The organism is Pseudomonas sp. FP2338, from assembly GCF_030687515.1.
GTDB lineage: Bacteria > Pseudomonadota > Gammaproteobacteria > Pseudomonadales > Pseudomonadaceae > Aquipseudomonas > Aquipseudomonas salomonii.
The window spans coordinates 6,302,638-6,417,980 of the sequence record NZ_CP117436.1 but is presented as its reverse complement, the minus strand read 5'-3'; the positions used below and the strand labels follow the sequence as shown (position 1 = coordinate 6,417,980).

General features: G+C 60.8%; 99 protein-coding genes and 2 pseudogenes (2 of these 101 only partly in view). 47 read left to right on the top strand and 54 right to left on the bottom strand.

Annotation, left to right across the window (positions count from 1 at the left end; genetic code table 11):
• On the top strand, positions 1–12 hold the end of the coding sequence (locus PSH96_RS29230; RefSeq protein ID WP_305456719.1) for a DUF3617 domain-containing protein. The gene continues 510 nt to the left of window position 1, outside the view; only the last 12 of its 522 coding nucleotides appear in the window; the start codon falls outside the window, past its left edge; its stop codon occupies positions 10–12.
• Positions 13–131: 119 nt separating this feature from the next.
• Here PSH96_RS29230 and PSH96_RS29225 read toward each other — a convergent pair whose 3' ends face one another.
• Genes PSH96_RS29225 through folE2 form a run of 7 tightly spaced genes read right to left on the bottom strand, consistent with a single transcriptional unit; the run spans position 132 to position 5,757 of the window.
• Complete coding sequence (locus PSH96_RS29225) at positions 132–1,469, bottom strand: dihydroorotase (protein WP_305456718.1); 1,338 nt, start codon at positions 1,467–1,469, stop codon at positions 132–134.
• Positions 1,470–1,472: 3 nt separating this feature from the next.
• A complete protein-coding gene (locus tag PSH96_RS29220) occupies positions 1,473–2,033 on the bottom strand; it encodes a DapH/DapD/GlmU-related protein (RefSeq protein ID WP_017135756.1) in 561 nt (186 codons plus the stop codon).
• On the bottom strand, positions 2,030–2,443 hold the full coding sequence (gene hisI, locus PSH96_RS29215) for a phosphoribosyl-AMP cyclohydrolase (protein ID WP_305456717.1): 414 nt from the start codon (positions 2,441–2,443) through the stop codon (positions 2,030–2,032). Before hisI ends, PSH96_RS29220 begins: the two co-directional genes overlap by 4 nt.
• The gene (locus PSH96_RS29210; RefSeq protein ID WP_056860918.1) at positions 2,440–3,318 is read right to left on the bottom strand and encodes a metal ABC transporter substrate-binding protein; all 879 of its coding nucleotides are present in this window, start codon (positions 3,316–3,318) and stop codon (positions 2,440–2,442) included. Before PSH96_RS29210 ends, hisI begins: the two co-directional genes overlap by 4 nt.
• Before the next feature lie 11 nt (positions 3,319–3,329).
• Entirely contained in the window at positions 3,330–4,196 is an 867-nt protein-coding gene (locus PSH96_RS29205; RefSeq protein ID WP_305456716.1) for a metal ABC transporter permease, read from the bottom strand.
• Positions 4,196–4,864, bottom strand: coding sequence for a metal ABC transporter ATP-binding protein (locus PSH96_RS29200; protein WP_305456715.1), 669 nt, complete (start codon positions 4,862–4,864; stop codon positions 4,196–4,198). Before PSH96_RS29200 ends, PSH96_RS29205 begins: the two co-directional genes overlap by 1 nt.
• Positions 4,861–5,757, bottom strand: a complete 897-nt coding sequence (folE2, locus tag PSH96_RS29195) for a GTP cyclohydrolase FolE2 (RefSeq protein ID WP_305456713.1) — start codon at positions 5,755–5,757, stop codon at positions 4,861–4,863. Before folE2 ends, PSH96_RS29200 begins: the two co-directional genes overlap by 4 nt.
• Positions 5,758–5,885: 128 nt before the next feature.
• Between folE2 and PSH96_RS29190 the strand changes: the two genes are divergently transcribed.
• Positions 5,886–7,097 (top strand): N-acetylmuramoyl-L-alanine amidase, encoded by a 1,212-nt coding sequence (locus PSH96_RS29190; RefSeq protein ID WP_305456711.1) that lies wholly within the window; start codon positions 5,886–5,888, stop codon positions 7,095–7,097.
• Here the strand turns inward: PSH96_RS29190 and PSH96_RS29185 are convergent.
• Positions 7,094–7,462 (bottom strand): glutamine synthetase, encoded by a 369-nt coding sequence (locus PSH96_RS29185; RefSeq protein WP_305456709.1) that lies wholly within the window; start codon positions 7,460–7,462, stop codon positions 7,094–7,096. The genes PSH96_RS29190 and PSH96_RS29185 overlap by 4 nt on opposite strands.
• A gap of 126 nt (positions 7,463–7,588) precedes the next feature.
• Here PSH96_RS29185 and dksA point away from each other — a divergent pair, with 126 nt between their 5' ends.
• From dksA to PSH96_RS29165, 4 genes are read left to right on the top strand one after another with little or no spacing between them, the layout of a single operon-like run.
• Entirely contained in the window at positions 7,589–7,993 is a 405-nt protein-coding gene (gene dksA, locus PSH96_RS29180) for an RNA polymerase-binding protein DksA (protein WP_305456708.1), read from the top strand.
• A gap of 27 nt (positions 7,994–8,020) precedes the next feature.
• A complete protein-coding gene (gene zigA / locus PSH96_RS29175; RefSeq protein WP_305456706.1) occupies positions 8,021–9,226 on the top strand; it encodes a zinc metallochaperone GTPase ZigA in 1,206 nt (401 codons plus the stop codon).
• A complete protein-coding gene (locus PSH96_RS29170; RefSeq protein ID WP_305456704.1) occupies positions 9,226–9,870 on the top strand; it encodes a DUF1826 domain-containing protein in 645 nt (214 codons plus the stop codon). Before zigA ends, PSH96_RS29170 begins: the two co-directional genes overlap by 1 nt.
• 42 nt (positions 9,871–9,912) lie before the next feature.
• Positions 9,913–10,875 carry a GTP-binding protein gene (locus tag PSH96_RS29165; protein ID WP_305456702.1) on the top strand — a complete coding sequence of 321 codons (963 nt, stop codon included), beginning with the start codon at positions 9,913–9,915 and terminating at the stop codon, positions 10,873–10,875.
• Here PSH96_RS29165 and PSH96_RS29160 read toward each other — a convergent pair.
• The gene (locus tag PSH96_RS29160; protein WP_305456701.1) at positions 10,869–11,264 is read right to left on the bottom strand and encodes a DUF3301 domain-containing protein; all 396 of its coding nucleotides are present in this window, start codon (positions 11,262–11,264) and stop codon (positions 10,869–10,871) included. The genes PSH96_RS29165 and PSH96_RS29160 overlap by 7 nt on opposite strands.
• A 117-nt stretch (positions 11,265–11,381) precedes the next feature.
• Between PSH96_RS29160 and pdxY the strand changes: the two genes are divergently transcribed.
• The gene (gene pdxY / locus PSH96_RS29155) at positions 11,382–12,254 is read left to right on the top strand and encodes a pyridoxal kinase PdxY (RefSeq protein ID WP_305456699.1); all 873 of its coding nucleotides are present in this window, start codon (positions 11,382–11,384) and stop codon (positions 12,252–12,254) included.
• 130 nt (positions 12,255–12,384) lie between these two features.
• On the opposite strand, the gene PSH96_RS29150 is transcribed toward pdxY, so the two are convergent.
• Positions 12,385–12,870 (bottom strand): acyl-CoA thioesterase, encoded by a 486-nt coding sequence (locus PSH96_RS29150; RefSeq protein WP_003213461.1) that lies wholly within the window; start codon positions 12,868–12,870, stop codon positions 12,385–12,387.
• Between the two features lie 291 nt (positions 12,871–13,161).
• Here PSH96_RS29150 and PSH96_RS29145 point away from each other — a divergent pair, with 291 nt between their 5' ends.
• Positions 13,162–14,925: a cation:proton antiporter gene (locus PSH96_RS29145; RefSeq protein ID WP_305456696.1), complete on the top strand. Its 1,764-nt coding sequence runs from the start codon at positions 13,162–13,164 to the stop codon at positions 14,923–14,925.
• Positions 14,926–15,091: 166 nt separating this feature from the next.
• Here the strand turns inward: PSH96_RS29145 and PSH96_RS29140 are convergent, their stop codons facing one another.
• From PSH96_RS29140 to uvrD, 3 genes are all read right to left on the bottom strand, one after another.
• Complete coding sequence (locus tag PSH96_RS29140; RefSeq protein ID WP_017739032.1) at positions 15,092–15,499, bottom strand: SMI1/KNR4 family protein; 408 nt, start codon at positions 15,497–15,499, stop codon at positions 15,092–15,094.
• A 135-nt stretch (positions 15,500–15,634) separates the two neighbouring features.
• The gene (locus PSH96_RS29135; RefSeq protein ID WP_305456693.1) at positions 15,635–16,507 is read right to left on the bottom strand and encodes a Tim44 domain-containing protein; all 873 of its coding nucleotides are present in this window, start codon (positions 16,505–16,507) and stop codon (positions 15,635–15,637) included.
• 301 nt (positions 16,508–16,808) lie between these two features.
• The gene (gene uvrD / locus PSH96_RS29130; protein WP_176992479.1) at positions 16,809–18,992 is read right to left on the bottom strand and encodes a DNA helicase II; all 2,184 of its coding nucleotides are present in this window, start codon (positions 18,990–18,992) and stop codon (positions 16,809–16,811) included.
• A gap of 279 nt (positions 18,993–19,271) precedes the next feature.
• Here uvrD and PSH96_RS29125 point away from each other — a divergent pair, with 279 nt between their 5' ends.
• The 3 genes from PSH96_RS29125 to PSH96_RS29115 all read left to right on the top strand — a co-directional run bounded on the left by PSH96_RS29125 (position 19,272) and on the right by PSH96_RS29115 (position 23,579).
• Positions 19,272–22,145 carry a bifunctional diguanylate cyclase/phosphodiesterase gene (locus PSH96_RS29125; protein WP_305456689.1) on the top strand — a complete coding sequence of 958 codons (2,874 nt, stop codon included), beginning with the start codon at positions 19,272–19,274 and terminating at the stop codon, positions 22,143–22,145.
• A gap of 162 nt (positions 22,146–22,307) precedes the next feature.
• Positions 22,308–23,174 (top strand): transcriptional regulator HexR, encoded by an 867-nt coding sequence (gene hexR, locus PSH96_RS29120; protein WP_003177007.1) that lies wholly within the window; start codon positions 22,308–22,310, stop codon positions 23,172–23,174.
• Between the two features lie 210 nt (positions 23,175–23,384).
• Positions 23,385–23,579, top strand: coding sequence for a PA3496 family putative envelope integrity protein (locus PSH96_RS29115; protein WP_074854535.1), 195 nt, complete (start codon positions 23,385–23,387; stop codon positions 23,577–23,579).
• Here PSH96_RS29115 and PSH96_RS29110 read toward each other — a convergent pair.
• Positions 23,509–24,483, bottom strand: coding sequence for a LysR family transcriptional regulator (locus PSH96_RS29110; RefSeq protein WP_305456686.1), 975 nt, complete (start codon positions 24,481–24,483; stop codon positions 23,509–23,511). The two genes, PSH96_RS29115 and PSH96_RS29110, sit on opposite strands and share 71 nt — an antisense overlap.
• Positions 24,484–24,679: 196 nt before the next feature.
• Here PSH96_RS29110 and PSH96_RS29105 point away from each other — a divergent pair, with 196 nt between their 5' ends.
• Both PSH96_RS29105 and oadA read left to right on the top strand, forming a co-directional pair.
• Positions 24,680–26,095, top strand: coding sequence for an acetyl-CoA carboxylase biotin carboxylase subunit (locus tag PSH96_RS29105; protein WP_003213442.1), 1,416 nt, complete (start codon positions 24,680–24,682; stop codon positions 26,093–26,095).
• An 11-nt stretch (positions 26,096–26,106) separates the two neighbouring features.
• The gene (gene oadA, locus PSH96_RS29100) at positions 26,107–27,930 is read left to right on the top strand and encodes a sodium-extruding oxaloacetate decarboxylase subunit alpha (RefSeq protein ID WP_056860900.1); all 1,824 of its coding nucleotides are present in this window, start codon (positions 26,107–26,109) and stop codon (positions 27,928–27,930) included.
• Between the two features lie 66 nt (positions 27,931–27,996).
• Here oadA and PSH96_RS29095 read toward each other — a convergent pair whose 3' ends face one another.
• From PSH96_RS29095 to PSH96_RS29080, 4 genes are all read right to left on the bottom strand, one after another.
• Positions 27,997–29,322, bottom strand: a complete 1,326-nt coding sequence (locus tag PSH96_RS29095) for a hypothetical protein (protein WP_305456685.1) — start codon at positions 29,320–29,322, stop codon at positions 27,997–27,999.
• Between the two features lie 200 nt (positions 29,323–29,522).
• A complete protein-coding gene (locus PSH96_RS29090) occupies positions 29,523–30,794 on the bottom strand; it encodes an autotransporter domain-containing protein (protein WP_305456684.1) in 1,272 nt (423 codons plus the stop codon).
• Positions 30,795–30,961: 167 nt separating this feature from the next.
• Positions 30,962–31,792 (bottom strand): amino acid ABC transporter permease, encoded by an 831-nt coding sequence (locus PSH96_RS29085; RefSeq protein ID WP_305456683.1) that lies wholly within the window; start codon positions 31,790–31,792, stop codon positions 30,962–30,964.
• Entirely contained in the window at positions 31,789–32,610 is an 822-nt protein-coding gene (locus PSH96_RS29080; RefSeq protein ID WP_305456681.1) for an ABC transporter substrate-binding protein, read from the bottom strand. Before PSH96_RS29080 ends, PSH96_RS29085 begins: the two co-directional genes overlap by 4 nt.
• A 113-nt stretch (positions 32,611–32,723) precedes the next feature.
• Here PSH96_RS29080 and PSH96_RS29075 point away from each other — a divergent pair, with 113 nt between their 5' ends.
• Positions 32,724–33,623: a homocysteine S-methyltransferase family protein gene (locus PSH96_RS29075; RefSeq protein WP_058421097.1), complete on the top strand. Its 900-nt coding sequence runs from the start codon at positions 32,724–32,726 to the stop codon at positions 33,621–33,623.
• 3 nt (positions 33,624–33,626) lie between these two features.
• Here the strand turns inward: PSH96_RS29075 and PSH96_RS29070 are convergent, their stop codons facing one another.
• The 3 genes from PSH96_RS29070 to PSH96_RS29060 are packed head-to-tail and all read right to left on the bottom strand — an operon-like array spanning position 33,627 to position 35,399.
• Entirely contained in the window at positions 33,627–34,307 is a 681-nt protein-coding gene (locus tag PSH96_RS29070) for a GNAT family N-acetyltransferase (RefSeq protein WP_305456680.1), read from the bottom strand.
• 10 nt (positions 34,308–34,317) lie between these two features.
• Positions 34,318–34,764, bottom strand: a complete 447-nt coding sequence (locus PSH96_RS29065; RefSeq protein WP_058421099.1) for a GNAT family N-acetyltransferase — start codon at positions 34,762–34,764, stop codon at positions 34,318–34,320.
• Positions 34,761–35,399 (bottom strand): FMN-binding negative transcriptional regulator, encoded by a 639-nt coding sequence (locus tag PSH96_RS29060; RefSeq protein ID WP_305456679.1) that lies wholly within the window; start codon positions 35,397–35,399, stop codon positions 34,761–34,763. The genes PSH96_RS29065 and PSH96_RS29060 overlap by 4 nt, the downstream gene beginning before the upstream one ends.
• 87 nt (positions 35,400–35,486) lie before the next feature.
• On the opposite strand from PSH96_RS29060, the gene PSH96_RS29055 reads away from it, so the two are divergent.
• On the top strand, positions 35,487–37,028 hold the full coding sequence (locus PSH96_RS29055; RefSeq protein ID WP_305456678.1) for a PLP-dependent aminotransferase family protein: 1,542 nt from the start codon (positions 35,487–35,489) through the stop codon (positions 37,026–37,028).
• Positions 37,029–37,033: 5 nt separating this feature from the next.
• Here the strand turns inward: PSH96_RS29055 and PSH96_RS29050 are convergent, their stop codons facing one another.
• From PSH96_RS29050 to aspA, 7 genes are all read right to left on the bottom strand, one after another.
• Positions 37,034–41,647 carry a dermonecrotic toxin domain-containing protein gene (locus tag PSH96_RS29050; RefSeq protein WP_305456676.1) on the bottom strand — a complete coding sequence of 1,538 codons (4,614 nt, stop codon included), beginning with the start codon at positions 41,645–41,647 and terminating at the stop codon, positions 37,034–37,036.
• Positions 41,648–41,852: 205 nt separating this feature from the next.
• The gene (locus tag PSH96_RS29045) at positions 41,853–42,944 is read right to left on the bottom strand and encodes a polyamine ABC transporter substrate-binding protein (protein ID WP_305456675.1); all 1,092 of its coding nucleotides are present in this window, start codon (positions 42,942–42,944) and stop codon (positions 41,853–41,855) included.
• The gene (locus PSH96_RS29040; protein WP_305456674.1) at positions 42,941–43,975 is read right to left on the bottom strand and encodes a histone deacetylase family protein; all 1,035 of its coding nucleotides are present in this window, start codon (positions 43,973–43,975) and stop codon (positions 42,941–42,943) included. Before PSH96_RS29040 ends, PSH96_RS29045 begins: the two co-directional genes overlap by 4 nt.
• A gap of 132 nt (positions 43,976–44,107) precedes the next feature.
• Positions 44,108–45,094 (bottom strand): AraC family transcriptional regulator, encoded by a 987-nt coding sequence (locus PSH96_RS29035; protein WP_305456673.1) that lies wholly within the window; start codon positions 45,092–45,094, stop codon positions 44,108–44,110.
• 50 nt (positions 45,095–45,144) lie between these two features.
• Positions 45,145–46,122: an asparaginase gene (locus PSH96_RS29030; RefSeq protein ID WP_305456672.1), complete on the bottom strand. Its 978-nt coding sequence runs from the start codon at positions 46,120–46,122 to the stop codon at positions 45,145–45,147.
• Positions 46,123–46,198: 76 nt separating this feature from the next.
• On the bottom strand, positions 46,199–47,644 hold the full coding sequence (locus PSH96_RS29025) for a sodium:alanine symporter family protein (RefSeq protein WP_305456671.1): 1,446 nt from the start codon (positions 47,642–47,644) through the stop codon (positions 46,199–46,201).
• 393 nt (positions 47,645–48,037) lie between these two features.
• A complete protein-coding gene (gene aspA, locus PSH96_RS29020; RefSeq protein WP_017135792.1) occupies positions 48,038–49,462 on the bottom strand; it encodes an aspartate ammonia-lyase in 1,425 nt (474 codons plus the stop codon).
• Between the two features lie 182 nt (positions 49,463–49,644).
• On the opposite strand from aspA, the gene PSH96_RS29015 reads away from it, so the two are divergent.
• From PSH96_RS29015 to PSH96_RS28995, 5 genes are all read left to right on the top strand, one after another.
• Positions 49,645–50,553, top strand: coding sequence for a LysR substrate-binding domain-containing protein (locus tag PSH96_RS29015; protein WP_305456669.1), 909 nt, complete (start codon positions 49,645–49,647; stop codon positions 50,551–50,553).
• 348 nt (positions 50,554–50,901) lie between these two features.
• Positions 50,902–51,393, top strand: a complete 492-nt coding sequence (gene purE / locus PSH96_RS29010; protein WP_003195648.1) for a 5-(carboxyamino)imidazole ribonucleotide mutase — start codon at positions 50,902–50,904, stop codon at positions 51,391–51,393.
• A 12-nt stretch (positions 51,394–51,405) separates the two neighbouring features.
• Positions 51,406–52,491: a 5-(carboxyamino)imidazole ribonucleotide synthase gene (locus tag PSH96_RS29005; RefSeq protein WP_305456667.1), complete on the top strand. Its 1,086-nt coding sequence runs from the start codon at positions 51,406–51,408 to the stop codon at positions 52,489–52,491.
• 105 nt (positions 52,492–52,596) lie between these two features.
• Positions 52,597–52,842 (top strand): GlsB/YeaQ/YmgE family stress response membrane protein, encoded by a 246-nt coding sequence (locus PSH96_RS29000; protein WP_015886585.1) that lies wholly within the window; start codon positions 52,597–52,599, stop codon positions 52,840–52,842.
• Between the two features lie 79 nt (positions 52,843–52,921).
• A complete protein-coding gene (locus PSH96_RS28995) occupies positions 52,922–53,458 on the top strand; it encodes a DUF3299 domain-containing protein (protein WP_017135795.1) in 537 nt (178 codons plus the stop codon).
• A 151-nt stretch (positions 53,459–53,609) separates the two neighbouring features.
• Here the strand turns inward: PSH96_RS28995 and PSH96_RS28990 are convergent, their stop codons facing one another.
• Both PSH96_RS28990 and PSH96_RS28985 read right to left on the bottom strand, forming a co-directional pair.
• Positions 53,610–54,509: a D-hexose-6-phosphate mutarotase gene (locus tag PSH96_RS28990; protein WP_305456666.1), complete on the bottom strand. Its 900-nt coding sequence runs from the start codon at positions 54,507–54,509 to the stop codon at positions 53,610–53,612.
• A 57-nt stretch (positions 54,510–54,566) separates the two neighbouring features.
• Positions 54,567–54,971 carry an acyl-CoA thioesterase gene (locus PSH96_RS28985; protein ID WP_003176975.1) on the bottom strand — a complete coding sequence of 135 codons (405 nt, stop codon included), beginning with the start codon at positions 54,969–54,971 and terminating at the stop codon, positions 54,567–54,569.
• A 564-nt stretch (positions 54,972–55,535) separates the two neighbouring features.
• Here PSH96_RS28985 and PSH96_RS28980 point away from each other — a divergent pair.
• From PSH96_RS28980 to PSH96_RS28935, 10 genes and pseudogenes are all read left to right on the top strand, one after another.
• Complete coding sequence (locus PSH96_RS28980) at positions 55,536–56,825, top strand: MFS transporter (protein WP_219337450.1); 1,290 nt, start codon at positions 55,536–55,538, stop codon at positions 56,823–56,825.
• Positions 56,826–57,146: 321 nt separating this feature from the next.
• Complete coding sequence (locus tag PSH96_RS28975) at positions 57,147–58,133, top strand: phosphate ABC transporter substrate-binding protein PstS (protein ID WP_017135798.1); 987 nt, start codon at positions 57,147–57,149, stop codon at positions 58,131–58,133.
• Between the two features lie 522 nt (positions 58,134–58,655).
• On the top strand, positions 58,656–60,689 hold the full coding sequence (locus PSH96_RS28970; RefSeq protein WP_305460203.1) for an ABC transporter permease subunit: 2,034 nt from the start codon (positions 58,656–58,658) through the stop codon (positions 60,687–60,689).
• A 15-nt stretch (positions 60,690–60,704) separates the two neighbouring features.
• Positions 60,705–62,375 carry a phosphate ABC transporter permease PstA gene (gene pstA, locus PSH96_RS28965; RefSeq protein ID WP_017135800.1) on the top strand — a complete coding sequence of 557 codons (1,671 nt, stop codon included), beginning with the start codon at positions 60,705–60,707 and terminating at the stop codon, positions 62,373–62,375.
• A 204-nt stretch (positions 62,376–62,579) separates the two neighbouring features.
• Entirely contained in the window at positions 62,580–63,413 is an 834-nt protein-coding gene (pstB, locus tag PSH96_RS28960) for a phosphate ABC transporter ATP-binding protein PstB (RefSeq protein WP_058421111.1), read from the top strand.
• 71 nt (positions 63,414–63,484) lie between these two features.
• The gene (phoU, locus tag PSH96_RS28955) at positions 63,485–64,246 is read left to right on the top strand and encodes a phosphate signaling complex protein PhoU (RefSeq protein ID WP_053258703.1); all 762 of its coding nucleotides are present in this window, start codon (positions 63,485–63,487) and stop codon (positions 64,244–64,246) included.
• Between the two features lie 169 nt (positions 64,247–64,415).
• Positions 64,416–65,312, top strand: coding sequence for a response regulator (locus PSH96_RS28950; protein WP_056860878.1), 897 nt, complete (start codon positions 64,416–64,418; stop codon positions 65,310–65,312).
• Positions 65,313–65,499: 187 nt separating this feature from the next.
• Positions 65,500–65,823, top strand: a complete 324-nt coding sequence (locus PSH96_RS28945; RefSeq protein WP_305456663.1) for a type II toxin-antitoxin system RelE/ParE family toxin — start codon at positions 65,500–65,502, stop codon at positions 65,821–65,823.
• A 4-nt stretch (positions 65,824–65,827) separates the two neighbouring features.
• Complete coding sequence (locus tag PSH96_RS28940; protein WP_305456662.1) at positions 65,828–66,127, top strand: helix-turn-helix domain-containing protein; 300 nt, start codon at positions 65,828–65,830, stop codon at positions 66,125–66,127.
• A 35-nt stretch (positions 66,128–66,162) separates the two neighbouring features.
• Positions 66,163–66,327, top strand: a pseudogene (locus PSH96_RS28935) (hypothetical protein); the annotation flags it as partial.
• 4 nt (positions 66,328–66,331) lie between these two features.
• On the opposite strand, the gene PSH96_RS28930 reads toward PSH96_RS28935, so the two are convergent.
• The 3 genes from PSH96_RS28930 to phoB all read right to left on the bottom strand — a co-directional run bounded on the left by PSH96_RS28930 (position 66,332) and on the right by phoB (position 69,999).
• Complete coding sequence (locus PSH96_RS28930; protein ID WP_017135804.1) at positions 66,332–67,672, bottom strand: hemolysin family protein; 1,341 nt, start codon at positions 67,670–67,672, stop codon at positions 66,332–66,334.
• A gap of 269 nt (positions 67,673–67,941) precedes the next feature.
• A complete protein-coding gene (gene phoR / locus PSH96_RS28925; RefSeq protein ID WP_256593062.1) occupies positions 67,942–69,228 on the bottom strand; it encodes a phosphate regulon sensor histidine kinase PhoR in 1,287 nt (428 codons plus the stop codon).
• Between the two features lie 81 nt (positions 69,229–69,309).
• Complete coding sequence (gene phoB / locus PSH96_RS28920; RefSeq protein WP_305456661.1) at positions 69,310–69,999, bottom strand: phosphate regulon transcriptional regulator PhoB; 690 nt, start codon at positions 69,997–69,999, stop codon at positions 69,310–69,312.
• 154 nt (positions 70,000–70,153) lie between these two features.
• Between phoB and PSH96_RS28915 the strand changes: the two genes are divergently transcribed.
• A complete protein-coding gene (locus PSH96_RS28915) occupies positions 70,154–70,534 on the top strand; it encodes a hypothetical protein (protein ID WP_305456660.1) in 381 nt (126 codons plus the stop codon).
• A 120-nt stretch (positions 70,535–70,654) separates the two neighbouring features.
• Here PSH96_RS28915 and ubiA read toward each other — a convergent pair whose 3' ends face one another.
• A complete protein-coding gene (ubiA, locus tag PSH96_RS28910; RefSeq protein ID WP_099488251.1) occupies positions 70,655–71,545 on the bottom strand; it encodes a 4-hydroxybenzoate octaprenyltransferase in 891 nt (296 codons plus the stop codon).
• Positions 71,545–72,108 (bottom strand): chorismate lyase, encoded by a 564-nt coding sequence (locus PSH96_RS28905; RefSeq protein ID WP_056860873.1) that lies wholly within the window; start codon positions 72,106–72,108, stop codon positions 71,545–71,547. The genes ubiA and PSH96_RS28905 overlap by 1 nt, the downstream gene beginning before the upstream one ends.
• A gap of 195 nt (positions 72,109–72,303) precedes the next feature.
• Between PSH96_RS28905 and PSH96_RS28900 the strand changes: the two genes are divergently transcribed.
• The 3 genes from PSH96_RS28900 to PSH96_RS28890 all read left to right on the top strand — a co-directional run bounded on the left by PSH96_RS28900 (position 72,304) and on the right by PSH96_RS28890 (position 74,123).
• On the top strand, positions 72,304–72,471 hold the full coding sequence (locus PSH96_RS28900) for a rubredoxin (protein WP_003213373.1): 168 nt from the start codon (positions 72,304–72,306) through the stop codon (positions 72,469–72,471).
• 36 nt (positions 72,472–72,507) lie between these two features.
• Positions 72,508–73,656 (top strand): NAD(P)/FAD-dependent oxidoreductase, encoded by a 1,149-nt coding sequence (locus PSH96_RS28895; RefSeq protein ID WP_058421114.1) that lies wholly within the window; start codon positions 72,508–72,510, stop codon positions 73,654–73,656.
• Positions 73,657–73,847: 191 nt separating this feature from the next.
• Positions 73,848–74,123, top strand: a complete 276-nt coding sequence (locus tag PSH96_RS28890) for an HU family DNA-binding protein (RefSeq protein ID WP_003213368.1) — start codon at positions 73,848–73,850, stop codon at positions 74,121–74,123.
• 302 nt (positions 74,124–74,425) lie between these two features.
• On the opposite strand, the gene PSH96_RS28885 is transcribed toward PSH96_RS28890, so the two are convergent.
• From PSH96_RS28885 to tssA, 16 genes and pseudogenes are all read right to left on the bottom strand, one after another.
• Positions 74,426–74,749 (bottom strand): 3-hydroxydecyl-ACP dehydratase, encoded by a 324-nt coding sequence (locus PSH96_RS28885; protein ID WP_305456659.1) that lies wholly within the window; start codon positions 74,747–74,749, stop codon positions 74,426–74,428.
• Positions 74,750–75,140: 391 nt separating this feature from the next.
• A complete protein-coding gene (locus PSH96_RS28880) occupies positions 75,141–75,662 on the bottom strand; it encodes a hypothetical protein (protein ID WP_305456658.1) in 522 nt (173 codons plus the stop codon).
• Positions 75,655–75,987, bottom strand: coding sequence for a hypothetical protein (locus PSH96_RS28875; protein WP_305456657.1), 333 nt, complete (start codon positions 75,985–75,987; stop codon positions 75,655–75,657). Before PSH96_RS28875 ends, PSH96_RS28880 begins: the two co-directional genes overlap by 8 nt.
• Positions 75,973–76,136: pseudogene (locus PSH96_RS28870) on the bottom strand (RHS repeat-associated core domain-containing protein); the annotation flags it as partial. The gene PSH96_RS28875 and the pseudogene PSH96_RS28870, both read right to left, overlap by 15 nt.
• Positions 76,137–76,209: 73 nt before the next feature.
• The gene (locus PSH96_RS28865) at positions 76,210–76,614 is read right to left on the bottom strand and encodes a hypothetical protein (protein WP_305456656.1); all 405 of its coding nucleotides are present in this window, start codon (positions 76,612–76,614) and stop codon (positions 76,210–76,212) included.
• Complete coding sequence (locus PSH96_RS28860) at positions 76,598–80,941, bottom strand: RHS repeat-associated core domain-containing protein (protein ID WP_305456655.1); 4,344 nt, start codon at positions 80,939–80,941, stop codon at positions 76,598–76,600. The genes PSH96_RS28865 and PSH96_RS28860 overlap by 17 nt, the downstream gene beginning before the upstream one ends.
• A gap of 14 nt (positions 80,942–80,955) precedes the next feature.
• On the bottom strand, positions 80,956–81,390 hold the full coding sequence (locus PSH96_RS28855) for a DcrB-related protein (RefSeq protein WP_305456654.1): 435 nt from the start codon (positions 81,388–81,390) through the stop codon (positions 80,956–80,958).
• A gap of 15 nt (positions 81,391–81,405) precedes the next feature.
• The gene (gene tssI / locus PSH96_RS28850) at positions 81,406–83,352 is read right to left on the bottom strand and encodes a type VI secretion system tip protein TssI/VgrG (RefSeq protein WP_305456653.1); all 1,947 of its coding nucleotides are present in this window, start codon (positions 83,350–83,352) and stop codon (positions 81,406–81,408) included.
• 187 nt (positions 83,353–83,539) lie between these two features.
• Positions 83,540–86,203 (bottom strand): type VI secretion system ATPase TssH, encoded by a 2,664-nt coding sequence (tssH, locus tag PSH96_RS28845; RefSeq protein ID WP_305456652.1) that lies wholly within the window; start codon positions 86,201–86,203, stop codon positions 83,540–83,542.
• Positions 86,196–87,239 (bottom strand): type VI secretion system baseplate subunit TssG, encoded by a 1,044-nt coding sequence (gene tssG / locus PSH96_RS28840; protein ID WP_305456651.1) that lies wholly within the window; start codon positions 87,237–87,239, stop codon positions 86,196–86,198. The genes tssH and tssG overlap by 8 nt, the downstream gene beginning before the upstream one ends.
• Positions 87,203–89,062, bottom strand: coding sequence for a type VI secretion system baseplate subunit TssF (gene tssF / locus PSH96_RS28835; RefSeq protein ID WP_305456650.1), 1,860 nt, complete (start codon positions 89,060–89,062; stop codon positions 87,203–87,205). Before tssF ends, tssG begins: the two co-directional genes overlap by 37 nt.
• Positions 89,059–89,574, bottom strand: a complete 516-nt coding sequence (tssE, locus tag PSH96_RS28830) for a type VI secretion system baseplate subunit TssE (RefSeq protein WP_005792513.1) — start codon at positions 89,572–89,574, stop codon at positions 89,059–89,061. Before tssE ends, tssF begins: the two co-directional genes overlap by 4 nt.
• 78 nt (positions 89,575–89,652) lie before the next feature.
• Positions 89,653–90,141, bottom strand: coding sequence for a type VI secretion system tube protein Hcp (locus PSH96_RS28825; protein ID WP_005792512.1), 489 nt, complete (start codon positions 90,139–90,141; stop codon positions 89,653–89,655).
• A 172-nt stretch (positions 90,142–90,313) separates the two neighbouring features.
• Positions 90,314–91,810, bottom strand: a complete 1,497-nt coding sequence (tssC, locus tag PSH96_RS28820; RefSeq protein WP_056860861.1) for a type VI secretion system contractile sheath large subunit — start codon at positions 91,808–91,810, stop codon at positions 90,314–90,316.
• A 2-nt stretch (positions 91,811–91,812) separates the two neighbouring features.
• A complete protein-coding gene (tssB, locus tag PSH96_RS28815; protein WP_017135823.1) occupies positions 91,813–92,319 on the bottom strand; it encodes a type VI secretion system contractile sheath small subunit in 507 nt (168 codons plus the stop codon).
• A gap of 54 nt (positions 92,320–92,373) precedes the next feature.
• Positions 92,374–93,393, bottom strand: coding sequence for a type VI secretion system protein TssA (gene tssA, locus PSH96_RS28810; protein WP_305456648.1), 1,020 nt, complete (start codon positions 93,391–93,393; stop codon positions 92,374–92,376).
• A gap of 393 nt (positions 93,394–93,786) precedes the next feature.
• On the opposite strand from tssA, the gene tagH reads away from it, so the two are divergent.
• The 13 genes from tagH (at position 93,787) to PSH96_RS28745 (ending at position 111,275) form a co-directional block, all read left to right on the top strand.
• The gene (gene tagH, locus PSH96_RS28805; RefSeq protein WP_305456647.1) at positions 93,787–95,115 is read left to right on the top strand and encodes a type VI secretion system-associated FHA domain protein TagH; all 1,329 of its coding nucleotides are present in this window, start codon (positions 93,787–93,789) and stop codon (positions 95,113–95,115) included.
• 56 nt (positions 95,116–95,171) lie between these two features.
• Positions 95,172–95,681 carry a type VI secretion system lipoprotein TssJ gene (gene tssJ / locus PSH96_RS28800; protein WP_305456646.1) on the top strand — a complete coding sequence of 170 codons (510 nt, stop codon included), beginning with the start codon at positions 95,172–95,174 and terminating at the stop codon, positions 95,679–95,681.
• Between the two features lie 18 nt (positions 95,682–95,699).
• Positions 95,700–97,034 carry a type VI secretion system baseplate subunit TssK gene (gene tssK / locus PSH96_RS28795; protein WP_138450366.1) on the top strand — a complete coding sequence of 445 codons (1,335 nt, stop codon included), beginning with the start codon at positions 95,700–95,702 and terminating at the stop codon, positions 97,032–97,034.
• Positions 97,035–97,040: 6 nt separating this feature from the next.
• A complete protein-coding gene (locus PSH96_RS28790; protein ID WP_305456645.1) occupies positions 97,041–98,330 on the top strand; it encodes a DotU family type VI secretion system protein in 1,290 nt (429 codons plus the stop codon).
• The gene (tssM, locus tag PSH96_RS28785; RefSeq protein WP_305456644.1) at positions 98,327–101,827 is read left to right on the top strand and encodes a type VI secretion system membrane subunit TssM; all 3,501 of its coding nucleotides are present in this window, start codon (positions 98,327–98,329) and stop codon (positions 101,825–101,827) included. Before PSH96_RS28790 ends, tssM begins: the two co-directional genes overlap by 4 nt.
• Entirely contained in the window at positions 101,824–102,477 is a 654-nt protein-coding gene (gene tagF, locus PSH96_RS28780) for a type VI secretion system-associated protein TagF (protein WP_305456643.1), read from the top strand. The genes tssM and tagF overlap by 4 nt, the downstream gene beginning before the upstream one ends.
• Positions 102,478–103,197 carry a PP2C family serine/threonine-protein phosphatase gene (locus PSH96_RS28775; RefSeq protein WP_305456642.1) on the top strand — a complete coding sequence of 240 codons (720 nt, stop codon included), beginning with the start codon at positions 102,478–102,480 and terminating at the stop codon, positions 103,195–103,197.
• On the top strand, positions 103,194–106,172 hold the full coding sequence (locus tag PSH96_RS28770) for a serine/threonine-protein kinase (protein ID WP_305456640.1): 2,979 nt from the start codon (positions 103,194–103,196) through the stop codon (positions 106,170–106,172). The genes PSH96_RS28775 and PSH96_RS28770 overlap by 4 nt, the downstream gene beginning before the upstream one ends.
• The gene (locus tag PSH96_RS28765) at positions 106,172–106,876 is read left to right on the top strand and encodes an ABC transporter ATP-binding protein (protein WP_305456638.1); all 705 of its coding nucleotides are present in this window, start codon (positions 106,172–106,174) and stop codon (positions 106,874–106,876) included. The genes PSH96_RS28770 and PSH96_RS28765 overlap by 1 nt, the downstream gene beginning before the upstream one ends.
• On the top strand, positions 106,876–108,060 hold the full coding sequence (locus tag PSH96_RS28760) for an ABC transporter permease (RefSeq protein ID WP_305456637.1): 1,185 nt from the start codon (positions 106,876–106,878) through the stop codon (positions 108,058–108,060). The genes PSH96_RS28765 and PSH96_RS28760 overlap by 1 nt, the downstream gene beginning before the upstream one ends.
• Positions 108,053–109,765: an SUMF1/EgtB/PvdO family nonheme iron enzyme gene (locus tag PSH96_RS28755; RefSeq protein WP_305456635.1), complete on the top strand. Its 1,713-nt coding sequence runs from the start codon at positions 108,053–108,055 to the stop codon at positions 109,763–109,765. The genes PSH96_RS28760 and PSH96_RS28755 overlap by 8 nt, the downstream gene beginning before the upstream one ends.
• 84 nt (positions 109,766–109,849) lie before the next feature.
• Positions 109,850–110,776 carry a type VI secretion system-associated lipoprotein TagQ gene (tagQ, locus tag PSH96_RS28750; RefSeq protein WP_305456634.1) on the top strand — a complete coding sequence of 309 codons (927 nt, stop codon included), beginning with the start codon at positions 109,850–109,852 and terminating at the stop codon, positions 110,774–110,776.
• Between the two features lie 124 nt (positions 110,777–110,900).
• Positions 110,901–111,275 (top strand): hypothetical protein, encoded by a 375-nt coding sequence (locus PSH96_RS28745; protein WP_010207528.1) that lies wholly within the window; start codon positions 110,901–110,903, stop codon positions 111,273–111,275.
• 131 nt (positions 111,276–111,406) lie between these two features.
• Here the strand turns inward: PSH96_RS28745 and PSH96_RS28740 are convergent, their stop codons facing one another.
• From PSH96_RS28740 to PSH96_RS28730, 3 genes are all read right to left on the bottom strand, one after another.
• Positions 111,407–112,807 carry an aminoacyl-tRNA deacylase and HDOD domain-containing protein gene (locus PSH96_RS28740; protein WP_069787136.1) on the bottom strand — a complete coding sequence of 467 codons (1,401 nt, stop codon included), beginning with the start codon at positions 112,805–112,807 and terminating at the stop codon, positions 111,407–111,409.
• A 77-nt stretch (positions 112,808–112,884) separates the two neighbouring features.
• Positions 112,885–114,960: an ATP-dependent DNA helicase RecG gene (gene recG / locus PSH96_RS28735; protein ID WP_056861049.1), complete on the bottom strand. Its 2,076-nt coding sequence runs from the start codon at positions 114,958–114,960 to the stop codon at positions 112,885–112,887.
• Between the two features lie 8 nt (positions 114,961–114,968).
• Positions 114,969–115,343 carry the 3' portion of a hydrogen peroxide-inducible genes activator gene (locus tag PSH96_RS28730; RefSeq protein ID WP_015886540.1) on the bottom strand. It continues 546 nt past the right edge of the window, so only the last 375 of its 921 coding nucleotides appear in the window; its start codon lies off the right edge, out of view; it ends in the stop codon at positions 114,969–114,971.

Genomic DNA, 115,343 nt, shown 5'->3' with positions numbered 1-115,343 from the left:
CCCCGCACTTAAACTGTGGGAGTTGGCTTGATCGCAGCAGAGGTGCACAACTATTGAAGGTTGCCACAGGTTACTTTTTACCCTTCAGCCTTCTTAACTGAATGGCATCAGGGCAAGCCCGCTGGCGTCGGTCAGCGCAAAAAATGCAGGGGCAAGCCCTGGCAGCTGTCGACCACCTGGCCGTTGTGCCACGCCAGGTGGCCGGACACCAGCGTGGTGCTCACGCTGTGGCGAAAGCTGCGTTCGGCGAACGGTGTCCAGCCACAGCGGGCGAGGACCGGCTGGCTACTGACGGGTTTACCTTCAGGCTCGGGTTTGATCAGCACCAAGTCAGCCCAATAGCCTTCACGCAAATAACCACGGTCCGGGATGGCGAATAAATCGGCCACCCGGTGACTGGTTTTTGCCACCAGCGTGGTCAGGGGCAAATGCCCGTCGATGACCAATTCCAATAACGCCGGCAACGCGTGCTGCACCAGCGGCAACCCGGACGGCGCTTCACGATAGCCCAACTGTTTTTGCGCCCAGGTATGCGGCGCATGGTCGGTGCCGATCACATCCAGACGATCACTCAACAAGGCCAGGCGCAACGCGTCGCGGTCGGCGCGGGTTTTGATCGCCGGGTTGCATTTGATCTGGTGGCCGAGGCGATGATAGTCACGGTCATCGAACAGCAGGTGGTGCAGGCAGACTTCAGCGGTGATGCGCTTTTCGGCCAAGGGTTTGTCTTCGAACAATGCCAGTTCGCGGGCGCTGGTCAGGTGCAGCACATGCAGGCGCGTGCCATGGCGCTTGGCCAATTCCACGGCAAACGACGACGAGCGATAACAGGCTTCGGCATCGCGGATCAGCGGGTGGGCCACGGCAGGAATCTGCTCGTCGAAACGCTCGCGCAGGCGTTGCTCGTTGGCCAGGATGCTCGGCGTGTGTTCGCAGTGGGCCAGCAGGATGGTCGGTACTTGCGCAAACAGCCGCTCGAGAATCCGTGGGTCGTCCACCAGCATATTGCCGGTGGAGGCGCCCATGAACACTTTGACCCCGGCCACTTCACGCGGGTCGAGGGCGGCAACCACGTCGAGGTTGTCGTTGCTCACGCCGAAGTGAAAGCCGTAGTTGGCCACCGAGTGCAACGCCGCGCGGCGCTTTTTATCGGCCAGTGCTTCCAGGTTCAGCGTGGCCGGGCTGGTGTTGGGCATGTCCATGAAGCTGGTAATGCCACCGGCCACCGCCGCGCGGGATTCGCTGTAGAAACTGCCTTTGTCCGGCGCGCCGGGTTCGCGAAAGTGCACCTGGTCGTCGATCATGCCCGGCAGCAGCCATTGGCCTTGGGCGTCGATTTCCACGGGTTCGTTGTAGCCTTCAAGGCTGGCGGCGATCTTCTCGATGCGGCCATTGGCGACCAGCACATCGGCGTCGAATTCCTGGCCTTCATTGACCAGGCGGGCGTTGCGGATCAGCAGGCGGCTCATGGTTCAGAACTCGTTTTGCAGGGCTTTGTAACCACGTACCAGGTCGACGTTGGTACGCGCGACGTCTTCGGAAAACTCCGAGGCGCTGACGCTCACCGGCGGGAATTGCGATAGGTCGGTATTGGGGCCGATGCGGGTGGTGGAGGGCACGTAGAAGGCAGCGGGCAAGTCGCGCCCATCGACCACCGAGTTATGGCGCACCACGCAGCCGTCGCCGACGGCGCAGTTGAACAGCACGCTGTTGAAACCGATGAAAACGCGGTCGCCCACGGTGCAGGGGCCGTGGACGATGGAGCGATGCGCGATAGACGTGAACTCCCCAATCGTCACCGCCGCACCGGATTTGGAGTGGATCACCACGCCGTCCTGAATGTTGGAGTTGGCGCCGATGGTGATCGGGTCCATGTCGCCGGTGGCGTCGACTTCGTCGGCGCGGATCACGGCGTAGGGGCCGACGAACACGTTCTCGCCGATGATGACCTTGCCGCAGATGATCGCGGTCTTGTCGACGTAGGCCGACTCGGCAATCACCGGGAGATCGCCGGAAGGGTTCTTGCGAATCATGCAACAGGCTCCGTAATAATGTGAACGTGATCGCCATCGATGGCGTTGTAGAAACAGGTCGGTCGCCCGGTGTGGCAGGCCGGGCCTTGTTGGTCGACGATCAACAGCACGGCGTCGCCATCACAATCCAGGCGCGCCTCAATCAACTGTTGCCAGTGGCCGGAGCTTTCGCCTTTGCGCCACAGTTGCTGGCGTGAGCGCGACCAGTAGCAGACGTGGCCGCTGGCCAGGGTTTCGCTGAGCGCCTGGCGATTCATCCAGGCCAACATCAGCACAGCGCCGCTGCCGTGTTGCTGGGCGATGGCGGCAATCAGGCCATCGCTGTTCCACGGCAGCGCGTCGAGCACGGGTTCGAGTGGAAAGCGGCTGCCCAAGGCAGCCTCTTCCAGATCGAGCATGCTCAGGGTCATGGCTTGCTCAGGGCGGCGCACAAGGTGTTGAGGTTGTACTCAAACAGCCCGGTGAAGGTGCTGGCCGGGCCTTCGGCGGCGAGGGCGTCGGAGTAGAGCGTGCCGCCGATCTGCGCGCCGCTTTCGTCAGCGATCTGCTTGAGCAGGCGCGAGTCCTTGATGTTTTCCATGAACACCGCTTTGACCTTGTCCTTGCGGATCTGGGTGATCAGCGCAGCGACTTCAGCAGCCGAAGGTTCGCGTTCGGTCGACAGGCCTTGTGGTGCCAGGAACTGGATGCCATAGGCCTGGCCCAGGTAACCGAAGGCGTCATGGGAAGTGACGATGCGACGGTTGCCGGCTGGCAGCGCGCCGAACTTGGTCTTGGCTTCGGCCAGCAAGCGGTAGATTTCTTTCAGGTAGGTCTGGCTGTTGTGCAGGTAGTCGGCCTTGTTGGCCGGGTCGGCTGCCACCAGTGCCTTGGTGATGTTGTTCACATAGATTTCGGCGTTGGCCAGGTTGTGCCAGGCGTGCGGGTCGGGAATGGTTTCGCCGTCTTCTTCCATGGTGTGGGAGATCACGCCTTTGCTGGCGGTGACCACGGTGGCCTTGGTTTCGGTGCTGGTGACCAGGCGGTCCAGCCAGGGCTCGAAACCCAGGCCGTTCTTGATGATGACCTTGGCCTTGAGCAGCGCCTTGGCGTCATCCGGGGTTGGCTCATAGGTGTGGGCGTCGGAGTCCGGGCCGACCATGTTGCTGATCTGGATGTGGTCGCCACCGATCTGGTGGGTGATGTCATCGAGAATACTGAAGCTGGTGACCACTTGGAGTTTGTCGGCGGCCTGGGCCATCGACAAGGGCAGCAGAAGACTGAACAGCACGAGTAAAGCGCGCATCGGGAAACACCTCATTGGGATGTAAGAGAGGGCGGGCGGCGCAGCAAGCCGTGCACCGGGCCGAAAACCACGGACAGCAAATACCCGCCGCCAGCCACCAGCACGATGGCCGGGCCGCTGGGCAGTGAGTAGTAGAACGACAGCAGCAAACCAAGCCACACCGACAGGCATCCCAGCACCGCCGATACCGCAATCAATACCGGCAGGCGCCGGCTCCAGAAGCGTGAAGCAATCGCCGGCAACATCATCAAACCCACCACCATCAACGCGCCGATCGCCTGGAAGCCGATCACCAGGTTCAGCACCACCAGGGTCAGGAATAACCCGTGGGCGAGTGGGCCGAGACGGCTGACGGTTTGCAGGAACAGCGGGTCGAGGGTGTCCAGCAGCAGCGGTTTGTAGATCAGCCCCATGGCGATCAGGCTGAAACCCGAGACCCAGAGCATGCCGGTGAGGGTGGTTTCATCCACCGCCAGGGCGGAGCCGAACAGCAGGTGCAGAAGGTCCAGGCGCTTGCCGGCGATGCCCAGGATCAGCACGCCGGCGGCGAGCGAGATCGGGTAGACGGCGGCGAGGCTGGCGTCTTCACGCAGGCCGGTGCTGCGGGTGATCCACGCCGACAAACCGGCCATGCCCAGGCCGGCGCCGAGGCCGCCGATGGTCAGGGCCGGCAGGCTGATACCGGCGAACCAGAAGCCCAGCGCGGCGCCGGGCAGGATGCCGTGGGCGACGGCGTCACCGATCAGGCTCATGCGCCGCAGGATCAGGAACACACCCAGCGGCGCAGTGCTGCACGCAAGCACCAGCCCGCCAATCAGGGCGCGGCGCATGAAGACGAAATCTTGAAACGGCATCCACAGATGGGCGGCGAAGTGCATCAGGCCACCTGCATGTGAGGTTGCGGGCGGATCAGTTCTTTACTGGGGCCGAACACGCAGCCAGTGTTTTTGATCTGCACCACATGCTGAGTGTGGTGGCGCACCGAGGCGAGGTCATGACAAACGATCACCACTGTGCGGCCCTCATCGTGCCAGGCGTGCACATGTTTCCAGCACAGCGCCTGGCCTTCTTCGTCGAGGGCGGCGTGAGGTTCGTCGAGTAGCAATACTGGCGCCTCGGCAAGGCTCATGCGCGCCAGCAGCGCGCGTTGCAGTTCGCCGCCAGACAACGCCATCAACGGTCGATGTTCCAGGCCGGTGAGGCACCAGTCTTCCAACACGGCTTGCAGGCGCTGGCTGCGTTGTTCCGGGCCGAGCTTGGTGCCCCAGAAACCGGCAGCGACCAACTCTTGCAGGCTGATCGGAAACTGCCGGTCCAGGTGTTGCTGCTGCGGCAGGAACGACAAGCCGCCACGACGTGGAACATCCACGCTGACGTTGCCCGCCAATGGCTTTTGCAGCCCGGCGATGACTTTGAGCAGGCTGCTCTTGCCCGTGCCGTTGGCGCCAATGATGCCGGTGAGGCTGCCTTTTTCCAGGCTCAGATCGAGCGCAGGGGTGAGTGGTTGCCCAGGGGCGCCCCAGCGCAAAGCGTTGCAGGTGATCATGCAGAGTCTCTCGTCCAGCGGCTTTCAGCCACGGCATCGTGCGCGTGCAGGCTTTCGGCGTGGATCACTTTCAGGTGGAAGGCTTTGACGGCATCCGAGCGTTTCAAGGCGAGGTTCAAGCGACGGGCGGCGTCTTCGCAGAACATCAGGTTCTGCCCATTGGCCAAGGCGAAGGCTTGTTCGTCCGCGCGTTTTACAGCGGTTTGCACGGCGGTGCCGAGGGCGGCTTCGACGGTGTCGATCAGGTCTGTAAGCGGCAGCGTGTTCTGGCTGGCGTCCAGTTGGATCGACAGTTGGGCGCTGCTGCGCTGGCTGTGAGGTGTGGCGACGATGCCGTTGGTGCTGCCGAGCCAGGTCAAAACGTCCTCATGCTGCAACGGCGTGTTGGCAAAGTCCTGGAGAAATTGCTGCTGAATCAACTGCCTGGCGAGCGCGGCCGAGCAAGGGCAGGTTGAGGAATAAGTAACGTCAATTTTTAGTTCCACGTGGAACATCTGGTTTTCCAGACGCGCTTCGATACACACCGGGTAGCCTTTCCAACCGGCCAGCGGGCTGACCAAGGCCGGGCGTTTGAGTAACAAATCCGTGTGAATACGCAAGTAGGCGTTCTTAGATAATCCTTCATGACTCTCGAGAAAGCGCTGCAGTACATTACGCAGAAGTGCAGGTGTAAGAAGCTGCTGGTCGAGCATTTCCAAGGCCAGGTACAGGCGCGACATATGAATGCCACGGGCCTCGCCATCGTCCAGGCTTACGCCGGCATCGGCGGTGGCAGCCAGGCGTTGGCCGTCGATGAGGATTGGCAGGGCGATGCCGCACATGCCCACCCAGTCGAGTGGCAAGGCTTGCCGTGAAGCCTGCGCGGCGATATCCGGCAGAGTCAGCGCATTCATGAGCAGGTCCATCGTTGGAAATAAAAAGACATGTTATATTATAACTATTAAGTCGACGATGATTTTTCTGCTCCAGTCTTTCTTCAGTCATGTCGAGCAGGGACGCTCCTTTATTTGCGGTGTTTTTCATGCACAGACGTCAGCTTCTCAATCTGCTGCTGGTCAGCCCTCTGTTCACTTTTCCATTGGGTGCGTTTGCCACACAGATTCGTAATGCGCGCTTGTGGCGCTCCGACGACAAACTGCGGCTGGTGTTCGACCTCAGCGGCCCGGTGCAATACAAGACCTTCTCCCTGACGTCGCCGGAGCGCGTGATCATCGACCTGAGCGGCGCCGGGCTCAGTGGTGACTTCTCTCAGTTGGCGTTGAAGAACAGCGGGATTACTTCGATTCGTTCGGGGCATTTCGGCAAGAGCGATACGCGCATCGTGCTGGACCTGGCCTCGCCGATGCAGCTCAATAGCTTTCTATTGCCGCCGCAGGATGGCCAAGGCCATCGGCTGGTGCTCGACCTGACCAGCGCCACTCACGCGCCGCGCCAGATTGCAGCGCAGCCGACGCCGTTAGTCGCCCCAGTCGACAAGGCCCATCCCAAGCGCGACATCATTGTGGTGGTCGACCCCGGCCACGGCGGCAAAGACCCTGGCGCCATCGGCTCCAAGGGCCAGCGCGAAAAAGACGTGGTGCTGTCCATCGCCCAACTGCTGGCCAAACGCTTGAAGCGCGAGAAGGGCTTTGACGTGAAGCTGGTGCGCAACGACGACTTCTTCGTGCCGCTGCGCAAGCGCGTGGACATTGCCCGTCAGCACAAGGCCGATATGTTTATCTCAGTGCATGCCGACGCCGCGCCACGGCTCACCGCGTCGGGCGCTTCGGTGTATGCGTTGTCTGAAGGCGGCGCCACCTCTGCTACCGCGCGCTTTATGGCGCAGCGTGAGAACGGCGCCGACCTGCTGGGCGCCACCACCTTGCTCAACCTCAAGGACAAGGACCCGATGCTCGCCGGGGTGATTCTCGATATGTCGATGAACGCCACCATCGCCTCCAGCCTGCAGCTGGGCAGCTCGGTGTTGGGCAGCCTGCAAAGCATCACCACGCTGCACCAAAAGCGCGTGGAGCAAGCCGGGTTTGCGGTGCTCAAATCACCCGACGTGCCGTCGATCCTGGTGGAAACCGGGTTTATCTCCAACACCCAGGACGCCCAGCGGCTGGTGACAGCGCGTCATCAACAAGCCGTGGCGGATGGGCTGTTCGACGGCCTGAAAAAATACTTCGAGAAGAACCCGCCGATGAACAGCTACATGGCTTGGGTTCAGGAACAGAAGAGCGGCCAGGTCTAACAGCCGGCTACGCGGCTGCACGTGAACTTGGCGCTGGCACCACCCGAACTGGAAAACCGGTTGATGGTGGTCCAGCCCACGCGGCGCGTGTAGCCGACCCACGCCTCACCATCGGACGCCAAACCGGTAAAGAACGTCAGCTGCCCGTAGCGACTGCTGGTCTGTGCCCAATAGCGTTTGCCGATCACTTCAAAACCGCGCAAATACGTGGTGCTGCCAACCGTCGCCACGCTGTAGGCATTGCCCAGCGGGTCTACACAGGCCAGCAAGTTGGCGCTGCGCGTGCAGTTCGCCAACAGGCTCGGCGTTTGCGCGCAGGCAGTGCCTGCCACGCCCAGTAACAGGGCACACACCAGGGTTTTCATAGCGCCTCTCGGGCAAGAAAGTGTTCCAGCATTGCGCCCTTCGTCGTGGCGAGCAAGCGGGGATTGGCTTATTTGTATTGTTATACTATAACATTAAAAGACAGCCTGACCCGTGAACCGCTTCCCATGACTGAACAAGACCTTTTGGCCCAACCGCCCGCCGACTACATGAATGACGCTCAGCAAGGTTTCTTCCGAGCGCTGCTGTTGACCCAGCGCGACGCATTGCAGGCGCGTATCGAGGCCGAGTTTTTGCTGCTGCGCGAGCAGGAAACCAACAGCGACCTGGCCGACATCGGCAGCGCCGAAGAGCAGCGCCAATGGCAGCTGCGCCTGCTGGAGCGTGAAAAAAAGCTGTTGGACAAGATCGACGATGCCCTCGAACTGCTGGCCCGCGGCGAATACGGCTGGTGCCGCGAAACCGGCGAGCCCATCGGCCTGCAACGCCTGCTGCTGCGGCCCACCGCCACCCTGTGTATCGAAGCCAAAGAACGTGAAGAGCTGCGCGAACGCCATAAACGGGCGATTTGACCGGCCAACCCTGATGAGGACTACCTGATGACCAATCGCCTTCCCGTTACCGTGCTGTCCGGCTTCCTCGGCGCCGGTAAAAGCACGCTGCTCAACTACGTTCTGCGCAACCGCGAAAACCTGCGGGTGGCGGTGATCGTCAACGACATGAGTGAAATCAATATCGACGGCAGCGAGGTGCAGCGCGACGTCACCCTGAATCGCTCCGAAGAAAAACTGGTCGAGATGAGCAACGGCTGCATCTGCTGCACCTTGCGTGAAGACTTGCTGGAAGAGGTCACAAAGCTCGCCAAGGAAGGTCGCTTCGATTACCTGTTGATCGAATCCACCGGTATTTCCGAGCCGCTGCCCGTGGCCGAGACCTTCACGTTTCGTGATGAAAACGAGCAAAGCCTGGCCGATATCGCACGCCTGGACACCATGGTCACCGTGGTCGACGGCATGAGCTTCCTGCTCGATTACCAAGCTGCCGAAAGCCTTGCTTCCCGGGGTGAAACCCTGGGCGAAGACGACGAGCGCTCCATCACCGATTTGCTGATCGAGCAGATCGAATTCGCCGACGTGATCCTGATCAGCAAGATCGACCTGATCAGCAGCCGCGAACGCGAGGAGTTGATGGCCATCCTTGAGCGCCTCAATGCCCAGGCGGAAATCATCCCGATGGTGATGGGCGAAGTGCCGCTGAACAAGATCCTCAACACCGGCCGCTTCGACTTCGAACGCGCAGCGCAAGCGCCAGGCTGGCTGCAGGAGTTGCGCGGTGAACACGTGCCGGAAACCGAAGAATATGGCATCGCCTCCACCGCTTACCGCGCGCGTCGGCCGTTTCATCCGCAACGCTTCTTCGACTTTATCGACCGCCCTTGGGTGAACGGCAAACTGCTGCGCTCCAAGGGCTTTTTCTGGCTGGCGAGCAAGCATCAGGATGCGGGCAGTTGGTCCCAGGCCGGCGGCTTGATGCGCCATGGCTTTGCCGGGCGCTGGTGGCGTTTTGTGCCGAAAAGCCAGTGGCCGCAAGACGAAGAAAGCGTGGCGGCGATCATGGGCAACTGGCAATTGAGCACCGGCGACTGCCGCCAGGAGTTGGTGTTTATCGGGCAAAACATCGACTTCGCGCAGATGCGCGCCGAGCTGGACGCGTGCTTGCTTAATGATGAAGAAATGGCCCTGGGCGTCGAAGGCTGGCGCCAGTTGGCCGACCCCTTTGGCCCTTGGTATGAGCAGGTAGCCTGATGCTGGCCCCGGTAATTCCCTTACGCCCGGTGATCCGGCAGACCCGTGGTGAAACCCCGCTGGCGCTGTCGGACATCCTCGAAAACGACGTCAACCTGGCGCTGTGGCAGCGCCAGTTGCCCCTGCATATCGCAGAATTCGGCGCCTTGCTGGTGGCGCTCAATGAACCGTTGGCGGATTCCATGGTGATTGAACTCGACAACGAAGACGCTGCGCCCAATTTGCAGGGTTTGGCCTCCAGTTGCCACGATCTTGAAGGCTACGAGGGGTTTATCGCCGATGTGTCCTGGCTGGTCAGCGCGTTTGCGTGTTTGCTCGGCGCCAAGCGCATTGGCGTGCGTTTGCGGCTGCTGGACAAGGCCATGTGCCCGCGTTTTCACGTCGACCATGTGCCGGTTCGGCTGATCACCACCTACGCTGGCATCGGCAGCCAGTGGCTGCGCGAAGGCGTGATGGACCGGCGTAAACTCAGCCAGCCCGACGCGGAACCCACCGAGTGTATCGAGCAGGTCCACTGCGGCGAAGTGGCCCTGCTCAAGGGCACAAAATGGCACGGCAACGAGAACCATGGCTTGATCCATCGCTCACCCGCGCTCAAGGCCGACGAGCGCCGGTTGATCCTGACGCTGGATTGGCTTGCATAACCGCGTAGGATCAAGCGCTCTACCCGGTCAGATGATGTCCCGATGCTGCAGAACATTCCCACTCACGTGATTGCCGGGCCTTTGGGCGCCGGCAAGACCAGCCTGATCAAACACCTGCTGGCCCAACGCCCGGCCAACGAGCGCTGGGCCGTGTTGATCAATGAGTTCGGGCAAATCGGCCTGGACGCTGCCTTGCTTACACAGGATGACGACGGCATTGCCTTGGGCGAAGTGGCCGGTGGCTGTTTGTGCTGTGTGAACGGTGCACCGTTCCAGGTAGGGCTTGGCCGCCTGCTGCGTAAGGCCAAGCCGGATCGGCTGTTTATCGAGCCTTCGGGCTTGGGTCATCCGGCGCAGTTGCTCAAGCAATTGCGCGAGGCACCATGGCAGGGCGTGCTCGCGGTTCAGCCGTGTGTGTTGGTATTGGATGCCCAAGCGTTGGCAGCGGGCAGAGCATTGCCGCAAGCACAGCAGGAAGCGCTGGCCAGTGCCGGTTTGCTGGTACTGAACAAAGATGAAGCGGTGGATGCCTCACAGCGCCAGGCCATAGAACAGCAACTCCCTGCTTGCCCGATTTACTGGACCCGCCAGGCGCAATTGCCGCTGACGCAATTGCCCGGCCTGAATGCACAGGCTGGCGCAGCTGTGGATAACTTCGACGTACCTGAAGGCCTGGCACAGATGCCGGCGATCTGGACGGATCCTGCGTTGCCCATTTGTTTGAGCCAGGCCCAGGAAGGCGGCTGGAGCATTGGTTGGCGCTGGCATCCGAGCCAGTCGTTCGACATTGCGCGCCTGCACCGCTGGCTGTCAGGCCTTGAATGGCGCCGTGCCAAGCTGGTTATCCACAGCGGCGATACCTGGGTGTCGGCTAACGCTGTGGACAATAGTCCACTCACCTGGCAACCCAGCGAGTGGCGCCGCGATTCACGTATCGAATTGATTTTTAGCCAGCCACAGGACGTGGCGGGGCTACAGAGCGCGCTGGCCGCCTGCCGTCAGTGACGGGTCTTGCTGGCGTGGTCCTGGCGCCATTGGCTCAGCTCGATGACTTCGGCGCTGGGCAGCGGCGTTTTGATTTCGAACGGGTAGGGCGCCAATTCGATCTGCGCGCTGTGGGCGCCGAACTGAGTGATAGTCCCAGGATGACGAGCTTCGCCGGTCACGGTGAACTCAAAGTTATAAATGCGCGCCAGGCGGCGCCGACCATTGGCATCTTTCACAAAACCGATGCGTTTGAGCGCCACTGCGCCGTCGAGCAGTTCGATATCGAGCTTGGCGCAATGCTGCTTGACCCGCTCCAGCGCCTTTTCGCGCAGGCCGTGGTTGTGCCACATCCAGGCGGCACCGGTCGCCAACAGCATCAACACGAAGATGTTTCCCAGGGTCAGCATGCGATGAACTCCAACAAAGTGAGAGCAGCTTAACTGTGTCGCTGGTCTGTCGTACAGGCTGCGTTTAGTCGCATACTGCGCGGCCAGAATTCAAACGGCTTTACGGAAATCTCCCGCATGAAACGCACACCTCATCTGCTTGCGATCCAGTCTCATGTGGTCTTTGGCCACGCCGGAAACAGCGCCGCCGTGTTCCCCATGCAGCGGGTCGGGGTGAACGTCTGGCCGCTGAACACGGTGCAGTTCTCCAATCACACCCAGTATGGCCAGTGGGCGGGCGAAGTGCTGGCGCCGCAGCAAATTCCGGCGCTGGTAGAAGGCATTGCCGCGATTGGCGAACTGGGCAACTGTGATGCGGTGCTGTCCGGCTACTTGGGCAGTGCCGATCAGGGCCGCGCGATTTTGACCGGCGTGGCACGTATCAAGGCCATCAACCCTAAAGCCCTGTACCTGTGCGACCCCGTCATGGGCCATCCGGAAAAGGGCTGCATCGTGCCCCAGGAAGTCAGCGATTTCCTGCTGGACGAGGCGGCGGCCATGGCGGATTTCCTGTGCCCCAACCAACTGGAGCTGGATAGCTTTGCCGGGCGCAAGCCGCAATCGCTGTTCGATTGCCTGGCGATGGCCAAGGCGCTGTTGGCCCGTGGGCCGAAGGCGGTATTGGTTAAACACCTGGATTACCCGGGCAAGCTGCCCGAGGGTTTCGAGATGCTACTGGTTACCGCTGAAGGCAGCTGGCACTTGCGTCGGCCGTTGCTGGCGTTCCCGCGTCAGCCGGTGGGCGTGGGCGACCTGACGTCGGGGTTGTTCCTGGCGCGTGTGCTGTTGGGTGACAGCCTGTTGGCAGCCTTCGAATTCACCGCCGCAGCGGTGCATGAAGTGCTGCTGGAAACCCAGGCCTGCGCCAGTTACGAGCTGGAGCTGGTGCGGGCTCAGGATCGTATCGCCCATCCGCGTGTGCGCTTCGAAGCAACACCCATCAGCCTGTAAGCACACAAAACCCAATGTGGGAGCTGGCTTGCCTGCGATAGCGGTGTGTCAGGCGACAAAGATGGCGACTGTCAGGCCGTCATCGCAGGCAAGCCAGCTCCCACATTCTATTGGGTTTACAGCTCGGGATTTATGGCCCGTCGGCCTTGATTTCCTGGTAACGCTTCTCCAGCTCCTGACGGATCTGCCGGCGTTGCTGCGCCTGTACAAACCGGCGCTTGTCTTCGCTGTTCTGCGGCTGCAGCGGCGGTACGGCGGCGGGTTTGCGCTGGTCGTCCACGGCAACCATGGTGAAGAAGCAGCTGTTGGTATGGCGCACCGAGCGCTCGCGGATGTTTTCGGTCACCACCTTGATGCCCACTTCCATCGATGTGTTGCCGGTGTAGTTGACCGAGGCCAGGAAGGTCACCAGCTCGCCGACATGAATCGGCTCGCGAAAAATCACCTGGTCGACCGACAGCGTGACCACATAACGGCCCGCGTAACGGCTCGCGCAGGCGTAGGCCACTTCGTCGAGGTACTTGAGCAGGGTGCCGCCGTGTACATTGCCTGAGAAGTTGGCCATGTCAGGGGTCATCAATACCGTCATCGACAGCTGGGCGTTTCCGGGTTCCATAGCACACTCACGGGTTGTAGGCATTGGTTGGGGGACACCTCTACGGGTGCTGGAATCTTTACAGCGCTCTCCCTAACGGGACGCCGATGGGCGGCTTGCCGTCACGCGAATGCCGATCTGTTTCCATATATTGCACCGGCTTTCTGCCGGAAGTCGCGGTGTTAACCTTCAAAAGCCCATCTCAGGGCATTTCTTACGATCAAGGCAGACTTTTCCTTCCGCGCTTTGCGACTGTCCAAGGGCGCGTGCGGAAGTGGGAAAAGCGCCAGTACCCTCAAGGAGCCCCTCGCCATGCACGCCATCAGCTTTATCCAGGACTTGGCCGTGATCATGTTGGTGGCAGGGGTTGTCACCATCCTGTTTCACCGCCTCAAGCAGCCGGTGGTGCTGGGCTATATCGTCGCCGGGTTCATCATCGGCCCCCACACGCCGCCGTTCGGCCTGATCCACGACGAAGACACCATCAAGACCCTCGCTGAGCTGGGAGTGATCTTCCTGATGTTCTGCCTGGGCCTGGAGTTCAGCCTGCGCAAGTTGTTCAAGGTCGGCGCCACGGCGTTTATTGCGGCCTTCCTGGAAATCATTCTGATGATCTGGATCGGCTACGAGATCGGCCGCTGGTTTGACTGGAACACCATGGATTCGCTGTTCCTCGGCGCCATTCTGGCGATATCTTCGACCACCATCATCGTCAAGGCACTCAATGACCTGAAGATGAAGAACCAGCGTTTTGCCCAGCTGATTTTTGGTGTGCTGATCGTCGAGGACATCCTGGGCATCGGCATCATTGCCCTGCTGTCGAGCATCGCGGTCAGCGGCACGGTGAGTTCCGGCGAGGTGTTCTCCACGGTCGGCAAGCTGTCGCTGTTCATGATTGTGGCGTTGGTGATCGGCATTTTGCTGGTGCCGCGCCTGCTGGCCTATGTGGCCAAGTTTGAAAGTAACGAGATGCTGCTGATCACCGTGCTGGGCCTGTGTTTCGGCTTTTGCCTGCTGGTGGTCAAGCTTGAATACAGCATGGTGCTGGGCGCGTTCCTGATCGGCGCGATCATGGCCGAATCTCGCCAGTTGATTAAAATTGAACGCCTGATCGAACCGGTTCGCGACATGTTCAGCGCAATCTTCTTTGTCGCCATCGGCTTGATGATCGACCCGCAGATCCTGCTGCAGTACGCCTGGCCAATCGCGGTGATTACCGTGGCGGTAGTGCTGGGCAAGATGCTGTCCTGCGGCCTCGGTGCGTTTATTGCCGGCAATGATGGCCGCACCTCACTGCGCGTGGGCATGGGGCTGTCACAGATTGGCGAGTTTTCCTTCATCATCGCCGCGCTGGGGATGACCTTGCAGGTGACCAGTGACTTCCTGTATCCGGTGGCGGTGGCGGTTTCGGCGATTACCACACTGCTCACGCCTTACCTGATTCGTGGCGCTGACCCGTTGTCGTTGAAGATTGCCGCGGTAATGCCCAAGCGCATGAGCCGGGTGTTCGGTCTGTATGGCGAATGGTTGCGCAGCATTCAGCCTCAAGGTGAGGGCGCGATGCTGGCGTCGATGATTCGCAAGATCATCCTGCAAGTGGGCGTGAACCTGGCATTGGTGATCGCGATCTTCTTTGCCGGCAGCTTCTTCGCGGCGCGCATTGGCGGGTATCTGGAAGGCTGGGTCAATGATCCGAGCTGGCAGAAGGCATTGATCTGGGGTGGGGCGTTGCTGCTGTCGCTGCCGTTTCTGATTGCGGCGTACCGTAAGCTCAAGGCGCTGTCGATGTTGCTGGCGGAGATGAGTGTGAAACCGGAGATGGCCGGGCGGCATACTCAGCGTGTGCGACGGGTGATCGCGGAGCTGATCCCGATCCTGTCGCTGCTGGTGATCTTCCTGCTATTGGCAGCCTTGTCGGCCAGTATATTGCCGACCAACAAGTTGCTGGTACTGATTGCCGTGGTCACGGCGGCGGTGGCGGCGGTGCTCTGGCGGTGGTTCATCCGCGTGCACACGCGGATGCAGGTCGCCTTGCTGGAGACCCTGGATAACCACAAAGATACGTCGGAGCACTGATGCCATTCGTGGCGAGGGAGCTTGCTCCCGCTGGGGTGCGCAGCGACCCTAAAACAGTCACCTCGCCACACTTGGAAAAACGCGTTGCCCTGGTTGGGGCTGCTTCGCAGCCAAGCGGGAGCAAGCTCCCTCGCCACCAAAGCGGGGTCACCTAAGGTTTTCGGACTCAGCTTTCCAGCCAGACGTCCCGCGCCCAGTGCCACACCGATTCCCAGGTTTCTTCGGTGACCAGTTCCTCTTCGCCTGACCACAGCACCACGGTGCCGTCTTCTTCGACGCAGTAGTAGTCATCGCCGTCCTGGCAGATCGGGATCATGCTGCGGTCAACACCGGCGTCCCAGGCGTTGGCGGCAACGTCCGGCAGGTAGGTGTGGGACTGCGGGTCGGTGACGGTCACCGGTTCCAGGCTGCCGTACACCACGTCGCTGACGGTCAACAGGAATTCACGGAAGACAAACGGGATGTCGATGAACAGTTGTTCCTCGATTTCCACCAGTTGGTCTTCGTCAGGCAGCTCCAGAGGAACCGGGACCGGTTCGTTGGCTTCACGCAATTGTTCGATGATTTCTTCCACGGCCGGGATCCTCTTGCTAGTTGGCGCGGTTAATAGGGCGTTTTATACAGTAGCTCGCTATAAGTGCAACCGCGAAATAGAAAACCCCGGAACATGTCCGGGGTTTTTATTACCAAGTGCTCAAGCGTGCGGTTATCAGCCGTTCTGGCGGATACCGGCGACCAGCCAAGGCTGGTTCTCGCCTTGCGGGCGTTCCATGTTCCAGCTTTCGCTGAACACTTCGCCCTGGTCGAAGCGCGAGGACTTCGACACACCGCTGAAGGTCAGGGTGGCGATGGTCTTGTCGGCGCGATCATCCACACCGTCCAGCTGCACGCGCAGGTCGTCGATGTAAGTCGACTGGAACGCATCGCCGATTTCGGCACGTTCGCGCTTGAGGAACTCCAGCAGTTGCGGGGTTACGAACTCGGCGATCTTGTCCATTTCGTTGGCGTCCCAGTGCTGCTGCAGGGACTGGAAGTGGCTGCGGGCCGCTTCGACGAAACGCTCTTCGTTGAACCAGGCCGGTGCATTGATTACCGGACGGGCGGCGGCAGGCGCTGCCGAACCACCGAAGATCGAGCCCATGGCTGGTTTTTGCTCGAACACTTCACGCTGCATCGGCGCGCCGGCGGGGGCCAGGTGCTCCTGCTGCTTGCGTCGACGGGCGGCGATAAAGCGGAAGATCACAAAGGCGATGACCGCCAGGATCAGGATGTCGAAGATCTGCATGCCCTGGAAGCCGCCGCCCATGAACATGGACGCGAGCAGGCCACCGGCGGCGATACCGGCCAGAGGGCCTAACCAGCGCGAAGCACCGCCGGCCTTGGCAGCAGCGCCAGCGGCACCGGCTGCACCAGCGGTCGCAGCTGCGCCGCCCACGCCACCGGCGGATGGAGCCATTTGGCTGGTCTGGTGAGTCGGAGCCGAGCCCATGCTTTTGCCGCCACCGAAGCGCTTGGCGTTGGCGTCGAGACTCATCGTCAGGCCGATGCACAACGCCATGGCGATGCTAAGAAAACGTTTCATAAAGGGAATTCCCATTTGTGGATTGCACGCGCGCCATGTTGCACAGGTGTCGTGACAGTGGCTAGCGACATAATGTTTCGGGCTTTTGCGTAAGACCGATTCAGAATGGCCCGTAGGACTTATCTCAGATATTGGCCCGCGCTTGGTAAAAACAAGGGCGGGCCATCAACCTTCATGTAACGCGAAGTTTCATCAGGAGGGCGATGTGTGGCGAGGGAGCTTGCTCCCGCTGGGCTGCGAAGCAGCCCCAATCAGGCAAACGCGCTCCAGCGGGAGCAAGCTCCCTTGCCACAGACGATCGTCAGATTGCTTCGAGCTTCGCGTAACCCATCATCAGCCACTTGCTGCCTTCGGCGAAGTTCACCTGCACCCGTGCCTGGGCGCCAGCGCCTTCGAAGTTAAGGATTACACCCTCACCGAAGATCGCATGCTTGACCTGCTGGCCAAGGCTGAAGGGCGTTTCCGGAATCTCGGAACCGGCGAACATGCTGCTGGAGTTCTGCTGCTGGCCGCCGCCGAACGGTCGGCTGACGCTGTTGGACAAGCGCACTTCCTGGATCAGACCTTTCGGCACTTCACGTACGAAGCGCGACACCTTGTTGTAGGTCTCGCTGCCGTACAGACGTCGGGTCTCGGCGTAGGTCATCACCAGGTTCTGCATGGCGCGGGTGATGCCCACGTAGGCCAGGCGGCGTTCTTCCTCAAGGCGGCCGGGCTCTTCCAGGCTCATCTTGTGCGGGAACAGGCCTTCTTCCATGCCCACCAGGAACACATACGGAAATTCCAGGCCCTTGGCACTGTGCAAGGTCATCAGCTGGATGCTGTCTTCATGCTCATCGGCCTGGGTATCACCGGCTTCGAGCGACGCATGGCCGAGGAAGGCGGCGAGCGGCGTCAGCTCTTCATCTTCCTCGGTGTTTTCAAATGCGCGGGCCGCGCTGACCAGTTCCTCAAGGTTTTCTACCCGGGCCTGGCCTTTTTCGCCTTTTTCCGCTTCGTGATAGGCGATCAGGCCGGACTGCTCGATCACGGTCTGGGTCATCAAGTGCAGCGGCATTTCTGCGCACTTGGCCGCCAGGTTCTCGATCAACTCGACAAACACACCCAACGCCCCGGCAGCACGCCCGGTCAGGCCCTTGTTGGCGATCAGCAAGCGCATGGATTCCCACATCGACACATCGGCGTGGCGGGCGTGGTCGCGAATCGCTTCAACGGTTTTCTCGCCGATGCCACGTGCCGGGATATTGATCACCCGCTCCAGCGCCGCATCGTTGCCACGGCCTTCCAGCAAGCGCAGGTAGGCCATGGCGTTCTTGATTTCGGCACGTTCGAAGAAGCGCTGGCCGCCATAGATGCGGTACGGAATGCGCTCGCGCAGCAAGGCTTCTTCCAGTACCCGCGACTGGGCGTTGGAGCGGTACAGAATCGCGATATCGCTGCGCGCCAGGCCGGTTTTCAACGCGCTTTCGATGGTTTCCACCACGTAGCGTGCTTCGTCGTGTTCATTGAACGCGGCGTACAGGTTGATCGCTTCGCCTTCGCCGCCATCGGTCCACAGTTCTTTGCCCATGCGCCCGGTGTTGTTGGCGATCAAGGCGTTGGCGGCCTTGAGGATGCCGGCGGTGGAGCGGTAGTTCTGTTCCAGGCGGATGGTGATCGCGTCCGGGAAATCGTCGGAATACTGGTAGATGTTCTCGATTTTCGCGCCGCGCCAGCCGTAGATCGACTGGTCGTCGTCGCCCACCACCATCAAGCTGTCGCCGCCCTTGGCCAGCAGGCGCAACCAGGCGTACTGCACGGCGTTGGTGTCCTGGAACTCGTCCACCAGAATGTGCCGGAAGCGTTTCTGGTAATGGGCCAGCAAGCCTGGGTTGTCGCGCCACAGGTCGAGGGCGCGCAGCAGCAGCTCGGAGAAGTCGATCACCCCGGCGCGCACGCAGGCGGCCTCGTAGGCTTCATAAATGCTGCGCATGGTGGCCAGGAACAAATCGCCGCTGGCCTGGATATGTTGCGGGCGCAGGCCTTCGTCTTTTTGGCCGTTGATAAACCATTGCGCCTGACGCGCCGGCCAGCGTTGCTCGTCCAGGCCCAGCTCGCGGATCACCCGCTTGACCAGGCGTTGCTGGTCATCGCTGTCGAGAATCTGGAAGGTCTGGCTCAACCCTGCTTCCTGCCAGTGCGCCCGCAACAGGCGGTGCGCCAGGCCGTGGAAGGTGCCCACCCACATGCCGGCCGGGCTGATGCCCATCAGTTGCTCGATGCGGTGGCGCATCTCGGCAGCGGCCTTGTTGGTGAAGGTCACCGACAGGATGGAGTGCGGGGACGCGTTTTCGACCTGGATCAACCAGGCGATACGGTGCACCAGCACTCGGGTTTTACCGGAGCCAGCACCGGCCAGGACCAACTGACGGCCAACGGGGGCTGCGACAGCCTGGCGTTGGGCATCGTTGAGGGAGTTCAGCAAAAGGGAGAGATCATCGCGCATCGGCGCATTCTAGGGTGCTGCGGGGAGTCGGGCAAATCCCAATGCCGGGTGGTCGATACAAAACATTCCGGGCGATCCTGGCCGCGCAAACATTCTGCTGGCGGTGATGACCGGTTGGTCATGGCCCACAGCCCGCGCACTGTCTAGCTCAAGCGCTTTGGCCGCGAAGTTTGCAGGTAAAAACCGTGGGGTTTTTATGACTTGGAGCAGTTTGGCCCAAGCGTTTGCTTGTGTATGCTCCGTCCACGTTTCGGGCTCACCATTATAAGAACACTGCCTATGACCCTCAGTCCCGACCTGTTTGGCCCCTCGGTGGCGCCCGCGCAGGTCATCCGTAAACATTACGCAACCGAGATGGCGGTCGAACGCACTCGCCTGTTGTATCAAGGCTCGTTGCTGCCGACGTTATTGATGCTGGTCAACGGCCTGGTCTGCGCCTGGTTGCTGTGGAACCCCAAGCAATACCTGTTGGACAGCATCTGGCTGGTCTGGCTGCTCGCCCTGGTGGCCCTGCGTGTGATCCAGGTGGCGGCGTTCGATTCGGCGATGCCCAGCCGCCAGGCCCTACCGATCTGGCGGCGCATGTTCATGCTCGGCTCGGCGGTCAGTGGCTTGACCCTGGCCACCGCCGCCATCGCTCTGGTGCCGGCGGACAGTTTTATGCAACAGGCCTGGGTGTTCGGCCTGATCGGCGCCGCGACGCTGTCGGCCAGCGTGGCCTATGCCGTGAGTTTGCCGGCGTTCCTGTCCTTTGCCGTGCCGTGTCTGGTGCCGGCCGTTGTCTATCTGTTCTGGAACGGCACTGCGCAGCAACAAGGTTGGGGCGTGCTTGGCCTGATCCTGCTCGCGTCTTTGAGCCTCGTGGCCTGGCAGGTTAACCGCCTGATCCAGCGCGGCTTGTTGCGACGCTTTCAGAACCAGGCGCTGATCGAGCATCTTCAACAGGCGCAGCAACGCAGTGAACAGTTGAATCAGGAACTGGTGCGCGAAGTCGGCCAACGTCGCCAGGCCGAACAGGAATTACGCGACGCCCAAATCGGCCTGCAAGACCGCGTGACGCAACGCAGCCAGGAGCTGGACGCCGCCAGCCTGGCCCTGAATAAAAGTGAAGCGCGCCTGGCCATGGCCCTGCAAGCCAGTGAGTTGGGCCTGTGGGACTGGAACCTGCAAACCGACGAGGTGCATCACACCCAGCTCAAAGAGTTGTTTGGCCTGGAGCCGGAATACGTCACGGCGATGCTCAGCCACCTCAAGCCGCGCCTGCACCCCGAAGACCTGCCGCTGCTCAAGCGCGCGCTGGTGGAGCACCTCAAGGGGCGCAGCGAGGATTACCAGGTGGAATACCGCGTGCGCCATGGCGACGGCCACTGGGTGTGGATCGAAGACCGTGGCCGCGCCGTGGAGCGCACGCCCGGCGGCCGCGTCACGCGCATGCTCGGCACGCGCCGCGACATCAGCGCCGACAAGGCTCTGGAGGAACAGCAACGCCTGGCCTCGACGGTGTTCGAAGCAGCCAGCGAAGGCATCGTGATTCTGAACCCCGAGTACGTGCTGATCGCCGTTAACCAGGCCTTCAGTCGCGTCACCGGCTTTGAAATCGACGACATGATCGGCCGCAATGTCGTCGAACTACCCAGCAGCCGTGACGCCCGCCGCCACTTCCCGGTGATTCGCCAGGCCCTGCTCAGCCATGGCACCTGGCAGGGCGAGTTGGTGGAAACGCGCAAGAACGGCGAGCTGTACCCGCAGTGGCTGCAATTGAATGTAGTGCGCGATGCTCGGGGAAAAGTCAGCCATATTGTGGGCTTCTTCGCCGATTTGTCGGCGCGGCGTGAATCCGAGGAGCGCATGCGCTACCTCACTCACTATGACGAGCTGACGGGCCTGGCCAACCGTTCGCTGTTTCGCGAACGCCTGCGTGAGGCGCATGCGCGGGTGCGGCAGGGCGGGCGCAGCCTGGCGCTGCTGCACATCAACCTGGACCGCTTCAAGCTGCTCAACGACAGCCTCGGCCATGAAGTCGCCGACCAACTGTTGCAGAAAATGGCCCGTCGTCTGATCAATGCCTTGCCCGAAGCCGACACCATCGCACGCCTGTCCGGTGATGAGTTTGCCGTGCTGTTCGATGCCTACGGCAGCCTGTCGAGCCTGGCACGGGTGGCCACGCGGCTGCTCGCCAAGTTGCGGGTGCCGGTGACGGTGGAGGGGCATGAGCTGGTGGTCAGCGCCTCAATGGGCGTCAGCTTGCTGCCGGACAATGCGCGGGAAATTTCTGCGCTGGTCAGCCAATCCAACATGGCCATGCAGCACGCCAAGCATTTGGGCGGTAACAATTTCCAGTTCTACACCGACAGCCTGCAAGCCAGCACGCTGGAGCGTTTGCAGCTGGAAAACCACCTGCGCAAGGCTATCGACGAGCGCCAGCTCACGGTGTTCTACCAACCGAAACTGTGCCTGGCCACGGGCAAGTTGAACGCCGCCGAGGCGCTGGTGCGCTGGGAGCATCCGCAGTGGGGCATGGTGCCGCCGGGGGACTTTATCGGCTTGGCCGAGGAAACCGGTCTGATCGTGCCACTGGGCGAATTCGTGCTGCGCCAGGCTTGCTGGCAGGCGTGCGAGTGGCAGCGCCAGGGGCTGGCGCCGATCCGCGTGTCGGTAAACCTTTCCGTGCATCAGTTGCGCCAGGGCAAGTTGGTCAGCCTGGTGCGCCAGGTGCTGGAAGAAACCGGCCTGGATCCGCAGTACCTGGAGCTGGAGCTGACCGAAAGCCAACTGCTCGACAGCGTTGAGCACATCATTGCCACCTTCCAGCAATTGCGCGACTTGGGCGTGAAGTTGGCCATCGATGACTTCGGCACCGGGTATTCGTCCCTCAGCTACCTCAAGCGCATCCCCGTGGATTACGTGAAGATCGACCAGACGTTTATCCGGGGGCTTGGCCAGGGCCGGGAAGATGCGGCCATCACTCGCGCAATCATCGCCATGGCCCACGGGCTGGCGCTCAAGGTGGTGGCCGAAGGTGTGGAAGACCAGCAGCAGCTGGATTTCCTGCGCGGCGAACGCTGCGATGAAGTACAGGGTTACTTGATCAGTCGGCCGATGGCCGCTGAAGGGTTGGCAGATTTATTACGAAAAAATGCAGACTTTCCTTAAAGACCGCCACGCCGCCCCTGTGGCTACAAGGCGGCTGCCCGCTGATTCAAAGGGCATCAGGGCGATTTAGTGATGCATCGGGCGGGCAAAACGGTAATTCTTGTAGTATAACTACAAGCTTGCTACATCCCTGGCGTCTGCCAATAACAAGAGTCCTGCCCTTTGAACCTGTTGCAACATATCGCCCAGTCGCGCCACCTGTTACGCAAATCGGAACTCAAGGTTGCCGATCACGTGCTGCTTGACCCTGCGGCCGTGATGCACAGTTCCATGGCCGACCTGGCCCACAGCGTGGGCATCAGTGAGCCGACCATCGTGCGCTTTTGCCGTGCCATCGGTTGTTCCGGGTTCCAGGACTTGAAACTCAAGCTGGCGCAAAGCCTGGCGGCCGGCGCGAGCTTCGGGCAGTTTGCGATCCATGAAGACGATTCTGTCGCCGACTACAGCCTGAAAATCTTCGACACCACCTTGCACACGCTGATGGAAGTGCGCGAGAAGCTCGATCCGGTTGAGCTGCAAAAGGCCGTGACCGCCATGTCCCAGGCCCAGCGTGTAGAGTTTTATGGTTTTGGTGCTTCGGGTGCCGTCGCCGCTGATGCCCAGCACAAATTCTTCCGCCTGCTGCTCACCGCCGCGGCCTACAGCGACCCGCACATGCAGGCGATGTCGGCGGTGACCTTGAAGCCGACCGACGTGGCCATCTGCATTTCCCAGTCCGGGCGCTCCAAAGACCTGCTGATCACCGCCAACCTGGTGCGTGAAAGCGGCGCTTCGTTGATCACCCTGTGTCCGAGCCAGACGCCGTTGGCGGAGCTGTCGACGGTCAACCTGGCGATCGACGTGCACGAAGACACCGAGATCTATACGCCGCTGACCTCGCGTATCGCCCACCTGGTGGTGATCGACGTGCTGGCGATGGGCGTGGCCATGGCGCGCGGGCCGAGCCTGGTCAACCACCTCAAGAGTGTGAAGCGCAGCTTGCGCAGCCTGCGGTTGTCGCCCAAGTCCGTCAAAGCCCTCGACGACTGATTCGAGGTCGTCCTCGGTCAAATGTGGGAGCTGGCTTGCCTGCGATGGCTGTGTATCAGTCGCCGGATATGTCAGCTGACCCACCAGCCAGCTCCCACAGTGGTATTGCGCTGATGCTGGAAGATTCATCGTCCTGTAACCCTCGCGCCGCCAAACCGTCATCCCTTGCGCCCATTCTGTACTCCCCGTACTCGCATTGGGAGACTCGAAATGGCCCGGCACTACGAAGACAGCAGCACCGTCAAAACCCGTCGTCAGCAAGAAGACCAGCGCCGCATGGCGTTCCGTCGCGCAATCGAAGACCGTTGCGAGGAGCGCCAACTGCTCCAGAGCATCAGTGACTACCCGGAACTCCACTGGCAGGCACCCGCGGCTGCCCAGCGAAGCGCTCAGCCAGCGCGCTGATCTGCACCCGTTCGCTGCGGATAAAGCCCAGGAACGCATGGGCCACCGGTGACAGGCGCTTGGCTTTGGCTTGCACCAGGCACCAACTGCGGTACAGCGGCAGCTCTTCCACCGGCAGCTCCTTGAGCCCGCCGGTGGCCAGTTCCAGGTTGACTGCGTGGCGCGTCAGCAACGCCACGCCCAACCCTGCGCTGACGCACTCACGCTGCGCCTCGGCCGAGGCCACTTCCACCGTCTGGGTGAAGTGCACGCGTTTTTCCTTGAAGTACTCCTCGCAGGCCAGCCGCGTGCCGGAACCTGGTTCGCGGATGAGCAGCGTGTAGGGTTCCAGGTCTTGAAGGCGCAGCGGCCCTTGCAGGCTCAGCGGGTGATCGAGCGGCGCCACGGCGACAATCGGGTTGTTCAGGAACGGCAGAAATTCCAGGCCCATGTCCTGAGGCACCATGGACATGATCACCAAGTCATCACGGTTGTCCGAAAGCCTGCGAATCACCTGGGTGCGGTTAACCACCGTGAGGTGCAACTGCACCTCCGGGTGCTGGCGTTTAAAGGCTGCGAACAGGTGCGGCACGAAGTACTTGGCGCTGGATTCCACCGCCAGTTTCAGTTGGCCTTGCAGTGAGCCCTGCATGTCCGACAGCTGCATATCGAGGTTCTCCAGGCGCCCGAAAATATCCCGGCTGGCGCGCTGCAAGGCCTCGGCGGCTTCAGTCATGTAGAGCTTTTTGCCGACGTAATCGAACAGCGGCTGGCCGATCAGCTCTTCAAGCTGGCGAATTTGCAAGCTCACGGCGGGTTGGGTGAGAGACATTTCCTCGGCTGCGCGGCTGTAGGAGCGTAAATCACACACTTCATTGAAAATCTGCAATTGACGCAATGTCATACGCATCAATGACTTACGCATTATTTAAATCCTCTCGCCCTGGGCCGTCCGGCCAACTATAAGTCTTTACTTATACACAACCCAATAATTATTGATTTTTGTTAATCCTCCGGTGCGCATAGTGTGTGTCTCGCGACTGTCATGAAACATTTGGTCACGCGCCGACCCGGATCCAACGGGTCGTAGAACGCAGCAATCGGCTCAAGGGAATTTCCAAGTGATAAAAAAGATCCTGATCGCCAACCGTGGTGAAATTGCCGTACGAATCGTGCGTGCCTGCGCCGAGATGGGCATTCGCTCGGTCGCGGTTTACTCGGACGCCGACCGCCACGCGTTGCACGTTAAACGTGCCGACGAAGCCCACAGCATTGGTGCCGAGCCGCTGGCCGGTTACCTGAACCCGCGCAAACTGGTGAACCTGGCCGTGGAAACCGGTTGTGACGCCTTGCACCCAGGCTATGGTTTCCTGTCGGAAAACGCCGAATTGGCAGACATCTGCGCCGAGCGCGGGATCAAGTTCATCGGCCCGTCGGCCGAAGTGATCCGCCGCATGGGCGACAAGACCGAAGCGCGCCGCAGCATGATCAAGGCCGGTGTGCCGGTCACGCCGGGCACCGAAGGCAACGTCGCCGATATCGCCGAAGCCCTCACCGAAGGCGACCGCATTGGTTACCCGGTGATGCTCAAGGCCACCTCCGGTGGTGGCGGTCGCGGCATCCGTCGCTGCAACAGTCGCGAAGAACTTGAACAAGCCTTCCCCCGTGTTATTTCCGAGGCCACCAAAGCCTTCGGTTCGGCGGAAGTGTTCCTGGAAAAATGCATCGTCAATCCCAAGCACATCGAGGCGCAGATCCTCGGTGACAGCTTTGGCAACGTGGTGCATCTGTTCGAGCGCGATTGCTCGATCCAACGGCGTAACCAGAAGCTGATCGAAATTGCCCCCAGCCCGCAACTGACCCCGGAACAGCGCGCCTACATCGGTGACCTGTCGGTGCGCGCCGCCAAGGCGGTGGGTTACGAGAACGCCGGCACCGTGGAGTTCCTGCTCGCCGAGGGCGAGGTGTACTTCATGGAGATGAACACCCGCGTGCAGGTAGAGCACACCATCACCGAAGAAATCACCGGCATCGACATCGTGCGTGAGCAGATCCGCATCGCGTCGGGTCTGCCGCTGTCGGTGAAACAGGAAGACATTCAGCACCGTGGTTTCGCGTTGCAGTTCCGCATCAACGCCGAAGACCCGAAGAACAACTTCCTGCCAAGTTTCGGCAAGATCACCCGTTACTACGCGCCCGGCGGTCCCGGCGTGCGCACCGACACGGCGATCTACACCGGCTACACCATCCCGCCGTTCTACGATTCCATGTGCCTGAAACTGGTGGTGTGGGCGTTGACCTGGGAAGAAGCCATGGACCGCGGCCTGCGTGCCCTGGACGACATGCGCCTGCAAGGCGTGAAGACCACCGCCGCCTACTACCAGGAAATCCTGCGCAATCCGGAATTCCGCAGCGGCCAGTTCAACACCAGTTTCGTGGAAAGCCACCCTGAGCTGACCAACTACTCGATCAAGCGCAAACCCGAAGAGCTGGCCCTGGCCATCGCCGCCGCCATCGCCGCCCACGCAGGCCTGTGAGGAATACAACAATGTCCAAGACTCCTGTTTCCAAAAAAATATTCGTAACCGATACCATCCTGCGCGACGCTCACCAATCGCTGCTGGCGACCCGCATGCGCACCGATGACATGCTGCCGATCTGCGACAAGCTCGACAAAGTCGGCTACTGGTCCCTGGAAGTCTGGGGCGGCGCGACCTTCGACGCCTGCGTGCGTTTCCTCAAGGAAGACCCGTGGGAGCGCCTGCGCAAACTGCGCGCCGCGTTGCCTAACACACGCCTGCAAATGCTGCTGCGTGGCCAGAACCTGCTGGGCTACCGCCACTATAGCGACGACGTGGTCAAAGCCTTCGTCGCCAAGGCTGCTGTGAATGGCATCGACGTGTTCCGCATCTTCGACGCCATGAATGACGTGCGTAACTTGCGTGTGGCTATCGAAGCGGTCAAAGCTGCCGGCAAACATGCCCAAGGCACCATCGCCTACACCACCAGCCCGGTGCACACCATTGAGGCATTCGTGGCCCAGGCCAAGCAAATGGAAGCCATGGGTTGTGACTCGGTGGCGATCAAGGACATGGCCGGCTTGCTGACCCCATACGCCACCGGCGAACTGGTCAAGGCGTTGAAGGCCGAGCAAAGCCTGCCGATCTTCATCCATTCGCATGACACCGCTGGCCTGGCTGCGATGTGCCAACTCAAGGCGATCGAAAACGGTGCCGACCATATCGACACCGCCATTTCCAGCTTCGCTTGGGGCACCAGCCACCCGGGCACCGAGTCGATGGTCGCAGCCCTTAAAGGCAGCGAATTCGACACTGGCCTGAGCCTGGAACTGCTGCAGGAAATTGGCCTGTACTTCTACGCCGTGCGCAAGAAGTACCACCAGTTCGAAAGCGAATTCACCGCCGTCGACACCCGCGTGCAAGTCAACCAGGTGCCGGGCGGGATGATTTCCAACCTGGCCAACCAGTTGAAAGAGCAGGGCGCACTCAACCGCATGAGCGAAGTGCTGGCCGAAATCCCGCGTGTGCGTGAAGACCTTGGCTTCCCGCCGCTGGTCACGCCGACCTCGCAGATCGTCGGCACCCAGGCGTTCTTCAACGTGCTGGCCGGCGAGCGCTACAAGACCATCACCAACGAAGTGAAGCTCTACCTGCAAGGCGGCTACGGCAAGGCGCCGGGCACCGTGAACGAGAAGCTGCGTCGCCAGGCTATTGGTAGCGAAGAGGTGATCGACCATCGCCCGGCCGACCTGCTCAAGCCGGAGATGACCAAGCTGCGCGGCGAAATCGGCGCATTGGCCAAGTCCGAAGAAGACGTGCTGACCTATGCCATGTTCCCGGACATCGGGCGCAAGTTCCTCGAAGAACGTGACGCCGGCACCCTCACACCTGAAGTGCTGTTGCCGATCCCCGAAGCCGGCGGTGTAGCCCGTGCCGGTGGCGAAGGCGTGCCGACCGAGTTCGTCATCGACGTGCACGGCGAAAGCTACCGTGTGGACATCACCGGTGTCGGCGTGAAAGCCGAAGGCAAGCGCCACTTCTACCTGTCCATCGACGGCATGCCCGAAGAAGTGGTGTTCGAACCGCTCAACGAGTTTGTCAGCAGCGGCGGCAGCAAGCGCAAGCATGCAACCGAGCCGGGCCATGTCAGCACGGCGATGCCGGGCAACATCGTCGACGTGTTGGTCAAGGAAGGCGACGTGGTCAAAGCCGGCCAGGCGGTGCTGATTACCGAAGCCATGAAGATGGAAACCGAAGTGCAGGCAGCGATTGCCGGCAAGGTAACCGCCGTTCATGTGGCCAAGGGCGACCGGGTCAACCCTGGCGAAATCCTGATTGAAATCGAAGGCTGATCCCGCCTTCGACACTACCGCTTAATCCTCGGGGGGGCAGGTGCTCCCCTTTTTTTTGCCTGACATTCAGGCGCCGACAGGCGCTTTGCGCTTGAAACTGATGAATACGCCGGTGTGTGTGTAGATCAACTCCGGAACCAGGGTGTTGAGGTTGCTGGTGATTGCGTCGAATCGGCCTTCGATCTGTCGGGCGTCAATGATGCGCCGTTGGCGGGTAAGCAACTCGTCGCTTTCGTTATCGACATGGAGGTTGAGCGTGGCACCGTCGAGGTTGACACGATTACCGACTTTCAACGTGCTGTGGGCCTCGCCCTTGCCGACGCTGAACGCGAGGCTTGAGCCGTGTTCCATGTGCAGGTCATGCTTGATTCGGGTTCGGCTATGAGGGAGCGAGTCCAGCCGCAGCGTACCTGCGACATTGAGCCTGTCCACCGTGCCGCCCATGTAGGTGCCGCCCGACTCAACCGTCATGGCGCCGCTGATGCGGCTTTGGTTGATCAGCGTTGCACCGCTATGGACCCGACCTTGCTGGTTGGCATCCAGCGCGCCGTTAAGTGTCCAGGTACCCATGCTCACCCTCAGGTGCTGCATCCGGCTGGCACCGTTGAAGGTGCCACCCTTGGCATCCTCCAGAATGACGTGGTTGGAGCCGCTGCCACCGTCTATGGTGCCGTTGAATTGGGCGCCGTTTTGCACGGTCAACACATCGTCGCCACCGCCCATGTCCAGGGCGATGCCATTGGTCCCGCTGATCACGCCGTTATTGGTGATGCTGTCATTAAACGCACCGATCAGTTTTACCCCGTAGCCGTTATGGCCGCTGATGGTGCCCTCGTTGACCAGTAGGGTTTTCCCATGGGCTGGCCCCACGTCACCATTGTCTACCAGTACACCGTGATGAGCGCCGCGAATGACCCCGTAGTTGTGGATTTCGCCGCCGCCCATGGCGATGCCTTCGCTGGTATTGGGCGCCCCGTTTTTATCTGCACCATTGGCGCCTGTGCCCTCAATGATCCCGTAGTTGCGAATCCGGGCGAGCTTGTCGATGTCCAGGCCATCGCCATCGCCGTCATTCTGCTTGGGGCGTTGGGTATCAGCTCCCGTGATGAAGCCGTAGTTGATGACCTGTGCATTGCCTTTGGACTTTAAACCAGCACCTTTGTGGCCGCGTATCAGGCCTGAATTGAGAAGCGCCACGTCGTCGGTTGCTTTTATGCCATTGCTGCCGCCGCCCACACTGCCGTGATTGACGACCGTGCCCCCTGCGCGGTTCAGGCTGATGCCGCTGTAAGACTCTTTGAACCGCATGGAAGGGCCGGTGGAAATGTGCCCATGGTTTCTAAACACGCCGCCCGTGGTGATCTCAACGGCGTTACCTGCTTGAGCATGCACAGAGGCGCCGGCTGCATGGGGTGCAGCCGCTGGAAGAGAGGGAGCAGGGATATAGGCAGGAGGATGCAAGGATACGCGTGACATAGATTTCGACCTCGTGTGTGCTTGAGGTCGAAAACTAACGTAGGCGCTTGCTGTTTTATGTCGGCTGATTGAGCCGACGAGCGTAAGACCGCTCGCTATCCATGCAGTACTTGCGTTTAGAAACTCATCTTCCACTCGCCCATCAGGCCCTGGCTGCGGCTGTGGGTACCGGCTTGGGCGCTGTAGGTCAGGCCGACGCTGTGTTCGGTGGACAAGGCGAGGTCCAGGCCGGCTTGCATGTCGAGGCTATTGCGGTCCAGCGAGGTGCCGGTGATGGTGAAGCTGTCGATGTTCCCCTGTGCGGCGCGCGAGGATTGGCGCACTTGGCTGTCGACTTCACCGTAGAGGTGCTTCCAGTGGGTACTCAGGTGGGGTGTGAGGCTCATCTGATTGTCGAACCGGTACACCGTGGCCAACCGCAAGCCAAAGGTGCTGCTAAGGTTTTGCTGGGTTTGTGGGCCTACGTTCAGGGCCGTCCAGCCACCTTTTTCTTTGAAACTGTCGCGGTGATAGCGCTGATAGCCCAGGCCTGCGAAGGGCTCAACGTGCACGTCGGCAGTGCCCAATTGGTAGCCCAGCTCGGAAAACACCGTTTGGCTTTGAGCGTTGTAGTTGCCCTGCAGTTGCTGCTTGAAGTCGAGCACGTTGACGTCGCGTTTGTTCTTGCCCGCATGATCGCTGTAGAACGCCCCCAGGCGCAGGGCCAATGGGCCGTCCTGGCGCACGGCATAGCCGCCCAGGTGCAAGCTGTCGAGTTCGCCTTTGAAACGTTGAGCTTGAAGCTCGCTGGTGGACTTGGCGCCCATAACACCGACTCGCCACGCGTCACCCACGGCCCAGTCGGCGCCCAGCATCAGGCCTTTAGTGCCGTGCTTGAGACCGTCGCTGCCGCCTTGTTTATCGAGCTCGCCGCCATTGCCCAGGCCTTGCACCCACAAGTGTCCATCGCCATCACTGGGCAGCGTGCGCAGGGTTGCGAGCAATGAGTTGCTAATGTGCGCGGTGGCGTTTTGGGTCGCGCCAGCCAAGTTGGCATTTTGGCTGCCTGCCAGTTGCTCGAATGTTGCACCCAGGCCGCCTGGTTGTTGGGACAATGCGTCAGCGGCTTTTTGCAGGCCTTTGATTTCTTCCGAGGTCAGGTCGCCGGCTTGCAGTGCACGTTGCAAAGCCGGTCTAAGCACCGCAGCCAGTTGCTGGCCGTTGTGAGTTGTCGCCTGGTCGAAGTAGCTGTCGATGGGCACGATTGGGGCCGGCGGCTGGTAATACGGGGTGTCGTTAGAAAAGTCCAGTGCGTACTGAAAGGGTGTGCCTGCCAGGGCAAACGGGGTACTGGTTACGCCAACAGCCAGGCTGATAGCGCGTGCAAGGTTTAGGACGGAGAAGGGCATGAAGTCATAGCCTCTGGTGAATGAGGCCGGGAATTTAGCGAGATGGCGGGGCGATAACTGTCAGGCTATCGACCCCTGATTTGCGGGAGGTGTCTCTACTGCAGGGCGATTAAAACCGCATTTGCCATTGGCTTGTCAGTGTGTGGTTGTGGCTGTTGCCTTGAGCGTCACCCCTGCCGCACATAGCCTTTGCCGTAGTGACGCTCCAGGCGCGCCTGGATCAGTTCCAGCCCGAGGGACATCACCCAGTAAATGATCGCGGCGGTCGTGAGCATTTCGATGTATCGGTAGCTTGATCGCCCGTACGACTGCGCCAGGAACATCACTTCCCACACGCCCATCACCGAGATCAGGGACGAGTCCTTGAGCATGGAGATGAACTGGTTGGTGGCGGGCGGCACGATGGTGCGCATGGCCTGGGGCAGGGTGACGTGCCAGAAGATCGCGCTATCACGCATGCCCAGGGCCAGGGCGGCTTCTCGTTGGCCGTGGGGAACGCCAAGGATGCCTGCGCGGAAGATTTCGCTCAGGTAGGCGCCGTAATTCAGTGAGAGCGCAATGATCCCGGCGACGATGGCGCCTGGCACCAGGCCCAGTTGGGGCAGGCCCAGATAAATCAGCAGGATCTGGATCAACAGCGGCGTGCCGCGAAAGAACGACGCGTAAAAACTCGCAATGCCAAAGGCCACGGCGCTTTTCGACAGGCGCCCCAGCGCGGTGATAAAACCCAGCACCGACGAGGCGACTATCGAGCAAAGGCACAGAAACAGCGTCAGCGCTGCGCCTTGCAGAAACCCGTTGGGCGCCAGGTGCACGCCGACCAGGTTAGGCAGCTTGTCGAGGATGATCGAGAACTTCAGGTCAAAGCTCAGGAAGAAGCTGGCGAATAGGCAAAACAGTGCTGCCCACGTCAGGTACAACCGCGTACGAAAGCCAAAGAGCCGCTGCAGCCGCGATGCGTTCACCGGCGGCTTGGGTGGTGTCGGGAAGGCGGTCATTTGCTGATATCGGCGCCGATCCATTGTTGCGACAGCTTGCTTAAGGTGCCGTCCTGTTTCAACTGCGCGAACACTTCCCGCACCTTGGCGTCCCACTGAGGGTCACCTTTCTCGATGGCCACTGAATTGGGCTCGGCATACAGCGATTCACCGGCGAGCTTGAAGCGCTTGTCCTGATTCAGGCGCGGTTGGGCCGTGACCAGGTTGGTGAGGATCGCATCCAGGCGCACACCGGCGCCCAGGCCCAGGTCTTGGAAAGCGACGTTATCGGTGTCGTACGGGGCGATCTGCACATCCTCGAACGGGTACTGAAGTTGCGTATCTTCGGCGCCTTCGATCACCAGATTCTTGTTCAGGTAGCTCTCGTAGCTGGACGCGCTGGTGAGGCCGACTTTCTTGCCGCTGAGGTCTTTGGCGCCGTGGATGCGCTCATCCTTGGCATTTACAACGATCACCGCAGGCGAGGCGTAGTACTCCACCGGGAAATCAAACACCTCGGCGCGGGCCTTGCTCGGGGTCATGGAGCAGATGCAAATATCGTAGCGCCCGCCCCAGCGACCTGCGGCAATCACATCCCAGGACGGCGTTTCCAGACGCAGCTTCACGCCTAATTTCTGCGCCACTGCCTTGGCCACGTCGACGTCAAAACCATCGAGTTGGTTCTGTTCGTTGAGAAACGAGAACGGTGGGTAGCTTTCCATCAGCACGCCCACCAGTTCTTTCTTCTGCTCAACCCGGTCGAGGGTTGCACCGCCAAAGGCTTGGGTAGAGGCAGCCAGCATCGTCAGGCCCAGGGCCAACAGCGGTTTAAGTTTCACAATCGACACCTGAGTAAGAAAAGGGTTGTTATTAACCAGACGGTACGCATTAAATAGTTATAAGAACGACTCTCATAGTGAGTTATTTTCATAAGCATATGAGTAAAAAGCATATGGGCGCAGCAAACGCAGTAATTCTCGATGGTGGCATGGGCCGTGAACTTCAACGCCGGGGCGCGCCGTTTCGGCAGCCGGAGTGGTCGGCATTGGCGTTGAGCGAAGCGCCGCAGGCCGTTGAGGCGGTGCACACGGCTTACATCCAGAGCGGTGCCAACGTGATCACCACCAACAGCTACGCGGTTGTGCCGTTTCATATTGGCGAAGCGCGGTTTGCTGCCGAAGGCCAGGCCCTTGCGGCGTTGGCCGGTGAATTGGCCCGACGTGCGGTACAGGCTTCAGGCCAGACGGTGCGTGTGGCAGGCTCATTGCCGCCGCTGTTCGGCTCCTACCGGCCCGATTTGTTCGAGGCCGGCCGAGTCAGCGAACTGCTGACGCCACTGGTGAATGGCCTGGCGCCCCATGTCGACCTATGGCTGGCGGAAACCCAGAGTTCGATCGTTGAGGCCCGAGCTATTCATGCCGGCCTGCCGCAGGACGGAAAACCGTTCTGGCTATCGTTTACCTTGAAGGATGAAGACACCGATGAGGTGCCACGCCTGCGTTCTGGCGAACCGGTGGCAGACGCGGCTGAAGCGGCCGCGCAACTGGGTGTGGCGGTGCTGCTGTTCAATTGCAGCCAGCCGGAGGTGATTGGCGCAGCCATTGATACCGCGCGCCAAACGTTTGAGCGCCTGGGGGTGAGCATTCAGATCGGCGCGTACGCTAACGCCTTCCCGCCGCAACCCAAGGAGGCCACCGCGAATGATGGCCTCGACCCGCTGCGTGACGATCTCGACCCGCCCGGCTACTTGCACTGGGCCGCCGACTGGCAGGCACGCGGTGCCAGCCATTTGGGCGGTTGCTGCGGGATTGGGCCGGAGCACATTGCCGTGCTCGCCCAGAAGCTGGCCTAAGGCTTAAATCGCCTGGCGGCGACACTCCGCCAGGCCTTTGAGCTGACCAGAACCGGCCTGGTTCGCTTCGGACAGCCACTCTTCAAAGCCTGCGCCCACGGTGGGCCATTCCGAATCCAGAATCGAATACCACGCGGTATCGCGATTCTGCCCCTTCACGACCATATGCTGGCGGAACACCCCTTCAAAGCTGAAGCCCAGGCGTTCGGCCGCGTATTTTGAGCGGGCGTTGCCGTTGTTGCACTTCCATTCCAGACGGCGGTAGCCCTGCTCGAACGCGTATTTGGCCAGCAAGTACACAGCCTCGGTGCTTTTCGGCGAGCGTTGCATCGGTGCGCCGAAGGTGACGTGGCCGATTTCGATGCGGCCCTGGGCCGGGACGATGGACATCAGGCTGAGGATGCCCTGCACATCGCCGCTGGCGCGGTCGATCACGCTGAAGAAATACGGGTCGCTGTTGGCGGCATGGTTGTTGAGCCAGGCATCGAACGCGGCGCGCTCGGGGAAGGGGCCGTAAGGCAAATAGTCCCAGAGTTTCGGGTCGGCGCCCGGGCCTTCGAGGGCGCGGAACAGGCCGTCGGCATGCCGCGCCGGGTCGAGTTTTTCCAGACGGGTAAAACGCCCTTCCAGCAGTTGAGCCGTGGGCGCCGGGACGCCTTTCCAGTCGGCGGGTGAGATAGGCATGCTGCGCTCCTTAAAGACCTTTGCGAAATTGAATAAAACCTGGGCGTTCGGCGATGCGTTCGTACAGCGCAATCGCGGTGGCGTTGGTCTCGTGGGTCAACCAGTGCACCTTGGCACAGTTATCGGCCTTGGCGGTGGCGTAGACGAATTCGATCAATTTGCGGCCCACGCCGGTGCCGCGTTGGGCCGGGTCCACCAGCAGGTCCTGCAGGTAGCAGGAATTCTCGATGCTCCAGTTGGAGCGATGGTAGATAAAGTTGACCATGCCCACCGCTTTGCCGTCCTGCCAGGCGAGCGCCGAATGGGTCGGCTCGTTGGCATCGATCAGGCGCTGCCAGGTGCTTTGGCTGACGGCGTCCGGCAGTTCGGTTTCGTAGAACTTCAAGTACGCCTGCCACAGCGGCAGCCACGCGGCGTGATCGGCGGCAGTCACCTGGCGGATGTCGATCTGACTCATTCTGAAACTCCTTGGGGAATAAAGCGCGCGAGGGTCTGGTCGCGCACATCAATGCTGGCAGCCAGGCCTTCGCGCACGCCGGCAATATCGGCTGCGCTGCGGTTCTGGCTGAGTTTGCGCTTGCCGATCAGGCGCTCAACGGGCAGGGCGAAGCCGACGATGGCCTTGAGCATGCCGTCAATGTAGTCGGCCGGGGCGTCGCTGACTTTCCATGGCTGGGCGCGGTTGCCTTCGTGGCGATCGGTGAGGGCGGTGACCACCGCGAGCAGCCGCTCGGCGTCGGTAAATACCTCAGCCTTGCCGTAGGCATGCACGGCGATGTAATTCCAGGTGGGCACCACTTTGCCGTGCTCGGCCTTGGCCGGGTAAAACGCCGGGCTGATATAAGCGTCGGCACCGGCAAAGATCACCAGTGCTTCGCTGCCATTTTGCAGGTCACGCCATTGTGGATTGGCCTTGGCCAAGTGCCCGTACAGCGTGCCATTCGAGCCTTCATCGGGGTTGAGCAGCAGCGGCAAATGGCTGGCCTGCAGGCCTTGCTCACCAAAGGTCACCAACTGCGCCAGGCGGGTGTGCTGGATCAGTTGCTGCAGTTCAGGCAAATCATCGAGGGCAAAGGCGCGTGGTGTGTACATGGAAATTTTCCTTGGCGAATGCCTGCATCCTAGGCAGGCTAATGGTTCGTTGTAAGAGCCATCTGGCACCAATTTCATAGGTCCAATATGTCACCCATCGCGCCGCCGCTGTCGTTCAACCCCGCAGGTATCGAGTTGGATCGTCGCCAGGGGCTTACTCGACAACTCTACGAAGCCCTGCGCCAGCGGGTGCTGGACGGGCGGCTGGTGAGCGGCACGCGATTACCCGCCACGCGTGATCTGGCGGCGGCGCTGTCGATCTCACGCAACAGCGTAGTGCGCGCCTACGATCAGCTGTACGCAGAAGGGTTTATCGAAAGCCGAGTGGGTGACGGCACCTATGTGGCCCAACTGCCCACGGCAAAAAAACTATCCACAAAAGTATCCACAGGGTTTTCAACAGGGTTATCCCCAGCCTTATCCACAAAATGGGCGGATTTGCCGGAAGATCTGGACAATGAAGTTATCCACAGCGCGGGCCTGGCGCGGGTAAAAAACAACCACCTGGCTCACCCTCCAGCAGGACCGCCTCGGGCCTTTCGTGTGGGTGTGCCGGCCTTCGACCTGTTCCCGTTTGATATATGGGCCAAGCTGAATGGGGCGTTCTGGCGCAAGCCGAACCTGGAACTGCTGTGCTATGGCGACCCGGCCGGTGACGATCGTTTGCGCGGTCTGATCGCTGCGTATTTGCGCAGTTCGCGTGGCATGCAATGCACGGCTGAACAAATTGTGATCACCAGTGGCGCACAGCAAGCGATTAGCCTTTGTGCACAGCTGCTGGTAGAGCCTGGGGACGGCGTGGCGGTGGAAAATCCCGGTTACCGCGCCGCCGGTCACGCGTTCGCCCTGGCTGGCGCGCGATTGCATGGCGTGCCGGTAGACAGCGAGGGCATGGATAGCCAGGTGCTTAACACTCTGGATGACTGTCGTGTGGCCTATGTCACGCCGTCCCACCAATACCCGTTGGGCGTGGTGATGAGCCTGGCGCGGCGCCTGGAGTTGCTGGCCTGGGCCGAGCGTAGCGGCGGTTGGATTATCGAGGACGACTACGATGGCGAGTACCGCTACAGCGGCGCGCCCCTGTCGCCGTTGGCGGCGCTGGATCGCAGTGGGCGCGTGTTGTATGTCGGCACCTTCGGCAAGGTGGCGTTCCCGGCGTTGCGCCTGGGTTACCTGGTGTTGCCACCGGGGCTGGTGCAAGCCTTCACCCGCCGCCGTGCGGTGGATATGCGCCATTCCGAAGTCAGTACCCAGGCGGTGATGGCCGAATTCATGGCGGCCGGGCACTTCCAGCGGCACATCCGCCGCATGCGTCGTGCGGCCTTGAGCCGGCGCAACGCCTTGCTGGCCGGCTGGCCCGCCGGGCTGCCCGGCGTGGGGGCGTTGCCCAGCGTTGCGGCGGGGTTGCACCTGACGGTGCGGGTGGACAGCCTGGCCCGTGAGCAGGCGTTGCTCGCCCAGGCCCACGCAGTAAATGTCGAAATCAACGGTTTGAGCGGTTACTGGTTGGCTGACTCCGGCCAATCACCGGACCAGCGTGCCGGTCTGGTGATGGGTTTTGCCGCCGTGCCCGAAGCGGCTATCTCACAGGCACTGGCACGTTTGCGTCAGGTATGGCTGCCTGGTTAAGGCGCTCAACTTTTTAAGAACAACGACTTGGCCAGTTGATCGCTGATCCCACTGCGATGAATTTCGATCACGTCCCAGTCGCTCGGCCCTGTGCGTTGTTTACCGCCGCCGAGTCGTTGTTGTTCGCGGGTCTTGAGATGGGCCTTATCAAACTTCTCAAGCGGAGCGAGCTTCGTTGAGTAGTGAAAGTGCGCGTACCACAGCACGGCGCCGGTTTCCTTATCGCGAATATCGTACTCGTCCAGGTAGCCCTTTGGAGGCCCTTTGACGGAGCGACGGCTGAAGGTTTTGGTGATCGTTATCAACCCTTGGGTGTGCAGCCACTCCACCCGCGCAGCCGTTGGCGGTTGAAGCTTGATCGTGTCGACGTAGGTTTTTTTGCCCAGGCTATAGAGCCGTTGTGCAGCGTTGTTGAGGTTGCGCCTGGTTGATGCGGCAGACACATGATCGCTTTCGGTGAGGTTGCGTCGGGTGAGCGCTTGTTCGATCTCATTTGACGCGTCTTCCAAGCGTTTGGCGTAGGCGTCGAACAGATCTTGAATATCCTGGGGGGCATGCCAGGGTTTACGCGAGAAGCTCTGGTACTTGCGGGTTTCAGCTGGCTCGCCATCCAACAGCGTTTGCCCGTCGTTGATGCTGGTCTCCAGATCCACAGTGGCAGGCGCTGGCGGCGGCGGGGTGACCTTATGCCGTTTGACCCAGACGCCCGGGGTTTTTTCATGAAACGTGGCGAGCACCTTGCCCGTCCCGGATGCCTTGATATCGACCAGCGTACTGTCGGACTCACGGGTTTGACCCATTACCACGCCGTCGTAGCGCGTCTTGATGACTTTGCGCTGTGGTGTGTATACGGCTTTCGAGCTGCCAGGCTTGGGCTCCAAGGCTTTCCTCTCGCGCAGCAGTTGCGCGAGGTCGTGGATGGCCCGTTGGCTGAACTCACCAATATGCTGCAGAAGGCTTTCCAACGGTTTTTTAAGCAGGTGCTGCGGATAATCAGCGTGCAGGTCGAGCAAGCGTTGATCAGCGTTGGAAAACTGCTCAACCAGGCTGTTGAGGACGTCAATACGTTCATCCAGCGTTGCCCCGTTGCCCAGGCCTGTCACTTCGCCAAAGCTCTGCATGCTGAGATCGACGGCATCCACGATTTCGTCCAGCCGTTGACGCACTGTGGCTGGGGCCAGGTTTTCCCCATCATTGATGCACAGATAGCGGCCCAACGTGATTTCAAGCGATTTGAGGTCAAAGAGGCTGATTGTCGGCAGCTTCGGCATGCTTTTCTGAATGACCCGCGTGCCTTGCTCCCCCAACTGCTTGAGATCGCTGAAGCGCGCGTTTATGAACTCTATGCGCTTGATGATTTCCAGGTTCAGGGTGGACAGGCTTTGCGCGGTTTGCGCCTGGGCTCTGTAGTCAATGTCCACTTCGGCGTCGAGGGCAGTGGCTGACGCCAAGACCTCGCCATAGGTCGACAGGCGTTGATCCAGGGCTAACTGCGTCAGTTGCACTTGTTTTTCCAGGTAGCTGCTCAGGTTGCTCTGATAGTCGGGCACGGTGTCGATGACGCTCAAGGACTTGAGTTGGTCGATCGCTTCGTCGTACTCCGCCAGGCGGCCGTCGACTTTACTGACGAACGCCAGACGTCGCTGGTCAGTGGCAGGGCCGGGAGTTTCGTCCAACGCCGGCTGGCCTTCAAAAATGGCTGCTTGTTTGCTGGCAGCGACTGTTTCGAATGCGTTGAGCTTTATCTTGAGCTCAAGGATGCGTTCAGGCTGGTCGACCTTGACCGCTCGGCGACGTTTTGAAAGGCCGCTGCCGCGCAGTTTCAAGCGGGTATCGATAAACCATTGTCCGGCCAGGTTGCCTATCAGCAGTGGGCCGGTACGTAATGGCGTTTTCGAGTCGATGATGAGGACGTAATCATTGTCATCCACCGTCACCTCGAACCAGCGTTCACCTACCGGCGCATACCATTTTTCTGCAAGCGGATAGAGGTGCAGGTGGCTACCGGGGGTCTTGTTTTGGTCGCCAAGCCCGTCGGGCTTGGTGACTTTGAAGCTGTCGAGTGTTGTGGACAGGCTCGAGGGGGTGTGGCTCAGCGCACCACTGGTGTGTAAGGAGCCTCGATGATGGGCGGGAAGTTGGCTGTCGGTAATAGTGACCTGTTGCACCGAAGTGATTTTTTTCTCGGAAAGTGACGGTTTTTCCGATGTGTCGACCCGCCTCGTCTCGCTTTCAACATCAAGCTTGAGCGTATCGTTGCGCTCCCGGGGAGGAGGATGACGTGAGGCTATATGCAGGGCCAGGGCCATGCCCAGGTTGAGGAAGACATCCACCAACGCTGTCCACGAGGCTTGCTGATCACCCTTGTTTACGGCCTCTTCGGTGGCTTGCAGGTCGTCCATGATTTGCCAGATCCAGGCGGCGATCCCGACGGTACGCCCCATGAAGGGCAGTGCCGCGTTGAAGATCTGCCATCCGGTATGTCGAAATGTCGCCCAACGCTTCTGCACATTGGAAACTGACTGGCGGTCCGCCAGCGTGACCATGGCGTTAGCGTTGGCCTTAAATAGCGTTGCCAGAGCGTCGTTGCCCACCTCTTCATCGCTCAGGGTAACGGGACCGCTCATGTACAGCACGGTGAGTGGCTCAATCAGTAATCGCACTACCGTCCAGGGCGAGGGCAAGGTGTCCGGGAACACGTATTGGCCATAGTTGAAACTTTGCGCTTGCGGTAGCCAAGCCAGCACCGATTCGCGCAAGGTGCGGTTATTTTTGATGGCGTAAAGCAGGTTTTGCCGTGACGGGTATTGCATCAACACCGGCTCAAGCAACGGACGATAAAGCAGGCACGGGCCGGCGCTGGCGTCCCTTGGGCCGATCACGAACATATTGGCGACCACGTCTTGTTCATGGCCGGGCCGCAAGGTGGGTACGAAGGCCAGGGCGCGGATGACAATGGGCTGCCCGTCTACGTGGCGGTCGCATTCATCGGGGTGCATCACGGCGGCAACGTAGCGGTAACCGAGTTCATCGATTGCGCCCTGATGGCGAATTTTCATTTGCAAGGCCAGCAGCGGCAGTTGCAGGCGCAGATGGCTGGTGTAGAGCTGCTGCCGGTGGCTGGATTGCGCTGGGTCATCGAGCAGCTTCTGTTTGACCAGCGCGGGGTAATGCTCGCCGATGTCGATGTCTTCGATCAGGTCTTTCAGATAGTGGTAGGTCAGCCAGGCAGGTACACCCGTGTCATTGTTGTAGCGCACCGTAGTGTTCCCGGTGGGCAGGCCGGTAAGGTTCTCCAGCGCCAGGTCGATCAGGCCACGACGGGTGATGTCCACGGCGCCCGGTACGATGAGCGTGCCCCACACGACTGGGCTCTCAATCACAATCTCGACTTTGTCCAGGTTCAGATTCGCACCGTTTTCATGGGCCTGGATACGGTTTTGCAACTGTGCGCGGGCATAGTCCCGAAGAGGCGCAATGCCGTCCTGGAATGTTTCGCCGTGGTAATGGGCATGCAGCTGGGCCAGGTCGATCATGTAGCGGCCGTAGGCTGCGGTGTCCGAGTCCGACGCCGTGGCCAGCCAATCAGGCAGTTGTTGATGAGTATCGCGGATACTTGAGCGTTGGTGCTCACTCATGTCTTCGATGCTGGGCACGATGCGGGCAATGGCGGGCGATTTTGGCTGTTCTTTGGACTGATCAACAGGGGATTCGCTGAAACTGCCGATGGCCTGAATTTGCAGCCCGATCAGGGTACAGGCCTGGGTGTCGAAGAAGTTGCCGTCTGGCTCATAGAAGCGCCATTGCAAGACGGTATCACGCTCTGGCGCACTCACTCGGTCTGCCAACGAGGCGCCGAACTGCTCCAGTGAATCGAACGTTTCATATCCGTTCACCAGTGAGTGCGTGAGGATCATCTGGCGTCTCTCATGCTCGCCAACCAATACGCTCATATCCAGGAAGCTGATGTGGGTGGACTGGCCGTCCCGGCGTATATCGAGATCAACCAGGTAAGCATGGCTCTTGTAGGGGTCTTTCAAAGAGCGCTTGGCCAGTTCCGGTTCGTGGAAAACGGTGCGAGCCATGGCACATTCGTGTTCACCCAGGCCTTGCTCTTCGGTGATATTCCATACCTTCTTCAGGGTGTTGGAAAAGGACTGCCAGCGTGGGCTGGTACTGCCGTTGGGGGCGTTCCAGTAGCCCAGCTGCTGTTCCTGAAAGGCGGTGAACAGTACGCCGGACAACTCATTGATCAGTCGTGCGATGGCATCGATTTTCACCGCGAGGTGTATAGGCGCGGCAGCGTTGGGTTGCAGCGTAAGAAAGTGCTCGCCGTCGATATAGGTCACCCGTTCGCCGGACAGCGCCTGGCGCGCCAGGACTGAGGTGAGCGGCTCGACAATCGCCGGGGCCGGTTCGACAAGGTCGGCTACAACACGCCACTGAGGGCTGACCACCATGGCCAGGTCGGGGTCGATATCCAGCGTGGGGTACAGTTCTTTTAGTGCCGAGCGCAGCGTAGCGGCGGCGACCTCCCGAGTGGTGGGCCCTGTGGTTAATTGGGTGAGCAGTTCATAGGTACTTGGGGGGCGGTGGTTGTTAGGCAAGTCGTTGGGCATGAGCGCTCCTCTGCAATCGCTGGCCCGGACGGGCCTCAAGGGTTTGCAAGGTAGCGATGGCCGTGGCACGGAGGACGGTAGATAGATAGCGGCGCCTGGCCGTTTTATGGAAATAGCCCGAGGTATAAGCTTGGGATTTCCATGCCAGGGCGCGGCCAGGCAGAGGGGCGGTGCTTACATAGGCCTACTTTCCGATGCAGGCCGTTCAGGTCCCGGACTTGATCTTGGTCCAGGCCCTTGTCCTGGCCCGTTCGGCTTTGCTGTCCAGGGGTTTGAGGGTGTAGAGCGTGGCCATCGCCGTCTCGGTCGGGTACAGGTTGGGGTTGTGGCGAATGGCCGGGTCAACCAGCTCGGTAGCGTCCTTGTTCGGGTTGGGGTAGCCGACAAAATCACTGACCGGCGCAATCACATTGGGTTGCAGCAGGTAGTTGATAAAGGTGTAGGCGTCGTCCGGGTTTTTTGCGCCTTTGGGGATGGCGAGCATGTCGAACCAGATCGGCGCGCCTTCTTTGGGCAGGCGCATGTCCACCGTCACGCCATTCTTGGCTTCTCTGGCGCGGTTGGCGGCCTGGGAGAAGCTGCCGGAATAGCCCACGGCCACGCAGATATCACCGTTGGCGATGTCGGCCATGTATTTGGAGGAGTGAAAGTAGGTGATGTACGGGCGGATCTTCATCAGCAGCGCTTCGGCTTTTTCATAATCCTTGGGGTTGCTGCTGTTGGGGTCCAGGCCCAGGTGCTGCAAAGCCAGTGGCAGGATTTCTGATGGCGAATCCAGCAGCGCCACGCCGCATTGCTTGAGCTTGCTGATGTTCTCTTCTTTGAAAATCAAATCCCAACTGTCGACTGGCGCATTGTCACCCAGGGCGGCCTTGACCTTGGCCGGGTTGAAGCCAATGAGGATGGTGCCGTACATGTAAGGCACGGCGAATTTATTGCCGGGGTCGTTTGCTTCGATCAGCTTCATCAACTTGGGGTCGAGGTGGTTCCAGTTCGGCAGCTTGCTGCGGTCCAGCGGCTGGAACACACCGGCCTCGATCTGCTTGGCCAGGAATACGTTGGACGGCACCACCACGTCATAGCCGGAATTGCCGGTGAGCAGCTTGGCTTCCAGCGCTTCGTTGGTGTCGAAGATGTCGTAGACCAATTTGATCTTGGGGTTCTGCGCCTTGAAGTCTTCCAGGGCTTTGGGCGTGATGTAGTCGAACCAGTTGTAGACCTTGAGGGTTTTTTCTTCGGCGTGGGCCGCGCCGCTGATGACGGCGGCGCAGAGGACGAGTGACTTGAGCCTGTTCATTGGGCTGCTCCTTCAAAACCTTCGAGGACGTTGACGGCGTTGATGCCGATTTCTTCCACTGCGTAGCCGCCTTCCATCACAAACAGCGTGGGTTTGCCCAGCCGGGCGATACGCGCGCCCATGGCCAGGTAGTCCGGGCTGTCGAGCTTGAACTGCGAGATAGGGTCGTCCTTGAACGTGTCCACGCCCAGGGACACGACGATGATGTCGGCGCCGTAGCGCTCGATCTCTGCGCAGGCTTCTTCCAATGCGGCACTCCAGGCTGCCCAACCGGAACCGGCCGGCAGTGGGTAGTTGAAATTGAAGCCTTCGCCGTCACCTTCGCCCAGCTCGTCGGCATAGCCGAGGAAAAACGGAAACTCTGCTTGCGGGTGGCCGTGTATCGAGGTGAACAACACGTCGCTGCGTGCGTAAAAAATCGACTGGGTGCCGTTGCCGTGGTGGTAATCCACATCCAGGATCGCGACGCGTTTGTGGCCTTGGTCGAGGAAGGCCTGGGCGGCAATGGCGGCGTTGTTGAGGTAGCAATAACCGCCCATCAAGTCGCCCGCAGCATGATGCCCAGGTGGGCGGCACAGGGCGAAGGCACTCTGGGCGCCGCTCTGGATGGCCTGTTGCGCCGTGAGGGCGACTTGCGCCGCGCTGTAGGCTGCTTGCCAGGTGCCAGCGGTAATCGGCGCGCCGCCGTCGAAACTGTAATAGCCCAACTGGCCATGCAGGCTTGTGGGGATGACCCGGCGCAACGTGCGCGCGGGCCAGGTGTAAGGCAGCAAGTCGCCGTCCTGGCCGTATTCGGTCCAGCGCTGCCAGGCGCCTTGGAAGAAGTCGAGGTAATCGTGGCTGTGGATACGCTGCAGCGGTGTCAGGCCGAAGTCCTGCGGCGCATGCACCGGGCCCAGTTCGCGGTCTTTGACCCGTTGCAACACATGGTCGGCGCGCGAGGGCATTTCAAAGCAGGGCATCAGTTGCCCGTCCATCAATTCGCAACGGCCATGGTGCAGGTGGTGATCGTCCGAGTAGATCGTCAGCATTTGTTGTTCTCCGCAGGCTGTATCGGTGGATCCAGTCTTGCGGCGGGCGTGCTTTAAGAGAACGGCAGGAGCGGCCAAAAGGGGATAATTATGGCCAAATTGTCTGTCCTGAATTCGCCCCTCAATGAAGCATCATGCGCGAAATTGGCTCGGCGCCACGCCACTCCAACGCACAAAGGCATGCCTGAAACTTGCCGTTTCGCTGAAGCCCAGTGCCTCGGCAATCCGGTAAATCGGCCACTGGTCCTCGGCCAGCAGTTGCTTGGCGCGCTCGAAACGCAGCTCGTCCAGCAGCTCCTGGTAGCTGCATCCCAAGTCATGCAGGTGCCGGCGCAGGGTGCGCGCCGAACAGTTCATCTGCTCGGCCAAACCCTCCAAGCCCGGCGCGGCGTTGAGCTGTGCGGCGAGCAGCTGGCGAATTCTGCCGAGCCAGGCCTGGCGCCCGGTGAACTCCAGGTTTTGTTTGCGGCAACGCTCGGCCATGGCCTGGTGGGTGATGGCGTCGGCCAGGGGCAGAGGCTGGTCCAGCCAGTGTTTGTCGAAGGCAAAGGCATTGGCGGTGGCCTGAAATTGCAGCGTGCAGGGGAAACGCTCGGCGTAGCGCGTGCGGTAGTCGGGGGCGTCATGTTCAAAGCGCGCGGCCAGTAACGGCAGAGGCTGGCCGAGCAGGTCGTCGCAGATCACTTTCAATGACGCCAGGCACAGCTCGACGTTGAACATTTCCAGGCTGGGGTTTTCCCGGTAGTCGCCGGCGGTGAACCAGATACGCTCACCGTCCTCTTCAAGGCTCAGCTCGAACAGTGTTCCCAACAGCGCCGGATACCGTAGGGCCAAGCGTAACGCGTCACCAAAGGTGGCACTGGTGAGCAGGGCGTAACCGAGCATGCCGTAGGCCGACACATGCATTTGCGCGCCCAGCTCCAGGCCGACATCGCGGCGCAGGGCCACGGCGTTGGCGCACACGCGCATTTCCTGATTGGTGGTGATGCGCGTGTCGGCCCGGGTCAAGTCCGCCGCACAGATGCCGCTGCCGGCCAGCAGTGCCTCATGGGGCAAACCTTTGAAGGCGTTAAGCACCAGCGAAACAGCATTGAGGGTGGTGAGGTGGGAGTGCAGCATGGGAACTTCCAGCCAGGGGATGGCTGGAAGTGGAGCAAGTTACATGCCGGTCAGCTCAGTTCGCCGCACAGGTCCAGTTCCACCAGGCGGCGCACTTCACTGGCCTCAAGCCCGGCGCCGAGCAGGGCATTGAGCTTGCCGAACGCCGCTTCGCGGGTCATGCCGCCACCGGACAGCACGCCCACGCCGCGCAGGCGGCTGCCGGCTTCGTACACGTCCAGCTCCACGCCGCCTTCATGGCATTGGGTGATTGCCACGACGGTTACGCCCAGCGCCTGCGCACGCTTGAGGCTGGCGAGAAACGCGGGGTTATCGCTCGGCCCGGTGCCGCTGCCGAAGCATTCCAGCACCAGCGCCTGGATGCCGCTGTCGATCAACGCGTTGAGTTGCGCGGCGGCGATGCCCGGCACCAGCGGCAAGACGCCGACATTGGCCAAGGCTTTGGGCTGGCGGTAATGCAGGGCGGCCGGGATCATGTCAGCCTGGGCGACGCCGCCATTGCGTTGCAGGGCTGCAAACGGGTGGCGACCGAAGCTGCGGATTTTCGCGCAGCGGGTCGGCGCCATCAGCGCGCCGTGGAAGTACAGCTGCACGCCGGGTGCCAAGCCTTCGCCCAAGGCCGTCAACGCACCGCTGACGTTTTCCCAGGCATCGCTGTCGGGCACGCCGGCCGGCAACATGGAGCCGGTGAAGACTACCGGCGCCGGCAGGCCCAGCAGTTGGAAGCTCATGGCTGCCGCGCTGTAGGCCAGGGTGTCGGTGCCGTGCAGGATCAGCACCGCATCGCAGCCTGCGTCCACCGCCTCAACCACGGCGCTGCGCAGATGCTGCCAGTAGGTGGGCGTCATGTTGGCGCTGTCGATCAGTGGCGACATCTCTTGAAAGCGCCAGGTGGGCACTGCTGCATCGGCGAGCTGTTCGCGCATGCGCGCCTCAAAACCCGACGCAGGCGCCAGGCCGTTGGCGCTGGCCTGCATGCCAATGGTGCCGCCGGTGTAGAGCACCATCACGTTGTTAGCTGGTTGCATGAAAAATCTCCTGAACGAAAAACGCCGCCGGGCCCAGAGCATGCCCAAGGCCGGGCGGCGTGTCATCTAACGGTGATTAACGTTGCGCTTGAGCGCTCAGTTCAGCCGAGGCGACTGCTTCCGGTTTTACCGGGTTAGCCGGCCAGGCCTTGCGATCCAGGTCCAGGTCAGGGAACTGGCTGGAGTCGAACACCGGCGTCTTGATGCCCGCAGCGCGCTGGTTGTCGTAGTCATTGAGGATGCGCATGGCAATTTTGAACAGGAACGCCAGGGCGAACAGGTTCACGAACGCGAGCAGGGTCATGGTGATGTCGGCGAAGGCGAACACGGTGCTCAGGTTCTCGATCGAACCCCAGAAAATCAGCACCAGCACCAGCGCGCGGTAGCCCATCAGCACCTTGCGGTTGTTACCCACCAGGAAGCGCAGGTTGCTCTCACCCAGGTAGTAGTTGTACATGATCGAGGTGAACACGAACAACGCCAGGGCCACCGAGATGAACATGCGGCCCCAGTCACCGACTACCGCCGCCAGGGAGTTCTGGGTCAGGGCAATGCCGTCGCCTTCAAAGCCTGGGGTGTAGAAACCGGAGAGCAGGATCAGCAACGCGGTGCAGGTGCAGATCACGAAGGTGTCGAGGAACACGCTGAACGCCTGGACCACGCCTTGGGCGATCGGGTGTTCTACCGAGGCCACCGCTGCCACGTTAGGCGCACTGCCCAGACCGGCTTCGTTGGCGAACACGCCGCGCTTCACACCCATGATGATCGCGCTGCCCACCAGGCCACCGAAGGCTTGGTCGAGGCCGAACGCGCTCTTGACGATGGTCGCGAGCATGGCCGGTACGTGGTCGAATTGCAGCACGATCACGTACAGGGTCACAGCGATGTAGACCAGGGTCTTGACCGGCACCAGCAGGTCGGCAATCGAAGCGATGCGCTTGATCCCGCCGATGAATACCAGGCCCAGCAATACGGCCAGCGCCAGGCCGGTGTAGGTGGTGTCCAGGCCGAAGGCGTTGTTCAGCGAGTGAGTCACGGCGTGGGCTTGCAGGCCGTTGAAGGCGAAACCGAAAGTCACCAGCAACAGGAACGCCATGACCATACCCAGCCAGCGCTTCTGCAAACCGTGCTGGATGTAATACGCCGGGCCGCCCCGGTAGGTGCCTTCGGCATCGGTGCGCTTGTACAACTGGCCGAGGGAGCACTCGATAAAGCTCGAGGACATGCCCACCAGCGCGGTGACCCACATCCAGAACACGGCGCCCGGGCCACCCAGGGTCACGGCAATGCCGACGCCGGCGATGTTACCGGCACCCACGCGGCCGGCCAGGCTGAGCATCAGCGCCTGGAAGGAACTGAGCTGGCCGGAGCTGCTCTTCAGGCTGTCTTTGAACACCGAGAACATGTGGAAAAAGTGACGCAACTGTACGAAACGCGAGCGGATCGTGAAATAACCGCCGAGCCCGACAATGAGCACGATCAGTACTTTCCCTGAGAGGAAGTCGTTGATGACTTCGAGCATGGAGTGTTCCTCGCTGATTTTTCTAATGGCAAACGCAGGACGGTCCGATCCCTCACATAGCACCAGGCAGTGCGCGACGGTTCGACCCCAATCCTTTTGCGGGTGTTGTTATTCATGCGCTTTCGCGATGTCTGCGGGCCTCGTTACCGACGGCCGCAGACGCGAAGAGGGGCGGCACTATACCTAGGCGAGCGTGATCCGTCTGCACGGGGCGATTAAAGGTTTCAGCCAAGCTGTTGCAGGCAAGGAGGGTTTGCAGGGCGATATTGGAGTTTTTATGGGCGTCATTTCACAACCTTGAGGCAAAAAAAAGGGCCTGAAGAACGAGCCTTCAGGCCCTCAAAAGGTGAGAGGTGTCTAGTCCCTCAACCTGGTGAGCGGTGCATCAAACGCTTAGGCCTTCAGCGGGACCAAACGTGGGGCAATCATGTTTTCGGGGCGCAGGATGTCGTCGAGCATGGCGTCGTCGAGCAAGCCTTCTTCGCGCACCAGTTCCAGCACGCCGCGGCCGCTTTCGAGGGCGATACGCGCAATGCGGGTGGCGTTTTCATAGCCGATGTACGGGTTCAGCGCGGTGACCAGGCCGATGGAGTGTTCCACCAGCTCGCGGCAACGGGCTTCGTTGGCGGTAATGCCGACGATGCAGTGTTCGCGCAGCATGTCCATGGCGCGTTGCAGCAGGCGGATCGAGTCGAAGATCTTGAAAGCGATCAGCGGCTCCATCACGTTCAACTGCAGTTGGCCGCCTTCGGCTGCCATGGTCAGCGCCAAGTCGTTACCGATAACCTGGAACGCTACCTGGTTCACGGCTTCCGGGATCACCGGGTTAACCTTGCCGGGCATAATCGAGCTGCCTGGCTGGCGTGCCGGCAGGTTGATCTCGTTGATGCCGGTGCGTGGGCCGCTGGACAGCAGGCGCAGGTCGTTGCAGATCTTCGACAGCTTCACCGCAGTACGTTTGAGCATGCCGGAAAACAGCACGAAAGCGCCCATGTCGGAGGTGGCTTCGATCAAGTCGGCAGCCGGAACCAGCGGCTGGCCGCTGATCAGCGCCAGGCGTTGTACGGCCAGGGCTTGGTAACGTGGGTCGGCGTTGATGCCGGTGCCGATGGCGGTGCCGCCCAGGTTCACTTCGGTCAGCAGCTCTGGCGCCAGGGTTTTCAGGCGTGCCAGGTCTTCACCCAGGGTGGTGGCGAAGGCGCGGAATTCCTGGCCGAGGGTCATCGGCACAGCGTCTTGCAATTGGGTGCGACCCATTTTCAGCACGTGACCGAACTCGACGCCTTTGGCGGCGAATGCCTGGATCAGGCTGTCGAGGCTGGCCAGCAGCGCGTCATGGCCCAGCAGCAGACCCAGGCGGATCGCGGTTGGGTAGGCGTCGTTGGTCGACTGCGCCATGTTCACGTCGTTGTTAGGGTGCAGGTACTGGTACTCGCCCTTGTTGTGGCCCATGGCCTCCAACGCGATGTTGGCGATGACTTCGTTGGCATTCATATTGGTTGAAGTGCCAGCGCCGCCTTGAATCATGTCCACCACGAACTCTTCGTGGAAATCGCCGCGGATCAGACGGGCACAAGCCTCGCTGATGGCAGCGTGCTTGGCTTCGCTGAGCTGGCCCAACTCGCGGTTGGCATCAGCGGCTGCTTGCTTGACCATTGCCAGGCCGACCACCAATTTCGGGTAATGCGAAATCGGAACGCCCGAGAGGCGGAAGTTGTTCACCGCTCGCAGGGTCTGGATGCCGTAATACGCTTGAGCCGGTACTTCGAGTACGCCAAGCAGGTCTTTTTCTGTGCGGAATGATGCAGCGGAGGACATGACGGAAATCATCTCGATATGGACCCGGAACAGGCCGGAACGCTGCGAATGCTAGGCTTGTAGAAGTTTTTGGGCCAATGCTGTTAAGCACTGGCCTATGCACAAACGGCATAATGTAGGTGTGACCCGGTTATCATGGCGGGCGTGTGTGCCAAAATGGTGCATACCCGTGGGAGGAAGTGATGAACCTTGAGAGCAAATGGCTGGAAGACTTCAGCGCCCTGGCGGCGACCCGCAGCTTTTCCCAGGCGGCGGAGCGGCGCTTTGTCACCCAGCCGGCCTTCAGTCGACGTATTCGCAGCCTGGAAGCGGCGCTGGGGCTGACTCTGGTCAATCGCTCACGCACACCGGTGGAGCTGACGGCGGCGGGGCAATTGTTTCTGGTCACCGCGCGCACGGTGGTCGAACAGCTCGGTGAAGTATTGCGCCATTTGCATCACCTGGAAGGCGGGCAAGGGGAGGTCATGCAAGTCGCGGCTGCCCACTCCTTGGCGCTGGGCTTCTTCCCCCGTTGGATCGCGCAACTGCGCAACGAAGGTTTGAACATCGCCACGCGATTGGTTGCCACTAACGTCGGTGACGCCGTGCACGCGCTGCGCGAAGGTGGCTGCGACTTGATGCTCGCGTTCTACGACCCGGACGCGGCCATGCAGATGGACGCCGAGATCTTTCCCTCGCTGCACCTGGGCAACACCGAGATGCTCCCAGTGTGCGCCGCCGACGCCGACGGCAAACCGCTGTTCGACCTGGAAGGTGAGGGCAGCGTGCCGTTGCTGGCCTACAGTGCCGGTGCGTTCCTGGGGCGCTCGGTGAATTTGCTGCTGCGCCAGAGGGCTCTGCGCTTTACTACCGTGTACGAAACCGCCATGGCCGACAGCCTCAAGAGCATGGCGCTGGAAGGGCTGGGTATCGCCTGGGTGCCACAATTGAGCGTGCGCGCGGAACTGGCCCGTGGCGAACTGGTGGTGTGCGGCGGCCCGCAATGGCATGTGCCGCTGGAGATTCGTCTGTATCGCTGCGCGTTGGTGCGCAAGGCGAACGTACGGTTGCTGTGGCGCAAGCTGGAAGGCGGGGCTGCACAAAACACCTGAGCGCAATGAAGATCAACTGTGGGAGCTGGCTTGCCTGCGATGCAGGCACCTCGGTACATCAGCCATAGTGAGGTGATGCTATCGCAGGCAAGCCAGCTCCCACATTGACCCCTTTCCCAGGGGAAATTTGCGCTGGTTTCGCTGACTCGGAAGTCAATAAAACCGCCACTTTGCGCCGTAAGACAGATGGTCATTCCAGGGGCTGTTTATCTGGATTATTACGGTATACTGCGCGGCCTTCGGCCGGTCCAACCGGCCTTAATTCGTACACCAAGCCACGCCGGATTTCCCGCGTGGCTTGTTGTTTTTTGACGCGCCTGCGGGCGCCCAGAGAGAAGAGGCACGACGATGAGTGCATTGGTTGGCGTGATCATGGGCTCCAAGTCCGATTGGTCCACCCTTAGCCACACCGCCGATATGCTGGAAAAACTCGGCATTCCGTATGAAGTGAAAGTGGTCTCTGCCCACCGCACCCCGGATTTGCTGTTCCAGTATGCCGATGAAGCAGAATCCCGTGGCATCGAGGTGATCATCGCCGGTGCCGGCGGTGCGGCGCACCTGCCAGGCATGTGTGCGGCCAAGACCCACCTGCCAGTGCTCGGTGTGCCGGTGCAGTCGTCGATGCTCTCGGGCGTGGATTCGCTGTTGTCCATCGTGCAGATGCCGGCCGGTATTCCGGTGGCCACCCTGGCAATCGGCAAGGCCGGCGCGATCAACGCCGCGTTGCTGTCCGCCAGCATCCTGGGTGCCAAGCACCCGCAGTTCCATGCGGTGCTGAAAAAATTCCGTGCTGAGCAGACAGACAGCGTGTTGGACAACCCAGACCCACGTATCGCCTGAAGGTATTGATTGATGAAAATCGGTGTAATCGGTGGCGGCCAACTGGGTCGCATGCTGGCCTTGGCGGGCACCCCGCTGGGGATGAACTTCGCTTTCCTGGACCCGGCGCCGGACGCCTGCGCGGCGGCCCTGGGTGAACACCTGCGCGCTGACTACAGCGACCCGGACCATCTGCGCCAACTGGCCGATGAAGTCGACCTGGTGACCTTCGAATTCGAAAGCGTCCCGGCCGAAACCGTGGCCTTCCTGTCGCAGTTCGTGCCGGTGTACCCGAGCGCCGAAGCCTTGCGCATCGCTCGCGACCGCTGGTTCGAAAAGAGTATGTTCAAGGACCTGGGCATTCCGACCCCGGCCTTCGCCGATATCCAGTCCCAGGCGGACCTGGACGCCGCCGTCGCCAGCATCGGCCTGCCAGCCGTGCTCAAGACCCGCACCCTGGGTTATGACGGCAAGGGCCAGAAAGTCCTGCGCACCGCTGCCGATGTGGTTGGCACCTTTGCCGAACTGGGCAGTGTCGCCTGCCTGCTGGAAGGCTTTGTGCCGTTCACCGGTGAAGTGTCGCTGATCGCCGTGCGTGCCCGTGACGGCGAGACCCGCTTCTACCCGTTGGTGCACAACACCCACGACAGCGGCATCCTCAAGCTGTCTGTGGCCAGCACCGACCACCCGTTGCAGGCCTTGGCCGAAGACTATTCCAGCCGCGTGCTCAAGCAACTGGATTATGTCGGCGTGATGGCGTTCGAGTTCTTTGAAGTCGACGGCGGCCTCAAGGCCAACGAAATCGCTCCGCGCGTACACAACTCCGGGCACTGGACCACCGAAGGCGCCGAGTGCAGCCAGTTCGAAAACCACCTGCGGGCGGTGGCAGGCTTGCCGCTGGGCTCCACGGCCAAGGTCGGCGAGAGCGCCATGCTCAACTTTATCGGTGCAGTGCCACCGGTAGAAAAAGTCATCGCCATTGATGACTGTCACCTGCACCACTACGGCAAGGCTTTCAAAGTCGGGCGTAAGGTTGGCCACGCCAACCTGCGCAGCAAGGACCGTGCGACCCTTGAGGCGCAGATTCTCAAGGTCGAAGCGCTGATCGCCGAGCAATAACCTTGAGGGCGGCGGGAACCATTGGTTATCGCCGCCTCTCTGATTGCAGGACGCTAAAGTCTGACTAGGCTTTTGTGTAGTTCACTTCATTCAGAGGGAAATGCCATGGGTATCATTGGAACCATCTTTATCGGCTTGATCGTCGGCCTGCTGGCGCGCTTCCTCAAGCCTGGCGACGACAGCATGGGCTGGATCATGACCATCCTGCTGGGTATCGCAGGTTCCCTGGTTGCCACCTACGGTGGTCAGGCCCTGGGCATCTACCAGGCGGGTCAAGGCGCGGGCTTCCTCGGCGCGCTGATCGGCGCCATCGTGTTGCTGGTGATCTACGGCCTGCTGAGAAAGAAATGATCTAAGCGACAAAGCCCTCTGCGCTGCGCAGGCGCAGAGGGCTAGAATGCTCGGCATCTGAACTTGCCGAGCTTTTTTCATGCGCCGTCTTTTATTCACACTCCTCCTGTTGGGCTCAGGCCTGGCGCACGCTGGTGAACTGCCGGAAACCGATTGGCTCGACCTGATGCCGCTTTCAGACCAGAAAGCCCTCGAAGCCATGCCCGAGATCGACCACAACTCCCCCGAAGCCCAAGGCACGTTCACCGACAAAGGTGGCTTGAAGCAGAGCAAAGGCTTGCCGGCGGTGATGTACTCGACCAAGACCGTGGCCGCCATGAACGGCAAGAACATCCGCATCGGTGGCTACCCTGTACCGTTGGAAACCGACGCGAAGGGCCGCAGCACCCTGTTTTTCCTGGTGCCGTACCCAGGCGCCTGCATCCACGTACCGCCACCGCCGCCTAACCAGTTGGTGCTGGTGCGTTATCCCAAGGGGCTGAAGCTGGATGATATCTACACGCCGCTGTGGGTGACGGGCACGTTGAAGGTGGAGAAGGTCAACAATGACCTGGCAGATGCGGCGTATGCGCTGGATGCGGGGAAGGTCAGAGTAGTGAAAGAGTCCGATCTCTAGATCATGACGCAGAACCCAATGTGGGAGCGGGCTTGTGTGGGAGCTGGCTTGCCTGCGATAGCATCACCTCGGTGTTACTGATACACCGAGGTGCTTGAATCGCGGGCAAGCCCGGCTCCCACACAAGCCCGCTCCCTCATTTTGATTGGGTTTACAGGGCGATACTGGCGATGCTCACACCCAAGGTATGGCTTTGACCCGGCGCCAGGCTAACCACATCATCCAGCACATTCGCCGTCTCGATGCACAGCATGCCCTGCCAGCCGTCATCGGCCATGTCGTCAAACGCCTTGGCGCGTTCGGTCCACGGGTTCCAGATCACCGTCGAGTTCGAACCCTCGGCGGTCAGTTGGATGCGACGCTGCCAATCGGTATCGACGATATCCAACTGCGCCGGAGTATCCAGGTAGATACGGTCAGTTTCGGCACTGAAGTGCAGCAGGCCGGACTGCTTCTTCTCGGCCCAGCCATCGGCGGTGTCGATATACGCCAGCCCAGCCAGCCCTTCGACCTGCACCTTGCGCACGTCACTCACGGCGAAATACGTGTGCAGCGCCTGGCTGAGTGTCACGGTGTCGGTGCCACGGTTGTGGCTGGTCAGGCGGATGTGCAGTTGATCGTCCAACAGCAGGCTCAGTGTCAGGTCGACCTGATGCGGCCAGCCGGGGAAGCCGCCCTCGGGAACCGGCAGCACCAAATCCACCCGCAGCGCTTGGCCTTCGAGTTCGCTCGCAGCCAGCTCCCACTGTGCCGTGCGCACAAAACCATGGGCGCCGGCCGGTTGCTCGCTCTGGCGCATCGCCTTGACGCTCTGCGGGTTGCGGTCAAACACACCAAACCATGGCCAGCACACCGGCACGCCGGTACGGATGCCCTTGCCTTGCTTGTACACCGCCGCAGGGTTCGGCCAGATCAGCGGCTGTTCGCCCTGGCGCTGGTAACTGAAGATGTGCGCGCCCTGTTGGGCCACCATCAATTCAGCGCCATTGTGGCGAATGCGCCAGCAGTCCAGCTCGTCGATTTTCACAGTTTCAACGTGGGGCACAGGCATACAAAGCACTCTTTATGGCAGGCAATGGGGCAATTGACCGTCAAAACCCGGTGAGGTTTAACGCGCGCGCGACGGTACCGAACGCGTGCGGCCGCTGCCATCGATGGCGACGAACACAAACACCGCCTCGGTGACTTTGCGCCATTCGCTCGACAGCGGGTCGTCGCTCCACACTTCGACCATCATCTGGATCGAGCTGCGGCCGATTTCCAGGGCCTGCGTGTAGAAAGACAGCTGCGCGCCGACGGCCACCGGCACCAGGAACGCCATGCGATCAATCGCTACGGTGGCCACTCGGCCGCCGGCGACCTTGCTGGCCATGGCCGTGCCGGCCAGGTCCATCTGCGCGACCAGCCAGCCGCCGAAGATATCGCCAAACCCGTTTGTTTCACGCGGCAGCGCGGTGATTTGCAAGGCGAGATCGCCTTGCGGGATAGGATCTTCTTGTTCGAGTTCAATCATGCCGAGGGTGCCTCTGACCCGTAACGCTTCATGGGTGTTTCAAGTGGATAGCCGTCTTCTGGAAAAACGTTTCAGCACCAACCTACACCGCTCGATACGTTTCTCGTAAGGCGCACTAAAGGGAAACTCTGCCAAAGCGGCTGGAACCTAACCTGAGGGTCATCCAACAACGTTTTGGCACAGCAGCCCCTCAAGACAGCGGGTTTGGCGCTCGCACGGGCCGAGTATATCGAGACCCTGTGGCGACGACGACCTCCGCAAGCTCATTTGGTCGGCAAATCTGCGCTGTATCGCGGCTTTTTGCAGAAACTGTGCCTATCGCCGGGATTATTTACAGCGCCTGGGCTGTTATTCGGGTCAGCACCTTTGCACGAGAAGCCCGACATGCCCACCGTTCCCGCGAGCGCGGTGCACACTGGCACGGCCTGCTATCGGGGATTGCCTGTGGAACGCGGGCGTCAAGCAACGCTGTGCTTTTGCGGGCGATTTGTTATCGTGCCGAACCGACCCCGGCGCTTGCCGGGGTCTCGCGTTCGCCGTCCTGACAATAAGAGAAGCCTTGCCATGTCCTCCGTGCCTGCAAGCAGTGCGCAACCTTCGCGCCCGCTGACCCGCAACGACTACAAAACCCTGTCGCTGTCTGCCTTGGGCGGGGCGCTGGAATTTTACGACTTCATTATCTTTGTATTTTTCGCCACCGTGGTCGGGAAGCTGTTTTTCCCCGTCGACATGCCTGAATGGCTGCGCATGATGCAGACCTTCGGCATCTTCGCCGCCGGCTACCTGGCACGCCCGCTGGGCGGCATCATCATGGCGCACTTCGGTGACCTGCTGGGCCGCAAGAAAATGTTCACCCTGAGCATCTTCATGATGGCCGTGCCGACCCTGATCATGGGCCTGCTGCCGACCTACGCACAGATCGGCCTGTGGGCGCCGCTATTGTTGCTGCTGATGCGCGTCATCCAGGGCGCCGCCATTGGCGGCGAAGTACCGGGCGCCTGGGTGTTTGTTTCCGAACACGTGCCGCCGCGCCACATCGGCTATGCCTGCGGCACCCTGACCAGCGGCCTCACCGCCGGTATTTTGCTGGGCTCGCTGGTGGCCACCGCCATCAACACCCTCTATACCCCGGAGCAGGTCTCGGATTACGCGTGGCGTATCCCGTTCCTGCTGGGCGGTGTGTTCGGCCTGCTGTCGGTTTACTTGCGCCGGTGGTTGCACGAAACACCGATCTTCGCCGAGATGCAGCAGCGCAAAACCCTGGCTGCCGAGCTGCCGTTGCGCGCGGTATTGCGTGACCACCGCGGTGCCATTGTGCTGTCGATGCTGCTGACGTGGTTGCTGTCGGCGGGTGTGGTTGTGGTCATCTTGATGACCCCGACCGTGCTGCAAACCGTCTACCACTTCAGCCCGACGGTTGCGCTGCAAGCCAACAGCCTGGCGATCGTTACGCTGAGCCTGGGCTGCATCGCCTCCGGCGCGCTGGCTGACCGTTTTGGTGCTGGTCGCGTTTTGGTCACCGGTTGCGCGTTGCTGCTGGCCACCTCCTGGACGCTGTATCACAGCCTGATGGCTCACCCGGACTGGTTGTTCCCGCTGTACGCATTGACCGGCCTGTTTGTGGGCACCATCGGTGTAGTGCCTTACGTGATGGTGAAAGCATTCCCGCCGGTGGTGCGTTTCAGCGGCTTATCGTTCTCCTACAATGTGGCCTATGCCGTATTCGGCGGCCTGACGCCATTGGCGGTATCGCTGCTGATGAAGGAAAGCCCGATGGGTCCTGCTTATTACGTGGCCGTCCTGTGCGTGATGGGGATAGCGGTGGGCGGTTACCTGTGGAAACGCGGACGCTGATATAGCCCTGTGGCGAGGGAGCTTGCGCCCGCTGGGTCGCGTAGCGGCCCCAGGCATGGGACTGCTGTGCAGTCCAACGGGAGCAAGCTCCCTCGCCACAGGTTTTTGCGTTCACCAACGATTACAGAGTGTTTCTGAAACACCGCTTAAAGCGCTTCAACCTCCCCGCAAGCCCCGGGTTTATTGCACTTTCCCCTTTCTGTCAGGTTTTTCATAAATACTGGCCTTTCATCTAATTGTCATATTCCAGACATAGAGTGTTCACACGGCCTACCGATACTTGGCCCCGATCCAACTATCCCTATCTGCTAGGAGCAAGGCATGAAACTGAAACGTTTGATGGCGGCAATGACTTTTGTCGCTGCTGGCGTTGCGACCGCCAACGCGGTGGCCGCTGGTGTTGATCCGGCAATCCCGGCTTACGTTAAGACCACTGGTGTGTCGGGCAACTTGTCCAGCGTCGGTTCCGATACCCTGGCTAACCTGATGACCCTGTGGGCTGAGGGTTACAAAAAGGAATACCCGAACGTCAACATCCAGATTCAGGCTGCCGGCTCCGCCACTGCACCTCCTGCGCTGACTGAAGGCACCTCCAACCTGGGCCCGATGAGCCGCAAAATGAAGGACACCGAACTGGCGGCCTTCGAGCAGAAGTACGGTTACAAGCCAACCGCTATCCCGGTTGCCGTGGATGCCCTGGCCGTGTTCGTACACAAGGACAACCCGATCCAGCACCTGACCATGGAACAAGTCGACGCGATCTTCTCCTCGACGCGTCTGTGCGGTGCTAAAGCCGACGTTAAAACCTGGGGCGACCTGGGTGTGACCGGCGACCTGGCCAACAAGCCGGTTCAGCTGTTTGGTCGTAACTCGGTATCCGGCACCTACGGCTACTTCAAAGAAGAAGCCCTGTGCAAAGGCGACTACAAGCCAAACGTCAACGAACAACCTGGCTCGGCTTCGGTCGTGCAGTCGATCAGCTCCTCGCTGAACGGCATTGGTTACTCGGGCATCGGCTACAAGACCGCCAGCGTGAAGACCGTGGCCCTGGCCAAGAAAGGCAGCACTGACTTCATCGAAGACAGCGAAGAAAACGCCCTGAACGGCAAATACCCGCTGTCGCGCTTCCTCTACGTGTACGTCAACAAAGCCCCGAACAAGCCTTTGGCCCCGCTGGAAGCTGAGTTCGTGAAGCTGGTTCTGTCCAAACAGGGCCAGGAAGTGGTCGTCAAAGACGGCTACATCCCACTGCCGGCTAAAGTGGCCGCCAAGGCCCTGGCTGACCTGGGTTTGAAAGAAGGCAACTAAGCCTGCAATACCTGGTGTAGCAGCGGGCCCTGTGGAAGCGGGCTTGCTGTGGCGAGGGAGCTTGCTCCCGTTCGACTGCGTAGCAGTCGCAAGCCTTGGGGGCGCTTCGCACCCCAGCGCAAGCAAGCTTGCTCGCCACAGTAATCCCTTGCTCCTTTAACCCGCCTACACCCCTAATTTTTTAGTCCGCTGCCAGCCCTGCTACGCGGCGGATTTCTTGCGTCACTGCATTGTCATCTTTCTGTCATACAGGATCGCTAGGGTGTGCGCATGAATGATCTGGCCAATTCCACCATGACGACGACTTCTCCCCCCAAGCGTATTGATTTCAATACGCCTGAGCTGCAACGCAAGCGCCGTATTCGCGCGCTCAAGGATCGCCTGACCCGCTGGTACGTGTTGATCGGCGGCCTCGCCGTGCTCGGCGCCATCACCCTGATCTTCTTCTTCCTGGCTTATGTAGTTGCGCCTTTGTTCCAGGGTGCCTCGCTGACCAAGGAAGACGCGCTGACACCCGCCTGGATGCAGGATGCCGGCAAGCCGCTGATGATCTCCCTGGAAGAACAGAACCAAGTCGCCATGCGGGTTTCCGACAAGGGCCAGGCGCTGTTCTTTGATGTGAGCACCGGCGCCGAGCTCAAGCGTGTCGACCTGCCATTGCCTGCGGGCACCACTGTGGCCTCGATCGGCAAAGACCAGCCCGGCAGCCCGTTAGTGATCCTCGGTTTGTCCAATGGCCAGTCCCTGGTGTTCCGCCACACTTATAAAGTGTCGTACCCGGACGGCAAAAAGACCATTACGCCGGCCATTGAGTACCCTTACGGCGAAACGCCCATCGTCCTCGACGAGCTGGGCCGCCCGCTGGAGCACGTCGCCCTTAACGCCACCGATTCATCGCTGGTGGTTGCAGGCTCCGCGGGTTCGTTCTTGAACGTACTGAGCCTGAGCCGCGAAGAAAACATGATGACCGGTGAAGTCACCAGCGAGCAGAAGCGCATCGAGCTGCCGCAAATGACCGAACCGGTGAAGGCGATTTTCGTCGACCCACGCCAACAGTGGCTGTATGTGGTCAATGGCCGCGCCCTCGCCGACGTCTTCAACTTGCGCGATAACAGCCTCAACGGTCGCTACAAACTGCTGGAAGACGGCAACGCCGAAATCACCGCCAGCACCCAGTTGGTGGGCGGTATTTCGCTGATCGTCGGTAATTCCAAGGGCGGCCTGGCCCAGTGGTTCATGGCCCGTGACCCGGACGGCGAGCAACGCCTGAAGCAGATTCGCACCTTCCAGATGGGCACCGCGCCTATCGTGGAAATCACCGCCGAGGAGCGTCGCAAAGGCTTCACCGCCCTGGACGCGTCCGGCAAGTTCGGCGTGTTCCACAGCACCGCGCACCGCACCCTGCTGGTCGACCCTGTGGTGGATGGCCAAGGCCTGTTCGGCATGTCGCCTCGCGCCAACCGCGTGATCGTCGAAGCCGGCGGCAAGCTGCAACCGCTGCTGCTCGACAACCCGCACCCGGAAGTGTCCTGGAGCGCGCTGTGGAGCAAGGTCTGGTACGAAAACTACGACGAGCCTAAGTACGTCTGGCAATCGACCGCCGCCAACACCGACTTCGAACCCAAAATGAGTTTGGCCCCGCTGACCTTCGGTACCCTGAAGGCTGCGTTCTACGCCATGCTGCTGGCCGCGCCCCTGGCGGTGGCTGCGGCCATCTACACCGCTTACTTCATGGCCCCGAGCCTGCGCCGCAAGGTCAAGCCGGTGATCGAACTGATGGAAGCAATGCCGACGGTGATCCTCGGCTTCTTCGCCGGCCTGTTCCTGGCACCGTATGTGGAAGGGCACTTGCCGGGCATTTTCAGCCTGCTGATGTTGCTGCCGATTGGCATCCTGGTCGCCGGTTTTGTCTTCAGCCGTTTGCCTGAGTCGATCCGCCTGCGTGTTCCGGATGGCTGGGAAAGCGCGATCCTGATTCCGGTGATCCTGTTTGTGGGCTGGCTCTCGCTGTACATGAGCCCATACCTGGAAACCTGGTTCTTCGGCGGCGACATGCGCATGTGGATCTCCCACGACCTGGGCATCACTTACGACCAGCGCAACGCACTGGTAGTCGGTCTGGCCATGGGTTTTGCGGTAATCCCGAACATCTACTCCATCGCAGAAGACGCCGTGTTCAGCGTGCCGCGCGGCCTCACTCTGGGCTCGTTGGCCCTGGGTGCCACGCCGTGGCAGACCATGACCCGCGTGGTGATCCTGACCGCCAGCCCAGGCATCTTCTCCGCACTGATGATCGGCATGGGCCGCGCCGTGGGTGAAACCATGATCGTGCTGATGGCCACCGGTAACACCCCGGTGATGGAGATGAACCTGTTCGAGGGCCTGCGCACATTGGCGGCCAACGTTGCGGTGGAGATGCCCGAGTCGGAAGTCGGTGGCAGTCACTACCGCGTGCTGTTCCTCTCGGCGCTGGTGCTGCTGCTGTTCACCTTCATCATGAACACCCTCGCCGAGCTGATCCGTCAGCGTCTGCGCAAGAAATACTCGTCGCTTTAAGAAAGGTAGAAGTCTGTGAAACAGAACTCCCTGAATGGATGGTTCAAGAGCGGCGCCCCCGGCGTCTGGATCAGCGGTGGCGCGGTGTCCATTGCGGTCATCATGACCATTGGTTTGCTGGCCGTGATTGCCGTGCGTGGTCTGGGCCACTTCTGGCCGGCCGACCTGATCCAGGCCAACTACAGCGTGCCTGGCCAGGAAAACCATATCGTCATCGGCGAAGTGGTGCAGAAGGAAGAAGTGCCGCGCGAGCGCCTCAAAAGCGCGGGCCTGCCGGTGCCGGACCAAGGCCCGGAATTCATGACCCGCGAGCTGATCAAGGTCGGTAACCGCGACTTGAATGGCAACGACTTCACCTGGATCGTCGGCGAGTGGCTGAAAGACCAGACCACACCGAAGAACCTGATGGCCATCGAACGTCGTGAGTGGGGCAACTTCTACGGCACCCTGGTCAACGTCAAGCAGGACGGCAAGGTGATCGCCGAAGGCGAAGCCGCATGGCCGGAGCTGCAAGCCCGCGTTGATCGTGTGAACAAGTTGGCGGCCCAGCTCAAGAGCCTTGAGAAAACCGACATCGGCGCGATCAACGCAGGCCTGGAACGCATCCGCCTGCACGGCCGCAAGCTGGAGCTGGAAGGCAAGCTCGACGCTGCCGCCCAGGCCGACATGGACTCCGGCCGCGCCGAATTGAATGCCCGTTACCAGGACATCGAAGCACGCCTGGCCGACCTGCACACCCAGTTCAACCGCGACAGCCTCACGGCCCGCGACGGCAACGGCAAAGAAATCGAAATCGGCATCGGCAAAGTGGTGCACGCCTACCAGCCTAACGCTATGGGCACCCTGACCAAGGTGGGTTTCTACTTCAGCAAGGTCTGGGAATTCTTGAGCGATGACCCACGGGAAGCCAACACCGAAGGCGGGATCTTCCCGGCCATCTTCGGCACCGTGATGATGACCCTGATCATGGCGATGATCGTGACCCCGTTCGGCGTGCTGGCGGCGGTGTACCTGCGTGAATACGCCAAGCAGAACACCCTGACCCGCATTATCCGTATCGCGGTGAACAACCTGGCCGGTGTACCGGCCATCGTTTACGGCGTGTTCGGCCTGGGCTTCTTTGTGTATGTACTGGGCGGCTCGGTTGACCGCCTGTTCTTCGCCGAAGCCCTGCCGGCACCGACTTTCGGTACGCCGGGCCTGTTGTGGGCCTCGCTGACCCTGGCGCTGCTGGCAGTGCCGGTGGTGATCGTGGCCACCGAAGAAGGCTTGGCGCGGATTCCTCGTACCGTGCGTGAAGGTTCCCTGGCACTCGGCGCAACCAAGGCGGAAACGCTGTGGAAGATCGTGCTGCCGATGGCCAGCCCGGCGATGATGACCGGCATGATCCTCGCCGTGGCTCGCGCCGCCGGTGAAGTGGCGCCGCTGATGCTGGTGGGTGTGGTCAAGCTGGCACCGTCGCTGCCGCTGGACGGCAACTACCCGTACCTGCACCTGGACCAGAAGATCATGCACCTGGGCTTCCATATTTATGACGTCGGTTTCCAGAGCCCCAACGTCGAAGCGGCACGCCCGCTGGTGTACGCCACCGCGCTGCTGCTGGTGCTGGTGATCGCCACGCTGAACTTGTCGGCCGTGTGGATTCGTAACCACCTGCGCGAAAAATACAAGGCGCTGGACAGTTAATTGAAGTGAGCGCGGACTAAATGTGGGAGCGGGCTTGCTCGCGAAAGCGGTGTATCAGAAACACATGTGCTGACTGACATACCGCTTTCGCGAGCAAGCCCGCTCCCACACGGAACCGCGCCAGACACAGATTTTTAGTAAGCCGCCAGCCGATCCAGAAGCCTGCGGTTCAACACAACGAATTGGTAGCACAGGGAGCATCCCATGCAACATGAAACCCACACCCACGGCATCAACATGTCGGCCCTGGGTCGCGACAAGCAGAGCCTGAGCCTGGCCCAGGAAACCGTGGCCATCGAAGTGCCGGGCCTGAGCCTGTACTACGGTGAAAAGCAGGCGCTGTTCGATGTCAGCATGAACATCCCCAAGCAGCGCGTGACCGCCTTTATCGGCCCGTCCGGCTGCGGCAAGTCCACACTGCTGCGCACCTTCAACCGCATGAACGACCTGGTTGACGGTTGCCGCGTCGAAGGCGCGATCAACCTGTACGGCAGCAACATCTATCGCAAAGGCGAGGACGTGGCCGAGCTGCGTCGCCGCGTGGGCATGGTGTTCCAGAAGCCGAACCCGTTTCCCAAGACCATCTACGAAAACGTGGTCTACGGCTTGCGCATCCAGGGCATCAACAAAAAACGCATTCTCGACGAAGCCGTCGAGTGGGCCTTGAAAGGCGCGGCGTTGTGGGACGAAGTCAAAGACCGCCTGCATGAATCGGCACTCGGCCTGTCCGGCGGCCAGCAGCAGCGTCTGGTGATCGCCCGCACCATCGCCGTGGAGCCGGAAGTGTTGCTGCTCGACGAACCCTGCTCGGCACTCGACCCGATCTCGACGCTGAAAGTCGAAGAGCTGATCTACGAGCTGAAATCCAAGTTCACCATCGTCATCGTGACCCACAACATGCAACAGGCGGCGCGGGTTTCGGACTACACCGCGTTCATGTACATGGGCAAGTTGGTGGAGTTCGGCGACACCGACACCTTGTTCACCAACCCGGCGAAGAAGCAGACCGAAGACTACATTACCGGTCGTTACGGCTAGTACGCGGTGGTTCTGATTGCACTGAATGCTGCGGTTCTCCGCACCTTACCGGACGTTCCAAGGACGCCAACATGATTAGCAAAGAAGGCCTTACCCACCATATCTCCGCGCAGTTCAACGCCGAGCTTGAGGAAGTGCGCAGCCACCTCCTGGCGATGGGCGGGCTGGTGGAGAAGCAAGTCAACGATGCGGTCACCGCGCTGATCGAGGCCGACTCGGGCCTGGCCCAGCAAGTGCGCGAGATCGATGACCAGATCAATCAGATGGAACGCAACATCGACGAAGAATGCCTGCGCATTCTGGCCCGCCGCCAGCCGGCGGCCTCCGACCTGCGTTTGATCATCAGCATCTCCAAGTCGGTGATCGACCTGGAGCGCATCGGCGACGAAGCCACCAAAATCGCCCGCCGCGCTATCCAGCTGTGCGAAGAAGGCGAAGCGCCACGCGGTTACGTGGAAGTGCGCCACATCGGCGACCAGGTGCGCAACATGGTGCGCGATGCGCTGGATGCGTTCGCCCGCTTCGACGCCGAACTGGCGTTGTCGGTGGCGCAATACGACAAGACCATCGACCGCGAATACAAGACCGCACTGCGCGAGCTGGCCACCTACATGATGGAAGACCCGCGCTCTATCTCGCGGGTCTTGAACATCATCTGGGTGCTGCGTTCCCTGGAACGCATTGGCGACCACGCGCGCAACATCTCGGAATTGGTGATTTATCTGGTGCGCGGCACCGACGTGCGGCACATGGGCCTCAAGCGCATGAAAGCCGAAGTTGAAGGCACTGCTGATCAAATCCCTAATGTTCCGGGCGAATCTGACGATAAGTAAGGTTGCCCGAGAGATTAACGCCCGGCCTTTGGTCGGGCGTTTTCGTTTGCGGCATCTGAATTTTTTTGCACAGCAGGAGCAATAAAGTCCTTCTGTGACCAGCGAGTTTTGGCAAAATGCCATCAGTCAGGCGTTTTGCGTGCCGAAGTTTTAATAGGATGAAGGGTCGATGAGTAAAGTCAGTGTATTGGTGGTGGACGACGCCTCGTTTATCCGCGATTTGGTGAAGAAGTGCCTGCGCAACTACTTCCCAGGCATCAAGATTGAAGACGCGGTGAACGGCAAAAAGGCGCAATCCATCCTGATGCGCGAGACCTTCGACCTGGTGCTGTGCGACTGGGAAATGCCCGAGATGTCCGGCCTTGAGCTGTTGACCTGGTGCCGTGAGCAGGCGCACCTGAAGGCCATGCCATTCGTAATGGTGACCAGCCGTGGCGACAAGGAAAACGTGGTGCAGGCCATTCAGGCCGGGGTTTCCGGTTATGTCAGCAAGCCGTTCACCAACGAGCAGTTGCTGAACAAGGTCAAACAGGCTTTGCACAAGATCGGCCGCCTCGACGCCCTTATCGCCAGCGCGCCGACCAAGATGAACTCGGCCTTCGGCAACGACTCCCTCAATGCCTTGACAGGTGGCAAGCCCGAGGCGGCCAAACCGGCGCCGGTAGCTGCGCCGAGCAAAGGCCTGCTCAACAGCCAACCCGTGCAAGCGCCTGCAGCCTCGCCTGCCGGCGGTCGCGGCCAGGGCCAACTGCGGCTTTCCAGCGGCAACCAGCAATGCGTGATCAAGGCGCTGAGCATCAAGGAAGCGCTGCTGGTGGTCCGTCGCGGTGAAGTGCTGCCCCAGGTGCTGGAAAGCGCCGTGCTCGACCTTGAGCAAGGCGAGAACGCCGAAGTCGCGCGCCTCAACGGCTACCTGCACGCCATCGTCGCCTATGAGCCACGGCCTGACAGCGACTGGCTGCAACTGACCTTCCGGTTTATCGACCAGGATGCGCAGAAGCTCGATTACATCTCCCGCCTGATCGCGCGCGGTACGGCGCAGAAGCACTTCGTGCCGGGTGCGTGATCGCCTGAATCAAGGGAATCGACCGACCATCTGATTCCCGCTGGGTCGCTTGATTTATATCTGTTTCGATATAGTCTCTCGATAACGCGTCAGTGTTATCGAGCCTTTGCTATGCCTTGAAACACACCTGCACCGCCTTTGGCTGAGTCGTCGATTAGGCTTCTTCTTTCCAGGAAAGGAGAAACCAATGCCAAGGCACAAGGATGTGGTGTTTTTAGGAAGCTCGCTCAAGGATCTCAAAGAATTCCCTCTCGACGCCCGAAGGGCTGCCGGCTTTCAGTTGGATCTCTTGCAGCAGGGTGAACAGCCTTTTGATTGCAAACCGATGAAGACTACCGGGAGGGGCGTCAGCGAAATTCGGATCACTGACGAATCGGGAGCGTTTCGAGTGTTCTATGTGATTAATCGGCCGGAAGCAGTCTATGTGCTGCACGCGCTGCGCAAAACCACACAGAAAACCGAAGGGCGGGATATCGAACTGGCTCGTGCCAGATTGCAGGAGATAGGTTAAGCCCATGACAGACTCAAAAATTCACACCGAACGTTTCAGCAGCATCTGGGATGCTCTGGAAGACACGCCCCAACAAGCCGCCAATATGCGCCTGCGCTCAAAGTTGTTGTTGGCGTTGTGCAACACCATCCGCAGTTGGGAGCTTTCTCAGAAAGACGCGGCACAAAGGCTGGGTATCAGTCAGCCGCGCTTGAACGACGTGCTCAACGGCAAGATCGACAAGTTTTCCCTCGATGCGCTGGTCAACCTGTCGGCTGCCGCCCGGATGAATGTAGATATCTGCTTTACCGCGCTGCCCGCTTAGAGCTGTCATCAACTCTTGCTAGCCTGCCGTTCAGTCATCCCGGCAGGTACGCCATGGACATCGCCATGCCCGAGGGCACGCCGATCATTGCGGCACGCAGCCGTGCGGTGGTGAAGGCTTCCGAGGCCGGGCTGGTTTCGATTCCCTATGAGTTCAACCAGCCGCTTGGCAAGTTGCCCAACTTTGCGTTGGGCAATTGAGGCGTCAATCCAGCAACAACACCTTGGCCAGTACAATCTTCGGCCCTTTCATTTTCTTGATGATGATGCGCAAACCTTCAACTTCCAGCACTTCCTCCTCTTCCGGCACGCGTTTGAGCGTGTCGTAGATCAAGCCCGCCAGGGTTTCGGCTTCGATGTGGTCCAGGTCCACGCCCAACAGGCGCTCCACCTTGAACAGCGGCGTGTCGCCACGCACCAGCAGTTTGCCTGGCTGATAGGCGAGGATGCCGCGCTCGGCTTTGCGGTGTTCGTCCTGAATATCACCGACCAGCACTTCCAGCACGTCCTCCATGGTCAGGTAGCCGATGACTTTGCCGTCGGCTTCTTCCACCAGGGCGAAGTGCGCACCGCCTTTGCGGAACTGCTCCAGCAGCTGCGACAACGGCATGTGCCGCGATACGCGCTCCAGCGGGCGGGTCAGCTCGGCCAGGTTGAACGACTCGGGGATGTGGTCCAGGGCTGCCAGCTCCAGCAGCAGGTCCTTGATGTGCAGCAGGCCGACAAACTCATTGCGATCGGCGTCATACACCGGGTAGCGGCTGAATTTATGGCGGCGAAACAGCGCGAGGATTTCCTTGAGCGGGGCGTTGAAGTCCAGGGTTACCAGGTCTTCGCGGGAGTTGGCCCAGTCCACCACTTCCAGCTCGCCCATTTCCACGGCCGAAGCCAGTACGCGCATGCCTTGGTCGCTTGGGTCCTGGCCACGGCTGGAGTGCAGGATCAGCTTGAGTTCTTCGCGGCTGTAATGGTGTTCGTGGTGCGGGCCAGGCTCGCCTTGGCCGGCGATACGCAAGATGGCGTTGGCGCTGGCGTTGAGCAGGTAGATCGCCGGGTACATGGCCCAGTAGAACAGGTACAGCGGCACCGCCGTCCACAGCGACAGCAGCTCGGGTTTGCGAATCGCCCAGGACTTGGGGGCCAATTCACCAACCACGATGTGCAGGTAGGAAATCACGAAGAAGGCGGCAAAGAACGACACGCCCTTGATCACTTCAGGCGATTGCACGCCGATGGCGCCCAGCAATGGCTCGAGGATATGCGCGAAGGCCGGTTCACCGACCCAGCCCAGGCCCAGGGAGGCGAGGGTGATACCCAATTGGCAGGCCGACAGATAGGCGTCGAGCTGGCTGTGGACGGTGCGCAGGATCTGCCCGCGCCAGCCGTTCTTGTGGGCGATGGCCTCGACCCGAGTGGCACGCAGTTTGACCATGGCAAATTCCGCCGCAACGAAGAAACCGTTGAGCAGTACCAGGATCAGTGCAAAAAGAATCATGCCGAAATCGGCGAAGAGTGTAGCGAGGGTGATACCAGGGGAAGGGTCCATGATGGGGTTTTGCAGGTTCCGTGTGTTCAATAAGGGGTGACAGACAGGCCCGAAAGGCAGGCGCAAGTCGGCCAATGTAGCGGCTGACGGGGCGCTTGCCTAGTGCCCGCTGCCGGGCGGGGCCTGGAAAGCCTTCTGCCAAACCACACAAATCCAATGTGGGAGCTGGCTTGCCTGCGATAGCGGACCGTCAGTTGACGTATTTTCAGCTGACCCACCGTTATCGCAGGCAAGCCTGCTCCCACACTTGGATTTGCGTTGTTTTCAGCTTATTCATCATTCCCGATCACCCGCGAACGGGTCACCTGCGCCGGCGGAAAATGGCAGGTAAATGTACTGCCATGCCCCAGCACGCTGCTGATCTCCAACCGTGCGCGGTGGCGCAACAGCACGTGTTTGACGATCGCCAGACCCAGCCCGGTGCCGCCGGTGTTGGAGTTGCGGCTGGAATCGACGCGGTAGAAGCGTTCGGTCAGGCGCGGCAGGTGCTTGGCGTCGATACCGATGCCGGAGTCTTGCACGCTCAAGTGCGCGCCGTGCTCGTCGCTCCACCAGCGGATGCGGATATTGCCCTTGTCCTGGGTGTACTTAACAGCGTTGAACACCAGGTTGGAAAACGCGCTGCGCAACTCACCTTCGCTGCCTTTGAGCAATACCTGCGGGTCGGCCTCCAGGGTGATCTGTTGGCCGCGCTCGCCGGACAGCGCCTGGGCGTCATTCTTGATGGTCTGCAACAGGCTTTGCACCGCCACCGGGTGGTTGTCCGAGGGGTAATCGGTGGCTTCCAGTTTGGCCAGCAACAGCAGGTCGTTGAGCAGGGTTTGCATGCGTGAACCCTGCTGCTGCATCTGCTGCAGGGCACGGCTCCAGCGCGGGTTGATCTCGTCGACGTTGTCCAGCAGCGTCTCCAGGTAGCCGCAGATCACCGTCAACGGCGTGCGCAGTTCGTGGGAGACGTTGGCGACGAAGTCTTTGCGCATCTGTTCCAGCTGATGAATGCGGGTCACGTCGCGCACCAGCATCAGGTGTTCGTTGTTGCCGTAACGCGTCAGGTACAGCTGGATGCGCACGCGGTCATTGGTGGGCGAGGGGATTTCCAGGGCTTCTTCGTAGTTGTCCTGCTCGAAGTACTCCTTGAAGCGCGGGTGGCGCACCAGGTTGGTCACCGGCTGGCCGCTGTCCTGGGGCGTCTTGAGGCCCAGCAGGGTCTCGGCGGCGCGGTTCCACCATTCCAGGTTGCCGTCGCTGTCGAGCATGATCACCGCGTCTTTGAGCGCGGCGGTGGATTCCTGTACCCGGTCGATCACCGCCTGCAGGCGCCCGCGAACCCGTTGGTCGCGGCGTTGCAGGTGGTAGATGCTGTCGAACACCTCGCCCCACAGGCCATAGCCGTCGGGTGGTGCTTCGTCGGGTTTGTGCTGGCGCAGCCATTCATGCAGGCGCAGCAATTGTTTGAGGGTCCAGCCCAGGTACAAGCCGATACCGACGGCCAGGCTCCAACCGTAATAACCGCTGATCAAACCCACCACCAGACAACCGGTGATCAACAGAAGCATGTGGCGGATCAGGGTGCCATGCCAGTTCTGGTTCACTTAAACATGCGTCCTTGTCAGCGGTTAAGGAAGGGAAGGGCCGGCTCAGCCTTTGGTGGAAAAGCGATAGCCGGTGCCGCGCACGGTTTGTACCAGATTCTCGTAGGCATCGCCCAAGGCTTTGCGCAGGCGGCGGATATGCACGTCAACCGTGCGCTCCTCCACATACACGTTGCCGCCCCACACCTGGTCGAGCAATTGGCCACGGGTGTAGGCGCGCTCCTGGTGGGTCATGAAAAACTGCAGCAGGCGGTATTCGGTCGGGCCCATCTCGGCGGGCTTGCCGTCGATGGTCACGCGGTGGCTGATCGGGTCCAGGATCAGCCCGTTGACTTCGATCGGTGCTTCGCCATCAGTCGGGCCGGCACGGCGCAGTACGGCCTTCAGGCGCGCTACCAGCTCACGTGGGGAAAACGGCTTGGTGATGTAGTCATCAGCGCCGACTTCCAGGCCCTGGATCTTGTTGTCCTCTTCGCCCTTGGCGGTAAGCATGATGATCGGGATATCCCCGGTCAGTTCGTCACGCTTGAGGCGGCGTGCCAGTTCGATGCCGGAGGTGCCGGGCAGCATCCAGTCCAGCAGGATCAGGTCCGGCTTGCGGTCGACGATAATGGCATGGGCCTGCTGGGAGTTCTCCGCCTCCAGGCAGTCGTAGCCGGCCATTTCCAACGCAACGGCGATCATCTCGCGGATGGGCGCTTCGTCGTCAACGATCAGAATGCTCCTGCCAACCATGCTCAAAATCCTCTTGTCATTTAACTGTCTTGCGCCGCATTAGATAACGGAATTATTGCAGTCGTGTGACAGTAATTTAGTCGATCGGGCAATTCACGGCACTCTGGACTACCCTTTGGGTCCGAATCCTGACAACCACAAAAGGAAGGTTCCGATGACTCAAAGTACTTTTTCCTGGAAAGCCCTGTTGGTAACGGCAGCGTTGACCCTGCCGACACTGGCGTTTGCGGCTGAGCCGGCGATGACCAAGGACGGCGTGTTGGTGGATCACAGGGGCATGACGCTCTACACCTTTGCCAAGGACTCTGATGACAAGTCCATGTGCAACGACAAGTGCGCCACCAACTGGCCGCCATTGATGGCTGAGTCCACTGACAAGCCGATGGGCAAATGGACCGTCATCACGCGTGACGATCAGAAGAGCCAGTGGGCCTACAGCGGCAAGCCGCTTTACACCTTCGTCATGGACAAGACGGCCGGCGACATGACCGGTGAAGGCAAGATGGACGGTGCCTGGAAGGTCGCCAAGCCTTGACTCTGCGGCGCCACTGAGACCTTCGCGAGCAAGCCCGCTCCCACATTTTGATCTGTAAACACAGTCAAATGTGGGAGCGGGCTTGCTCGCGAAGGCGTCCGCACAGCCACCGCAAAAATCTCATCGAAACCCGTAATCCGCCACAATCCCGACAAATATCGCCAACCCCGCCCAGTGGTTGTGCAAAAACGCCTTGAAGCATTTCATCCGATCCTTGTCCCGGGTGTACCAGAACTCCCAGGCAAAACAGCCCGCCGCCGCCAGCAACCCCAAGTGGAACCAGCCACCCAGCTCGAACCGCTGCCCCGCCAATAGCAGGCACACCAGTGACAAACCTTGCAGGGTCAGAATGATCACGCGGTCCGCATCGCCGAACAGAATGGCGGTGGATTTCACCCCGATTTTCAAGTCGTCATCGCGGTCGGTCATCGCGTAATACGTGTCGTAACCCACCGTCCACAGCAAGTTGGCGATGTACAGCAGCCACGCCGTGGCCGGCAAATGCCCGGTTTCGGCAGTGAACGCCATTGGCATGCCCCATGAAAACGCCGCGCCCAGCACCACCTGCGGGTAGTAGGTGTAGCGCTTCATGAACGGGTAGCTCGCCGCCAGCGCCAGGCCGCCCAGGGACAGTAGGATGGTGGTGGCGTTGGTCAGCAGCACCAGCAGAAAACTGATACCCATCAACACCGCAAAAAATACCAAGGCCTCTTTGGCGCTGATCTTGCCGCTCACCAGCGGGCGTTGCTCGGTGCGTTTCACATGGCCGTCGACCTTGCGGTCGGCCCAGTCATTGATCACACAACCACCGGCACGGGTCAGCACCACACCGAGCACGAAAATCACGATATTGAGCAACGACGGCGAGCCCTTGCCCGCAATCCACAGCGCCCACAGCGTCGGCCACAACAGCAGGTAAATGCCGATGGGTTTGTCCATGCGGGTCAACTGAATGAAATCCCAGGCCCTGGGGTTCAGGCGGTTCAAGGACTTGAGCAGACGTTGATACATCAGCAGTTCTCCGGGTGGTCATGCAGCGCATGCCAGAAGCTGGGCAGGAAAATTTCCGCGACCAGCACGCTCAGCGGTCCGCGATCAAAGCGTGAGCGGCGCGCCCACAGGCCATCGGCCTGGTCGGCGGTTGGCAGCCATTGCCGTGGGTAATGGCATACCTCGATCGCCTGGCGGGTGAACGCGTGGTCGCAGAACAGCAATTCGCCCAGCGAACGGCTGCCCAGTTCGTCCATGTGCAAGCCATCGCCCTGCAAGGCGCTGCGGGCCGCCACGCTGCGGGCAAACACCCACGGTTGGCCATGCCCGCGCAAATACACTTCGCGTACCCAGCCGACCGTGGCCGGGGCCATACCCAGCGCCACGCATTCATCCTCGCGCAGTGGCTGCCAGCCTTCGAACAGTGGCGTCACGCTGAAGCCGTCGTTGGACAGCCACGTGAGCCTGCGCGTCAGCGAGCCTTCGTCGAACAACCAGTTGAGGGTCAAAGGCCCAGGCATTGGGTTCAGAAGGCTCTGGGTCAGCCATTGGCAAGCATCGGGACGGGCGATTGAGTGCGGCACGGTGAGTCAGTTTTGGCAGCAAAAGAGGCGGCGAGCTTACCATGGCGTCCTGAGCTTTTGCCGGGCTGAACCGGCCGTTTGCGCCGAACATGCTTGCATCTGCCGGCCCCGATCAGTACAAAACGCCCTGAGCCGTACGGCAACGTTGGTCTATCGACCGTTGGCCAAGATGCCTGGACCCTGAGGAAGCAAGTAATGAAGAAGTGGCAATGTGTAGTCTGTGGCTTGATCTATGACGAAAAAGACGGCTGGCCGGATGACGGTATCGCACCGGGCACCCTGTGGCAGGACGTCCCGGAAGACTGGCTGTGCCCGGACTGCGGCGTAGGCAAAATGGATTTCGAAATGATCGAAATCGGCTAATCATCGGTTTAAGAAACGTACTACAAGGAGAAAGGAATGAACGCACCTGTCGTGATCATCGGCACAGGATTGGCCGGATACAACGTGGCTCGGGAGTTTCGCAAGCTCGACAGCGAGACCCCGTTGCTGCTGATCACCGCGGATGACGGGCGCTCCTACTCCAAGCCCATGCTCTCCACCGGCTTTGGCAAGAACAAGGAAGCCGATGGCCTGAGCATGGCTGAACCGGGCGCCATGGCCGAGCAGCTCAAGGCCGAAGTGCGCACCCATACGCGCATCAGCGGCATCGATCCGGGCCACAAACGCCTGTGGATCGGCGAGGAAGCGGTGGCCTACCGCGACCTGATCCTGGCCTGGGGCGCAGAAACCGTGCGCGTGCCGGTCGAAGGCGATGCGGCAGAGCTGATTTTCCCCATCAACGATCTTGAAGATTACGCACGCTTTCGTGCCGCCGCCGCCGGAAAGCGCCGTGTGCTGCTGCTTGGCGCGGGCCTGATCGGCTGCGAATTTGCCAACGACCTTATTCTTGGCGGCTACGAAATTGATCTGGTCGCTCCCTGCGAGCAAGTCATGCCGACCCTGCTGCACCCGGCAGCAGCTGCCGCTGTGCAAGCCGGGCTGGAAGGCCTGGGCGCGCGCTTCCACTTGGGCCCGGTGCTCAACCGCCTGCAGCGCACGGCGGATGGCCTGGAAGCGCACCTGTCCGATGGTGAAGTGATTCATTGCGACCTGGTGGTCTCGGCCATCGGCCTGCGCCCGCGCGTGGACCTGGCCGCCGCTGCCGGCCTGCAGATCAACCGTGGAATCATGGTGGACCGTCACCTCAAGACGTCCCACGCCAATATCTACGCCCTGGGCGACTGCGCCGAGGTCGATGGCCTCAACCTGCTCTATGTGATGCCATTGATGAGCTGTGCCCGCGCCCTGGCCCAAACCCTGGCCGGCAACGCCACGGCCGTCAGCTACGGGCCGATGCCGATCACCGTGAAAACCCCGATTTGCCCGCTGGTGGTTTCGCCACCGCCACGCGGCACCGAAGGTGTGTGGAGCGTCGAAGGGCAGGGTGCCGACATCAAGGCCTTGTGCCGCGACGCCAGCGGCCGCCTGCTGGGTTATGCGCTGACGGGCAGCGCCGTCATGGAAAAACTCGCCCTTAACAAAGAACTTCCGCCATTGCTGGCGTAAATACCGGTCGTTCTGTCGGAATCAGCACCTTCTTAGCCCCAGAAAGGTCGCCGCGAGACTGGCGGAGCGTGCGAGGGCATGCCATCCTCACTCCCGTCTGCCGCAGAGTAGAGCCTGCGGCGCCTTGGGCGCTGCTCCACCAGAGAGCAGCACGGACATAACAACAAAAAACCGTCAAAGAGGCTTCACTTATGCGTAAACCAGAACTCGCAGCCGCTATTGCAGAAAAAGCAGACCTGACCAAAGAACAGGCCAACCGTGTTCTCAACGCCGTTCTCGAAGAAATCACCGGCGCCCTGCACCGCAAAGACAGCGTCACCCTGGTGGGCTTCGGCACCTTCCTGCAACGCCACCGCGGCGCCCGCACCGGCAAAAACCCGCAAACCGGTGAGCCAGTGAAAATCAAGGCGAGCAACACCGTTGCATTCAAGCCGGGCAAGTCGCTCAAAGACAGCGTCAACCCGTAATAGCAGGACCGTCTGAAGGGAGGCGGGTGGGTAAGAAAATGGGCACGCCGACTGGGTTGGGTGCCCATTTTTGTTGGGCGTCGTTAAAGCGGGTGACAGCACAGGCACAACGGCTCTAGAGATGGGGCGGAAAGCGACGGGTCGGCTCGTTGTTGTGTGTTTTTTATCACTGTTTAAATACTCAGATTCAGCGCAGTGGTAACACGTACGGAGGGAGGCAATTATTTGAATTGGAACAGTAGAGGCTAAGAGTAAGACGTCGGTAAACGTTTTTTCTCCATTCGTTCTCGATATGAACGGCTCTACCAGTTTGATGGCTCGCCATCTTCATCATTTATAGAAATACGAGTACAGGACCTGATCCATTCAAAGAGTACAGACAGATCATGTTCGATGCTTTTCGGATGGGCGCTGATTTCCAGGAAAATACGCTCTTGTTCTAAAAAAATACGCACGTCGTAGCTCCAATCACTTGGGCTTCTGGGTTCAATGCCTGCCAACCGAAACTCTCGGCCTTCAAAAAGCTCGGAAAAAGTCTTAAGGCGGGTGATGTTCTGCGTTATCTCGTCGAGATGAGCCGCGTACCAATTGTTGTCCTCAAAGGACAGAATGAATTCTGCTGACATCATCATTACCTTCTAACTGCCGTGAGGTCGGCCCGATACCGTAGGGTAGTCTGGCGGATTTTTCATTCCGATGTGCGCTTCCGCAGAGTGGGTACTGACGGCTGTTTTTCCGTCGTTAGCTAATTCCGTGGTGTTGGAGTTTCCATGTCTTCCTACCGATTTGTGGCTGTGAGCGTTACTCGAGCCTTTGAATGGTGTCGGGTTGCCATTCCCGTAGGCATGGATTTGGACTTCTGAACCATCGGGGTGTACCCAGCGCTGATTTTTGGTATTCGGCTGATTTATTTAATTTTATCTTATGGCTGTTAATATAAATAAATCCGTCCATTTATACCGGCCCCTTTATGCCAATTAATTTTTAGGAGAAATAATTTTGCTTATGTCGGCGCCTCTAAATTTTAATGACTTTTCGCGCTTTTAATCTCAAGTGCCGTTTCGATGCCGAGAATAATGGAAGGACTTTTTTCCTTTTCGCTACCGAAGCTAATACTTGTGAAAAACATCCCGTGCTCAAGAGGTTTTCCAGTTTCCTGATAAAATGTCGGGAGAGGAGCCACACAGTCAAAATACTGATGACAGGTACCGCAGAGGTTTTCCTGCTGTTGAGCGCTGTAGCTGATAACGTGCTTGGGTCGGATGAGAAATAGTTGTTTTTTTCATTGATCAGTGAAAAATCAACGTTTAGATCTAAATTGTCAATGTATTCTTTGAAACGCAGTGATGCGATGAACCTCCGATCATAAGTTACACCAATATCGGTTTTGTTTGGTGTCTTAAGTTCTGCGGGTTGGTAGGTAGGATCAATGCAGCGGTCACAGGTCTTGCAAAATATGTTTTCAGGAGCCTCCTCAAAAAAGTAAGCATGATTATTGATGGCGCTTAAGTCGTAGGCGATAGTCAAGAATTTAGTCATTACTATATTCCCGGATGTGGTGTGAAGAAGTCGACAACAGCATCTTTGTATTGTGTCCCTTTTCCTTTGTAGAAGTCAGCAAGCGTCTGGAGCCTTTCAGTTCTGGTGAAGGTGCTTGAATTTTTGCACCGCTGTTACCCCGTTGTGACCGCATATGTACAGGACTTCCATTGACGACTTTTGTTTTTCCGACCAGGAAGTCGTTCATATCGCGGTGAAGCTGTTTGTGATCAGTATCGGTGAGTTTTGTCAGCTTTTGGTTATGTTTGCCGCCCATGAATTTCGGATCGGAGTGATGCCCATGGTGACCACACGCCCAGCCCAACGGATCGATCCATGTGACCGGATTTGGGGCGTACTGATAAAGTTGATTCCACCCATCAAGTCAATGGGGTCGGTTGTTGTAAAGCGGCCTACATCGGGATCATGAAACCTGAACGTATTGAAATACAGACCTGTTTCCCAATCCAGGTATTAATTGAAATAAACTATCATGTTCATGTTCATGTTCATGTTCATGTTCATGTTTAAGTTTGTGAAATATTTTTTATTGTTCTGCCGCGTACATATAAATCGCGTCTTCTGTGCAGTAAAATACTTTCCTGCTCGGATGCGCTTGGACGGGAGAAATTAAAAGCTCTCTTAAGTCCCCTGATTTTACAGCCTCATCAAGAAACTCAAGAAGATCAATTAAGGTTGTTTTATATAGTTCCCCCTTGAAAATAATTCTTTTCCCTTTGCGGGTTACCAAGTTGTGCGCAATGTAATAGAGATCTGAGTTTAGATGAGCTCTCAGATCTGCAAGTGTATCGAAAGCTTGGATTATATCTCCCGACATTGTCGATTTTAACATCGATGAGTGTATGTATTCCTTGTTTTCATCAGGATCCAAATCAAATTTATTTAGGTTATTAAAGTGATAACTGTTTTTCATGTTAGTTTGGAATGTCATAAAAAATATGACCGTCCCCTCCATTGTTGTACCACTTGATGTGAGGTGTGTCCCCAAAGCCGCCCTCTGGTGCCATATGCTGTTCGTAGCCTTTCGGATATTTTGCTACTCCATCGGCGCGAGCACTTTGAGTGTGAGCTTTGTAACGGTTCATATTGCCCTGTGACTCTTTCAAAAAAGCCTTTGCGTCTGAGCTTGATTTAACCTTAACCTGAAATTTTTCCCCATTTGTCATGGCCAGTCTATTATCCGCGACCGCTTGCTTCCACTCTTTTGAACCTTTAGCTAATACGCGCATCTTCGATGCTTTTTGATTCAGTTTTCCTTTGTAGGCAGCGCACGCCAGCCCTTTAGGGTCGATCCATTTGACGGGATTTGGAGCATATTGATAAAGATTTAAACCGCCTGATAGCCCTATCGGATCCGGCGTGGTAAATCGCCCCATTTCGGGATCATAAAACCGGAACGTATTGAAATGCAGCCCCGTCTCCCGGTCTAGATATTGCCCCTGAAACCGCAGATTCTGCTCTTCAAGAAAATACGCTTCGCGCACTTCCTCTTGCGTGCTACCCCACACCCTATAAGTCGCACGCCAAACATTATGACCACTGGATTCGGTTAGCTGCTCCGGCAAGCCATTGAGGTCGTTATGGTAATAGCGGGTTTTTTGCAGCGGGCCAATACCGTCGACACGAGCGAGCGGTTCGTAGCCTTCATCTTCATAGATGTAAAGGCTGGTCTGGCTGTATTTTTGTTCCTGCAACAGACGCAGGCCATCCCAGGTGAAGAAAGTTTCGCCCAACGGATAGCCGTCGCTGTCGTGCTCGGTTTTTTCAATACGCCGGCCCAGTGGGTCATAGGCCATCCTGACCACATTGCCGTTTTCATTGCGCACTTCCACCAGCCGGTTTTCAGCATCGTAGGCGAAGCGCTGCAAACCTCGCGCCGCGCTGCGCTTTTCGATCATCCGTCCAAGGGCGTCGTACTTGTAACGTTTATCCTGATACGTAATCAGCCGGTTATGCCGTACCAGGCCATCTTGGACTGGGCCGTCGAGCAAATTGGCAGCAGCATCGTAGGCATAGGTTTCGCTGTACCCCACTTGGTGGCTTACAAGAATACGTCCCGTACTGTCGTAGCCCAGGTGTTCTTGACGTTCGCTACGACGACGCCCGATCAGGTTATCGCTGGGGTCGTAGCTGTAGTTGGTCTCAACCAATGGCGGCAACTGCCAAGGCTGGTCAATGCTACGACGCTGTCGTGAGCGAACCCTTCCGCTACGGTCGTGAGCAGTACTCGTCCTGAGTTGACCCTGAGTGCGTTGCACCTCGCGGTGCAAGCGATCACGCTCAAAGTCGCTGATGACCTTTCCATCGAGATTCAACTGATGCAGGTGGCCGCTGCCGTAGTACAGGCGGTTCAGCCATCGCCCGTCGGGCAACTGGGTCTGAATCAGGTTGCCCAACTCGTCATAGTGATGTTGCAAGGAGCCTGCAGCGCTTTGCTCCTCCAGCAGTTGCCCCAGCGCGTCATAGCGAAAACCTAATGCCTGCTCTGCACCGTCAAGCGCGGTGAAGGTGACGCCGACCAGTTGATCGTTCGGATCATGCTCATAAGCAGTGGTGCCGTCTGCTGTGGATTTGCTGACCAGGCGGCCAACCGGGTCGCGCCGGAACTGGTGTGACAGCGGCGCTACCGGTTCGCCTTCCGTCCCGGGCTGGTAGTCCACGGCTACGACATCATCCAGCGGATCATAGGTGTAGCAGCGCCGACTTTGATCAAGGTCTTGCTGCTGCACCATGCGGTCGGCGGCGTCCCATTCAAAGCGGTAGCTCTCGCCGTTTTCGTTGGTCAGCTTGCGCAGCCGGCCGTAGGCGTCGTGGTCGAACATGACCGTGCGGTTATGCGCATCCCAGCGTTGTTTGACCAGGCCGCGAACATCGTAGGCATAGCGTGTGGCGTTGCCGGCCGGGTCGACGTGGGCTGTCAGATAACCGCCGGCGTTGCGCTGGAACTGTTCCACGCGACCATCCGGGAGCTGGCATTCCAGCAGTAGTCCCTGAGGTCCGTATCGGTAGCGAACCGACTCACCTTCCGCATTGGTCTGCACCACCAGATTGCCAAACGCGTCGTACTGATAGCGGGTAGGATAACCCGAGCAATCGACCTCCTCGACGAGTTGGCTCCATTCGTTCCAATGCAGTTTCCGGGTCTTTTCCGTAGCGTCGATGATCTGCACCGGCTGACCGAAACCGTCGTAGACGTAACGCGTACGGTTGCCCAGAGGGTCGATTTCCTCGAGGCAGTTGCCGCGCTGGTCGTAGCGGTAGTGCCAACTGTTGCCTGCCGGATCGGTTTCCACTTCGGGCAATGCCCAGTGCTCCAGCCACTGCGTACCGCGAGCTCTGCCCAGTGGGTCGATGACGGCGCTCAGGTTGCCTGACGCGTCATAGTTGAAGCGCCACTGGCCATTTTTCGGATCAATCGCGCCGAGCAACTGGCGATCTTCGTTCCACTCAAACTGCCACGTATGGCCCAGGTGATCGACGTAGCGAGTGATCTGATACTGCGGGTTCCAATGCCGGATGCTGACGCGCATCAGGCCATCGGTTACACGGGTAATGCCGGCGTCCAGGTCGTAGTCGAAGGTGTATTCATCGCCTGCATCTGTCCAGTGCCGATTGACGCGCCACTGCGGGCCGTCTGGTCCTGCGAGTTCAGCCCATTGGTAGAAGCAGCGCAGGCCACTCGGCAATTGGTGCTCGGCCATGCGCCTGTCACTGTCGTAGGCAAAGCGCCGTTGGGTCGTGCCTTGTGCGTCCAGGACCTCGGCAAGATCGCCGTTACTGTCATAGCGATAACTGACGAGCACATCGCTGCGCGCATCGAAATGATCCTGGCGCAGATAGCGCCGTTCGATGTGGCTCACACGCCGTGGATGTTCTGTCGAATAACTAAGGTCCACATGCATCAAATCATGCGTGTCGCGCAGGCGATACAGCCGTCCCTGGGCATCGTAATCGAGGAAGATCCGCCCTTCATTACGATCACCCAGCAGCTGCAAGCGCATCCGCGAGCTGTTCAGCGGGTCGGGCTCGAACAGCCGATACAGGCCGTCGATGCTCTCGATCAATACCGCGCCGTCGCCACTGCGTCTGACCGCAAGGCCTTCGCCCGGGTCGAATGCTCCGCCGGACAAGGGGATGTAACCGATCTCCAGGCGACGGCCTTGTTCATCGATGTAGAACAGGTTTTCGTCTGGGTCTGTCTCGACCGACACCTCATACGCAACACTCCAGCCAGCACCAAAGAGGCCATCCTGGCGAGTGTCGAGGCTGCTGTAGAAGCGTTGCCAATCGATGGGGAGCAAGCCTGGCAGCACAAAATCCAACTCCTGCTCATCACCCAGGATCTTGGCGCCAGTCGCACTGTGCACCGGATTGGGCGAGCCATTTATGGCGCTCTTGAGCGCAGAGGTGACCTTGCTGGTTGCGTAAGAGACAGCACCCCCCACCAGCAAACTGCCGGCCAGGCATGGCAGCTTGGTCCAAAAGCACTTCACATTGCCCCGCAACGCCATCACCACGGCAATCGCCAGGCCTACGCCTGGTGTTTTCCCGCTGCGAATTTCCTGCACCACGATGGTCTCGCCACCGATGCGCACATCTGGCGAGATCAGTCCCTTGGCCGTGCCGATCTTGGCATCACAGGTACTGCGATCACCGCTGCGCGCCGCAGGCTGCCCATTGATGAACACCGAACTGGAGCCTTCGGCAATAAATTGCAGGGGCATGGGTGGGTGTTTGGTACACCCGACGGTATCCAGCAGGCAAGGCACCGTGCCGGCTGCGGGGGAGGCCACGGTCGGGCGCCACATCTGCGAGAAAAACTCGCCGGCCATGTCCAGGAAACTGGGCTGCGGCGGTTCGCTGGGCGCGACCGGCACAGCCAGCATCTTGCCAGCGGCCCGGGCGGCCTTTTTTCCGTTGATGAAAACGTTGTCCGAGCCACTGGTGATAAAGGCATCGATCACCGGTGGAAATACCCAGTTGGCGGCGGACTCGCACCAACTGGATATCTTCAGATCAGCCCCCGTGAGCCCCGCGGTGATCCCGACGACTGCCCCCACGACCAAAACCAAAGCAACACCGCCTGTGGCGATGGTCGCACCGGTCGCGAGGAAAACCGCCCCCGCAACGGCCAGGCAGCCCACGGTAGTGATCGCCGCATAGGCGGCTACTTCCAGCACACCGCCGAGAATATCGGCCATCACCGAGGTGTGCAGCAGTGCGTCGCCTTCGCGGGCGGCCCAGAGGTCTTCACTCATTGCTCAGGCCCAGCTCAAGACGTGGCGAGGAAGTTGAGCGTGCTTTTGAGCATCGCCCAGTGACCCGCTTCGGCTGTCCCCAGGGGCTGGGTCTTGACGTAACTCAGGGCAATCAAGCAGCGCGTGCCAGGTACCTGCATCGCCAACTGATACTGGTAAATATTGTCACTGCCTTTGTTGAAGCGGTTCTGCACTTCATAGGCATCAATGTCCTGCGCCGGTCCGACCTTGACGGCTTGCGCCGGCGAATAGCGAAGGTCTTTGACTTGCTGTTCGAGCTTCTTCAATTGGCCTTCGAAATTGCTTTGCAGGCTCTCGCCGTCGGCCAGCGGGCTGCGGCTGACCACCAGCGTGGTGCCCAACTTGGCGAACTTGAGAATGTTGATCGAAGTGTCTTGTACCTCAGCATCGGGCAGGGTGAACTGGGCTTCGTTGATCAGGTAATTCATGGTGAAGAAATCTCGTTATTGACCAGCGCCGGGCTTGCCGGGAAATTTTGATTCGACGGCGGATTTGATCGTGCCTTGCTTGCCCTGTGCGCCAGGCAAGGTGCCCTTGTCACTGCCCAGGTTGATATCCAGTTTGCCCTTTGTCTGGATCTTGCTACTGCCGGTGGAAAACAGATTGAAAGAGCCACAGGTGAGGTTGATATCCCCGCCTGCCTTAAGCTCGATCACACTGTCACCGCACACCAGGCGAATACTCTCACCTGCCTCAATGGTGTAATTCGTAGCAGCGCTGTCAGACTTGGCCCCACCCACTAGAACGGTGTCGTTGTTTCGCACCACTCGCACGCGGTTATTGCCAATCGTCACCGTCTCGTTATGCCCGATGCTCTTGTTGCGGTCATGCCCCACCGAGTGGCTTTCATCCACCTCCACCACGATGTCCTGATTGCGCTCGGCGTGGATATACAACTGCTCCAGGCCCTTCTTGTCCTCCATGCGGATTTCATTGAAGTTGGCCGGCGTGCCGCCTTTGCTGGAGCGGCTTTTCATGCCGCTCTGGGTGGCGTTTTCCGGCAGGTCGTAAGGCACGGTCTGTTCGGCGTTGTAGACGCGGCCGGTGATGATCGGCCGGTCCGGGTCGCCTTCCAGAAAGCTCACAATCACTTCCTGGCCGATCCGTGGGATCTGCATCGAACCCCAGTTTTTACCGGCCCAGGACTGCGACACACGAATCCAGCACGAGCTGTTTTCGTTGGATTGATCGTGACGGTCCCAGTAGAAATGCACCTTCACGCGGCCGTACTGGTCGGTCCAGATTTCCTCACCTTTGGGGCCGACCACCAGCGCAGTCTGCGGGCCTTTGACGATGGGCCGATGGGTGCTGGCCAGCGGTCGGAAGCTTTGCTGGGCGTCAATACAGGTGAGGCTGCTTTCGAACTGCGCCGACCCTGAGCCGCCGCCGCTTTCCAGGCTTTCCTGGACGATGGCATAGCGGCAGCCGACGATCAGGTATTCGCGGTTCTGGTCCTGGCGGCTGAAACCGGTGAGGCTGAACAAATGCCCTGAGCCCAGGCCCCGCGCATTACCGCTGAACTCGATCTGCTCATGCAGGGTTTGCAGGGCTTCAATGCGGGTGCGCGCATAGTGTTCGCCGTCGGCGCTTTGCACGTAGGTGCCAGGGTAGTCGTACAGCGGGTAGTCGCCGGCGGTGTGCGGGCGCGGCATGGCCGAACGTACGTCGATGCTGGCGCTGGGGCGCTGGAAGTCGTAGTCGTTAAGCTCAAGCGACCCAGGCTGCACTTCCTGGGCCAGGTGCCAGTTGTGCATATGGTCGCGTTCGCGCTGCTGCTCGTCCTTGGGGTAGTACGGGATCGACGCGTAGCCCGGCACCGTGGTGTGGGCGCCATAGGCATCGGCCAGCACCAGCACATGGCGGTCCTGCTCATGGCGGAAGAAGTAGTAAATACCTTCCTGTTCCATCAAGCGGCTGACGAAATCGAAGCTGGTCTCGCGGTACTGCACGCAGTATTCCCACTCGCGATACGGGCGGCTCAGCGCGTCTTCGAAGTCGGAAAAACCCAGGTCGCGGAACACCTGCTTGATGATCTGCGGGATGCTCAGGTTCTGGAAAATCCGGCAGTCCGAGGTGCGGCTGAGCAGCCAGAACCATGGGCGCAGGGTCACCTGATAACTGGCGAACTGGCCCTGGTCGATATTCTGGCTGCAACGCGCGACGATACCGTGGAAGTGCCGCTCTCCACCGTCCGCCAACTGCACGCCGACGCTCATCGGCTTGCCCAGCAACTGGTTAAGGTCGATGTTGGCGTCCAGCGAGGTCAGTCGCAGCTCATAGTTGAACAACCTGCCCAGCTCTTCGCCGCCGCCCATTTCATTGAGCAGCAGCACATCCGGCCCCAGAGGGCTGGTGATCTTGGCCAGGCGTGAGGCTTGGTTGAATAGCATCGGGCGTCTCGTAAATGACTTAATAACTGAAGAAACTGCATCCAAATGAGGGAGCTGGCTTGTGTGGGAGCTGGCTTGCCTGCGATAGCATCACCTCAGTGTGCCTGCCACACCGAGGTGCCTGCATCGCGGGCAAGCCCGGCTCCCACACAAGCCAGTTCCCACACTGACCGCATTCCCACAGTCGTTATTCGGCGTCGCTGAAGTCGTAGTGCAATTCATTATCCCGGCTGCTGATACGCACACCCGCCAGCGCCTTGCCTTCGAGCATGCGCGTGAGGAATTCACGGCTCATGTCCGGCAGCAGGCTGTTGGTCAGGATGGTGTCGATCATGCGCCCGCCGCTTTCGGTTTCGGTGCAGCGCGAGACGATCAAATCGACCACTGCGTCGTCGTAATCGAAGGCGACTTTGTGGGTGTTCTCCACGCGCTTTTTGATGCGATTGAGCTGCAAGCGGGTGATCGCCTTGAGCATCTCATCGCTCAACGGGTAATACGGAATCGTCACCAAACGGCCCAGCAGAGCCGGCGGGAAAATCTCCAGCAGCGGTTGGCGCAGGGCCTTGGCGATTTCTTCCGGCTCGGGGATGTTCGCCGGGTCTTTGCACACCTGGGAAATCAGTTCAGTGCCGGCGTTGGTGGTCAGCAGGATGAGGGTGTTCTTGAAGTCGATTACCCGGCCTTCGCCGTCCTCCATCACGCCCTTGTCGAACACCTGGAAGAAGATTTCGTGCACGTCCGGGTGGGCTTTTTCCACCTCGTCCAGCAGCACCACGCTGTAGGGTTTGCGCCGTACCGCTTCGGTCAGCACGCCGCCTTCGCCGTAGCCGATATAACCCGGCGGCGCGCCCTTGAGTGTGGACACGGTGTGGGCTTCCTGGAACTCGCTCATGTTGATGGTGATGACGTTCTGCTCACCGCCGTACATGGCTTCGGCCAGGGCCAGGGCGGTTTCGGTCTTGCCCACACCCGAGGTGCCGGCGAGCATGAACACGCCAATCGGCTTGCTTGGGTTATCAAGCCCGGCGCGGGAGGTCTGGATGCGCTTGGCGATCATCTGCAAGGCATGGTCCTGGCCGATGATGCGTTTTTTCAGATGCTGGTCGAGGTTGAGCACCGTCTCCAGCTCGTTGCGTGCCATGCGGCCCACCGGGATGCCGGTCCAGTCGGCGACTACCGAGGCCACGGCCTGGTAATCCACGGTCGGCAAGATCAGCGGGGTTTCGCCTTGCAGGGCGGTGAGGCGTTGTTGCAGGTCGACCAGTTGGGCGCGCAACTCATCGTTGCCGCTGTCTACCACGCCCGCCTTTTCGCGCAAGGTCGCGCGAGTGGCCAATAGCTCATCAACCAGGGTTTTTTCTTCGGCCCAGCGGCTTTCCAGAGTTGCCAGGCGTTCGCGCTCGGCGCTCAGCAAAGCTTCGCTATGGGTTTGACGCGCACCAATGGCAATGCCGATGGCATGCTCACGGGCGATGATTTGCAGCTCGGTTTCCAGCGCTTCGATGCGACGGCGGCTGTCGTCCACTTCGGCCGGCACGGCATGCAGGCTGATGGCGACGCGGGCACAGGCGGTATCGAGCAAACTGACGGATTTGTCCGGCAACTGTCGCGCGGGGATGTAGCGGTGCGACAGCTTCACCGAGGCTTCCAGCGCTTCGTCGAGGATCTGCACCTGATGGTGTTTTTCCATGGTCGAGGCCACGCCGCGCATCATCAGCAGCGCTTTGTCTTCCGACGGCTCGGCCACCTGCACCACTTGGAAGCGGCGGGTCAGGGCCGGGTCTTTCTCGATGTGTTTTTTGTACTCGGCCCAGGTCGTGGCGGCTACGGTACGCAAGGTGCCACGGGCCAGTGCAGGCTTGAGCAGGTTGGCGGCATCGCCAGTCCCGGCGGCGCCACCGGCACCTACCAGGGTGTGGGCTTCGTCGATAAACAGAATGATCGGCTTGGGCGAGGCCTGCACGTCTTCGATAACCTGGCGCAGGCGCTGCTCGAACTCGCCCTTCATGCTGGCGCCGGCTTGCAGCAGGCCCACGTCGAGGCTGCGCAGTTCCACATCCTTGAGCGCAGGCGGCACGTCACCGGCGACGATGCGCAGGGCGAACCCTTCAACCACGGCGGTCTTGCCCACACCCGCTTCACCGGTGAGGATCGGGTTGTTCTGGCGCCGACGCATCAGGATGTCCACCAGTTGGCGGATCTCTTCGTCACGCCCCACGATCGGGTCGAGTTTGCCGCTGCGCGCCTGTTCGGTCAGGTCGACGGTAAAGCGCTTGAGCGCTTCCTGCTTGCCCATCGCACTTGGCGCCATGGCACCGCTGGCTTCGCCCGGTACGGCACCGGCACTGAAGCCATCGCTGGCACTCAGCGCATTCTCCGGCGAATCGCCGACGTATTCGTCAAACCGCTCGCTCAGGGCCTCGGCCTTGATCTTGTCGAACTCAGATGACAAGCCCAGCAGCGCATGGCGCAGGCTCGGCGTCTTCAGAATGCCCAACACCAGGTAACCGGTGCGCACTTGGCTTTCGCCGAACATCAGGCTGCCGTAGACCCAACCGCGCTCTACGGCTTCTTCCACATGCGACGACAAGTCGGTGATCGACGTCGAACCACGCGGCAGGCGGTCCAGCGCTTCGGTCAGGTCACGGGCCAGGCGTGCCGGCTCCACGTTGAACTGACGGATGATGCGGTGCAGGTCCGAATCCTGCAGTTGCAGCAACTGGTGAAACCAGTGGGCCAGTTCCACATACGGGTTGCCCCGCAATTTGCAGAACACGGTGGCGGCTTCGATGGCCTTGTAGGCCACGCTGTTGAGTTTGCCGAACAGTGCGGCGCGACTGATTTCACCCATGCTCTGGATTCCTTGAGGTGGTGGCGTGATCGGCGTAATGCCGGGCCAGGATTAGGTCGTTGGCGTCATGCTCGGGTTGGCCGAGCCAGGTGTTGAAGCCCAGGCGGAATTGGCCATTGAGTTGCAGCTTTGGGACTTCGGGTTGTTGCAAAACCAGGTTCAAGTCCCAGTCCAGTTCATGGCCCAGGTACTCGGCCACCCACGCCACCAGCTCGTTGAACGGCTGGCTGCCGGGCAGCATGCCCATGTAATCGTCCAGCTTGAGCGGGCCGAGGCGGATGCGGAATTTATGCTGGCGATCCCACACATGGCTGCCCAGGCAAAAGTCCACGCCCAACTGGTTGGCGCTGACACTCACGCGGCTGCGCTCCGGCAGTTCCAGCCACTGGCCGACGTATTCTTCGATGGCTACCGGCAGGCCGAAGTACTCGCTGAGAATGGCCTTCAAGCCGTCCGGGTAGCGGGTTTGCGCCGACAGGTGGCCGCTGTAGTGCAGCTTCGCGGTATCCGGAATCAGCCCCTGATTCAGCAGGCTCGGCATGCCGCGACCACTCAGCGCCGCGAGGCGCGCGGACCAGTAGTCATCATCCGGGCGGTCGTGGCTGACGGTCGGCCGCGCCTCGGCCCAGGCTCGGTAAAACAGGCTGAGCAGGCGATGGTGGAACACATCCAAAAACTGTTTGCTGGTGCTGTCGGCGTTGTTGCGCTGGCGTTCGCGCACGTACTCGGTGATATGCAGCGGCAAGGGGCCGTTGGGGCCGCCGAGGCCGAAAAAGAACTGCTCCAGCCGCGCCGGTTTGCCATCGCCGCCGGGGTCGACCGAGGCCAATGTGGCCGGTGCGAAGGTGCAATCGGCTTGTTGCCCGAGGCGCAGTGGGTCATCGGCCAGGCGCAGGGAATGGCCCAGGCGCGGCAGCTCGGGCGATTCGCACTCGATACGCCGCAACGCCTGGAAGAAATCGTATTCCCAGGGCTCCTGATGCATCGCATCCAGTGTGTTCACAGGGTCGGACGTCGACCGGGCTTGGCTTTCCATCGCATGATCTCGCCGCGTTCGGTGGTACGGATCACCGTCTCGGTAAAGCTGTTGATCGACACATAACGTGCCAGGAAGCGTTCCAGCACTGCGCCGAGCAGGAACACGCCGGTGCCGCGAAACGCGTTTTCATCGAATTCCAGGGTGATTTCCAGGCCGCGCCCAAACACGATCGGGCCGGGCATCGGCAGGCGCCGGGTCACGGCTTTGCTGCTGACTTCGCGCAAGCCTTCGATCTGCAACTGCAGGGCCGCGTCATTGCTGTCGCCGTACAGGCGCAGCAGTTCACGCAAGGCGCCCGCGCCCTGGCCTTGTTCGCTTAGCGACAGGTAGTTGAGCGACAGCTGACTGATCAGGCGCCACGCTTTGGCGTCATGGGCATGGCTGGCACGCGGACGACTTGGCCCGGCGACGCTGCGCACAGACAACACCGGCGCGCTGTCGGCCAGGGTGAAGTCGGTCTTGCCGTTGCCCACGCTCATGAACAGCGGCAGATCGCGGTTGGTACACAGCGCGGTCACGCCGAGCTGGCGCAGGTCATGACGGTAGGGCGCTTGCTGGCTGTCGACCAGGCTGACAAAGGTTTCGCTGCCCACATAGGTGGAGCGCGGGCCGTTACGGCGTTGGTCACTGGACAACACGCGAGGCTCGCGGCGCAGCGTGTAGTAAGCCTGATCGCGGCCGTAGCGGGATGGATCGCGCACCGCATAGAACGGCAGGAACGGCTGCTCCGGCCCAGTGCCATGGCCGGTGATGCCGCTCAGCGAGTGAATCTCGAAATCCATCGGCCGCGTGCGGTCGGCGATCACATGGTGTTCGTTGACACGGTCCGACAGGTGGATACGGTCGACGCGTTTGGGAAACAAGTTGATCGCCGGCGTGCAGAACGGTAAGAACTGCGCCGCGCCGACGCTGCCTTCCAGGCTCGGCTCGTGACGGTCGAACAGCACGATCAGCTCCAGCTCCTGGCCGTCGCAGCGTTTGACCGCACGGCTCAGCTGCGCAAATTCGACGAACAGGAAACGGTGGGGCAGGGCGAAGTATTCCTGCAATAGCCGGTAGCCCTGAAACGCCCGCGCCACCACCGGCATGGCCGCATCGGCGTCGTCAAAACCCCGGGAGCGCAGCGCGTCTTGCGGCAGGCGCTCGACCCAATCACCGCCCGGCTTGCGGGCGAACACCGCGCAGGCATTGCCCAGCAGTTGTTCGTAAAGGCGGAACGGCTGCTCATCGGCGCCACTGAGGTACAGCGGCAGGCTATCGAGGTCGAGGCTGTTGAAGGGTAATTCGGCGCCGGTGCGCAGAGTCAGGCGCAGGCCGGCTTTGGCTTTGGGTTCGCTGGCCGCCAGGCGACCCAGCACGGCAGCGGGGTTGCCGAAGTACTCGGCGCCACTGACCTGCAACGGCCACAGCGTCACCGGGTGCGCGGTGCGGTACTCGCAGCAGGTCTGGGTTTCGCGGCCCAATGCGGCGCGCAACACGGTGTCGCGTGGCAGCGGGAAACCGCTGGCCAGCGAGCCTTCGTCGGGGTCGGTCTGCAATTGCACCACGGTCATCGACGGCGTGGGCGCGAGGTAGTGCGGGTAGGCGATTTCCAGCAGGTTATGGGTGAAGGTCGGGTACTCGGCATCGAGCTTGAGCTGCACCCGGGCCGTGAGGTAGGCAAAGCCTTCGAGCAAGCGTTCGACGTACGGGTCGGCGCAGTCCATGCCGGACAACGTCAGCCGACTGGCGATCTTCGGGTATTCCTTGGCGAACTCGGCGGCGCTTTCGCGCACGTGGTGCAGTTCCTGGTTGTACAGCTCCAGCAGGCGCGGGTTCATGGGCGCCTCCGCTGGTCGGCATTGACGACACGCACATGCCCGGATTCCAGATCGAGGTCGGTTTGCAGCAGCAGGCGCAACGGCACCGGCTGCGCCCACAGGTCGCCTTCGATCTCGAAACTCAATGCGTTGTGGTTCATCTCGCCATGGCCCACGCGGGCTTTGACGCGCAGCGTGTGGCGCAAAATACGCGGTTCAAAAGTCGCGATGGCTTGGTAGATCAGGGCTTCCAGGGCTTTGATATCCACACTGGAAACACTATTGCCCGCCAGCGCCGGCAGGCCGTAATTGACCACCGATGTGCCAGCCGGGGTGTGCAACGTGGCATCGGCGTCGAGGAGCGACGTGGTATTAAGCAGCCACGCCAGGTCGCGCAGCACCGAGGCTTTCAATTGGGTCAGGGACAGCACGCGTTTATCGGCGCTTTCCTTGGGGTTGGTCGGGTCGTCGTCGGTCAGCCGGTCCAGCAGGGACGGTTGCAGACGGTCGCGGGAAGCGATTTCAGTTACCACCAAAGCAGCTCCACGGACGGGCTAAGAGAGGGACAAGGTGCCAGGGGCCGCAGCGAGGTGCTGCGGCCGCCAAGGCTATCAGCGCTTGGTGTTGGAACGGATGTTCCAGCCAAACTTGATCGCGCCGCCGTCTTTGGTGCCGTCGGCTTTCTGCGGTTGGTAGTCGACCATCACCTGGGCGAAGTTCAGGGTGACGTTTTCGGTCAGGCGATCATCGGTGCCCGAGCCGCCGGTGCTCAGGGACGTGACCAGCACTTCTTCCAGGTTGATCACCATGTACTCGACCTGGCTTTCGCCGCCGGCCTTGCGCACGGTCAGCTTGACCTTGTCGATGTGCTTGCCGCTGGCGCAGTGCATCATCAGGTTAGGCGAAGCCTTGTCGACGTACTTGGTCAGCGACAGGTCCTGGATATTTACCTTGCCCGCGCCGCCGCCGCCGCCCACATGCATGTTGCCGGACTGGGCCATGCCCCAGCTCCAGTTCAGCACGTCGATTTCGTCCTTGTGGGCCTTGTCCATGGACTCGCCCTTGATGTCGCCGATCTTGATGAAAATATCAACAGCCATGTTTTCTCCCTGTGTGGCACGGGCCACTGAATTTGGTTATGCCCAAAGGGGCAATGCTGTTCTGTGGGAGCTGGCTTGCCTGCGATTGCATCACCGCGGTCTGACTGACAAACCGAGGTGCCTGCATCGCGGGCAAGCCCGGCTCCCACAGAAGAGCCGGTCCAACCGTTAGTTACGCGCTTTTTGCCGAAGGCAGTTTCGATACCAGGCGCAACGACACGGTCAGCCCTTCGAGCTGGTAGTGCGGGCGCAGGTAGAACTTGGAGTTGTAGTAACCCGGGTTGCCTTCGACGTCTTCCACGATCACTTCGGCGGCGGCCAACGGGTGCTGGGCCTTGGTGGTTTCGGTGGAGTGCGCAGGGTCGCCGTCGACGTAGTTGAGGATCCAGTCCTGCAACCAACGCTGCATCTCGTCCTTCTCTTTGAAGGAACCGATCTTGTCGCGCACGATGCACTTCAAGTAGTGGGCGAAGCGGCAGGTGGCGAACAGGTACGGCAGGCGCGCAGCCAGGTTGGCGTTGGCGGTGGCGTCCGGGTCGTCGTATTCGGCCGGTTTCTGCAACGACTGGGCGCCGATGAACGCGGCGAAGTCGGTGTTTTTCTTGTGCAGCAGCGGCATGAAACCGTTTTTGGCCAGCTCCGCTTCACGGCGGTCGCTGATGGCGATTTCGGTCGGGCACTTCATGTCCACGCCACCGTCATCGGTAGGGAACGTGTGGGCCGGGAGGTTTTCCACTTCACCGCCGGACTCCACGCCACGGATGCGCGAGCACCAGCCGTAGTGTTTGAACGAACGGTTGATGTTCACCGCCATCGCGTAAGCGGCGTTGGCCCAGGTGTATTTGGAGCTGTCGGCGCCGTCGGTGTTTTCTTCGAAAGCGAAGGCTTCCACCGGGTCGGTCTTGGCGCCATACGGCAGGCGCGCCAGGAAGCGCGGCATGGTCAGGCCGATGTAGCGCGAGTCTTCCGATTCACGCAGTGAGCGCCAGCCGGCGTATTCCGGCGTGGTGAAGATCTTGGTCAGGTCGCGCGGGTTCGACAGTTCCTGCCACGAGCCCATGCCCATCACGGTCGGCGAAGCGGCCGCGATGAAGGGTGCGTGCATGGCGGCGCAGACTTTCGACAACTCGCCCAGCAACTCGACATCCGGAGGCGACTGGTCGAAGTAGTAGTCGCCCACCAGGCAACCGTACGGTTCGCCGCCGAACTGGCCGTATTCTTCTTCGTACATCTTCTTGAAGAGCGGGCTCTGGTCCCACGCCGTGCCCTTGAATTTCTTCAGGGTCTTGTGCAGTTCAGGTTTGGCGATATTGAGCACGCGAATCTTCAGCTGCTCGTCGCTCTCGGTGTTGTTGACCAGGTAGTGCAGGCCACGCCAGGCGCTTTCCAGCTGCTGGAAATCCGGGTGGTGGATGATCTGGTTGACCTGGGCGGTGAGCTTGGCGTCGATGGCCGCGATAATCGATTCAATCGACTTGATCGCGTCATTGGAAACCAGGTCCGTCTGCGCCAGAGCCTGTTCGGCCAAGGTGCGCACGGCGGTTTCCACGGCTTCGCGGGCACGCTCGGTCTTGGGTTTGAACTCTTGCAGCAGCAGGTTGGCGAACTCGCTGGCTTCTTCGGTAGCACCCAGGATCTGGCTGCCTTCGCGGGCGGTATTGTCGGTCATGATTACTGGTCCCCTGCTGGCTTAGGCGCGCTGGCAAGTGCCTGAAGCAGTGCCGGGTCCTTGATCGCCTTCATGATGATTTCTTCAGCGCCAGTCTTGCCGTCCATGTAGGTCAGCAGGTTGGCCAACTGGGTGCGGGCTTCGAGCAGTTGCTTGAGGGAATCGACCTTGCGGGCTACGGCGGCCGGGCTGAAGTCGTCCATGCTTTCGAAGGTGATGTCCAAGCTCAGGTTGCCTTCGCCGGTCAACTCATTCGGTACGTGGAAGGCTACGCGTGGCTGCATGGCCTTGAGGCGCGAGTCGAAGTTGTCGACGTCTACCTCAAGGAACTTGCGATCAGCCACAGGCGCCAGCGGCTCGGCAGGCTTGCCGGCGAGGTCGGCCATCACGCCCATCACGAAGGGCAGCTGGACCTTTTTCTCGGCGCCGTAAAGCTCGACGTCGTACTCGATCTGCACTCGAGGCGCACGGTTGCGCGCGATGAATTTCTGAGAACTTTGCTTCGCCACGTTGCTGCTCCTGGTCGCTTGAGCGACGGTGTTGTTACTGCACAGTCCGGCGGCTTACTCGCTTTCCGGGCCGCGCAGGTTTTCAAATTGGGACATGCCGTCGGGGATCAGATTGCGCACGATGGCCGCAAAGTCGGCGTGCACCAGATGCTTCGCCCGGTTCAACAACACCGGCAGCGGGCTCGAAGGCTCGTGCCGGGTGTAGTACGCAAGGATCTTGTCGAGGCTGCGCAGCACGTCATCGCGGGTGGCGATGTCGCCCGTGGGGCGCGGTGCTGCGGGGGCGGTGGCGAAATCGACCGAGGGGGCATTGTCTTCACTGACGGCCTCGGGTTCGCTGCTGCCTGCAGGGTCGGGTACGGCTTGATTGAGGATCTGCAGCGCCTGCTTGAGCGGTTGCTTCAACAGACTCAGGTCTACGCCCTGGGCCGAGCCGACTTGGTCGCTGACGTGTTGTTCGATGGCCTCGCAGGCGGCACGCGCGGCACTCAAGGCGTCGCGCGTGGCTTGCAGTTGTTCGGAGTCGCTGTCGAGGAACGCGGCATTGAGTTGCTGCGCGCCGAGTTGCTCATCCGGGAAGTTCGACAGGCCGCTGGCGTTGAGCGCCGCGCGCAGGCTCACCGGCCCGAACGTGCGCGAGCGCGTGAGGATGCTCTCGCGCAGCAGGCGAATGGTCGCGTCGCTGGTCAAGCCGGACAGGGCGTTGATGCGTACGGTGGGGTCGTTATCGTCGTCGGCATCCAGGCGCGGGTACAGGTCGGCCCAGTATTCGCGCAGCAGCGCGTTGATCAACGTAAGGACTTCGGCAAGCCCGGCCACACCCTGGAGGGCGAGGGAGCTTTGCAACAGGAAATGGGTGATGCGCAGGTCTTTGCTGCGTTGCAACAAGTCGAGGCTTTGCTGCTGGATGCTGCGCCATTGCGGTGGTTCGGCGGGCAGGATCGAGTCGCCCATGCTGCGCTCGGGTTGGCCCTTGGCGTCACGTTCCAGTTGAAGGAATTGCGCGTCATATTCCAGGTCTTCACCACAGGGCGAAGTCGCGGAAACGGCGGCGAGCAGCAACGGCACATCCACTTGATTCGATCTCCTTATCAGCCCGTTAGACGGCGGGCAATGCATGCATTAGTTACGCTATGAACTTTGCATGTTTTCTTGGTCATATACTCAGTGTGCCACTATGGTGCCATCACTTATGTTCAAGAAGTTGTGCATTTTTGGTGTAGTAGTTACGCGTTGTCAAGGTAAGCTACTCGCCCTCTGTGACAGATGTGCGGTGTTTAACACACTGCGCGACTGACGGGTCTGACGGCGGCCCAAGACAGGATTTTTGTCACAGAAGCCGGTTAAGATCAGCGATCATGCTGACAAAAGCAGATTTTACGGTCGGTTGCACGACTTGGCAGGGCGCTTACGGGAAACGCCCTCCCTTGGAATAGACCGCGCGCGATGTATCAGCAAGGAGGCAAGATGTCGCTGTGTTTGACTATCACTAGTTATCACAAGATTACCCCTGGGCAATGCTCTGAAAAGTCCATGGATCAGGGGCTGATGGCTATTGGCCGCAATTCCGACAATGACTGGGTATTGCCTGATCCAGAGCGGTTAGTCTCCTCGCAACATTGCGTTATTCAATACAAAGATGGCCGTTACTATCTGACCGATAACAGCACAAACGGAGTGGAGCTGGTTAACGCCGGCATCCGAATGCGTAGAGGTAACAGCGAGCCGTTGCAAGATGGCGAGTTGATCCGCATCGGCGATTACGAGATCCAGGCGCGTATCGACTTCAACGTGCAGGCGCTTGATAGCCAGCCGTTCAGCGGCGATTCGCCGAACAGTTTTGAAGCGCTGATGGGCGCAGTGGCGAACAAGCCTGCACCTGTATCTGCGCCTGTGATCGCGCCGCAGTTCCAGGGCGCCTCGTCGATGGACACGCTGCCGGACCTGTTCGACTTCCTCACTCCGACCACCGTGCCGCCGCCAACCGTGGCGGACCACGTACCCAGCGAGCAGCACGATTTTCGTCCGCCAACGCCGGTCGCGGTGCCTGTGGTCGAAAAGCCCGCAGTGTCAGGCTCGGTGATTCCCGAAGATTGGGACTTGTTTGGCGACACGCCAGCGCCAGTCGTAGCAACTCCTCAGCCGGTTGCACCCGTTGAACCGCCCCTCGCGCCAATCATGCAGCCGGCCGCCCCGGACATTTCCTCGCAGCCCGACCTGCTCCAGGCTTTCCTGCGCGGCGCGGGGCTGGACCAATTGCGCCTCGACAAGGCTCAAGCCGAAGCACAAATGGAAAGCATCGGCCGCAGCTACCGCCTGATGGTCGAAGGCCTGATCGACGTGTTGCGTGCCCGCGCCAGCCTCAAGGGCGAGTTCCGCATGCAGCAGACGATGATCCAGCCGGCTGAAAACAACCCGTTGAAATTTGCGCCGAATGCTGACGAAGCCTTACTGCTGCTGCTTCGTCATGGCAACCAAGCGTTTATGGCGCCGGACGTTGCCGTGCGCGACAGTTTCGACGACCTGCGTGCCCACCAACTGGCGGTGATGGCCGGTGTGGAAGCGGCGATCAAACACCTGCTCACGCGTTTTGAACCGGCACAGCTGGAAGAGCGCATGGGCAAGCCCGCCGGGCTATCGAGCCTGTTCAACGGTTCGCGCCAGGCGCAGTACTGGCAGCAATTCACCGAGCTCTACAGCAATATTTCCCGTGAGGCCCAGGAAGATTTCCAGGACCTGTTCGGTCGCGAATTCAGCCGGGCATACGAAGAACACAGCGCACGACAGCGACACTAAAACGCGCCGCAATAATGGATAAAACGGATAGCTAAGTACGTCATTGAGGACGCAGGATGATTCCCAGGTTTTTACTCGCAGCCGCCACCGCGCTGATGCTGACGGCGTGTGCCAAGGACGCGGTCAAACCCGAGGCTGCCACTGAAGCCGAGGCGGGCACTGCCGCCGTCGAGCTGCACTTTCACGCCATTGCCGGGCTAAACCCCGGCGCCAACGGCCAGGCCGCTCCGGTACGAGTGCGCATTTTCGAACTGAAAAACGCCGCCACCTTCAGTCGCTCCGACTACTTCGCCTTGGCCGATCGCGCGCAATCCACCCTTGGCCTGGACCTGCTGGACCAGGATGAAGTGATGATCCAGCCCGGCCAGCAACTGAGCATCCAGCGCGACCTTGACCCCTCCACACGCCAGATCGGCTTGTTGGTGGGCTATCGCGAGCTGGACCGCGCGCAATGGCGCACGGTGCTCACTGTTCCGGCGCGCCAATATACCGAATATCAGATCAGCCTCGATGTGCGTGCCGTACGCGCCGACGTCGTGGTTCCCCCATCCAGCCCTGCCCAATAAGAAACCCTCGGAGCCCCCATGTCCTGGAACAATCGCGTGGTCTGGTCGGAAGGCATGTTCATCGGAACGCAGCACTTCCAGCAGCATGACCGTTACCTGGAAAACCTCATCGACGCGCGCAGCCGCCCGTTGTCCGCCGGTGCCTGGGGCTTTTCCGAGTTGCTTATTGACCAGGGCCTGCTGGCCCAGGGCAAGCTGGCGATCGTGTCGGCGCGTGGCCTGTTGCCCGACGGCACGCCGTTCAATATTCCCCAGGACGACTTGGCGCCGAGCCCGCTGAATATCGACGACAACCTGCGCGACGGCCTGGTGTACCTGGCCTTGCCGCTCAAGCGCGCCGGTGCGCGAGACACGGTGGATGAAGGCGAAGCGCTGGAAGCGGCGCGCTACGTCAGCCAGGTGCGCGAAGTGCGCGACGATAACGCGCCGTTTGAAAACCGCGCACCCGTGGCCGTGGGTTCCCGAGCGCTGCGCCTGTTGACCGCGCAGGATGGCATCAGTGACTACGCCGCCATTGGCCTGGTGCGCATCAAGGAAAAGCGCGCCGACCGCGCACTGGTACTCGACGACACGTATATCCCACCGGTGCTGGACGTGGCCGCGAGCAAACCACTGACTGCCTTTCGCAGCGAACTGCTCGGCCTGTTGCACCAGCGCGGCGAAGCCCTGGCGGGCCGCGTGGTCGCCTCGGGTGCGGGTGGTGCTTCGGAAATTGCCGACTTCATGCTGCTGCAATTGGTCAACCGGGCGCAGCCGCTGATCCAGCATCTGAGCCAGTTAAGCCCGCTGCACCCTGAGCGGTTTTTCAGCGAGCTGGTCAGCCTGGCGGGAGAGTTCGCCACGTTTTCCACCACGGGCCGGCGCCCGCAGGAATACCCGCAATACCAACATGATGACCTGGCCCTGAGCTTTGCCCCGGTGATGGCAGCGTTGCGTGAAGCCTTGTCGATGCTGATCGACAGCAAAGCCACGCCGATCCCTATTGTGGAAAAAGCCTACGGTATCCACGTGGCCATGCTCGCCGACAAAACCCTGCTCGACAGCGCCAGTTTCATCCTCGTGGTCCGTGCCGACGTGCCCGGCGAAACCTTGCGCGCACGCTTCGGCCAGCAGAGCAAAGTCGGCTCGGTGGAGCACATCCGCGACATGGTCAACCTGCAATTGCCAGGTATCGGCCTGCTGCCGTTGCCGGTTGCGCCACGCCAGATCCCGTACCACGCAGGCAGCACCTATTACGAGCTGGACCGTGGCAGCGAGCACTGGCAGCAACTGAACAACTCCGGCGGGTTTGCCTTCCATATCGCCGGGCAGTTCCCGGGCTTGAACCTGGCCTTCTGGGCGATCCGAGGATAATCCGCGATGCATCCCAATGATGATGACCGCACCCAGTTCATGCCGCGCCCGGGTGGCCGGGAGCCTGCTCCAGCACGTGCAGAGCCGGCGCCTTTGTCGATGCCGGCCGCGCCGATCCTCACCGGCAAAAGCCAGGGCCTCAACCCGCTGGAAAGCGCAGCCGGCCCGCTGTTGGCGTTGCTGACACGGCTACGCAACACCATCGCGCACCCCGCACCTGCCAGCCTGCGTGCGCAGTTGCTGGCCTACCTGCGCCAGTTCGAAGAGCGCGCCGAAGCCGCCGGTGTGGCGCGCAACGAAGTGCTGCTGGCGCGTTACGCGCTGTGTACGGCGCTCGATGAAGCCGTGCTCAGCACGCCATGGGGCAGTGCCAGTGACTGGGGCAAGCAGAGCTTGTTGATCACCGTGCACAACGAAGCCTGGGGCGGCGAAAAGGTCTTCCAGTTGCTCGACCATTGCCTGCAAAGCCCACGCGAGCGGTTGTACCTGCTGGAGTTGCTGTACCTGTGCATGTGCCTGGGTTTTGAAGGCCGCTACCGCGTGATGAATGACGGCCGCAGCCAGTTGGAAGCCTTGCGTGAACGCACCGCCGCAGCGATTCGCAGTGCGCGTGGCGAGCATGAGCGCGAGCTGTCGCCGCATTGGCGTGGCGTGACCGTGGCGCGTGATCGCCTGGCGCAATTCATGCCGCCGTGGATCGCCGTGGCCATCGGCCTGGCGTTGCTGCTGGCATTGCTGTTTGGCTTGCGCATGAAGCTGGCGTCGGATGCGGAACCGGTGTTCAAGAATATCCATGCCCTGGGCGAGATTCCGGTGCAGGCCATCGACCGCCCGGTGGCGCAACCTAAAGTCATCGAGCGGCCGCGTCTGGCCGGCTTCCTGGTGGAAGACATCAAGGCGGGCCGCGTGGCGGTAGAAGACAAGGTCGACCGTTCCGTGGTGACGATTCGCGGCGATGAACTGTTCGCGTCTGCCAGCTCCAGCATCCGCGATGACTTCGAGCCGCTGATGCTGCGCATCGCTGACGCCATCCGCAAGGTCAAGGGGCAGGTCCGCGTGACCGGCCACAGCGACAACCGCCCGATTGCCACGTTGCGCTTCCCGTCCAACTGGGCATTGTCCGAAGCGCGGGCCAAGTCGGTGCTGGACATCCTGGCGGCCAAGACTGGCCAGGCGGATCGCTTCAGCGCCGAAGGCCGCAGCGACACCGAGCCGGTGGCGACCAACGCTACTGCCGAAGGCCGTGCCCGTAATCGTCGGGTTGAAATCACCGTATTGGCGGAGGGCGTCGAGTGAAGGCGTTTTTCAGTTTTATGATTCGCTGGGTGATCCCCGTACTGGGCCTGATTGCCCTGAGCCTGATCATCTGGTTTGTGGGGCCGTTGCTCGATGTGCTGATGCCGGAAGGGCGGCGCTGGGCGCTGATCATCCTGGTGTTTGCGCTGTGGATCGCCTACCGCGTAGTGCGCATTATCCAGGCGCGCCGCCAGGCCGCCGAAGTGATGCGCAGCCTCGCCGCCGAAACCCCGGCCGACCCCAACAGCGTCGCCACCGCCGAAGAGTTGTCCGCCCTGCGCCAGCGCATGGACGAAGCCCTGGCATTGCTGAAAAAGGCCAAGCTCGGCGGTGATGAGCGCCGCAATCTCTATGAGCTGCCGTGGTACGTGATCATCGGCCCGCCGGGTTCGGGCAAGACCACCGCGCTGGTCAATTCCGGCCTGCACTTTCCACTCGCTGCGCAGTTGGGCGCCGGTGCCGTGCGCGGTGTTGGCGGTACGCGCAATTGTGATTGGTGGTTTACCGACCAGGCCGTTTTGCTTGATACCGCCGGCCGCTACACCACCCAGGACAGCAACTCCACAGTGGATAAAGCCGCGTGGTTGGGCTTTCTCGATCTGCTGAAAAAGCAGCGTTCGCGTCGCCCGATTGATGGTGCGTTTATCGCCATCAGCCTCTCGGATCTGCTGCTCGGTACGGATGCCGAACGCGCCGCCCATGCGGCCGCAATTCGCCTGCGGATCCAGGAGCTGTACACCCAACTGGGTGTGCGATTCCCGATCTACCTGATGCTGACCAAGCTCGACCTGGTGCCGGGTTTCATGGAGTTCTTCGACAACCTGAGCAAGGAAGACCGCACCCAGGTATGGGGCATGACCTTCGCCCTGGACGACGGCAAAAACAGCGACAGCCCACTGGCCCATCTGCAAAGCGAGTTTGCCGGTCTTGAGCAGCGCCTGAACGAACGGCTGGTGGAACGCCTGCAACAGGAGCGTGACCCGGCGCGGCGTGACCTGATCTACGGTTTCCCGCAGCAGTTCGGCGCGTTGAAAGATTGCCTGCAAAGCTTCCTCGAAGGCGTGTTCAAACCCAACGCCTTCGAAGAGCGGGTGTTGCTGCGCGGTGTGTACTTCACCAGCGGCACTCAGGAAGGCAGCCCGATTGATCGCCTGATCGGCGCCATGGCCCAGAGCATGAACCTGGACCGCCAGCACCTGGCGCGACAGAGCGGCACCGGGCGCAGTTATTTCATCGAAAAGTTGTTCACCGCCGTAGCGTTCGCCGAGCGTGGGTTGGTGGGTGTGAACCCGAAAGTCGAGCGCCGCCGCAAGTGGATTGCACGCGGTGTGCTGGCAGCTACCGTCGCCTTGGTGGTGGTGGTCAGTGGCCTGTGGTGGGTAAGTTATCGCGCCAACCAGGCGTATATCGCCCAGGTTGATCAGAAGGTTGCGCCGCTGGGCCAGACCGTACAGAACCTCAGCCCGGCGCAGCGTGAAGTGCTGGCAGTGTTGCCGCTGCTCAACGCGGTGAAGAACCTCGCGGGCGACTCGCCGAGCTGGTCCGAAGGCCTGGGCCTGTATCAGGGCGATATGCTTGAAGCCGAATCTGCCAGCGTCTACCGCAAGCTGTTGATCGCGGTATTCGCGCCACGCCTGGTCACGCGCATCGAAGAGCAACTGCATGGTGGCGGCAATTCCGACTTCCTCTATGAAGGCCTCAAGGCCTACCTGATGCTCGCCGACAACGAGCACTACGACCCGGACTTCATCAAGGCCTGGGTCGCCCTGGATTGGGACCGCAACCTGCCGCGTGACCTGCCGGCCGATCAGCGCCAGGCGCTGACCGGGCACTTGCAGGCGCTGTTCGACCGCCACCCGCCGAACGCGCGGCTGGACCCACGCCTGATCGATGACCTGCGTCGCCAGCTGCAACAGTTGCCGGTGGCGCAACGCGTGTACGACCGGGTCAAGCGCCAGAAGCTGCCCGAGGGCATCCCCGACTTTCGCCTCAACGAAGCCGCCGGCCGCGATGCCGCGCTGGTGTTCAGCCGTAAAAGCGGCAAGCCGTTGGGCGAGCCGTTGAGTGGGTTCTTCACTGCCAAAGGCTATCGTCAGGCCTTCCTGCTCAGCAGTCTGAACCAGACCGGCACCCTGGCCGAAGAGCAATGGGTACTGGGCCGTGAACAGGCCGATCAACAGAACGTGGTAAGCCTGGCGGCCGACGTGCGCCGCCTGTACTTCCAGGACTACCAGCGCCAATGGGACGCCTTGCTCGCGGACATCGACTTTGTGCCGATCACCAGCGTGGCCCAGGCGGCCGATGTGCTGCGGGTGATTTCCGGCCCCACTTCGCCGCTGAAAAAGCTGCTGGTAGCCGTAGCCAAAGAGACCGACCTGCAAGCTGAAGAACGCCAATTGGCCGCCAAAGGCGTGCCGGTGGAAGGCGGCGTCGACAAGCTCAAAGAGCGCCTCGGCAGCCTGCTCGGCCAGGAGCAACCAAGCGCTAATGCACCGCAAGCGGCGGACGATCCGGTGACCGCGCACTTTGCCGAACTCAATAGCATCGTCAGCAAAAACGAAGGCGAATCGGCGGCCATCGACGGCCTGCTGGCGGACATGAACGCGCTGTATGTGCAAGTCAGCGCCATGGTCGGCGCCAGTGGCGACGCCTTGCTCGGCGAGGCCAAGAACCAGGCGGCGGCTGCGGCCACGCGGGTCAGTTTGAATGCCGAACGCCAGCCCCCGCTGGTGCAGGGCATGGTCAAGTCGGTGGTCAACTCCACCACCAACAGCATGATGGGCGGGGTGCGTAACCAGCTGAATGCGGCGTGGATGAGTGAAGTGGTCAACGTGTATCGCCAGTCTCTGGCGGGGCGTTATCCGATGTCGCCGGGCAGCGCGCGGGATGCCACTTTGGATGATTTCGGCCAGTTCTTCGGCGTGGGCGGGGTGATGGATAACTACTTCCGCAAATACCTGCAGCCTTACGTGGATACGTCCGCGCAGACCTGGCGCTGGCAGCCGGGCGCGGCGCAAAAGCTCGGGATTGCACCGGGCGTGCTGCAAACCTTCCAGCGTGCGGCGGCTATTCGTGACGCGTTCTTCAGATCGGGGGGCACCCAGCCGATCGTGCGTTTCGAGCTCAAGCCGGTGTCGATGGACCCGACTATCACCCAGTTTCTGCTTGACCTCGACGGCCAGCAACTGAGCTACGACCACGGCCCAAGCCGCCCGGTGGCGATGCAATGGCCCAACCCCGGCAGCATTGGCGTGGTGCGTATTTCGATCATGCCGCCGTCAGCCAGTGGCCGTTCCGGCGTGACCCTGGACGGCCCATGGGCGTGGTTCCGCCTGCTGGAACAATCGGACCTGAGTGCCGGCAACTCGCCGGACCGTTTCAACCTGCGTTTGCGGGTTGATGGCGCGAGCATCGCCTACGAGTTGCGCGCCAACAGCGCCTTCAACCCGTTCAAGAGCCGCGTACTCAGTGGCTTCAGCCTGCCGGAGCGGTTATGACCACGCTGGGCTTCTACGGCAAGTTGGCCAGCCGCGGTGACTTTGTCAGCCGCGCCTTGCCCCAGAGTTTTATCGGCCCGTGGGACAGCTGGCTGGCCGCCGGTTTGCTCGCCAGCCAGAACAGCCTGGGCGGCGATTGGCTCAACGTTTATCTGGTCAGCCCGTTGTGGCGTTTTGTGCTGGCACCGGGCGTGTGCGGGCCGGACGCGGCGACAGGCGTGGTGATGCCGAGCATTGATCGGGTCGGGCGCTATTTCCCGTTGGCCGTGGTGGCATTGCTTGATCACGACACTAACCCGGCGTCATTGGTGGGCGGCCCGGATACGTGGTTTGAGCAGGCTGAAGAGCTGTTGCTCAGCACCCTGGATACTGGCGCCACGTTTGAACGTTTCAACGATGGCGTCGACAGCCTGGGCATTCCGGCCAGTGAGCAACGCGCGGTCGACAGTCGCTTCGCGGGCCTGCAACGGGTCGCCGCCACTGTGCCCCACAGCCGCATGACTGCACTGGCCGAGCAGGCCTGTGAAGGTGCCAGCCTGTGGTGGGGCCGTGGCTCACAACGTATTTCACCCGGTTTATTGCGGTGCCAGGGTTTGCCGGCTGCCGGCGATTTTGCGCAGTTTTTGCTCGGACAAGAAGGTGTGGTGTAGATGGGGGCGACGTTTAAATCCGCGAGCAAAAGCCATGTGGGCATGGTGCGTCAGGTCAATGAAGACGCGTGCCTGGACCTGCCGGAAAACCGCCTGTGGGTCGTGGCCGATGGCATGGGCGGGCATGCGGCGGGCGATTACGTCAGTAGTTTGATTGTCGACAGCCTGCGCAACGTGCCGGTGGGGCGCTCACTGGATGAATACTCGGCGGCCTTGCGCAATGACCTGATCCGCATCAACGCCACGGTGCGCGAAGAAACCGCTAACCGTGGCGTGAGCATGATGGGCAGCACTGTGGTGGTGCTTGCCGCACGTGGCCTGCGTGGCGTGTGTTTATGGGCCGGCGACAGTCGCCTGTACCGCCTGCGCGAGGGGCAGTTGGAGAGCATTTCCCGTGACCACAGCTACGTGCAGGACCTGCAAGACAGCGGCCTGCTCAGCGAAGCCGACGCGCGCGTGCATCCCCGTGCCAATATCGTCACCCGCGCGGTGGGCGTGGAGGCCCAGCTGGAAGTGGCGGTGGCTGACCTGTTGATTTCCCCCGGCGACAGCTACCTGCTGTGCAGCGATGGTCTCAACAAGACCGTCGAAGACCATGAGATCCGCGAAGTGCTGGGCCATGATGCGCCGGATGAAATCGTGCGCAGCCTGGTGCATCTGGGGCTCAATCGCGGCGCGCCGGACAATATCACTGCCATTGTCGTGAAGGTCTCGCCATGAACATTGTGATCCCGGGCTACGACATCGAAGGCGAGATCGGCGAAGGCGCCATGGCCAGCGTGTACCTGGCGACCCAGCGCTCGCTGGAGCGCAAGGTGGCCTTGAAGGTGATGGCCGCGGCGCTGGCGGCCGACCCGAGCTTCTGCGAGCGCTTCCTGCGCGAGGGCAAGACCCTGGCGCGCCTGTCGCATCCGCACACGGTGACCATCCATGACATCGGCAACGTCGGTGAGCTGTACTACATGGCCATGGAATACCTGCCCAATGGCACACTCAAAGAGCGCATCGCCGCCGGCCTGACGCCGGAGCAGGGCGTGACGCTGATTCGCCAGATCGCTTCGGCGTTGGGCTATGCGCATGCGCAGGGTTTGGTACACCGCGACGTCAAACCGGCGAACATTCTGTTTCGCGCTGACGGCACCGCCGTACTGTCGGACTTCGGCATCGCCAAGTCCCTGGACGATCGCACCCAGTTCACTCAAGCCGGCTTTGCCGTGGGCACGCCGAGCTACATGAGCCCGGAGCAGGCGCGAGGCCAGGAGATCGATGGCCGCGCCGACCTGTATGCGTTGGGCGTGGTGCTCTACGAAATTCTGGTTGGCAAGCTGCCGTATAACGGCACTGATGCGCTGTCCACTGCGCTGGCCCATCTGACCGAGCCGCTGCCGGAACTGCCGGTGCACCATGGCCGTTATCAGGACGTGCTGCGCAAGCTGTTGGCCAAAGACCCGGCCGAGCGTTTTCCGGATGCGGCGGCGTTGCTGCGCGCGCTGGACCAACTGCCCGCAGACTCTGCGGAAGCCACGCTGGTACGGCCGTTACCGATTCCGCTGAGTTTTGACTTGGCCGGAATGACGCCGGTGTCCATCGAGATTCCGACCGAAAAACCCCAGCCGCAACCGGTGCGTCAGCCGGTGGTGACGCCGACGCAACAACGCGCCGTGTCCGAACAGCGCCGTGGCCCGGTGCTGGCCCTGGCCGCCGTGGCCGTGGCGGTGGCACTGGCCATTGGTGGCGCCAGTTACTGGTGGCTGAGCGGCAGCGATGAACCTGCCAAACCGCCTGTCGCCGTGGTGCCCAAGACCTCACCACCGCCGGAGGTAAAGCCGGTAGTGGCTGAGGCGGATGGTGGCCAGCGGCCGTTGCTGATGGCGGGCAAAAAGACCTTGTTCCAGCGCGTGCTCAGCAAGCCGGGCGCCAAGCTCTCCCATGATGCCGGTGGTGCAGCAGACGAAGCCCTGCCGGCGTTTTCGGTGCTCTATGTTTACCAGCGCAAAGACATCGACGGCAGCCCGTGGGTGCGTGTCGGCGCCGCAACCGATGGGCGCAGCGATGGGTGGTTGCCCGCCGCTCAAGTCAGCGACTGGAAGCAAAGCCTGGTGCTCAAGTTCACCGAGCGCTCGGGCCGGGCGCCGGTGATGTTCCTGCGCCAATCGGCTGAGGTGGAAAAGCTGTTGGCTGATCCCGCCGCCGCCAAAAACGTGTTGGCCAAGGCGCAGAAGAACCGCGAAGACAATCAACAGGTGCTGGCGCTTGAGCCGACGGCCAGCGCCGTGCCGCAAAACCAGTTTTACCTGCTGCCGATTTTTGACTCCAAAGAGAGCTTCGACGAAAACGGCCAGCCGGTGCAGTTGCTCAATGTGGCATCCATCGACCCGGGCAGCGCGGCGGCCAAGCCGGCTACCAAAGCGATCGCTGCAGACGCTTTCCGCACGGCGGTGGTGTTGGTGGTCGACACGACGGTTTCGATGCAGCCTTACATCGACCAGGTTCGCGATGTGGTGCATGAGTTGCAAACCCGCATTGCCGAGCGCGGCGAGCTTGATAGCGTGAGCTTCGGGCTGGTGGGGTTTCGCAACAGCATCAAGAAAACCCCCGGTTTGGAATACGTCGCCAAGACGCTTATCACCCTGGACCAGGGCCGCGACCCGCAGCGCTTCCTCGACATGGCGCGCCAGGTCAAAGCGTCCACGGTGTCCAGCCACTCGTTCAACGAGGACGCTTTTGCCGGGGTGATGCAGGCGGTCGATGGCATGGACTGGACCGGCTACGGCGGGCGCATCATTTTGCTGGTCACCGATGCCGGCGCGCTGCGCAAGAACGACCCATTCGCCGCCACCCAGATGAACGAAGCCGAAGTGCGTCAGGCGGCACTCGGCAAGCAGATCAAGATTTACGCCCTGCACCTGCGCACCGATGCCGGCAAGAAAACCCACGCCGGTGCCGAAACCCAGTACCGCGTGCTCACCGCCGACGCCAACCCGCAGATCGGCGACCTCTACACACCGGTGCCCGGTGGTGATGTGCACAAGCTGGGCGAGCGGGTTGATGAGATTGGCACAGTGTTCGCCAACCTGGTGCACCAGGTCCGCAGCGACACGCCACAACCGGTGCCGCTGCTGAGCAGCGCGCCGAGCCTGGCGGACAAATCCGCAGCAGTCGGCTACGCCATGCACATGGACTTCCTCGGCCGTAAAACCGCGAGCCAGGCGCCGCAACTGGTCAGCGCCTGGACCGCCGATCGTGACCTGACCAACCCGGCGCTGCCGGCGTTCCAGGTGTGCGTGATGCTCACCAAATTGCAGCTCAACGACCTGCAGCAATCGCTGAAACTGATCGTGGATGCCGCGCGCAAAACCCAAACCTCACCCAAGGATTTCTTCCAGGAAATTGCCAGCGCTTCGGCCTATATGAGCCGTGACCCGCAGGCCCTGCGCAAGGGCGGTAACCTGGCCGATGGCGGCCTGCTCGGTGAGTACCTGGAAGGCCTGCCGTACCGCAGCAAGTCGCTGAACATGACCCAGGACTTGTGGTTGTCGCTGAGTGTGGCCGAGCAGGAAGACTTTATCGACGAGCTGGATTCGAAAATCCGCCTCTACGAAACCTTCCACAATGACGTGGCCAACTGGGTCCGTTTCGGCGATGCCGAGCCGGGCGATGCGTTGTACCGCGTGCCGTTGTCGACGCTGCCGTAATGCTGAACTTGAGCGCGGTGCACAAAAGCCGGGGCACGGGGAGCCAGCGTTACAGCCTGGTAATTCCGGCTTTGCAGCTGCGTGGCGGTGAGCAATTGGCGATTGTCGGGCCCAGTGGCTGCGGCAAAAGCACGTTGCTGGATTTGCTCGCGCTGGTGTTGGCGCCGGATCAGGCCGGCCAGTTTGAATTCGACAACACCGATATCGGCGGGCTATGGCGTGCCGATCAGCAATCTACCCTGGCTGCGCTGCGCAGCCGGCACTTGGGTTATGTGCTGCAAACCGGCGGCCTGCTGGGTTTTCTCGATGTGCGCAGCAATATCGCCTTGTCGCGGCAATTGCTGGGTTTGAAAGATGACGGCAGCGTGGCGCGCCTGGCGGGGCAGCTGGAGATCAGTGACCAGTTGGCGAAGAAGCCGGCGGACCTGTCGGTAGGCCAACGCCAGCGCGTGAGTTGCGCCCGTGCCCTGGCCCATGCGCCGCAGCTGGTGCTGGCGGATGAGCCGACCGCGTCGCTGGACCCGCTGAATGCCGAGCGCGTGATGCAGGTGCTGCTGGCCCAGGCCCGCGAACACCGTGCCGCCTGCGTGATCGCCACCCATGACGAACCCCTGGCCCGCGCCAGCGGCTTGCAGGTACGGCGCATCGGTTGCCGCCGCGACCCTGACGGCGGCGTCACGGCCACGCTCGGGGAGGTGTGCTGATGCGCATCGGCGTGGTGGCCTCGCTGGCCTGGCAGGATTACCGCAATGACGCCTGGCTGTCGGCCTGTTCGGTGCTGGCGCTGGTGGCGGTGATCGCACCGCTGCTGGTGTTATTCGGCCTGAAATTTGGACTGGTTGGCAGTTTGACCGAACGCTTGGAGACCGATCCGGCCACCCGTGAAATTATCCCATTGGGCGGTGGGCGATTCAGCAGCGAATTTATTCGGCAGTTGGGCCGGCGCAGCGATGTGGCCTTTGCCGTGCCGCGTACTCGGCAAATTGCGGCGACCGCGCAGGTGGGCACGCTGGCGTTGGAAATGCTGCCGACGGCGGCGGGTGATCCCTTGCTCAGCGGTTTACCGATGCCCAAGGGCCTGGACCAGATCGTGCTGAGCCACACCGCTGCCGAAAAGCTTGCGGCGCGGCCTGGGGATTGGCTGGAAACCCGCTTTGCGCGGCAAGTGGCGGGGCGTGTCGAGGCCCAGCGCACACGCTTGCAAGTGCTGGCGGTGTTGCCGTTGGAAGCCTTCGCCCGTGACGGCTTGTTTGCTGATTTGGGTTTGCTGGAAGCGGCGGAAGATTACCGCGATGGCCGTGCCGTACCGGCGTTGGGCTGGGACGGGGATGCGGTCGGGGTGAGCGAGCAGCGTGTGTACCCGGCGTTTCGTCTTTACGCGCGCACCCTGACTGATGTGGAGCCGCTGCGGGTGTATTTCGCCGGGCAGAATCTGTTGGTGTCGACCCAGGCACAGACCATCGCCCAGGTGCAGTCGTTGAGTCGCAACCTGTCGTTGGTATTCTGGATTATTGCCGGGCTGGCCTTGGTTGGCGCGTTTGCAGCGATCTTCGCCGGGGCGCTGGCGGCGGTCGCGCGCAAGCGGCGGGAATTGTCGGTGCTGCGCCTGTTGGGGTTTTCCACCGGCGCACTGTTGTTGTTTGTGGTGTTGCAGGCGCTGTACAGCGCAGGGTATGCCGCCGTGCTGAGCGCCGGGCTGTATGGCCTGGCCGAGGCCGCTTTGAATAAACTATTTGTGCAGGGGGCGGGCGAGTACGCCAGTCACCTGTTGGCGCGTCACTACGCCCTGGCCCTGGTCGCAATCCTCGGCGTCAGCGCCGTGGCGGCGGCCTGTGGCGGTTGGCGAGTGGCGCGTATCCAGGCTTCTGAAGGAATCAGAGATGTATAAGTTACTGGGCGCCTGTGTGGCGCTGAGCCTGGTCTCATTGGCCTGGGCCGATGAAGCGAGTGACAAACTCGATAACCCTAAACCATTGCCGGATGACGTGAGCCTGCCGCTGCCCTGCGAAGGCAACATGGTGTTCCGCTACGCCTACGTGTTGGCCCAAGGCACGCTGGATGACCGCGAAATCAGCCTCGGCTATCCCTTTGCCGAGGGCGAAGCGGGTTATCAGCAGTCGTTTATTTCCGGCTACCGTCGCGACTTTATCAACGGCCAGTTCACGCTCAAGGATTTGCCCAAGGACTGGAACACAGTCATCGCGCCGTTGATGCCGAAAACCGACGCCAAGACGCCGCTCAAGCCGATGCTGTATTTCATCGGTAAGTACGAAGTGACCGCCCGCCAGTATGCGCAGGTGATGTCCCAGGCACAGTCGCTGGCCAGCGGCGAGCCCGCACCTGCGTGTGATGCACCGACTGGCATGGCTGCGCGCCTGCCCAAGGTGAAGTTGTCGCGCTTTGAAGCGGAGCGTTTTTCGGCGGTGTACAGCGCCTGGCTGATGAAGTACCACCGTGAGCTGCTGCCGGTGAGTGGCCGCGGCTCTTCGGCCGACGACGGCGGCCTGGGTTTTGTGCGCCTGCCCACCGAAGTGGAATGGGAATACGCCGCACGCGGTGGCCAGGCGGTGAGCCGTCAGGAACTGGAAGGGCGGCTGTTCCCGCGCCGCGTCGAAGGCAGCGAAAGCGATGGCCCGCTGGGTGACTACGCAGTGTTCAACCAGGTCGCTGGCGGCACTGGCCAGGCAGCGCGCTTGATGCCCATCGGCACCAAATTGCCCAACCCTATCGGCCTGTTCGATGTGATCGGCAACGCAGCGGAAATGGTCCAGGAATCCTTCCAGCTGGTGCACGCCGGGCGCCGTCAGGGCACCTACGGTGGCTTCGTGGTCAAGGGCGGCAATTACCTGGAAGGTGAGGGCACGCTGTTTACCGGTATGCGCCGCGAGTACCCGTTATTCGCTGCTGACGGCACCGAGCAAAGCAACGAAACCACCGGTTTTCGCGTAGCGATCGGCGCGTTGTCGGCGCCGCGCTCGCGCTACAAGGAGCTGTTCGCCCAGTGGCAGAAAGAAGGCCGCCTGGCTTCGCTGACTGACGCCATCGATGACGCTCAGGACCCGACCAAGCGCCTGGACAGCATCATCGCCGCCAGTGTCGACCCAAAACTGCAAGCCGAACTCGGCCTGGTCAACGAAGAGCTGAAACGCAACGTCTCGTTGATCGCCCAGCAGCGCGAGGAAGCCGCGGGCAACCTGATCCAGTCGGCCGCGTTGGTGGCCGAGACCATCAGCAATTACAACATCCGCCTGGCCAACCTGCAGAAGAGCCGCCAACAGGCCAAAGACAATAAGGATGAGGCCAGCGCGCAACTGTTCGACATGGCCATCACCAATGGTCGCAGCGCCCTCGACGGCGCGGTGGCGATTTACATCGACAACCTGGCCACCGGCACGCGCTACACCGATGCGGTGATCCAGGCCCAGTTTCAAAGGATCAAGGAAGAGTTGGATCGCAAGCCAGTGCTCGGCAAGAGCCTGGTGACGCGCGCGACACTGTTCGTTCGCCATGTCGGCAACTACCGCAAGCAACAGCGGGCCGACCCGGCAACGATCTTGAAGGAACTGCTCGCAGCGAGCGGTCAGCGGTCTTGACCGTTGGTTGTGCGGCGAGCTTGGAAGGGACTCAGTCGGCGGTGGGCCGTGCTGGGCAAGTCAAACTTAACAGAGAACACACCTATGCTTTTTTCCCGTAAGGCGGTTTCCAAGCGTCACCTGCTGCTGATCGCAGCCGGTTTCAGCACCGTGTTGACCGGTTGCGCCACGTCGCCGGCCTCCAAGGTCGCGTCGAGCACCAAGGTCGAGTACTACCCCAACTGCTACGAGCCGGTGCAGCACCTGCGTGCAACTGACTCGAACATGACCAAATCGGTCGTGACGGGTGCCGCCCTGGGCGCAGCCGGCGGTGCATTGCTGGGGGCGTTGACCGGCGACTCCGAAAAGCGCGGCCGTAATGCCGCCATCGGTGCGGCGGGCGGTGCCCTGGCGGGTGGCGCAGCAGGTTATTACACCGAGCGTCAGAAGCAGATCACCGATGACAACCAGCGCATCGCGTCGTACTCCACCGACTTCAACAAGAGCGCCTCTGACATCGACCGCAGCACCGCGTATGCCAAGGCATCCCAGCAGTGCTACCAGAGCGCGTTCACCAAGCTGGTGGCCGACCGCAAGGCCAAGGCCGTCAACGACACCGAAGGCCGCAAGCGCCTGGCGGAAATCGTGGCTGGCTTGAAAGAGTCCAATGACCTGATCGTTGCGGTGAACGGCAAGGCCAGCGAAGACTTGAACAACTACACCCAGGCCTACGAGCAAGACCTGAAACAAGTGGGTGTGCAGCGTGCTGACGTGGTGACCGTGGCCCAGGCCGACACGACGCAGCAGGTGGTGCCGGCGAAGAAGGGCAAGACGCCTGCCAAAGTCGCCAAAAAACCGGTGCTGCCAACCGTGCCGAAAGAAGCGGTGACCACCGAGAAGAGCATTCAGACCGTGCAAACCAAGCAGGCTGAAAGCAAGCAGGTCGCCAGCGCCGGTAAGGCGCAGATCGAAGGCACCTGCCGCGATCCGAACCTGGCCGACTGGGCGCCAGTGCCGTGCCCTAACGTATAAGCAACATGTTGCTATAAGCGTTAAACGCCTGCCGATCTCCTGCTAAAGCGCGAGATCGGTGGCGTTCTGCCGGTAAATCGTTACACTGCTGCGGCCACTTAATAAATACACTGAGGCTGTGTGCATGAAATTTCGTCTTCTGCTGTGGGTGCTGGGCCTGATGATGGGCAAAGCCAGCCGCACCAATCCTGCCTTTCAGCAACAGCTGGGTGACAAAGACCTGGCGTTCCAGTTGCAGACCCTCGACGGCAAAGTTGCCCGTCACTTCATCGTCAAAGACCAGCGCATCACCAGCCGCTCAGGTGTTCACCCGTCGCCCGCGTTTGCCATTGCCTTTAAGGATGCCGCCTACGGCTTCGCCACGATGCAGGCGAAAAACAAGCAACTGGCGTTCATGACGGGGATCCAGGACAAGTCGATCCAGATCAAAGGCAACCCTGCACTGGTGATCTGGTTCCAGGGGCTGACCAAGTATTTGAAGCCGAAGAAAAAGAAGTAGGTCTTTCAGGCAGTCCGAGTTGGATTCATCGCAGGCAAGCCAGCTCCCACAGTTGACTGCATTCCAACGTTGGAACTCGGTCAACTGTGGGAGTTGGCTTGCCTGCGAAAGCTATGAAGCAGGCGACAGATTTATCCCTGGCTGAACTGAGACGCCAGCTCGCGCAACAGCACTTCCGCATCCAGTACTTTGCCGACCACTTCCTCAGCCTTTTCCCGGCTTAGGCCCAGACGCTCAAGCAGCGCATCCGGAATCGCTTCATCCGGCCCGGAGCCAATCCCCCGACTGCGCAGCAGGCGCACGGCCAGGCACACCAGGTTCGGGTATTCGGCGTATTGCCCGTCATAGGTCGGGTCGTGCTGGAAGCGCAGGGCGGTGGACAGTTCGTCCGGCATGTCCCAGTAGCGCATCAGCCAGGCGCCGATCTGCTCGCGGCTGATGCCCAGCAGATGCTGCTCGACATAGCTGTGACACAGGTGCGGGTTGACCTCCAGATGACGGCAGATCAGCGAGAAGTGTGGCGGGAACACATGGGCCAGCAGCAGGTAACCGAAGTTGTGCAGCAGGCCTGCCAGGTAAGTCAGGCCGGCTTCCGGGCGCTGGGCGCGGGGCATGGCGCGGGTCAGGCCTTCGATCACGGCGGCGGTGTAGATCGACTGGTGCCAGTATGGCGTGGACTGGTGCGGATGGTCCTTTGGCAGGCTCAGGGTTTTACCCAGGGCCAGGCCCAGCGCCAGGTTGATCACCAGATCAAAGCCCAACACACGGACGATGGCGTCTTCCACTGAACGAATCTTGCCCGGTGAGGCATAGTACGGCGATGCCGCCCAACTCACCACTTGGGCGGCGAGGGCCGGGTCGGTTTCGACAACGCTGGTGATGTCATCGATGGTGGCGTTGGGGTCCACGCGCAGCTTGATGATTTTTTGCGCGGTGTCGGCCAGTGGCGGAATTTCGATGGTCGCTTCCAGACGCTGCTGGATTCGGCGTGCAGTGAACGCTTGCATCGCCTGGGTGATTTCCTCGCGGTCATCATTTGGGCGGTCGAGGTTGGGGCGGATGTTGCTCAGCGGCTCGCCGAAGTGCCCGGCGCTGGCCTTGGTGAGCATGCTCTTGAAATCGCTGCTGGCGATTTCCAGCAGCAGCCCGGCTTCACCGGAGTGCACCAACAGGCTTGGCTCGCTGAGCAGGCTGCCTTCATACAGGCATGGCGAACTGGTCAGCGCCGGCAGGCCCGGCAACAGGCTCAAGTCGTGCTTGGCCAGCATGCGCTCGATGCGGTCCGGCGACACGGCCGTGAGGCGGCGGCCGGTGAGTTCAGCCAGGCGGTTGAGGTCGAGTAGCTGGCTCTGCGGGAACAGCACCATGAGTGCGCCCACGGCATCTTCCAGCAGCACCGCCTGGACCTTTTGTGCGGGATTCAGGCCGGCGTGTTCGGTCACTTCCGTGTAAGGGATGGCGAGCTTTGCGAGCAGAGCCCGAATGACCGGTGGGGCGGTCAGTGGGGCTGTGGCGAGGGCGACTTCTGACATGGCCTGATCCAATTTCGTACAGTCACCGAAGTATAACCAGCTTGATACATCTGTTGGTTGGATAAGTGAGTCAGGCGTCACACTTGGCCGTATTGCTGCCCATGCCTGAGCCAGCGATCCAGCAAGGGGCTGACATGCTCGGGCCAACGCTCCAGCAGCGCTTGCGCCGCATCACGCACGGCAGGCAGCAGGTCGGCATCACGCATCAGGTCGGCGACCTTGAATTGCAACAGGCCGGTCTGGCGGGTGCCGAGCATTTCACCGGGGCCGCGCAGTTCGAGGTCTTTTTCGGCGATGACAAAACCGTCGTTGGTTTCGCGCATGATGCCCAGACGCTGACGGCCGATCTGTGACAGCGGTGGGTGGTACAGCAGCACGCAGTGGCTGGCGGCGCTGCCCCGGCCGACACGGCCGCGCAATTGGTGCAGTTGGGCCAGGCCCAGGCGTTCGGGGTTCTCGATGATCATCAGGCTGGCGTTGGGCACGTCCACGCCGACTTCAATCACCGTGGTGGCCACCAACAGTTGCAGGTTGCCAGCTTTGAACTCGGCCATCACCGCAGCTTTTTCCGCAGGCTTCATGCGCCCGTGGATCAGCCCGACCTTCAGCTCGCCCAGGGCGCTGGTAAGGTCTTCAAACGTGGTCTCGGCGGCCTGGCAGGTCAGTTCTTCGGACTCTTCGATCAGCGTGCACACCCAGTAAGCCTGACGGCCTTCGGCGCAGGCGCCGCGCACGCGCTCGATCACTTCGACGCGGCGCGTGTCGGTGACCAGCACGGTGTTGACCGGGGTGCGGCCTGGCGGCAGCTCATCGAGGATCGAGGTGTCGAGGTCGGCGTAGGCGCTCATCGCCAGGGTGCGCGGGATCGGCGTGGCGGTCATGATCAACTGGTGCGGGTTCATGCGCCCGCCCACGCCTTTCTGGCGTAACGCGAGACGCTGCTGCACGCCGAAGCGGTGCTGCTCGTCGATGATCACCAGTGCCAGGTTCTTGAACTGCACTTCGTCCTGGAACAACGCGTGGGTGCCCACCACCATCGGCGCGCCACCGGCGATCTGCTCCAGGGCGGCGGCGCGGGTCTTGCCCTTGAGCTTGCCGGCCAGCCACGCCACTTCCAGGCCCAAGGGTTCGAGCCAGCGCTTGAAGGTGATGAAGTGCTGTTCGGCGAGGATTTCAGTGGGCGCCATCAACGCCACCTGGTAACCGGCTTCCAATGCCTGCAAGGCGGCGAGGGCGGCGACCACGGTCTTGCCCGCGCCCACATCGCCCTGGATCAGCCGCAGCATCGGCTCATGCTGGCTGAGGTCGTAGGCGATTTCATTGCCCACACGTTGCTGCGCGCCGGTGGGTGCAAAGCCAAGGTTCGCCAGGTATTGCGCAGGCAGCCGCGTAGCCTTGGGCATCGCCGGCGCGCGCAGAGAGCGCATGCTTTCGCGCAGGCGCTGCTGGGACAGTTGGTGCGTCAGCAGTTCTTCGAAGGCCAGGCGATGCTGAGCCCAGTGATGGCCCAGTGCGAGCTCATCCACATCGGCGTCGGCTGGCGGGTGGTGCAGGTAGCGGATCGCATCGTCCAGCGGTGCCAGTTGATAGTCGCGAGCCAGCTCCAGAGGCAGCCAATCGGGCAGGCTTTTGGGGCCGAGCATCGTCAGTGTCTGCATGCACAGCTGGCGCAGGCGTTGCTGGGTCAGGCCTTCAGTGAGCGGGTAGATCGGTGTGAGCGTGGTGTCGACCGGTGGAGGTTCGTCACCGGTGATGGCGCGGTATTCCGGGTGATAGATCTCCAGGCCCGATGCGCCGGGGCGCGCTTCGCCATAGCAACGCACGCGGGTGCCACGCTTGAGGCCGTCCTTTTGCGCGTTGCTGAAATGGTAGAAGCGCAGGCTCAGGCCACCGGTGCCGTCCTGCAGGCGCACGACTAAACTGCGGCGCTTGCCCATGACCACGTCGGCGCCGCTGACCGTGCCTTCGACCACCGCATCCTGCCCAGGGCGCAAGTGGCCGATGGGCACCACGCGTGTGCGGTCCTGATAACGCAGGGGCAGGTGGAACAGCACGTCCTGGAGGTTTTCCAGGCCGACCTTGGCCAGCTTCTCGGCCATGGCTTCACCGACACCTTTAAGTGCCGTCACCGATACCTGCGACAGCTCAGTCATACGTTTGCTTAGCTCGCAGCAGGCGGCTTGGCCACCGAGCACAGGCGGATCGAGTCGGCCAGGATCTCAATGGCTTTCGGGCGTGGGAAGCTCGCGCGCCAGGCAATCGCCACGGTACGGAACGGCACCGGCGGCGTGAGAGGGCGCACTTCGATCACGCCGGGAGCGTAGTGATGGCTGTCCACCGCCGACAGCGGCAGAATCGAAATGCCCAGGCCGGACGCGACCATGTGCCGGATGGTTTCCAGGGAGCTGGATTCCACGGTGGTGTGTTTGGCGCCGTCGTTGCCCTTGGTCAGGGTCGGGCAGGCTTCCAGTACCTGGTCGCGGAAGCAGTGGCCTTCGCCCAGCAGCAACAGGCTCTTGTCGTTGAGCAGGCCGGC

Coding starts and splice junctions, on each gene's coding strand:
- phoU (WP_053258703.1), top strand. CDS start 63,485: ATGATTAGCAAAGAAGGCCTTACCCACCATATCTCCGCGCAGTTCAAC.
- PSH96_RS29190 (WP_305456711.1), top strand. CDS start 5,886: ATGCACAGACGTCAGCTTCTCAATCTGCTGCTGGTCAGCCCTCTGTTC.
- PSH96_RS29040 (WP_305456674.1), bottom strand. CDS start 43,975: ATGCTGACGATCTACTCGGACGATCACCACCTGCACCATGGCCGTTGC.
- PSH96_RS28915 (WP_305456660.1), top strand. CDS start 70,154: ATGACTCAAAGTACTTTTTCCTGGAAAGCCCTGTTGGTAACGGCAGCG.
- PSH96_RS29185 (WP_305456709.1), bottom strand. CDS start 7,462: ATGAAAACCCTGGTGTGTGCCCTGTTACTGGGCGTGGCAGGCACTGCC.
- PSH96_RS28865 (WP_305456656.1), bottom strand. CDS start 76,614: ATGACATTCCAAACTAACATGAAAAACAGTTATCACTTTAATAACCTA.
- PSH96_RS28790 (WP_305456645.1), top strand. CDS start 97,041: ATGCATCCCAATGATGATGACCGCACCCAGTTCATGCCGCGCCCGGGT.
- PSH96_RS29035 (WP_305456673.1), bottom strand. CDS start 45,094: ATGCTGCACTCCCACCTCACCACCCTCAATGCTGTTTCGCTGGTGCTT.
- PSH96_RS28745 (WP_010207528.1), top strand. CDS start 110,901: ATGAAATTTCGTCTTCTGCTGTGGGTGCTGGGCCTGATGATGGGCAAA.
- PSH96_RS28775 (WP_305456642.1), top strand. CDS start 102,478: ATGGGGGCGACGTTTAAATCCGCGAGCAAAAGCCATGTGGGCATGGTG.
- PSH96_RS28880 (WP_305456658.1), bottom strand. CDS start 75,662: ATGACTAAATTCTTGACTATCGCCTACGACTTAAGCGCCATCAATAAT.
- PSH96_RS28740 (WP_069787136.1), bottom strand. CDS start 112,807: ATGTCAGAAGTCGCCCTCGCCACAGCCCCACTGACCGCCCCACCGGTC.
- PSH96_RS28765 (WP_305456638.1), top strand. CDS start 106,172: ATGCTGAACTTGAGCGCGGTGCACAAAAGCCGGGGCACGGGGAGCCAG.
- PSH96_RS28995 (WP_017135795.1), top strand. CDS start 52,922: ATGCGCCGTCTTTTATTCACACTCCTCCTGTTGGGCTCAGGCCTGGCG.
- pstB (WP_058421111.1), top strand. CDS start 62,580: ATGCAACATGAAACCCACACCCACGGCATCAACATGTCGGCCCTGGGT.
- PSH96_RS28895 (WP_058421114.1), top strand. CDS start 72,508: ATGAACGCACCTGTCGTGATCATCGGCACAGGATTGGCCGGATACAAC.
- hisI (WP_305456717.1), bottom strand. CDS start 2,443: ATGACCCTGAGCATGCTCGATCTGGAAGAGGCTGCCTTGGGCAGCCGC.
- PSH96_RS29015 (WP_305456669.1), top strand. CDS start 49,645: ATGAACCTTGAGAGCAAATGGCTGGAAGACTTCAGCGCCCTGGCGGCG.
- PSH96_RS29050 (WP_305456676.1), bottom strand. CDS start 41,647: ATGCCCAACGACTTGCCTAACAACCACCGCCCCCCAAGTACCTATGAA.
- PSH96_RS28975 (WP_017135798.1), top strand. CDS start 57,147: ATGAAACTGAAACGTTTGATGGCGGCAATGACTTTTGTCGCTGCTGGC.
- tssI (WP_305456653.1), bottom strand. CDS start 83,352: ATGCTATTCAACCAAGCCTCACGCCTGGCCAAGATCACCAGCCCTCTG.
- PSH96_RS29075 (WP_058421097.1), top strand. CDS start 32,724: ATGGGCGCAGCAAACGCAGTAATTCTCGATGGTGGCATGGGCCGTGAA.
- purE (WP_003195648.1), top strand. CDS start 50,902: ATGAGTGCATTGGTTGGCGTGATCATGGGCTCCAAGTCCGATTGGTCC.
- zigA (WP_305456706.1), top strand. CDS start 8,021: ATGACCAATCGCCTTCCCGTTACCGTGCTGTCCGGCTTCCTCGGCGCC.
- PSH96_RS29005 (WP_305456667.1), top strand. CDS start 51,406: ATGAAAATCGGTGTAATCGGTGGCGGCCAACTGGGTCGCATGCTGGCC.
- PSH96_RS29090 (WP_305456684.1), bottom strand. CDS start 30,794: ATGCCCTTCTCCGTCCTAAACCTTGCACGCGCTATCAGCCTGGCTGTT.
- tssH (WP_305456652.1), bottom strand. CDS start 86,203: ATGGGTGAAATCAGTCGCGCCGCACTGTTCGGCAAACTCAACAGCGTG.
- PSH96_RS28970 (WP_305460203.1), top strand. CDS start 58,656: ATGCAGGATGCCGGCAAGCCGCTGATGATCTCCCTGGAAGAACAGAAC.
- tssG (WP_305456651.1), bottom strand. CDS start 87,239: ATGGAAAGCCAAGCCCGGTCGACGTCCGACCCTGTGAACACACTGGAT.
- PSH96_RS28990 (WP_305456666.1), bottom strand. CDS start 54,509: ATGCCTGTGCCCCACGTTGAAACTGTGAAAATCGACGAGCTGGACTGC.
- ubiA (WP_099488251.1), bottom strand. CDS start 71,545: ATGTATCAACGTCTGCTCAAGTCCTTGAACCGCCTGAACCCCAGGGCC.
- PSH96_RS29085 (WP_305456683.1), bottom strand. CDS start 31,792: ATGACCGCCTTCCCGACACCACCCAAGCCGCCGGTGAACGCATCGCGG.
- tagH (WP_305456647.1), top strand. CDS start 93,787: ATGTCGCTGTGTTTGACTATCACTAGTTATCACAAGATTACCCCTGGG.
- PSH96_RS29170 (WP_305456704.1), top strand. CDS start 9,226: ATGCTGGCCCCGGTAATTCCCTTACGCCCGGTGATCCGGCAGACCCGT.
- PSH96_RS29060 (WP_305456679.1), bottom strand. CDS start 35,399: ATGTACACACCACGCGCCTTTGCCCTCGATGATTTGCCTGAACTGCAG.
- PSH96_RS28890 (WP_003213368.1), top strand. CDS start 73,848: ATGCGTAAACCAGAACTCGCAGCCGCTATTGCAGAAAAAGCAGACCTG.
- dksA (WP_305456708.1), top strand. CDS start 7,589: ATGACTGAACAAGACCTTTTGGCCCAACCGCCCGCCGACTACATGAAT.
- PSH96_RS28825 (WP_005792512.1), bottom strand. CDS start 90,141: ATGGCTGTTGATATTTTCATCAAGATCGGCGACATCAAGGGCGAGTCC.
- folE2 (WP_305456713.1), bottom strand. CDS start 5,757: ATGAATGCGCTGACTCTGCCGGATATCGCCGCGCAGGCTTCACGGCAA.
- oadA (WP_056860900.1), top strand. CDS start 26,107: ATGTCCAAGACTCCTGTTTCCAAAAAAATATTCGTAACCGATACCATC.
- PSH96_RS29070 (WP_305456680.1), bottom strand. CDS start 34,307: ATGCCTATCTCACCCGCCGACTGGAAAGGCGTCCCGGCGCCCACGGCT.
- PSH96_RS29210 (WP_056860918.1), bottom strand. CDS start 3,318: ATGCGCGCTTTACTCGTGCTGTTCAGTCTTCTGCTGCCCTTGTCGATG.
- PSH96_RS29165 (WP_305456702.1), top strand. CDS start 9,913: ATGCTGCAGAACATTCCCACTCACGTGATTGCCGGGCCTTTGGGCGCC.
- tssK (WP_138450366.1), top strand. CDS start 95,700: ATGTCCTGGAACAATCGCGTGGTCTGGTCGGAAGGCATGTTCATCGGA.
- PSH96_RS28760 (WP_305456637.1), top strand. CDS start 106,876: ATGCGCATCGGCGTGGTGGCCTCGCTGGCCTGGCAGGATTACCGCAAT.
- PSH96_RS29045 (WP_305456675.1), bottom strand. CDS start 42,944: ATGAACAGGCTCAAGTCACTCGTCCTCTGCGCCGCCGTCATCAGCGGC.
- PSH96_RS28885 (WP_305456659.1), bottom strand. CDS start 74,749: ATGTCAGCAGAATTCATTCTGTCCTTTGAGGACAACAATTGGTACGCG.
- tssJ (WP_305456646.1), top strand. CDS start 95,172: ATGATTCCCAGGTTTTTACTCGCAGCCGCCACCGCGCTGATGCTGACG.
- PSH96_RS28980 (WP_219337450.1), top strand. CDS start 55,536: ATGTCCTCCGTGCCTGCAAGCAGTGCGCAACCTTCGCGCCCGCTGACC.
- PSH96_RS29150 (WP_003213461.1), bottom strand. CDS start 12,870: ATGGAACCCGGAAACGCCCAGCTGTCGATGACGGTATTGATGACCCCT.
- PSH96_RS29225 (WP_305456718.1), bottom strand. CDS start 1,469: ATGAGCCGCCTGCTGATCCGCAACGCCCGCCTGGTCAATGAAGGCCAG.
- aspA (WP_017135792.1), bottom strand. CDS start 49,462: ATGTCCTCCGCTGCATCATTCCGCACAGAAAAAGACCTGCTTGGCGTA.
- PSH96_RS29110 (WP_305456686.1), bottom strand. CDS start 24,483: ATGCGTAAGTCATTGATGCGTATGACATTGCGTCAATTGCAGATTTTC.
- PSH96_RS28945 (WP_305456663.1), top strand. CDS start 65,500: ATGCCAAGGCACAAGGATGTGGTGTTTTTAGGAAGCTCGCTCAAGGAT.
- tssC (WP_056860861.1), bottom strand. CDS start 91,810: ATGACCGACAATACCGCCCGCGAAGGCAGCCAGATCCTGGGTGCTACC.
- PSH96_RS29025 (WP_305456671.1), bottom strand. CDS start 47,644: ATGCTCGAAGTCATCAACGACTTCCTCTCAGGGAAAGTACTGATCGTG.
- phoB (WP_305456661.1), bottom strand. CDS start 69,999: ATGGTTGGCAGGAGCATTCTGATCGTTGACGACGAAGCGCCCATCCGC.
- PSH96_RS29125 (WP_305456689.1), top strand. CDS start 19,272: ATGACCCTCAGTCCCGACCTGTTTGGCCCCTCGGTGGCGCCCGCGCAG.
- PSH96_RS28930 (WP_017135804.1), bottom strand. CDS start 67,672: ATGGACCCTTCCCCTGGTATCACCCTCGCTACACTCTTCGCCGATTTC.
- PSH96_RS29200 (WP_305456715.1), bottom strand. CDS start 4,864: ATGATCACCTGCAACGCTTTGCGCTGGGGCGCCCCTGGGCAACCACTC.
- phoR (WP_256593062.1), bottom strand. CDS start 69,228: ATGCTTCTGTTGATCACCGGTTGTCTGGTGGTGGGTTTGATCAGCGGT.
- PSH96_RS28900 (WP_003213373.1), top strand. CDS start 72,304: ATGAAGAAGTGGCAATGTGTAGTCTGTGGCTTGATCTATGACGAAAAA.
- PSH96_RS28770 (WP_305456640.1), top strand. CDS start 103,194: ATGAACATTGTGATCCCGGGCTACGACATCGAAGGCGAGATCGGCGAA.
- recG (WP_056861049.1), bottom strand. CDS start 114,960: ATGACTGAGCTGTCGCAGGTATCGGTGACGGCACTTAAAGGTGTCGGT.
- PSH96_RS28855 (WP_305456654.1), bottom strand. CDS start 81,390: ATGAATTACCTGATCAACGAAGCCCAGTTCACCCTGCCCGATGCTGAG.
- tagF (WP_305456643.1), top strand. CDS start 101,824: ATGACCACGCTGGGCTTCTACGGCAAGTTGGCCAGCCGCGGTGACTTT.
- PSH96_RS29135 (WP_305456693.1), bottom strand. CDS start 16,507: ATGAAACGTTTTCTTAGCATCGCCATGGCGTTGTGCATCGGCCTGACG.
- PSH96_RS29160 (WP_305456701.1), bottom strand. CDS start 11,264: ATGCTGACCCTGGGAAACATCTTCGTGTTGATGCTGTTGGCGACCGGT.
- PSH96_RS29145 (WP_305456696.1), top strand. CDS start 13,162: ATGCACGCCATCAGCTTTATCCAGGACTTGGCCGTGATCATGTTGGTG.
- PSH96_RS28755 (WP_305456635.1), top strand. CDS start 108,053: ATGTATAAGTTACTGGGCGCCTGTGTGGCGCTGAGCCTGGTCTCATTG.
- PSH96_RS28940 (WP_305456662.1), top strand. CDS start 65,828: ATGACAGACTCAAAAATTCACACCGAACGTTTCAGCAGCATCTGGGAT.
- pdxY (WP_305456699.1), top strand. CDS start 11,382: ATGAAACGCACACCTCATCTGCTTGCGATCCAGTCTCATGTGGTCTTT.
- tagQ (WP_305456634.1), top strand. CDS start 109,850: ATGCTTTTTTCCCGTAAGGCGGTTTCCAAGCGTCACCTGCTGCTGATC.
- PSH96_RS29115 (WP_074854535.1), top strand. CDS start 23,385: ATGGCCCGGCACTACGAAGACAGCAGCACCGTCAAAACCCGTCGTCAG.
- PSH96_RS28985 (WP_003176975.1), bottom strand. CDS start 54,971: ATGATTGAACTCGAACAAGAAGATCCTATCCCGCAAGGCGATCTCGCC.
- PSH96_RS29055 (WP_305456678.1), top strand. CDS start 35,487: ATGTCACCCATCGCGCCGCCGCTGTCGTTCAACCCCGCAGGTATCGAG.
- PSH96_RS29065 (WP_058421099.1), bottom strand. CDS start 34,764: ATGAGTCAGATCGACATCCGCCAGGTGACTGCCGCCGATCACGCCGCG.
- PSH96_RS29205 (WP_305456716.1), bottom strand. CDS start 4,196: ATGCACTTCGCCGCCCATCTGTGGATGCCGTTTCAAGATTTCGTCTTC.
- PSH96_RS28950 (WP_056860878.1), top strand. CDS start 64,416: ATGAGTAAAGTCAGTGTATTGGTGGTGGACGACGCCTCGTTTATCCGC.
- PSH96_RS29030 (WP_305456672.1), bottom strand. CDS start 46,122: ATGCAACCAGCTAACAACGTGATGGTGCTCTACACCGGCGGCACCATT.
- PSH96_RS29000 (WP_015886585.1), top strand. CDS start 52,597: ATGGGTATCATTGGAACCATCTTTATCGGCTTGATCGTCGGCCTGCTG.
- PSH96_RS29220 (WP_017135756.1), bottom strand. CDS start 2,033: ATGATTCGCAAGAACCCTTCCGGCGATCTCCCGGTGATTGCCGAGTCG.
- PSH96_RS28860 (WP_305456655.1), bottom strand. CDS start 80,941: ATGAGTGAAGACCTCTGGGCCGCCCGCGAAGGCGACGCACTGCTGCAC.
- tssF (WP_305456650.1), bottom strand. CDS start 89,062: ATGAACCCGCGCCTGCTGGAGCTGTACAACCAGGAACTGCACCACGTG.
- uvrD (WP_176992479.1), bottom strand. CDS start 18,992: ATGCGCGATGATCTCTCCCTTTTGCTGAACTCCCTCAACGATGCCCAA.